Below are 114,467 nucleotides of genomic sequence, written 5' to 3' on the forward strand. Positions count from 1 at the left end.
GCTTTGGTGAAGCGAACCCGGAGAACTGAAACATCTCAGTACCCGGAGGAAAAGACATCAACCGAGATTCCGTTAGTAGTGGCGAGCGAACGCGGACCAGGCCAGTGCCTGGGATATAGTTAGCAGAACGATCTGGAAAGTTCGGCCATAGCGGGTGACAGCCCCGTATGCGAAAATGATATCTCAGGACTTGAGTAGGGCGGAGCACGTGAAACTCTGTCTGAACATGGGGGGACCACCCTCCAAGCCTAAATACTCGTACATGACCGATAGTGAACCAGTACCGTGAGGGAAAGGTGAAAAGCACCCCGATGAGGGGAGTGAAACAGTACCTGAAACCGGATGCCTACAAGCAGTGGGAGGGTCCTTGAGACCTGACCGCGTACCTCTTGCATAATGGGTCTGTGACTTAGTGTATCAAGCAAGCTTAAGCCGTTAGGTGTAGGCGCAGCGAAAGCGAGTCTGAATAGGGCGACCATAGTTTGATGCATTAGACCCGAAACCCGGCGATCTATGCATGACCAGGTTGAAGGTGCGGTAACACGCACTGGAGGACCGAACCGTTCAATGTTGAAAAATTGTCGGATGAGTTGTGCTTAGGGGTGAAAGGCCAATCAAGCCGGGAAATAGCTGGTTCTCCGCGAAATCTATTGAGGTAGAGCGTCGAATATTTGCCGTTGGGGGTAGAGCACTGGATGGATGCGGGGGTCGCGAGATCTACCAATTCTAACCAAACTCCGAATACCAACGAGTCTAGTTCGGCAGACAGACGGCGGGTGCTAAGGTCCGTCGTCAAAAGGGAAACAGCCCTAACCTACAGCTAAGGTCCCCAAGTCACGTCTAAGTGGGAAAGCATGTGGGATTTCCAAAACAACCAGGAGGTTGGCTTAGAAGCAGCCATCCTTTAAAGAAAGCGTAACAGCTCACTGGTCTAAACAAGAGATCCTGCGGCGAAGATGTAACGGGGCTCAAGACGTGCACCGAAGCTTAGGGTTCAGTCTTTGACTGAGCGGTAGCGGAGCGTTCCGTAGGCCGTTGAAGCGGAAGGGTAACCGACCGTGGAGGTATCGGAAGTGCGAATGCAGACATGAGTAGCGATTAACAGTGTGAGATGCACTGTCGCCGAAATTCCAAGGGTTCCTGCTTAAAGCTAATCTGAGCAGGGTAAGCCGGCCCCTAAGACGAGCCCGAAGGGGGTAGTCGATGGGAACCACGTTAATATTCGTGGGCCTGGTGGTGTGTGACGGATGCCGTAACTGGTCAGGGCTTATTGGATTGCTCCTGGCTGGGAAGGTGTCCCAGGAAATAGCCCCACCGTATAGACCGTACCCTAAACCGACACAGGTGGAATGGTAGAGTATACCAAGGCGTTTGAGAGAAGTATCCTGAAGGAACTCGGCAAATTGCCTCCGTACCTTCGGAAGAAGGAGGCCCCATCTATGCGCAAGCACTGATGGGGGGCACAGGCCAGGGGGTAGCGACTGTTTAGCAAAAACACAGGGCTCTGCTAAGTCGGCTTCAAGACGACGTATAGGGCCTGACGCCTGCCCGGTGCCTGAAGGTTAAGAGGAGGAGTGCAAGCTCTGAATTGAAGCCCAGGTAAACGGCGGCCGTAACTATAACGGTCCTAAGGTAGCGAAATTCCTTGTCGGGTAAGTTCCGACCTGCACGAATGGCGTAACGACTTCCCCACTGTCTCCAGGATATGCTCAGCGAAATTGAATTCTCCGTGAAGATGCGGAGTACCCGCGGTTAGACGGAAAGACCCCGTGCACCTTTACTGCAGCTTCAGAGTGGCATTAGGAAAGAACTGTGTAGCATAGGTGGGAGGCTTTGAAGCGATGACGCCAGTTGTCGTGGAGCCATAGGTGAAATACCACCCTGTTGTTTTCTGATGTCTAACCTCGCACCGTTATCCGGTGCAGGGACCCTCTGTGGCGGGTAGTTTGACTGGGGCGGTCGCCTCCTAAAGAGTAACGGAGGCGCGCGATGGTGGGCTCAGGACGGTTGGAAACCGTCTGTTAGAGTGCAATGGCATAAGCCCGCCTGACTGCGAGACTGACAAGTCGAGCAGAGACGAAAGTCGGTCATAGTGATCCGGTGGTCCCTCGTGGAAGGGCCATCGCTCAACGGATAAAAGGTACGCCGGGGATAACAGGCTGATGATTCCCAAGAGCTCATATCGACGGAATCGTTTGGCACCTCGATGTCGGCTCATCACATCCTGGGGCTGGAGCAGGTCCCAAGGGTTTGGCTGTTCGCCAATTAAAGTGGTACGTGAGCTGGGTTCAGAACGTCGCGAGACAGTTTGGTCCCTATCTGCCGTGGGCGTCGAAATTTGAGAGGAGTTGACCCTAGTACGAGAGGACCGGGTTGAACATACCTCTGGTGTACCTGTCGTCACGCCAGTGGCGCAGCAGGGTAGCTATGTATGGACGGGATAACCGCTGAAAGCATCTAAGCGGGAAGCCTCCCTCAAGATAAGATTTCTTCGAGCCGTCGTAGACCACGACGTTGATAGGCTGGATGTGGAAGTGCGGTAACGCATGGAGCTAACCAGTCCTAATTGCTCTGATCACGCTTAAACGGTTCTTATGAACCGCAGAGTCCCACCATCAACAACAGCACTGGACAAAGCACCAGCGCAGACGTTGAAAATGGCGGTTATAAAACAAGCCAGATCTACTAAGTTGTTTGAACGTTCATTTTCTCAAGTGAAAATGAAAACGCGGCTGTTGCCGTGTTTGACAAGCAAACACTCATGTGCACGGCACCGATTAAAACCCTTATATGCGCAAGCTTCATTGCTTGGTGACCATAGCGTCTGTGACCCACCCGATCCCATCCCGAACTCGGCCGTGAAACCAGTCTGCGCCGATGGTACTATTGCTTAAGCACTGGAAGAGTAGGGCGTCGCCAGGCATTGTAGCTCGCGCATATATCTAAAACCCATCACAATGTTCGCGACCTCCGGTCACGCCTCTGGCGCGGGATGGCTGCTATCCTCCATACCGGCTTTTCCCTTGCTTTTATGCATGTACCTCGACCTGTGCGACGAGGCGTTCCTGTGTCCCAAGCAGGGAAATCACGCCGTTCAAGACCAAAAGCCAGATATACTTCCCACGTTCGAGATGTTCGGCATAGAATGGCAGGCCAACGCTATCACGCCAGATGAGTTTGCAGAGGCGGCCGCGTCGTTGCCTACGATCAATGGGAGCGACTGCGGGAGTTCGTGCCCGGTGGCCGTAAGGGCAAGCGGGGCACTCGCAGCGATGGATGGCCTGCTGCCGGTTTGGTGGACACTGAGATAGGCTCAATCAAGCTACACCAGCGTTCCATTCGCAATCTATGGGGCTGAGATAGCCAAGGGTCGAGTGCCTCCGGGTCGGATTGTAGAAGTATTCGATATAGTCGAACACATCGGCCTTCGTCTGGGCTCTCGATCGGTAGACCTTCTTTCCGATCCGCTCGGTCTTGAGGGATGAGACCCGAAGGGCGGCCAAGCCAACAAACTTTCCATGGCTGCATTATCCCAGCAGTTTCCCGACCTGCTCATCGAACAGGTGACGCCATTATCTGCCATGAGCCGCTGGAACTGCTCGCTCGTATATTGGCTACCCTGATCTGAGTGATGCAGCAGGGCATCAGGTTTTCCACGCCTCCAGATTGCCATCATCAGGGCTTCGGTGACGAGTTGCGCCGTCATGCTGTCACTCATCGACCTCCTGAGCCTGTCGAAGGGCCACCACGCGACGCGAGAACAGGTCGATGACAGCAGCCACGTAGAGCCGTCCTTCTGCGGTCCAGATATAGGTGAAGTCCGCCACCCATTTCTGGTTGGGCCTGTCGGCCGTGAACTGGCGATCCAGCAGATTGCCGGCAATGACGGATCGCTCGCCCTGACCTTTGGGAAGACCGCTGGATTCTCGTATCCAAGGGATAAGTGCGGTCTCTTCTGGTTGTAGTCTTCTCCCCAGGCGGAGATCACCACACGGGCGTGGTCAAGGCTCAGGAACAGGGTCTCGTTGACCGGCTCGTCGCGCACGCGACCGTTGAAGCTCTCGGCGTAGCCATTCTGCATCGGCTTGCCCGGGGCAATGCATGATGTCACTGCATCGCTATTCCCGATCAGCCCGGCACTAGCCGACAAATGGAGCAGCGCCATGTGCAGGGCGATCGCGCAATGCTGTCCAACTGACAATGAGATTGGCGCGAAATTAGCGGATGTACCTGGCCATGTGGCCCATCGCCTGATCAATCTGCAGGTCAAAGGTGATGCGATGGTTTGAGCCGGAGGCGGCCGACCCGATGCCGGCCGCATCGCAGCCATCAGTCGCGATAATAGCCGACGCCGACCACATGATCGCCGACCAGCCGAACCAACGATGACTTGCGCTCGATATGATTGTCAGCGCGGTTCAGCCAGACATAGTCGATATGCCCATGGCCCTTCGTCTGCGCGATCTGGATCATCTCCTGCACAATCGGCTTGCCCTCTGCGTCGGTCAAGCGGCTGACGTCGGTGCCGACCATCGATGGTTTGGCGCCATAGGCCTCATAGACTCCATTGAGATCGAAGACGAACACATAGAGTTCGCCGGTGTTGAAGGGGCCGTGCCGCTGGTTGAACTCGGCGAGCGCCTTGTCCGTGCCAACGCGATCGAATTCAGCGACAGCCTTGTCCAGCATCGACTGCGCTTGGGCGGCGCCGGCATGGGCGGCGGCGTTGGCGGCAGTGGCTTGAAGCGCGGCTACGCAAAGGCCGGTGATCAGTATGCGGGGAATGAACCTCATCATGTACCTCCTGCGTCGCCTGCAATTCGTTCGGCGACAGCAATCGGTTACCCCTGCGAAAAGATGTCGTCTTAGGCGCAGATCAAATTGACCTTTGGTATAAGGGTGACCGTCATGCCTGATCTTCCTGTCAACGGCTGCAGGCCGTCCGCTGACCTGTTGCTCACGGCAATCGCCGAGACGGCAAAGGCCAAGGGATGTTCCGTAATGTGGTCTGGCGGCGGCGCGGATGGTGCAGCGGGCATGGCCGCCATGCTGGCGGCGAACGGCAGAGCCTGCACTCAACCGCTAGAGACTGCCCTGATCGACGAACGTATCATTGCTGCTCGGACCAAAGGCGTCATGGTGGCCATGGCGGCAGCGGAGTTGGGGGCGGAAGCTCTTTTCCCGGGAACTGCCCATGCTGCATGATCATCGCTTTGCGCCGCTGGACGACCGAATCAGACTGAAATTGGCGAGCATATTGGTCGCGCTGAGCCAGGACGTGGAAAGCATCGGCGCGGCTATATGCGATGTCGCCGGGGTTGCTGATCAGTACTGCATGGAATTGCAGCGCATCGATCTTGTCGTGCAGAAACAACGTGAAATCGTCCGGATCATCGATCCGGTTGATGTTCAACAAGCCATTCGTTCGATCCCGATCGAGGCATTGCGAACCATGCTGTTGGAATGAAAGGGGGGGATCAACGCATGGTGCTGCTGTCGGGGAGCATGAGTGAGCGCAGAGGAGATGGTGCCGCGAAATAATAGCCTTGCGCCCTGTCACATCCTTCGCGGCGCAAGATGGCGAGCTGGCTTGCATTTTCAACGCCCTCCGCGATCGTGGTCATGTTCAAAGCTCTTGCCAATGCGATGACTGCGCGAACGATGGCGAGGGTGCTCTCCTGCTGTTCCAACCCCTGGACGAAGGACTTGTCGATCTTGATTGTGTCGAACGGGAATGCGCGCAGGTAGTTCAGCGAGGAATAGCCGGTGCCAAAGTCGTCAAGCGCGATCCGTACGCCCAGCGCGCGAATATCCCGGAGGGCGTGAAGATTGCCAAGATGATCCTGCATGAAGATATTCTCGGTGATTTCCAGTTCGATGCGTGTGTTGTCGACGCTGGTTTCGCGCAATATGGCTGCGAAACGCTCGACAAAGCCCGGCGATCGCAACTGTGTTGGCGACAGGTTGATCGCAACGGTACAGTCTAGAGGCCAGTTGGGCAGATCTTCGCATGCGCGTCGGATCGCAAATTCGCCCAGTCGCGTGATGAGGCCGCTATCTTCCGCCAGTGGTATGAAGCTGTTTGGCATCATCAACCCCAGCTGTGGATGGCGCCAGCGCATCAGCCCTTCATGGGCGACAATTTGTTCCGGCCGGTTCCATCGTGTCGGCAAATATGATCGCGACATCTATATTCAAGCGACCTACAGTCCGATTTTCGACTTGGACAACCAGCCTGTCCGGGTCGTCAAATATGCTTATGACATAACGGATCAGATTCAGCTCGAAAAGCGTATATCCGAACGATCCGTCGATATGAACAAGGTTGTCGATGCGCTCAGTACCTCCATACTGAACATCGTGCAACAGACCGGCAACGCTACCGGTTTGGCAGAGGAAACGCAGTTCAACGCCAACCAAGGGTTCGAGGCATTGGGCACTGCCATTCAGTCGATCGAACAGATTCAGCAAGCCACGACGGAGGTGGCTGACATTGTCTCGATCATCGGTGACCTCGCAGGTCAGACCAATGTGCTCGCCTTCAATGCGGCGATCGAAGCGGCGCGGGCGGGCGAACATGGCGTCGGATTTTCGGTCGTTGCCGATGAGGTCCGCAAGCTGGCCGAACGCAGCGGCGAAGCAGCAGGCAAGATCCACAAATTGATCGACCTCTCGTCCGCTTTGGTGGGGCAGGGCAATGAGCGGTCACAGAATGCCCGCCACGCCTTTGCTGCCATTGTCGAAAGCGTGCGCAAGACGAATGGGGCGATCGGTGAAATCAGTCGCGCCGCGAACGGACAAAAGGAGGTGACCGATCGTGTCATCGCCCTCATCAATGATCTAGGGCAGGCCGCGCAGGGCAAGGTTGCATGAACGCCCCAGTCTCCATTGACGTGGCACGTTGCGGGGCGCTCGATCAAATGACGGTGGGGTTGATCCGCCTCGCCAATCTCACAATAGCCATGCCGGTCGATCGAATTCGCGAGATGGTGGCTAGGCCGACAAACTTTGAGCCTGCGCCGGGGCCGCGCGGGTTGATCGTTGGGGCTATCATTTTGCGCGGCACCATAATTCCCGTCGTCGACCTTGCGCAAGCGCTGGGCGCTGCTGCTGATCCCAGTGACGACTGCACGATGGTAGTCATCGTTCATATGGGCCAGCAACTGATCGGCGTACTCGCAAATGGTCCCGAAGGCGTTCATTCGATTGGCACCGGATTGATCCAGCCGATGAATTTGGGCACCGTCGATATCGCCAGCCGACTGCTTGTCGGCAGCTTCGTTCTGGGCGCCGCTCTGGTCTATCTTTTGGATACGAACGCAATCGCCGACCTGCCTGGCGTCTGGATGACGAGCGAGCGGCCGCGCTCTGGCGAAACGGAATCCCGCGGTCAGCAATTTTTGACCATCCGGATTTCCCAACATATATTTGCAATCGACATCGGCGTCGTGCGCGCTGTTCTGCCAAAGCCCGACATTCTTCCGCCTCCCTGTGACATAGACGGGTGGGAGGGATTCGTTACCTATCTGGGATGCAAGGTTGCGCTTGTTAGGTCGCACTGGTGCCTTGGTATCGGCGACGCCGGGGGGGATGTGAAGGCCGCATTGATTCTGCAAATGTCCGATAACTGCCAAATTGCGCTGATTATTGATCAGGTGTGTGCTTTAGAACGCTTCGCCATCGACACTATACGTCCGATGCCCCCTCTCGTTTCGCTGCACCCTGAATTGTTTCTGGGTGTTCAATCGAGAATGGATGGCGATCACTACTATGTAATCGACCCTAAAATGCTGTCATCTGACGACAGGGTCGCCAGCCTTATGAGGGTGTCCGACACCGCAGGGCAGGTGCGCACAAGTACCTGTCATGATAGGACTTCACCTGCGACAGGCGTGGCGCATCTTCTGGTTGAGATGGATTGGACATGTGCGGTGCCACTGCATCAGATCAGCCAGGTTAACGCATTCCCGCACCATGTGCGGGCTTTGCCTGATCGTGAAAGATGGTTGATCGGGGAATGCGCTCAGCGCGATGTCTCGCTCCCTATCATCGACCTTGCCTGTCTGCTGGGAATGCAGCCGACGACATTGAATGGCCATGCACGCCTACTGATAGTTGAACGTGAAGGACGAAGTATTGCCTTGGCGGTAAATGGTCTGCGAAATATTATTGTGGGGCGCAGGGAGGCGATTGGGACAAGGGCCGGGTTTGCGATTCCCGATCTCGATACAGCGGTCCCAGAAGCCATTTTGGTTCAGCCGTGCGCGCGGCGAGCGATGTGCTATCCTGTTCTCGACATAGAAGATTTGCTCCGTAGACACGCGCTTTTTTGACAAGCATAGGACCAGCAACGGCTGCCGTTGGAGGGTTTGACAGTCACCATGAAGATCATAGGGCGCTGACCTGCCCCCTTGCTCAGTGGCCCAGAGACCATGATAGTCTGGACCACGAAAGGAACGACGGCTGCCATTCAAGAAGCACAAGCCGGAAGAGATCATCGGCAAGCTGCGTGAAGTTGAAACCGCTCTGGCGCAGGGGACTTCTACCGCCGAAGAATGCCATCGGATCGGGGTCAGCGAGCAGACCTGTTATCGCTGGCGCAAGGAATATGGCGGGCTGAAGACCGACCAGGCACGGCGGATGAAAGATCTGGAGAAGGAAAACCAGCGGCTGCACCGGCCTATCTCGGACCTGACGCTGGACAAGCTGATCCTGGAGGCGGCGGGCGATGTCGGGAGAACCTGGCGGTGCCAGGCCAGCATCCCTGCCCACTTTCGCGGCAGTCGAGCTTTCTGCCCCGGTTCCGGCACTGCCGGCGCCCGGCAGTCATATCGGGATCGAACTGCCCTCGGGTGTGAAGCTGATCGTGGATGCCGACATAGATGCCGACGCACCGGCACGGGTCATTGCCGTTCTCAAGCGATGATCCCACTGCCACCTTCCACCCAATTTTATCTGGCCTGCGGCGCGACCGACATGCGCAGGCGGCTCTGACGCGAGGTCGCGCAAGGTCACGGTAGTGGCTGTCAGCTTGGTGATGATCGCACTGGTGATGGAGCGGCTTACAAAATATTCACCGGTAAAACTGGAGTGGATGCGAAGCAGCGCCCTTGCCGATCGCGTCCTCGATATGGCTGCGGACCTTGGCGCCAGCCTTGTCGTCGATCAGCGGGCCGATCGGGCTGGCGGGATCGTCGCCGCGGCCGAGCTTCAAGGCATCGGCAGCCTTGGCAAAGGCATCAACGAAGCGGTCGTAAATCCCCGCCTGCACATAGAAGCGATTGGCGCAGACGCAGGTCTGTCCGGCATTGCGAAACTTGGAATCGATGGCGCTCCGCATCGCCTGGTCCAGATTGGCATCATCGAACACGATGAAGGGCGCATTGCCGCCCAGTTCCAGGCTGAGCTTCTTGATGGTTGGCGCACTCTGGGCATAGAGCAGCGCACCGACCTTGGCCGATCCGGTGAAGCTGAGCTTGCGCACCACCGGGCTTGCCGTCAGCGCGCCGCCAATCACGCGGGCCTGCCCCGTGACGATATTCTGCACGCCATCGGGCAACCCGGCCTCCTGCGCCAGCGCACCCAGCGCGAGCGCGGTCAGCGCGGGGGCTGGGGATGGGGATGACGTCGCCATAGGCGCGCTTGGCTTCCTCGGCGAACCATGAAGTTCGCGGCATAGCGCCCTTCTCCCTTGGTCTCGGCCAGAGGCTTGCCCCGTTCGGCAGTCAGGATCGCGGCCAGCTGTTCCTCATGGGCAAGGATCAGCGCATGGTGGCGCAGCAATATGGCCGACCGGTCCGCCGCGCTACGCGCCGCCCAGAGCGGGAAGGCGCGTTCGGCGGCGGCAATGGCCTGCTCGGTTTCTGCGGTGCCCAGGCGCGGCACGCTGCCGACCGGGTTGTCATCGGCGGGGTTGAGCACGTCACGTCGGCTAAACCCTGTCGCTGCCGCCGACGACCGTCAATATTCTTCCGCCAGCCGGTGCAGGCCCGCGCCGATGGCGGCACCGATCGAGTCGGGTGATTCCTGCGCCAGTTGCATCTGGCCTACCCGAATGCTGGTTTCGATCACATGGCGGCATCGGACGAAGCGGCGCGCCTGATAGGCGGCAAGGCCCGCCTCGATACCGTCCGCCCGGTCCAGTTCCTCGGTCAGGACCAGCGCGCTTTCCACCGCCATGCCCGCACCGCAGGCCATGTGCGGCGTGGTAGCATGGACCGCGTCGCCCAGCAGCACGATATGCCCGCTATGCCACGGCCCCGGTTGCAGGGCGGCGGCCAGCGGGCGATAGTTGATCCAGTCGTCGCGCGTCATATGATCGCGTATCCAACCGGCATTGCCGCCGAAATCGGCCAGATTTTCGTGCAGCTGGACGAACAGTTCCTCGTCGGTGAAATGGGTTTCGCGTGGCACATGCGGGGTCAGCATCCACAGATAGACCATCTCCGCGCCGCAGCGGTTGATGCCGGCCGGCACCCGATGACCGAAATAGAATTCGCCCTTCGTCAGTGTCGGCGGACGGCGGATCGACAGGCGCCAGCATCCCTGCCCGGTTGGCTGCGCCTCGGCCATATGGGGGAAGGCAAGCCGTCGCACGCCCGAATAGATGCTGTCCGCGCCCACGACGATGTCGAAATCGCCTCGTTCGCCATTGGTGAAGGTCACGGCTACGCCGCCATCGTCGCGCTGGTCGAGCGCGCTGACCGACAGGCCGAGCCGGATGGCAATGGGTAGTGCGCGCACCCGCGTCTGCATGATCCGGTGCAATACCGGGCGCATGATGCCGCCGGTCGCGGGCAGTCCTTCCTCCAGCGCCGGCTCGTCCAGATCGTGTAACCGGGTGCCGTCATAACGGAAGATGGTCGCCCCTTCGGCAATGGCGCCCTGTGCCTTGATCGCGTCCAGCAGGCCCAGACGGCGATAGGCGCGCAGCGTCGGCCCGGTGATGGTGATCCCCGCGCCATAGACGCGCCATTCGGGATCGATGTCGACCAGCATGACATCGCCGCCGCGCTCGGCGAAGCGGATCGCAGCGGCCATGCCGCCGATCCCGCCGCCCACGATCAGGATGCGCCTGCCCGAAATCAGCCCCGAAACCATGAATGCTATCCTCCCCGCCGCGTCTTCTGTTCGACCACTTATCGGTGGGCGGGGCGCGGGCGGAAAATCCTTTGGGTCAATAGCTGCTATCAGGTGCGTGGATAGCAATGCCGGTCGTTTCGCGCCCGTCCACGCCCGCAGATAGGTGCCATCCAGCAAATCAATGTGACTTTTCCGTCGCGCTCGCCAGAATTGCCCAAAATCAAATCATATTGGGGAGAGAGACATGCGTAATCTTTTGCTGGCCACCACAGCCATTGCCGGCATTCTGGGTGCCACGCCCGCATGGGCGCAGGCGCCGGAACAGGCGCCAGAGCAGGCGGCCGATCAGTCGGCGCAGGGTTCGGTGGGCCTGGATGAAATCGTCGTCACCGCGCAGCGCAAGGAAGAAAGCGCGCAGAAGGCCGCTGTCGCTATCGATGCGGTGACCGGCAACGACCTGTTGCAGCAGGGTATCGCCAAGGCTGAAGACATTACCAAGACTGTACCCGCCATCAGCATCACCAATGGCGGCGGTTCGAATACATCGATTTTCATCCGCGGCGTCGGCAATATCACGTCGAGCAGCTATAATGACCCGGCGGTGACGCCCAGCTATGACGGCGTTGTGCTGGCGCGTGCGGCGGGTGCCTTCGGCTCGGCCTTCTACGACCTTGCCCGTGTCGAGGTGCTCAAGGGACCACAGGGCATCCTCTATGGTCGCAATGCGACCGGCGGTGCGGTCAATATCATCCCCGCTCGCCCGGAGCTTGGCAAGAATGGCGCCGGCTTCAACGTCTCCTTCGGTAATTATGACGCGGTCAGCGCCGATGGCTATCTGAACTTCGCCACCAGCGACAACAGCGCCCTGCGCCTCGCTGCCACGCGCCAGGTGCATGACGGCTATAATCGCGACGGCAGTGACGATCTGAAGCGCACCGGGCTGCGCGGCCAGTTTCTGATCGAACCCAGCGACGCGCTGACTCTGCGTGTCGGGGCGGACTGGACCAAGGTGGGCGGGGTCGGGCCGGGGGGCAGCTATATCGGTGCCTACACGCCCGGAGCCTCCGGCTATACTTTCACGCCCAGCGGCTTCGATGCGTCGGAAGGCTATAATACGGCCGCCGCCAACGCCTATCGGCAAACGCTGATCGGCGCGCCCGGTTTCGGCTTCCTCAACGCCATGAACCAGGACCAGTCGGTCGACTATGTCTATTGGGGCGTGAATGCCGAACTGAACTGGAAGACCGATGTCGGCACGTTCACCCTGATCCCCGCTTATCGCAAGTCGAAGGGGTCGAGCTATTTCTACGGTCCGGCATTCAACACCGCCTATACGGCCGAAACGGACAAGCAATATAGTCTGGAGGCGCGCCTCGCCGGATCGGTCGGCATGATCGACTATGTCGTTGGTGGCTTCTATTTCAACGAAACGATCGATGCCAACAACGAATATAATCAGGAATTCGTGCTGCCGATCCAGTCCTACACGCACAAGACGAAAAGCTGGGCCGGCTTTGGCCAGTTGACCGCGCATGTCAGCGATCGTTTCCGCCTCGTCGGTGGCGCGCGCTACACCCATGACAAGAAGTCGATGGACGGCATCATCAACAATTTCATCACCTTCTGCGGTGGCCTGCCGCCGGCCAACATCGTGCCGCCGGCGTCCTTCGCGGCCGGTTGCGCGGCGCCCGGTGCGCTGCCGCGCTATCCCAATTTCCTGACCACCGGCGACACGGTGAACTGGCTCGTCAGCAATGGCTGGATCGCGGCGGGCAGCACCGACCAGGCCAATCCGCAGGTTTTCCCCCTGCTCAACGGCACCGGCACGATCCTGAAGACCTATAATCCGGTCGTCGACAGCGGCACTTATTCGCGCGTCACCTGGAAAGCATCGGCGGAATTTGATGTCGGCCCGCAGAACCTGCTCTATGCTACGGCGGAAACCGGCTATCGCGCCGGCGGTTTCCAGTTGGCGGAGGGCAAGTCCCGCTACGATCCCGAATTTATCACTGCCTATACGGTCGGGTCCAAGAACCGCTTTTTCAACAACCGGGTCCAGCTCAATCTCGAAGGCTTCTACTGGAAATATAAGGACCAGCAGATAACCTATTTCACCGTCGATACGAGCGGAACGCTGATAAATTCGAACGAAAATGCGGGCAAGGCCACGATCAAGGGCTTCGATGTCGATGCGGTGGTCAAGGCGACCCGGACGACGACGCTGAATGCCAAGGTGCAATATCTCAAGGCGACTTATGACGACCTGCACCTCTACACCGCATCGCCGCGCGACAATATCGCCTGTCCCTTCACATTGACCGGTGCCACCGCGGGCGGCGCCCCGGTTAAGGACTTCAACTGTTCGGGCAAGCCCTTGCTCTATTCGCCCAAATGGACCGTCAATCTGGGCGCGGAGCAGGTGGTGCCGATCGGCCGGTCGCTCGAACTGGTCGGCAATGTCGCGACCGCCTGGCGCGACGACCAGTGGGGCGCGTTCGAATATCTCGATTTCGAACATATCCGCGCCTATTGGCAGACGGACCTCAACCTGACCCTGCGTGCGGCCGATGGTGGCTGGTCGCTGGGGGCCTTCCTCTACAATCTGGAGAATAAGCGTCGGGTCGCAACGCCGCAACGTTCGCCGATCGGCATGGCGGTCGCCCGCTATACCGCGCCGCAAACCTATGGGGTGCGCTTCTCGGCAAACTTCTGATCGGACGGGGGGTAAAGGGGGAAGAGGGCAGGGCGTGTGTCCTGCCCTCGACATTCATGGAGAGGAACAGGCATGCAGGTTGATCGACGGCTATTCCTTGGCGGTGCCGGTGCGCTCGGCGCCTTGGCCGCCAGCGGCGAAGGGCGGGCCGCTTCCGCCAAAATCAGGCGGCCCAACATCGTCTTCATCATGGCCGACGATCTGGGCTATGCCGACCTGTCGTGCACCGGGTCGCATCATATCAGGACACCCGCGATCGACAGTATCGCCGCGCAGGGCATCCAGCTCAGCCAGGGCTATGCGAACAGTTCCATCTGCTCGCCGACCCGCACCGCGCTGCTGACCGGATGCTACCAATATCGCTTTGCGATCGGGATCGAGGAACCGCTGGGGCCGGCCGCGCCGCAGGGGATCGGCGTCCCGCTCGACCGGCCGACCATCGCCTCGGTCATGCGGGCGATCGGCTATCGCACCAAATTGATCGGCAAATGGCATCTGGGTGAACCGCCCAAACATAGCCCGCTGCACCATGGCTATGACGAGTTTTTCGGCATCGTCGAAGGTGCGGCCGACTATTTCCGGCACCATATGGTGATGGGCGGCAAGGATGTCGGCATCGGCCTGGCACAGGGCGACACGCCGATCGAGCGCAACGGCTATCTGACCGACCTGTTCGGGGATGAGGCGGTGAAGACGATCGAGCAGGCCGGCGACGCGCCTTTCTTCATGAGCCTGCACTTCAACGCGCCGCACTGGCCCTGGGAAGGGCGGGAGGATGCGGCCGTGGCGCCGACGCTCGGCGCGTCCTTCCACTATAATGGCGGCAGCCTGCCCAAATATAAGGAAATGGTCGAGGCGATGGACCAGAATGTCGCCAAATTGCTCGCCGCGTTGGAGCGGAGCGGGAAGGCGGACGATACCATCGTCATCTTCACCAGCGACAATGGCGGGGAGCGTTTCTCCGAAACCTGGCCCTTCACCGGGATCAAGGGAGAGTTACTGGAGGGCGGCATCCGCGTGCCGCTGCTGATGCGCTGGCCGGGCAGGATCGCGGCCGGCTCGACCTCCGATCAGGTGATGATCTCGATGGATTTCCTGCCGACCCTGCTGGCAATGGCAGGGGGCAGCGTCGCCAGGGCCGGGACGTTCGACGGCATGGACTTGTCGGCGCAACTGACCGGCAAGGCGGCGCCGGCCACGCGCGCGCTCTATTGGCGCTACAAGGGCAATGGGCAGGCGGCGCTGCGCGAGGGCGACTGGAAATATCTGAAGCTGGGCGGGAAGGAGCATCTGTTCAATCTGGCGCAGGATGCGCGGGAACGGGCCGACCACGCCGAGGATGATCCCGCCCGGCTGAAGGCGATGCGGCTGCAATGGGACAGCTGGAATGCGCAGATGCTGCCCTATCCGCTGGGCAGTTTCAGTGAGGATGTGCGGGACCATTATGCGGATCGGTATTGAAGCATGACGATTATCGTGACGGGTGCGGGCGGTTTTGTCGGGCGGCAACTGGTGCAACGGTTGCTGGCGGCAGGGCAATCGGTCGTGGGCATGGATGCGGCGGCGGGTGGCATCCCCGCCGGCGCGCGCGCGGTCGTAGGTGACATCTGCTCCGCCGGGGTACGGGCGGAGGCGTTTGCCGACGGCTGCACGGCGCTGGTCCATCTCGCCACCGTGCCGGGTGGCGCGGCGGAGGCCGATCCGGCGGCATCGCGCCGGGTCAATATCGACGCCATGTACGACCTGCTGGACGCGGCGAAGGCGGCGGGGAAGCGGCCCCGCGTCGTCTATGCCAGTTCGATCGCGGTGTTCGGCGATCCGCTGCCGGCGCAGGGGGTGGATGACCAGACTCCGCTGGCACCGCGCATGGTCTATGGCGGGCACAAGGCGATGATGGAGGTCGCCGTCGCGATGATGCACCATCGCGGCGAGATCGAAGGGGTCAGCGTTCGCCTGCCCGGCATCCTCGCCCGGCCCAAGGGCCCGTCGGGCATGAAATCCGCCTTCATGAGCGACCTGTTCCATGCCCTGCGCGCGGGCGAGCCTTTCACCTGTCCGGTGTCGGCGGATGCGACCATCTGGGCGCAGTCGGTCAGCCGCTGTGCCGACAATCTGCTCCATGCGATCGATATGGACGCATCCCTGATGCCGGCTACGCGCGTTGTGACGCTCCCGGCGCAGCGCATCACCATGGGCGATCTGGCGGCGGAAATCGCGCGCCAGTGCGGCACGTCGGCCGATCTGGTCAGCTATCGCCCGGACGCCGCGCTGGAGGCAGCCTTTGGCGCCCATCCGCCCCTGTCCACGCCCGCTGCCGACCGTGCCGGCTTTGCCCATGATGGCGATGTTGCTAGGCTGGTGGCCAATGCATTGTCGGTCATAGCGGCAGGCTGAAAAGAGGAGAGCGACATGCGGTTCGACAGGCTGGATCTCAATCTGCTGGTGGCGCTCGACGCGCTGCTCAGCGAACGTAGCGTCAGCCTGGCGGCGGATCGCATCTGCCTGTCGCAGTCGGCGACCTCCTCCGCCCTTGGCCGCCTGCGCGAATATTTCGCCGACGACCTGCTGGTGCAGAAGGGGCGACAGATGGTGCTGACGGCCCGCGCAGAGGGGCTGGTCGAACCGGTGCGCGCGGTGCTGGAGCAGATCCGCACCACCATCGCGGTGCCGCCGCCGTTCGATCCGGCGACGTCGGAACGCACGATCCGCATCATGGCATCGGACTATATGACCGAAGTGCTGCTGGCCGGGGCGATGACCGATCTGCAAGGGCAGGCGCCCGGCATGCGGTTCGAAATCCAGTCGCTGACCGAAGTACTGCTGGACTCGCTGGAGCGCGGCGCGATCGACCTGCTCGTCACCATCGACTATGCGATTTCCGCCGATCATCCGAGCCAGATATTGTTCGAGGATGACTATGTCGTCGTCGGCTGGAACGGCAACCCCGCCATGGCCGAACCGATGACGAAGGAGCAATATTTCGAGATGGGCCATGTCACCGCCCGTTTCGGCCGCGCGCGTGTATCGGCGTTCGAGGACTGGTTCGTACGGCGGCAAAAGCGGCAGCGCCGGATCGAGATCGTCACCCATAGCTTCCTGTCGATGGCCGGGCTGGTCATCGGCTCCAACCGGATCGCGACCATGCACCGGCGGCTGGCGACGCGTATGGCGGAATATCTGCCGCTGACGCTGCGCGAGGTGCCGATGGACATTCCGCCGATCCGGGAGGCGATCCAGTGGCATATTTCCAGCAATAACGACCCGGCGATCCGCTGGGTGGTGGAACGGATCGTCGCCGGGGCGCAAACGCCGGCGCAAGCCGGAAACAGCATCATATCGCTGAACGAAGCCCGCATCTCTCGCGAGGAACTGGCCGCCCAGTTCCTGAGCGACTCTACGCCGCGCGGCAGAAGCTAGCGCCGTGATCCGCCGCCAAGGCGATCCGTCCTAGGGAACATATATGAAGCGGTAGGTGGGTGCCTGATAGGTGAAGTCCGGCGTCAGCGCGCAATCCTGTGGCGCCTGGCCATAGGCGGCCTGATCGATGCAACGCACGGCGGAAGCAATATTGGTCATCAGTGCCACCCGGCCGACCCCGGTGGCACGCTCGCTGCCGCTGCCGCCCTTCGCTTCCGCCGACGTCGCGATTTCCCGGTCGAAGATGTGCTGGCCATTGTCGATGCGCGTCAGGCTCCACCCCATGCGCACCGTCGCGCGGCTGGAAAAGGAGATTTTGAACGGCGCGTCCATGTCGATCCAGCGTGGGGACAGGCGCACCTTCGCATCGGCCTCGTTCGGCGCCAGCAGGTTCAGCTTCTCCAGCGTCTCGCGCAGCGCCTTTTCAAAGCTGCTGCGCTTGGCCGCACCCGTGATCCCGGCGGTGGCGCCGGCACCGACCACGCCGGGCATGTCGGCGACCGGATCGATCGCGATGCGATGATAGAGCGGATGCTCCGGGGCCACTGGCCTCGGCGTGCCCGGCTTGAACGGCAGGCCGATGGGCGACAGCGGCACATCGGCGGCAAGGGCAGGGGCCGTACTGACGACAAGGGCGGCGGGGATCAGGATCAGGCGCATGGTGCGGCCATAACCGCATAATCATGCGCGACCCTTACGAGACGTCGTTAATGCCATGCTGGCACTGCCTCGCTTCAGCGGCTAAGCCACCGCCATGCACAATGTGCTTTCCTATCGCCGGATCGGCATCATCGGCACCGGCCGCGTTGCGGGCGCCATGGCGCTGGCGCTGCACGCCCATTCGGCGGCGGTCCCGCTGGTCTGGGGGCGTGATCCGACCCGGCGCGATGCGCTGGCGGCCGTGCGCCACGCAGTTGTCGCGCCCGATCTGGCGGCGATCGCGCAGACCTGCGACCTGATCCTGATCGCCGTGTCGGACGACGCCATCGCCACCGTCGCGGCCGATCTTGCCGCTTGCCTGCCCGGTGGCGCCACGCCCCTCATCCTGCATCTGAGCGGCCGCAGCGGCGCAACCCTGCTGGCGCCTTTGCAGCAACGCGGTGCGCTGACGGCGGCGGTGCATCCCGCGATGACCTTCACCGGCGATGCGGCGCGCGAGGTTGCCCGCATGGTTGGGGCCACCTTCGTCATCACGGCCGATGATCCCCTGGCCCTTGCCGCCGCCCGGCATCTTGTCGCCCTGCTGGGCGGCGTGGCGGAGCAGGTAGGGGAGGGGCAGCGTGCCCTGTATCATGCCGCGCTTTGCCATGCGGCCAATCACCTCGTCACGCTGATCGCCGGCGCGCGCGATGCGCTGTCGACGGCGGGCATAACCGATCCATCCGGATTGCTGGGCCCCTTGGTCCGCGCCGCGCTCGACAATAGTCTGGATCGTGGCATGGCCGCCCTGTCCGGTCCATTGTTGCGCGGCGATGCAGACAGTATCGGCCGACATCTGGCCGCGCTGAAGGCCGATCATCCCCAGTTGCTCCCGGCCTATCGCGCCATGGCGGGCGCAACGCTGGATGCGCTCGCGCAACATGGCCAGTCTGTGTCTCCTTCGTTGCGAACTGTGCTGGACTGACCACCTGTCTTGAAGCCTCCTTGCGTGCTAGCTAATGCGACGAAATCGCAACATGGAGCCAGCCGATCAAGCCCATTGACCTCAATCTGCTGATGACCCTCAGCATGCTGCTGCAAACCCGCAGCGTCAGCCGCTCGGCGCAACGATTGGGCCTTAGCCAGCCGACGGTCAGCCGGGCGCTTGGCCAGTTGCGACAGATATTGGCCGACCCTTTGCTGGTCCGCTCCGGCGGCGGCATGGCCTTGACCCAGCGCGGCGCGGCACTGGCCCAGCCGCTCGAAGCCTGGCTGGCGATGAGCGCGACCCTGCTGGAACCGGCGCGTTTCGATCCCGCCTTGCTGGACCGGAATTTCCGCGTCGCGGCGACCGATTATGGCGTCCTGTCGGTCGTGTCGCCCGCGCTGCCCGCCATCGGTGCAGTGGCACCGGCCTGCGGCATCGATGTGTCCGCCTTTTCCGACGACATGTTCAAGAAGCTGGTTTCAGGCGAACTGGACCTCATCATCTATGGGTTCGAACCCGATCTGTCGCTCACCCATGCGCGCCATCTCTTTCGGGAGACGCAGTCGCTGATCGTGCGGCCCGGTCATCCCATGACGGTGCATGGCTCTGATGCCATCCCCTCGCTCGATGCCTATCTCGCCTGGCCGCATGTCGCGGTCACGATCGGCGATCCCGATATCGACCATGTCCAGTCCTGTCTGGGCGACCGGGCGACGGAGCGGCAACTGGTGGCGCGCCTGCCCTATTTCTACGCCGCGCCGGACCTGATCGGCGCGACTGACGCGATCCTGACCATGCCGACCCGCGCAGCGCAGCGTTTCGCGCGGACGCATGGCTTTGTCTGCCTGCCTTGTCCGCCGGACATCAAGGGCTTCGACTATTGGGTGCTGTGGCATGAACGCAGCGCCCGCGATCCTGCAACCCTGTGGCTGATCGACCAGTTGGTCGCCGCCGTCTGATCGATCAGATCGGGCAAATGCGCTATTCAAAATTGATATTTGGCATCGGGGCGGGGATGCGACAGATGCGGCTGCGAAGCAATCGCAATTGAGAGCGCCGCAAAGGCGCCGGGGGACTTCCAAAAACCATTACCCGCCGGACTGCGCATTCTGCCGCAGTCTGATCCAGGGCGCATCCGCGCGCCCGTCCCGTATGACAACCCAAGGACTTTCCATGAAGGCCCAGACCCTTTTGCGCGCCGGCAGCGCGCTCGCCGCCAGTCTCCTGCCCGCCACCAGTTTCGCGGCTGACGCGGCCGTCGATGGCGACCAGATCGTCGTCACCGCCGCCGGGCGCGAGCAGGAGGTGCGTGACGCACCGGCCTCCATCACCGTCATCAATCGCGAAACGCTCGACCGCATGCCTTATCGCGAAGTCACCGACGCGCTGATGGAAGTGCCGGGCGTCACCGTCACGCCGGGCGAAGGCAATAGCCGCGACATCTCCATTCGTGGCATGGCGCCGCAATATACGCTCATCCTGGTCGATGGTAAGCGCCTGTCCTCGCGCGAATCCCGCACCAATGGCGGCAATATCAGCGAAGGCGGCCAGTTGCCCCCGCTCGAAGCGATCGAACGGATCGAGATCGTGCGCGGCCCCATGTCCTCGCTCTACGGGTCGGACGCGATGGGCGGTGTCGTCAACATCATCACCCGGCGCATCGGCGACGACTGGCGCGGCAGCGCGCGGGTCAACGGGACGATGCAATTGGGCAGCGACTATGGCAATTTCGCCGATGGCAATTTCTATCTGTCCGGCCCGGTGACGAAGGGCGTCGGCATCCAGTTGCAGGGCGCGATTAACCGGCGTGAAGGCGACAAGGTGATTGGCGGCACGCCCAAGCGTGAGGATGAAAGCCTGGCGGCCAAACTGGGCTTCGCGCTCAGCGACAATCATGAAATCCTGCTGGAGGCCGGCTATTATCGCCAGAAGGTCACCCAGATTTCCGGCGAGACGATCGAGGCATCCACTACGTCGCCCGAAGGCACGGTCGATATTCAGGACCAGAAGCGCAAGGTCGCCTCTATCAGCCATAGCGGCAAATGGGGCTTTGCCTCTTCGGAATCCTACGTCCAATATGAAGATGCAAAGAATGTCACCTCGCAGAAGGAAGTGAAGAACACGGTCGCGCAGAGCCTGTGGGTCGTGCCGCTGCCGTCCAACACGCTGACTGTGGGCGGCTTCTATCGCCATGAGGATCTGACCGACCTGACCGGCAACCTCCTGTCCGGTTCCACCACCACCGGGACGACCCGCACCAGTTGGGCGCTGTTCGCCGAAAATGAGCTGAAGCTGCTCGACGGTCTGGCGCTGACCGGCGGCATCCGCATGGACAAGGATGAGCAATATGGCGTCCACTGGACCCCGCGCGTCTATGCGGTGTGGAATATCAATCCGGCCTTCACGCTCAAGGGCGGCTATTCGCAGGGCTTCCGCGCGCCCAGCCTGCGCCAGACCATCCCCGACTGGGGCCAGTCCAGCCGTGGCGGCACCATCTATGGCAATCCCGATCTGGAAGCGGAAACCAGCCGCACGATCGAGGCGGCCTTGCTCTTCTCGCGCGGTCGCTTCAACGCCAGCCTGACCGCCTATGACACGCGCTTCAACGACAAGATCACCCGCGTCACCTGCGAAGTCGCCGGCGCATGGTGCATCAATGAGCCTTTGAGCTCGATCGGCCGCCCACCCACGACCTATGTGAATGTTGACAAGGCCAAGGTACGTGGCATCGAAATCGCGATCGACTTCCCGCTGACCAACACGCTGCGCGTCAATGCCACCGGCACACTGACCGATTCAGAGCAGCTGACCGGCGCGGCGGCGGGCGCGGCGCTCAACGATACGCCCAAGCAGCAGGCCAGTGCCTCGCTTAACTGGAAGCCGGATCAGCGCCTGTCCGCCTACGCCCGCGCGGTCTATCGCGGCAAGGAAGCGGTGACGGAGGCGCAGATCAGCGGCACCAACATCTTCGCCGCCAGCTATACGGTGGTGGATATCGGCGCCTCCTACAAGATTACGCCGGCCTTCACTGTCCATGGCGGCGTGCAGAATCTGTTCGACAAGCGGCTGGACTATGATGCGTCGGGCTATGTCATCGACCCGGTCCGTCTCTGGATGGGTGTAGGCGTCCGCTTCTGACCACCCTCTAATGTCGCCCGTCGCGTCTGGCGGGCGGCATCCTACTCTTCCTGCGATCCTCTCTTGTACCGCGCGCCGCTGGCAAGCTATGCCCTGTGGCAGACAGAGAAGGATGGATGCGTGGCCAAGTCGCCGACGAACATGCAGGGCAAGGCGAATGGACGGGCCGGCGAAGCGGAGGAAACCCGCCTCAACATATTGGACGTCGCGACGCTGGAATTTGCTGACAAGGGGTTGAGCGGGGCGCGGATCGACGAAATCGCCGAACGGACCGATGCGTCCAAGCGTATGATCTATTATTATTTCGGCAGCAAGGAAGGCCTGTACCGTGCGGTGCTGGAACGCGCCTATACGGCGGTGCGGGAAATCGACGCAGACAATACCCGCAGCGATCTGGCCCCTGACGCAGCCTTGCGCGACGTGGTCGGCGCGACCTTCGACTATCATCACCAGCATCCCGAATTCGTCCGGCTGGTGATGAACGAGAATATTCTGCGCGGCGCCCATATCGGCGAAATTCCCGGCATCCGCGAACGCAATCGCAAGGTGGTGGAACAGTTGCGCAACATTTTGGCGCGGGGTGTCGCCAGCGGTCATTTCCGCGAGGGTATCGACCCGCTGGAATTGCATATGACGATCAGCGCGCTGTGCTTCTACAATGTCTCCAACCGCTATACTGTTTCCTATGGCTTCGAACGTGATGTGACCGCGCCCAAGATATTGGCGCGTCGGCGGGGCAATATCATCGACATCGTCGAAAGCTGGTGCCGGGCCTGAAAGGGCGGTTGCAAAAAATAAGATAAACCTCGCTCGTCATTGCGAGCGAAGCGAAGCAATCCATCGTAGCGCGACCTAGATCGCTTCGCTTCGCTCACGATGACGGCTGGCGCAGAGTGCAGGCCTTCGCGACTTCTTTCTACCTTCTTAACGCCACGTATCATCATCGCGCTTGCCTTGCGGATCGCCGGTGATATCAATGTACGAAATAGTTAGCACAAGAATCGCGAACGGGAGAGGATTATGCGCAAGCGGATCACGCTATCTTTGGGTCTGGCCATGATGACGGCGGCCCTGACCGCAACCATGCCGGCTCGCGCCCAGCCGCCATCCCCGGCGACCTCCCCCGAACCCGCGCTGGGTGATCCGATGCCCGACCGTATCCTGACGCTGGCGAACGGCGTCACGGTCAGCGCGGATGTCACTTATTCGACCATATCCGGTTATCGTCCGATCATCCTCGACCTCTACCGCCCGGCGCAGCAGGGCAAACCACAGCAAGCCGGGCCGCTGCCGCTGGTCATCTATATCCATGGCGGCGGCTGGGCAAACGGCCATACCCGCCAGTCGGGCGCGTTCAGCGACTTTACCGCTGTGCTGGCCGACCTGTCGGCGCGCGGCTATGTCGTCGCCTCGCTCGAATATCGGCTGTCGAAGGAAGCGCCTTTCCCTGCCGCGATCGATGATGTCCGCACCGCCATCCGCTATCTGCGCGCCAATGCCACGCGCTTCGGGCTGGATGGCAGCCATGTCGCGGTCTGGGGCGGATCGGCCGGCGGGCAACTCGCGGCGCTCGCCGCCCTGCAATGCGGCAGCGCTCCGACCGGCGACGACAAGAGCAATGCGAGCCAGAGCGATTGCGTACAGGCGGGCGTCGGCTGGTATGGCGTCTATGATTTCGCGACCATGCCGCAGGCGATCGCCAACGCGGAAAATGCCTATCTCGACTGCATAAAGCCCGATTGCCCGGCCGACCGTATCAAGGCCGCCAGCCCCGCCGCCCATGTCGATGCGAAGGACCCGCCGATGCTGCTGATTCACGGCACGGAGGACAAGGTTGTGCCGGCCGACCAGTCGCGCCAACTCGCCGCCGCCTTGAAGAGCGCCGGCGTCCCGGTCACGCTGGAGATCATCAACGGCGTCGGCCATAGCTGGATCGGCGCCGATGCCGCTGCGACCCGCGATGCTTCGCTGCGCGCGCTGGACCTGACCTTCCGCTTCTTCGATACACAGCTCAAGGGCAAGAAGTGATGCGGCGGTTGCTGCTGGCGCCCAGCTTGGTTCTGGGCTTGCTGCTGTCCTCAGCCGCCCCGGCGCAGATCGTCGCACAATCCGATGGAGATCCCGTCCGCACCGAAGCAGGTCTGGTCGATGGCAAGACGCTGCCGTCGGGCGTGCGCGCCTGGCTGGGCGTACCCTTCGCTGCGCCGCCGGTGCGCGATCTGCGCTGGCGTGACCCGCAACCCCATGCGCGCTGGGATGGCGTCTGGCATGCCGATCGCTTTGCGCCGGAATGTATCCAGCCGTTGCGCGCCCGCAACCTCAACCATTATTTCGGGGAGGAGGCGATCAGCGAGGATTGTCTCTACCTCAATATCTGGGCGCCGCCCGGCCCTGCGCCGACGGGCGGCTATCCCGTCGTCACCTGGATCTATGGCGGCGGCTTCAACATCGGCTCTGCCTCAATGGCCAATTATGCGGGGGAGGCGCTGGCGGCCAGGGGTGTCGTCTATGTCGCGATCGCCTATCGCGTCGGGCCATTGGGCTTCCTTGCTCACCCGCAGCTCAGCGCCGAAAATGGCGGCAAGTCGGGCAATTATGGCCTGAAGGATCAGGTCGCGGCGCTCCGCTGGATCAAGACCAATATCGCCGGCTTCGGCGGCAATCCCGCCAATGTCACGATCGCCGGACAGTCGGCAGGCTCCATGGCCGTCTCGCTGCTTCAGGCCAGTCCGGCGACGAAAGGCCTGTTCCAGCGCGTCGTCGGCATGAGCGGCGGCGCCTTTGGCGGCATCGGCACGCCCGCGCCGCTCAAGGATGCAGAGGCCGAAGGTCTGGCCGTGCAGGAAGCGCTGGGCGTCCGGTCGATTGAACAGATGCGCGACATGCCCGCCGACAAGCTGATCGCGCTCGCCGCGCCGGTCCGCCGCAAGGCGATCACCGTCGACGGGGAGGTGGTGACTGAAACCCCGGCCGCGGCCTTCGCCGCGGGCCGCCAGAATGACGTGCCGCTGCTGCTGGGCTTTACCCGCGACGAAAGTTTCCGGTCGCTTGGCCCCATCGCATCTGTCGCCGACTATGAAGTCGCCATACGCCGCGCGTTCCCGGACAAGGCCGATGCGATCCTGAAACGCTATCCCGCCCGCACAGTACAGGAGGCACAGCGGCAGGCGCGCGATATCGAGCGCGACTCCACCCTCAATGCCCAGATGGCGCAATGGGCGCTGGCACAAAGCGCCACTGGCAAGGCGCTGGTCCACGCCTGGTTCTTCACCCGCGTGCATCCCTATCGCTCTGGCGTCACCTTCGCCGATCATGATCCCGCGACGGTGGGGGCCTATCATAGCGCCGACATCCCCTATTGGCTGGGGACGCTGGACAGCCTCAACCTGTTCCGCACCACCCGTGACTGGACCCCGGTGGATCAGGCGCTGTCGGGCGAGATGATGGATCATCTGGTCGCCTTCGCCCGCACCGGCAAGCCGGGCGCGAACTGGCCCGCCTTCAGCCCACGCAAGCCCATGGTGCTGCAACTGGGCGAGACCCGCCGCACGATCCCATGGCCGCATTTTGCCGACTGGCCGCTATTTGGCGACGCGCCGCCACCGCCGACCGACAAGCCCCGGATCAGGGATTGAACGCATGACGGATCAGGGCAGGCGGGCGGTTCTGACCGCCATGGGCGGGATCATCGCGGCATCGACATGGGCCGGCAGGGCGGGGGCGGCCACGCCCGACATGCCCGGCCTCGACTTCGTCTATGAAGCCATCGTGACGCTGGAACCGACTCAGGAGATCGGCCCGACCCCGATCGGCACCCGCCGCCGCGTGCCGATCACCGGCGGCCATTTCGCCGGGCCGCGTATCCGTGGCACGGTCGTCGCGGGCGGGGCCGACTGGCAGTTGCAGCGCGCCGACAACTGGACGGTGATAGAGGCCGACTATATGATGCGCGCCGACGATGGCACGCTCATCCATGTCCGCAATGTCGGCCTGACCAACAGCCGTGTCCCCGGCGCCACCAGCCGCTATCTGCGCACCGTTCCCAGCTTCGAGGCGCCGATCGGCCCGCATGACTGGCTTAATCAGGCGATCTTCATCGGGACGCTCGGCCCGCCGCCGGAGGATGCACCCAAGCCAGCCGTCCGCATCCGGGTCTATCGCGTCACATGAGGCGGTTTTCCATCCTTACCGGGGTCGCGGCGCTGGCTCTGGCCGGTTGCGCGACGACATCGTCCATACCGGCATCCACCGAGGCTTGCGCTCTCACCGCGCAATTCCGCTTCGTCTGCGGTGCCAACAAGCCTGAAGACCTCGCCCATATCCCCGACACGCCCTGGGTCATCGCCAGCGGCTTTGCGACCGGCGCGGGACTGAAGCTGGTGGACAGCCGCACCCGGCAGGCGCGCTTCTGGTTCACCGCCGCCGCCGATCAGGTCGCGCCTGACCCGGCCTATCCCGATTGTACGACCCCGCCCGATCCGGCGCTTTTCACCGCGCGCGGCCTCAGCCTGCGGATGACCGGGCCGGGGCAGGGCAGGCTGCTGGTCGTCAACCATGGCGGGCGTGAAGCGATCGAGGTCTTTGCCATCGATGCGCGAAACGTCTCCGCGCCGCCAAAGCTGCGCTGGCAGGGCTGCCTCGCCATGCCCGCAGGCCATGTCGCCAATGCGGTCGCTTCTTACAGCGACGGCACCGTGCTGGCCACGGTGCTGACGCGTCCCGGCACCAGCATCACCGACTTCGTGCTCGGCCGCACGACCGGCGGCGTCTACCAGCGCGGCCCGCGCGATCGCGCCTTCCGCCTGCTGCCCGGCACCGAACTGCCCGGCAATAACGGGCTGGAAACGGCACGCGACGACAGCGGCTTCTACGTCATCGCTTTCGGCCTGCGGGAGGTTGTCACCTATGCCCGCAACGACACGCGCCAGCCGCTCTGGCGCGCGCAGGCGCCCGAATTCATGCCCGACAATATCCATTGGGACGGCGACCGGCTGCTGCTCGCCGGCATGGTGCGCGATGAACCGGCCTGCGGCGGCTTGCGCCAGGTCATCGACGGCGTCGCTGACGGCATGCTCTGCCATCGCGGCTATGCCGTGGCGCAGCTCGACCCGGAAAGCCGCCGCTTCTCGCTGATCGCCTATGGCACGCCCGATCCGGTCTTCAACGGCGTATCGGCGGCCGTGCTGCTGGGCGACGACCTCTGGCTCGGTTCCTATCAAGCCGATCGGATCGCCATCCATCGCCTGCCGAAAAATGGTATGAACTAGTTAGTACATTTTGCTTGCCGAACCGCCCGGACTGGCGTAGACATGATTCTGCAAGATCGGGACATATATTCCGGCGGACGGGGAGGATCGGGCCAGTCATGGGCCAGCAGTGCATCTATATCTTGAACGGCCCCAATCTCGACCATCTGGGCGTGCGCGAACCGCATATCTATGGGACCGAGACGCTCGTCGATGTTGAAGCCGCCTGCCGGCGTGAAGCCGAAGGCTGGGACGTCGACCTGATTTTCCGCCAGACCAATGCCGAACATGAGATGGTCGGCTGGCTGCACGAAGCGCGCGTCGGCGCCATGGGCATCGTCATCAACCCAGCGGCCTTTTCCTATGCCGGCTATGCCATGCTGGATGCGCTCAAAATGTGCGATTGCCCGATCGTGGAGGTCCATATTTCCAATATCCATCGCCGGGACGAGGAATGGCGCACTCGCTCGATCATGACCCGCACGGCCACGGCGATACTGTCGGGCATGGGGACGGACGGTTATGCGCTGGCCGTGCGCCACCTGCTGCACCTTGGCCAGCGGCGGAATGCGGCATGAGGGCGGTCGATCCTGCCGCGCTGCTGCGCCCCACCCGCGCGCGCATCGGTGTGCTGGCGCTCATCAGCGTCGCCACCCTGCTCAACTATATGGACCGCGCCGTGATGGGCGTGGCCGCCCCGTCGCTGACGGCGGAGCTGGGCATTTCGCCGGAAATGATGGGCTTCATCTTCTCGGCCTTCTCCTGGACCTATGCCGCGTCCCAAATTCCGGGCGGGCTGCTGCTCGACCGGCTCGGCACGCGCATCACCTATGCCGGATCGCTGATCCTCTGGTCCTTCTTCACTTTGCTCCACGGTTTAGCCGGCAATGTGGCAATGTTGTTCGGCTTCCGCCTGGCGCTGGGCATGGCGGAAGCACCTTGCTACCCGTGCAACAGCCGCATTCTCAGCAGTTGGTTCCCGCAGGATGAACGGGCGCGGGCCAATTCCGTCTATGCCGTGGGGCAATATGCGGGCCTGGCCTTCTTCGCGCCGGTCCTGTTCTGGGTGGTCGGCAGCTTCGGCTGGCGCGCGCTGTTCCTGATCGCCGGGGCGCTGGGCATGGCGTTCGGCCTGCTCATGTATGCCCGCTATCGCGATCCGGGCGAAAGCAGCCGCATCAACGCCGCCGAGCTCGCCTATATTGAGGCGGGCGGCGGCCTGACCGTGGCGAAGACGGAAGAGAAAATCCCCTTCTCCTGGGCCAATGTCCGCAAGCTGATGCGCAAGCGTCAGATATTGGGAGCGTCGATCGGCCAGTTCTGCGGCAATTCCACGCTGGTCTTCTTCCTGACCTGGTTCCCCACTTACCTCGCGACCGAGCGGGGCATGGACTGGCTCAAGTCCGGCACCTTCGCCGTGCTGCCCTATATCGCCGCATCGGCCGGGGTGCTGCTGGGCGGGCAGGTGTCCGACCTGCTGATCCGCCGCACCGGTTCCGCCAATATCGGGCGCAAGCTGCCGATCGTCGCCGGCCTGCTGCTGGCTTCCACCATCGTCGCGGCCAATTTCGTTCAGAGCAATACGCTGGTCATCGCCATCATGTCGATCGCCTTCTTCGGGCAGGGCATGGTCAATCTGGGCTGGACGCTGATTTCCGACGTTGCCCCGCGCCAGTTTGTCGGCCTGACCGGCGGCGTCTTCAATCTCTGCGCCAATCTGGCGGGCATCGTGACGCCGATCGTGGTGGGCGTGATCGTGGGGCAGACCGGTTCCTTCTACGGCGCGCTGGCCTTTATCGGGGTGCTCGCGCTGGTCGGGGCTGCCGCCTATATCTTCATCGTGGGGGATGTGCGCCGGGTGGAAATGGACTGACCGGCGCATAAGACACAAGACATAGCCCGAAGGGCCAATAGAGCCTCGGGTCGCGCAAGTTTATGTACGAACTAGTTAGTAATAATAAAGGGAGGATGAAATGAAGACAGGTTTCACCATGCAGCTTCGCCTCGGCGGATCGCTGGCCGCACTGGCGCTGGGCGCTTTTGCCTCGCCGCTCTGGGCGCAGGATCAGGCTGCGCCAGCGGAAGAAGCGGCTGCCGCGCTTGCACCGCAGGGGGCTGAACCGGCCACCGCCGACATCGTCGTCACCGGATCGCTGATCGCCCGCCCGAACAATGTCGCGGTCAGCCCGATCGTCACCGTCTCCGATGAACTGGTCCAGCAGAGCGGCCAGATCACGCTGGAAGATTCGCTCAATCAACTCCCCGGCTTCACCCCGTCCGGCAATGCCGGCACCGGCGGTCAGGGCGGCGGCGGGCGCGCCACGCTCAACCTGCGCGGCCTGGGTTCGAACCGCAACCTCGTCCTGCTCGACGGCCGCCGCCTGCCGCTGTCGGACATCAACGGCAATGTCGACATCAACATCCTGCCGGAATCGATCATCGGCTCGGTAGACGTCATCACCGGCGGCGCGTCGGCCATCTATGGTTCGGACGCCATGTCCGGGGTGGTCAATTTCAAGACCGACAAATATTTCGACGGCATCCGCGCCGATATCCAGAATGGCAACAGCTTCCGCGGCGATTATGGCAAGTTCAACGCCTCGCTGGCGCTGGGCACCAAATTCGCCGACGATCGCGGCCGGCTGATGCTGGCATTGAGCTATGGCCAGCGCGATCCGCTGTCCGGCTCGCAGCGTGGCTTCTTCGCGGACAAGGTGCCCTCCTCCTTCATCGGCACCGGCGCCTTCGTCCCCAATGCGCTGAACCTGCCCAATCAGGCGGTCCTCAATGGTCTGTTCGCCAGCTATGGCGCGACCAGCGCGATCAACCCGACGCTCAACCTCGGTTTCAACAATGACGGCACGCTCTTCGTCCAGACCGGCGCGATCAACTACAAGGGGCCGACGGACGGCGCCTATGCCGTGGTCGGCGGCAATGTCCGCATGCCGGTCGGCCCGCAGCTTCAGATCCTCAACGCCTTCGAACGCAAGTCCGCCTTTGCCAAGGGCGAGTTCGACCTGACCGAATCCCTGACCGCCTATGGCCAGTTCCTCTATGTCGACTCCACCGTCACCACCGAAAGCGGCAGCAGCCTGACGCAGTTTGCCCCCTTCACCACCATTCCGGTCACCAATCCCTTCATCCCCACCGACCTGCGCACGCTGCTGGCTTCGCGCGCCAATCCCGACGCGCCCTTCCGCTGGAGCGCCCGCTATGTCGGTGTCGGCGATAAGGGGTGGGAGGAAAATTACCGGGTCCAGCAATATCTGGGCGGGCTGAAGGGCACGATCGCCGGGTCATGGAAGTTCGATGGCTTCGTCTCCTATGACGAGACGGTCCATAACCAGTCGATGTTCAACGCGGTGCTGAAGTCGCGCGTCCAGACCCTGCTCAATGCCACCGATGGCGGCGCGTCGCTCTGCGCCGGCGGCTTCAACCCGTTCGGTATCACCAACGCGACCAGCCTGTCGCGCGAATGCCAGCAATATATCACCGCGACTGTCCAAAACCGCGAACGGCTGACCCAGACTCAGGTACAGGGTCAGGTCAACGGTCCGCTGTTCGATCTGCCCGCCGGCCCGGTGCAGCTTGCCCTGCTCGCCGGCTACCGCAAGAATACGTACAAATATGATCCCAGCCCTGATCTGGTGTCGAATAATATCGAGGCCGTCGTCGGCTCCAATCCGGCGCAGGGGGAGATCAGCGTCAAGGAGTTCGCGGCGCAGATCGACGTGCCCCTGCTGTCGGATACACCCTTCTTCCATGAACTCGGTGTCGGCGCTGCCTTCCGTTATTCGGATTACAACACGACCGGCAGCGTGAAGAGCTATGAAGTCGACGCCCGCTGGCAACCGGTGGACGCGCTGCTGATCCGTGGCAGCTTCCAGCGCGCGGTGCGAGCGCCCAATATCGGCGAACTCTTCTCGCCCGTCACCGGATCGCAGCTGGCGATCGGTACGCCGCCCGCCGCTATCGGCGATCCGTGCGACGTCCGCTCCTCGGCCCGGACCGGCGCCAATGGCGCGCAGGTGCGTGACCTCTGCCTGGCGCAGGGCATCCCGGCCGCCGCGATCGACGCCTATCAGTTTGCCACCACCGCCACCGGCGGCAATATCCAGGGCAACAGCGCGCTGACCCCGGAAAAGGCGAATACCTTCAATGTCGGCTTCGTCTTCAATCCGAAGCTGTCGTCGCCTTGGCTGTCGGGCTTCTCCTTCTCGGTCGACTATTATAACATCAAGATCAGCAATGTGATCTCGACCATCAATGGCCTGACCGTGCTGGCCAAATGCTATAATCTGGACGGATCGAACAGCAGCTATTCCAACAGCAACGAATTTTGCCAGCTGGTGCAGCGCGATCCCACCGGTCAGCTTGTCGCCATCGCCCAGCCCTATCTGAACCTTGGCGCACTCGATACCGACGGCGTCGATGTGCAGGTCAACTGGTCGCTGAAACTGTCGGAGGCCGGCATCGGCGACGGTTCGGGCAAGATCTACGCGTCCTCGGCGATCGGCTGGCTGAACCATTATAAGGTTCAGACCTTGCCCGGCACTGCGGCGCAGGATTTCGTCGGCACCAGCACGCCGGGCCGCCCGCTGCCCAAGTGGAAGGCGCTCACCACCGTCGGCTACAGCTCCGACGTCTTCGGCATCGGTCTGCGCTGGCGCTATCAGGGCAAGCTGCGCGACATCAGCGCCATCACGACGCCGGCGGCGGAGCAGGTCGGGGTAAAGCCCTACAACCTGTTCGATATCTTCTCCACGCTCGACATCAACGACAATATGCAGCTGCGCGGCGGCATCACCAACCTGTTCGACAAGGGCATCCCCTTCGTGGCCAGTTCGCAGAACGGCACGGATGCGGGCACTTACGATATGGTCGGCCGCTCCTTCTATGTCGGCGCGAAGTTCAAATTCTGATCTCTCCCCCTGCCTCGCCGCCCGGTCCATCCGGGCGGCGGGGACATTTCTCCCAATCGGATGATCCACCATTGACCCAGCCCCGCTCCGCCCCCGCCCGCTATCTGACCGGCCTGATCGGGCGGGATATCCAGGCATCCCTGACGCCGCGCCTGCATGAAAGCGAAGCCGACGCGCAGGCTGTGCGCCTCGTCTACCGCCTGTTCGATTTTGCGGCGGACGGCATGGACGGCAGCGACCTTCCCCGGCTGCTCGACGCCCTGCAACTGGCCGGTTTCGCCGGCGTCAACGTCACCCACCCCTACAAGCTGGCGGTGATCGCCCATCTCGATGACCTCTCGCCACAGGCGGCGCAGATCGGGTCGGTCAACACCGTCGTCTTCCGCGACGGTCGCCGCATCGGTTATAATACGGACGTTACCGGTTTCGCCGAAAATCTGCGCTCCGGCCTGCCGCACGGGACCGCCATCGACCGTGTGGTGCAGATGGGCGCCGGCGGGGCAGGGGCGGCCACCGCCCATGCCTTGATGGACCTGGGCGTGGCGCAGCTCACCCTGTTCGATTCCGACAGCAACCGCGCCACCGCGCTCGCCGACGCGCTCTGCGCCGCCCATGGCGCTGGCCGGGCAGTCGTGGGGCATGATCTTGCTGCGGCACTCGCCCGCGCCGATGGCATCGTCAACGCCACCCCCATGGGTATGGCGGTCCATCCCGGATCGGCCATCCCCCGCGCGCTGCTCGACCCCCGACTGTGGGTCACCGACATCGTCTACTTCCCGCTGGAAACCCAGTTGCTGCGCGAAGCGCGGGAAGTCGGCTGCACCACTTTGGACGGCAGCGGCATGACCATCTTCCAGGCGGTCGGCGCCTTCCAGCATTTTACCGGCCTGATCGCCGATCCCGCCCGCATGGGTGCCAGCTTCCGTGCCGCGCTGGCCGGGTGATATGCGCGCGACCGGTCGGCTGGTCGCAACCGGCTTGTCGTTTATGAACCATCCGGTACGTTACATTGATGCGGCAAGGAGGAGAGCCACGCCATGACCCTGCAATTCGGCATCGCGACGGTATCATTGAGTGGCACGCTGGAGGAGAAATTGCGCGCGGCTGCTGCGGCCGGCTTCGACGGGGTGGAGATTTTCGAGAATGACCTGATCGCCTCGCCGCTGCGCCCGCGCGAAGTGCGGGTGATGCTGGACGATCTCGGCCTGTCCTGCATGCTCTACCAGCCCTTCCGCGATTTCGAAGGCATGCCCGGCGCCATGCGTCAGAGCGCGTTCGACCGGGCGGCGGCAAAGTTCGACCTGATGGGCGAGCTGGGCGCCCGCCACATCCTCGTCTGCTCCAACTGCTCGCCGCACGCCTTGGGCGAGCGCAACCGGATCGTCGCCGACTTTCAGCAACTGGGCGACCTTGCCGCCAGCCACGACATCATGGTGGGTTATGAAGCGCTCGCCTGGGGTCGCCATGTCTTCGACCATCGCGATGCCTGGTCGATCGTGGAAGCGGTGGACCATCCCAATGTCGGCATCATCCTCGACAGTTTCCACTCCCTGTCGCGCGGCATCCCCAGCGACAGCATCCGGGCCATTCCCGGCGACAAGATCGCCTTCGTGCAGCTGGCCGATGCGCCGAAACTGGACATGGACCTGCTCTACTGGAGCCGCCACTTCCGTAATTTCCCCGGCCAGGGCGGATTGCCGGTTGAAGCCTATGTCGCTGAAATATTGGCCACAGGCTATCAGGGGCCACTTTCGCTTGAAATCTTTAACGATCGCTTTCGCGGATGGTCCGCCGACCTGATCGCCGCCGATGGCCTGCGCTCGCTCCGCCATGTAGAGGATGCAGCGCTGCGCCTGCTGGACCGGCCTGCCGCCGTGCCCCCGCCGCCGCCCCATGTTTATCCGCTCTTCGTCGAATTTGCCGTCGCCGACGCCGATGTGCCGACGCTGGAGACCATGTTCGGCTCGCTCGGTTTCGTGCGCACCGGCACCCATCCGACCAAGGCGGTCAGCCGCTGGCAGGCGGGATCGGTCAATCTGGTCATCAATGCGCAGGCGGAGGGCTTTGGTCATGATTTTCGCCAGCAACATGGCGCGTCCATCTGCGCCATGGGGCTGGTCGTGCCAGACCGGGATGCGGTGGCGGCCCGCGCGGCCCATCTCGGCATCCGCACGGTGGACGATCATGATGCGCCCGGCAATCTCGCCTTTCCGGCGCTGCGCGGCATCGGCGGCAGCCTCGTCTATCTGATCGGCGAGGACGAAGTCGATGCCATGTGGGACCGGGAGTTCCGCCCGACCGGAGCGCCGGTCGACGCCACCCCGCTCAGTATAGATCATCTCGCCGCCGTCGTGCGGATCGAGGAATATCTCTCCTGGCAACTATATTGGCGCTCCCTGTTCGGCCTTCAGCAAAGTTTTCAGGCGGACGTGATCGACCCGTCCGGCCTTGTCCTCAGCCAGCCGTTGCAATCGGCTGACGGCGCATTGCGCATCACCCTCAACGCATCGGAGGCGGTCGGCACCCTGTCATCGCGCTTCGTCGAACATAATGTCGGCGGTGGCTATCAGCATGTCGCGCTCGCAACGCCCGATCTTCTGGCCAGGGCGGGCCATATGCTACGGGATGGCGCCGAAATACTGCCGATCCCGGCCAATTATCATGATGATGTCGCCGCCCGCTTCGGCCTTGACGACCAGCGGCGCGATGCGCTGGCGCAGGCGAATATCTTCTATGATGCCGATGGCGCCGGTGGAGACTATCTCCAGCTCTACAGCCGCGCTTTCCACAAGCGCTTCTTCTTCGAATTTGTCGAGCGCCATGATTATCAGGGCTATGGCGCGCCCAACGCCAGCATCCGCCTCGCCGCGCAGGAGCGCTACAAATATCGGGCGGTCGATCCGGCCTGAGCGAAGGCAGGCGCCGCCCCGTCACCGGGGGCGGCGCCTGCCTCTATCGATCAGGACGCGGCGTCTGCCTTCTCCGCCTTGATGCCCAGCTTCCGGCGGGGCGCCTTGGCGGGAGCCGGTGCCTTTTCGGCGCTCTTTTCGGCGGCCTTCGCCTTGGTGGGTTCTGTCGGCGCGGCTTCGGGCTTGGCAACAGCTTCGGCCTTGGGCTTGCGCGGTGCCTTTGCTGCCGGCGCAGCCTTCTTGGCGGCGGGCTTGGGTGCCGGCGCGACGGGTTCGGCGACCACGGGCGCACTGGCCGGTGCAGCGGCGACCGCCTTGCCGCTCGCCTTTTTCTTCGGTGCGGCGGCGGGCTTGGCCGCCTTGGCGCTGCTCGCCTTGGAGGCGGGCGCCTTCGCCTCGACCGATGCAGCGGCGGCGCTGGCGGCAGCGGCACGGGCCTGCGTTCCGCGCTGCCCCAGGCCCAGTTTCTGCGCGACCGCGCGGCGCTGGTCCGAATAGGCCTGCGCCACCATCGGATAGGTTTCGGGCAGGCCGTAGCGCGCGCGATAATCGGCCGGCGTCAGCCCATGGGTGGCCAGATGCCGCTTCAGCGTCTTGTACGGCCGCCCGTCGATCAGGCTGAGGATATGCTCGCGCGACGCGAGGCTCTTGCGTACGCTCACCGCCGGCACATACTCGACCGTTTCGGGTTCGGCTGCGACAGTATCCGCGATCAACGCGGCGCGCGTCGACTGGATGAGCGCTGCCAGATCTTCGCTGGCAACTGTGTTGTTGGCGACATAGGCGCTCAGCAACTGGACGGTCAGGCTCGTATAATCGGGCTGTTCGGTGTCGGCCATGATGATATCCTATCCAGACAAGTCGGCCCAAAAGGGGTGGTTCATGATATATGGGGCCAGCGCCCTTTTGCCGTCATCCGGTCCAGTTGTCAAAGCGGCTTAGTGAAAGGTCCATGGCGCCACATCGCCATGGTTCGGTCCTGTGGACGGATATTGCAGTGCATCAATTGATCCAGATCATCAAAGATTTGGATATCATGGCCGGTTTTTCTTGTTCTCGCGAAGAAGAAGCTGATGCGCTATTGACGCGATCAGACGGCGACACACCGGTCGCCGTCCGTCTGCTGTCCCGATCAAACAGGGGTGTTCGACCCACCCAGCGCCTTGACCAACGCGATGCTCGCCCGCATCCGTGCGATTTCCGCGCTCAGCAGCGCATTCTGCGCGTCGAGCGCGTCGGTCTGGGCCGTCACGACTTCCAGATAGTCGGATGCGCCGTCGCGATAGCGGGTGAAGGCCAGATCGCTGGTCTTTTGCGCCGCCTGTGCCGCATCGCGCTGGTCGACCAGCTGCACCGACAGGTGGCGCAGCGCGGCAAGGCCGTCTTCGACCTCGCGGAAGGCGCCCAGCACTGTTTCGCGATAGGTCGCTGCCTGTTCCTCATAGTCGGCGCGCGACAATTTCACCTGCGCCTTGCGCCGGCCGCCGTCGAACAGGGTCAGCGCTGCTGCCAGCGGCCCCAGGCCCCAGACGCTGGTTGGCGTCGACAGCAACTGGCCATGGGTGGTCTGCCAGCCACCGCTCAGTCCCAGCGTCAGCGACGGGAAGAAAGCCGCGCGCGCCACCCCGATGCGGGCATTCATGGCAAACATCCGCCGTTCCGCCGCCGCAACGTCGGGCCGCCGCTGCAACAATGCGGAGGGCGCACCGGCCGGCACATCCGGCGCGTTCAGCGGCTGCACCTTGGGCGCGATCGCAAAGTCGGAGGCGACGGCGCCGGTCAGCGCCGCCAGTTCATGCTCGGTCGCCGCCCGTTCATTGGCCACGGCCGAAATCCGCGCCTTGGCATTGCTCAGCGTCGTGCGCGCGCGGTTGACGTCGATCCCCGACGCGATGCCACCCTCATGGCGCGTGTCCGTCAGCCGGTAGGCGCGATCGAACGCCTCGACCGTCCGGTGCAGCAGGTCCGCCTGCGCATCCAGCCCGCGCAGCCGCGCATAGGCATCGGCCACCGCTGCCTGCAAACTCAGCCGCGCGGCGGCCAGATCGGCCTCGCTCGCCTGTGCGTCGGCCCGCGCCGCCTTCACGCTGTTGCGGATGCGGCCCCACAGGTCCAGTTCATAGTCCAGCGCCGCGCCGACCGAATAGTCATTATAGGTCTGCGCCGTGCCATTGCCCTGGAACCGGTTGCCCGACACGCGCTGGCGGCTGCCATCGGCGCCCACGCCGACGGTCGGGATCAGGTCGGACGCTTCCACCCGCGCCACCGCGCGCGCCTGATCGTAGCGCGCGAGCGCCGCCGCCAGCGTCGGGCTGGCCGCTTGCGCCCGCGTCTCCAGATCGTCCAGCACCGGATCGCCGAACATGCTCCACCACGGCCCGCGCGGCGCCGTGTCCATCGGCGTCGCCTGCGTCCAGCCTTCCATTTCCTTATAGGCTTGTGGCGCGGTAATCTGTGGCGGCTGATAGGCCGGCGCCATCGAACAGGCGCCCAGCAGGCCAGGGGTCAGGCCCGCCAACATGCGCCGCATCCGCTTACCCCGCATGCGCTTTGCCCTTGCCACCTGCCGTGACATTGACCCGGTCGCCCGACTGGATCGAATCCGGCGGGGAATCGATCACCTTGTCGCCCGCCTTGATCCCGCCCGATACCAGCACGGTCGCGCCTTCGTCGCGGCTGATGGTGACGGGGCGCACGGTCACCCGATTGTCGCCGCCGACCAGCGCGACGGTCGGGCCGTCATTGCCGTAAAGGATGGCGCTGCCCGGCAGGGTCATGCCCCCCGAAACGGCAGATCCGCCACCCTGGCCGACATTGAAGCTGACCTGCGCGAAGGCGCCGGGCTTCAATGCCCGATCGGGATTGTCGGCCTGCAACTGCACCAGCACCGCGCCCGATTGCGCATCGACCGCCCCGGCGCTGCTGGTCAGCGTGGCGGTGAAGGTGCGGCCCGGATATTCGGGCAGCGTCAGCGTGGCCGGCATGCCCGGCTTTACCTGCGCCGAATAGCCCTGCGGCACACGCACATAGATGCGCATGCGATGCACGTCGGACACGGTGAACAGGGGCTGCGACGCGGCATTGCCCGCCACCACCAGCGCGCCGATCTGCGCCGCGCGGCTGGTCACCACGCCATTGAAGGGCGCAGCCAGCCGGGTGAAGCCCTGCATCGCGCGCAGCCGCTTCACATTGGCCAGCGCGGCGTTGGTCACCGCCGTGCGCGCGGCCAGATCGCCATTCTTCTCGTCCGATTCCTGCTTCGACACCGCGTCCTTGGCCAGCATCACGGCCCAGCGTTTCGCGGTCGTGTCGGCCAGTCGCTGCTGCGCCAGCGCGGTCTGGTAATCGGCTTGCGCGGCGGCAAGCTGCTGATCGATTTCCGGCGCATCCAGTACGGCGAGCGACTGGCCCGCCCGCACATTGTCGCCGATATCGGCCAGCCACCGGCTGACATAGCCGTTGGTCCGGGCATAGATGGCCGCGCTGTTATAGGCCTGGACATTGCCCGGCAGCACCAGCGCACCGCCCTTTTCATCGCGCTGTGGCGATACCACCGCGACGGACGGGATGGCGGCCTTTTCGGCGGTGCCGCGCAACTCGTTGGTCGCGCTGATCCGGGTCGCCATGCCCACGCCGACGACGGCAATGGCGATCACGGCGGCGCCGATGCCGACGCGCTTCAATGTGCGGCTGTCGGGGCCGCTGGCGGTCTGGTCCTGTTCGGGGGTCATATCATGCATGGCTGGGCTGCATTTCCATCTGGGGGGCGGCGGCTTTGTGGCGGCGGTGGACGAAGCTGAAGATGACGGGGACGAAGAAGAGCGTGGCGATCGTGGCGCAGATCAGGCCGCCGATCACCGCGCGGCCCAGCGGCGCATTCTGCTCGCCGCCTTCGCCCAGGCCCAGCGCCATCGGACCCATGCCGATAATCATGGCCAGCGCGGTCATCAGCACCGGGCGGAAGCGGACCATGCCGGCCTCCATCGCGGCGGCGGTAGCATCGCCCAGCTCGGCCAGCTTCTCCCGCGCGAAGCTGACGACGAGGATCGAGTTGGCCGTGGCCACGCCCATGCACATGATCGCGCCGGTCAGCGCCGGAACGGACAAGGTGGTGCCGGTCACGAACAGCATCCACACGATCCCGGCCAGCGCGGCGGGCAGGGCGGTGATGATGACGAACGGGTCGACCCAGCTCTGGAAATTGACCACGATCAGCAGGTAGATAAGCACGATCGCGCCCGCCAGACCAAAGCCCAGGCCGGAGAAAGCTGTATTCATCGTCGCATATTGGCCGCGCATGGTGATGGTCGAACCCTTGGGCTCTTCCGCTTTAAGCGCCTTGATGGCGGCATTGATGTCGCCCGCCACCGCGCCCAGGTCGCGGCCCTGCACCGTGGCATAGATGTCCAGCACCGGCGCGATATTATAGTGCGACACCACCGGCACCGTGTTCGACCGCTCGATCGTGGCAAGGCCGCCCAGCGGCTGCACCGCGCCATTGCTGCCCGCGGCCGCCGATACCGGCACGTTGGACAGGTCGCTGATCGATCCCACCAGATATTCGGGTGCCTGCGCCACCACCGGATAGGACACGCCGCTCTTGGGATCGACGAAGAAGACCGGCGCGGTCTGTGCCGTCCCGGCCAGCGAACTGGCCAGGCTGGTGGTCACGTCACGTTCGGTCAGGCCATATTGACCCGCACGGCTGCGATCGACATCGACGTCCAGCTGCGGCGAGCGCCCCGGTTGCTGGATGCGTGCGTCGGCCAGACCAGGGATGGTCGCGACCTTCGCCAGCAATTTCTGCGCATAGGCGCGGTTGGCGGCGGCATTCTTGCCGGCGATCTGGATGTCGATCGGGGCGGGCGCACCGAAATTCAGGATCTGGCTGGTAATGTCGGCCGGCAGGAAGGCGAAGCTGGTGCCGGGGAAGCGACGGGGCAGTTCCTCGCGCAGCTTGCCGACGATTTCGTCGGTCGGGCGATGGCCATGTTTCAGCGCGATCATCATGTCGCCGTCCTGAGGACCGATCGTGCCGCTATTATTATAGACGGTGTTGATGGAACTGACCGGCAGACCGATATTGTCGGTGATGGCGTCCAGTTCCTGCGCCGGCACCATGTCCTTCACCGCGGCTGCGATCCGCTCGAAGCGGGCGGCGGTATCCTCAATCCGGCTGCCCACCGGCACGCGCACATGCATGGCGATCTGGCCCGAATCCACCGCCGGGAAGAAATTGCTGCCCAGCATCGGCAGCAGGCCGAAGGACAGGATGACGATGCCCATGAAGCCCAGCAGGAAGGGCTTGCGCGCATTCAGCGCCCCGCGCAGCAGCCCGACATAGCTCTGGCGAACCTTCTCGAACTGCCGTTCGAACCCGCGCTGGAACCGCACCAGCGGATTCCGCGACGTGGCGCTGCCCGCCATATGCGCGTCGCCATGCTCCACATGGGGTTTCAGCAGATACATGGCCATGGTCGGCACCAATGTGCGCGACAGGATGAAGGATGCGATCATCGCGAACACGACCGACAGCGCCATCGGCACGAACAGGAAGCCCGCGACGCCCGGCAGGAAGAACATCGGCACGAACACGATACAGATGCACAGCAATGATACGAAGGCTGGCGTCACGATCTGCGCCGCGCCGTCCAGGATGGATTCCACCACCCCCTTGCCCTGTTCCAGATGCCAGTTGATATTCTCGATCGTCACCGTGGCGTCGTCGACCAGGATGCCGACCGCCAGCGCCAGCCCGCCTAGTGTCATGACGTTCAGCGTCTGGCCGAACATCGCCAGCGCCGCGACCGCCGCAAGGATCGCCAGCGGAATCGACAGCGCGATGATGACGGTGGACCGCCAGCTACCCAGGAACAGCAGGATCATCAGCGACGTCAGCGCCGCGGCCAGCGCACCTTCATGGATCACGCCCTCGACCGCCGCCTTCACGAACAGCGACTGGTCGCCGATCATCAATATCTTCAGCCCGTCGGGCAGGGTGGCGCTGATCTTGGGCAACGCCTGCTTCACCCCGTCCACGATCGCCAATGTGGATGTTGCACCGTTCTTCAGCGCGGTCAGCAGCACCGACCGGCGGCCTTCCACATGCACGACATTGGTCTGGGGCCCGTTGCCGTCGCGCACATAGGCGATGTCGCGCATATAGATGGTGGCGCCATTCACCACCTTGACCGGCAGGTCATTGAGCGCCTCGATCGTGCCGGGCGCATTGTTTAGCCGCACGCTATATTGGGTCGCGCCGATCTTCACGAAGCCGGCGGGATTGATCTGGTTCTGCGCGGCGATCGCGGTGCCGACATCCTGTGCGGTCAGCCCCTTGGACTGGAGCGCGACGGGATTGAGGTCGATCTGGATCTGCCGCTGCTTGCCGCCCGACGGGAAGGGCATGGCCAGGCCCGGAATGGTGACGAGAGACGGCCGGATCTGGTTCTGGCCAAGGTCGAACAATTGCTGTTCCGACAGGCCCTGACCCGACAGCGCCAGTTGCAGGATCGGCACGGTGGACGCGCTGTAGTTCAGCACCAGCGGCGGCGTGATGCCCGGCGGCATCTGGCGCAGCACCGTCTGCGAAATCGACGTCACCTGTGCGGTGGCGGTGCGGATGTCGGCGCCCGGCTGGAAATAGATTTTCACGATGCCGATGCCCTGCATCGACTGGCTCTCGATATGTTCAATATCGTTGACGGTTGTGGTCAGCACCCGCTCATAGGGGCTGATGATCCGGTTGCCCATTTCTTCCGGCGGCAGGCCGGCATATTGCCAGGCCACGGCAATCACCGGGATGCGGATATTGGGGAAGATGTCGACCGGGGTGCGCACCGCCGCCATGATGCCGACGATCGCGATCAGGATCGCCATGACGATGAAGGTCAATGGCCGGTTCAGCGCAACCTTGACGATACCGATCAAACCAGGACTCCTGCCTTCGTCGCGCCGGCCGACATCGCCGGATAGTGGATATTCGCCTCTCCGTCGGTTGGGTCATGGGGGAACAACGCATCGGGCGGAAAGAACCGCCATCGTCTGCGTCACCCTTTACCGGGGACATATTATGGTTTCAAAACGCCACCCTTGATCGGGCCTATGGGCAGTTGTCTATTTTGTGTCCAATATCTAATAAAGCTTGATTGATATCTTTGGCGACCTGATCCGATGGACCTTCGACATTTGCGCTATTTTCTCTGCGTGGCGGAAGAGATGCATTTCGGCCGTGCCGCCCGGCGCCTAGGCATGTCGCAACCGCCGCTCAGCCAGCAGATCCGCGCACTGGAGGAGGAATTGGGTGCCCGCCTGTTTGATCGGACCAGCCGCCGCGTCGCCCTGACGGAGGCGGGACGCCTCTTCCTGCCCGAAGCGCGCAAGACGCTGGCGCAGGCGGATCATGCCGCGCAGGTCGCGCGCCGCACCCAGAATGGCCATCTGGGGCGACTGGCCCTCGGCTTCACCGCGTCCGCGCCTTTCGTGCCGGAAATTGCCGACGCCCTTTATGATTTCCGCCAGAGCTTTCCCCATGTCGACCTGCGCGTGCAGGAACTGGGTCGCGACGATCAGGTCGAACTGATCGAGCGCGGGGATCTGGATATCGGCATCATCCGCGGTGTGGCCCCCCCGACCTTGCCCGATGGCCTGAGCGCCACATGGCTGCTGGAAGAGGATATGCTGCTCGCCCTGCGAGAGGATCATGATCTGGCCCGGCGAGAGGCGCCCCCGGCCATCGCCGATCTCGCCGGCGTGCCGTTCGTCCTCTATGCCACCACCAGCAGCGCCGATTTCAACGACCATTTCTTCGCTCTGTGCGAACAGGCGGGGTTCCGCCCCAGCGTCACGCTGGAGGTCGGCAGCTTCGCGACCTTGCTGGGGCTGATCGCGGCCGGTTTCGGCACTACGATACTCTCGCGTTCGCTCTCGCGGCTGCATGTCGACAAGGTGGTCCTGCGGCCGCTGTTCCCGACCTTCCGTACCCGGCTATGGATGCTGCACAAGAGCGATCTTCCCCCCACCGCCCGCGCCTTCCAGGATGCCATCCTGCGGGCCGGGGCGATCGTGCATCCGGCGTAAGTCCATGAAAATAAGTCGAAATAGGATGATGTGCGAACAGAGTGACAGGCGCCTTTTCAGAAAACATCCTATTTTCAATACCTTGTTTCCTGCGATCACGCGAAAATAGCGAAACAACTGTCCAACTCGCTGTCGCATCAGCGCCGTCTTGCATCCTCCAGCGCATCCATCGCCAGCGCCACCGCGCCCAGCGGCCCGGCCTGATCGCCCAGCGTCGGCGGGCGGACGATCGCGCCGATCGTCTCTTCGGTGACGAAGGACAGATAGCCTGCCAGTTGCCGCACCACCTGCACCCGCACCCGGTCCAGCAGGTCGGTCCGCCCCATGCCCACGCCACCGCCGATCAGCACCTGCCGCGCCGCCGTGGTCAGCAGGATCGTGCCGACCAGCTGCGCGATATCATGGGCGACATCGTCCCAGCGCGGATCGTCGGCCGCGATCCGGTCGCCCGCCACGCCGAACCGCTTCGCCAGCGCCGGCCCCGACACCAGCCCCTCGATGCAATCGCCATGAAAGGGGCAGGCGCCCTCGAAATCGTCGCCCGGTGCCCGGCGGGCCAATATATGGCCCAGTTCCGGATGCATCGCGCCATGGAGCGGCCGACCATATAGCGCAAAGCCGGCGCCCAGTCCTGTGCCGATGGTGATGTAGCAAAGGCAGTCGGACGGTGCATCGCGCTCCGCGCCCGCGCCCCAGCGGACCTCGGCCAGCGCTGCGCCGTTGACATCCGTGTCGATCGCGGCCGGGCAGGGCAGCACGCCCGCCAGCGCCCCGTAGATATCCGTTCCGGTCCAGCCCGGCTTGGGCGTCGGCAGCATATGCCCGAAATCCGCCGCCGCCCGGTCCAGCCGCAGCGGTCCGAACGATCCGATGCCCAGCGCCTCGAACGGTTCCGCCTCATGCCAGCGCCGCAACAGCGCGGCCGCTGCCCCCAGAGTTTCGGCCGGGCTGGTGGTCGGGATCATCACCCGTTCCTCGATCACCCGTCCGCGCGCACGCAACACGAAGATCTTGGTCCCGCCCAGTTCCACGCCGGCCAGACAGGGCGCCGCGCTCATGCGCCGAACCCTGGGAAAATGCGAAAGGAAGCCATGGTGCCGCGCGCTCCGTAAAGGAAAATCCTGCTCCTCATAGGCAAGCGCCACCCATCCCGCCAGTTCCCGCCAGCCGCCGCCCCATCAAACTGCCGATCGGCATAATGGCTCAGCCTTGTTGTTGCATCGCCGCCGCCAGCGCGCGCAGCAATCCATGGTCGGCCAGCGCCTCGTCCGCCAGGGTGAAGCCCAAAGTCCGGCGATGGTCGAACCCGGCCAGCGGCACATGGGCGACATCGGCGCTGCGATAGCAATCGGGCATCACCGTCACGCCCATGCCCGCGCCCACCATCTGCAACGCCCGCTCGTCATTGGTGGTGCGGAGCGAGAAATGCGGGCGCACCCCGCGCTCCAGGAAATGCCGGCTGGTCTGCGACAGCAATTCGCAATGGCGCCGCACGATCATCATTTCGTCGCGCACATCTTCCGCATCCAGCTGCGTCCGGCCGGCCAGCACATGATCGGCGGCCATCACCATGGCATAGCCTTCCTCCGCCACCACCTTTTGCCACCCCGCCGACGGACCGGGCCGCAGGATGCTGAACGTCGCGTCGATCCGGTCGCGCGCCAGCATCGCGGTCAATTCGCGCTCGCTGGCAAAGGCGATTTCCACCGGCCCGCCGTCTGCGGCACGATAATCCCGTGCCGCCCGCGCCACGATCGCGCCGGCGATGCTGTTGAGCACGCCGATCCGCAATGGCCGTGCCTGCGCGGTTTCGGCCATGGCGCCCAGCGCGGCGTTGAACTCCCGCTCGATCCGCCTTGCATGGCCCAGGAAGCGGGTGCCGGACTCGGTCAGTTGCACTCGCTGGTTGGTACGGGTGAACAGTTGCCGTTGCAGCGCGTTCTCCAGCTTGGCGATGCCGGCCGACAGGGTCGGTTGCGACACATTGCAATGGACCGCCGCGCGCGAGAAATTGCCCTGATCGACCACGGCCAGGAAATAGCGGAGCAGATAGCGTTCGATCATAGGTTCCATCTATACACTGATATGGGACTGTCAATTTTCCAGCCGGCCGCCGCTGCGCTATGAAGGCGGCAACAGGAGAGAGACGCCGATGACCGATTTCGATTTTGCGCTGGGCGACACTGCCGACATGATCCGCGAAAGCGCAGCCCGCTTTTCCGCCGACCGCATCGCCCCGCTGGCCGCGGAGATCGATGCGAAGGACTGGTTCCCCACTGAATTATGGCCGGCCATGGGCGAATTGGGCCTGCATGGCATTACCGTTGCGGAGGAGGATGGCGGCCTCGGCCTTGGCTATCTGGAACATGTTGTCGCGCAGGAGGAAGTCGCCCGCGCCTCCGCCTCCATAGGTTTGAGCTATGGCGCCCACTCCAATCTTTGCGTCAACCAGATCCGCCGCTGGGCCAATGCCGAACAAAAGGCCCGCTACCTCCCCAGGCTGATTTCCGGCGAGCATGTCGGCAGCCTCGCCATGTCGGAATCCGGCGCCGGCTCCGACGTCGTGTCGATGAAGCTGAAGGCGGAGAAGAAGGGCGACCGCTACATCCTCAACGGCACCAAATTCTGGATCACCAACGCGGCTTATGCCGACACGCTGGTCGTCTATGCCAAGACGGGCGAGGGGTCGAAGGGCATCACCACTTTCCTGATCGAAAAGGGGATGAAGGGCTTTTCCATCGGTCAGAAGATCGACAAGATGGGCATGCGCGGATCGCCCACCGCCGAACTGGTGTTCGATGATTGCGAAGTGCCCGAAGAGAATATCATGGGGCCGCTCAATGGCGGCGTCGGCATATTGATGAGCGGCCTCGACTATGAACGCACCGTGCTGGCCGGCATCCAGCTTGGCATCATGCAGGCCTGCCTCGACACGGTCCTCCCCTACATCCGCGAGCGCAAGCAGTTCGGCAAGCCGATCGGTGCCTTTCAACTGATGCAGGCGAAGGTCGCCGACATGTATGTCGCGCTCAGTTCGGCCCGCGCCTATGTCTATGCCGTCGCCCGTGCCTGCGACGCCGGCAAGACGACTCGTTTTGATGCCGCCGGCGCGATCCTGCTGGCGTCGGAAAATGCGATGAAGGTCGCGCTGGAGGCGGTGCAGGCGCTGGGCGGCGCGGGCTATACGAAGGACTGGCCGGTCGAACGCTATATGCGCGACGCCAAGCTGCTGGACATTGGCGCCGGCACCAATGAAATCCGCCGCATGCTGATCGGCCGGGAGTTGATCGGAGCATGAGCGCCCCCGTCCTCGACACGAAGCTGTCGCCCGACAGCGAAGCCTTCCGCGCCAACGCGGCACATAACCGTGCCCTCGCGCAGCAATTGCGGGACCGGGTCGCCGCTGCCGCGCAAGGCGGTTCCGCCAATGCCCGCGACAAGCATGTCGCCCGTGGCAAGCTGCTGCCCCGCGATCGCGTGGAACGGCTGCTCGATCCCGGCTCGCCCTTCCTGGAGGTCGGCCAGCTCGCCGCCAACGGCCTTTATGGCGATGAAGTGCCCGGCGCCGGGATCATCGCCGGCATCGGCCGCGTGTCCGGGCGACAGGTCATGATCGCCTGCAACGATGCCACGGTAAAGGGCGGCACCTATTATCCGCTGACCGTCAAGAAACATCTGCGCGCGCAGGAAATCGCGCTCGAAAACCGGCTGCCCTGCCTCTATCTGGTCGACAGCGGCGGCGCGAACCTGCCCAATCAGGCGGAGGTCTTCCCCGATCGCGACCATTTCGGCCGCATCTTCTACAATCAGGCGAACCTGTCGGCGCGCGGCATCCCCCAAATCGCCTGCGTCATGGGCAGTTGCACGGCGGGCGGCGCCTATGTCCCGGCCATGTCCGACGAAACGGTCATCGTTCGTAATCAGGGCACCATCTTCCTCGCCGGCCCGCCGCTGGTGCAGGCGGCAACGGGCGAAGTCATCAGCGCGGAAGATCTGGGTGGCGGCGACCTGCATGGTCGCAAGTCCGGCGTGGTCGATCATGTCGCGGAAAGCGACGATCATGCTCTCACCATCGTGCGCGACATCGTCTCGACCTTCCAGCCCGATCGCCAGCCCGACCTCAATCTGCGCGATCCCCGACCGCCCAAATTCGATGCTGCCGACCTCTATGGCATCATCCCCGATGACGTCCGCGCGCCCTATGATGTGCGCGAAATCATCGCCCGCATCGTGGACGGCAGCGAATTTCATGAATTCAAGCCGCTCTACGGCACCACGCTCGTCTGCGGCTTCGCCCATATCTGGGGCATGCCGGTCGCGATCCTCGCCAATAATGGCGTCCTGTTCAGCGAAAGCGCGCTGAAAGGCGCCCATTTCATCGAACTCGCCTGCCAACGGCGCATACCCTTGCTCTTCCTCCAGAATATCTCTGGATTCATGGTCGGCGGCAAATATGAGGCGGAAGGGATCGCCAAGAATGGCGCGAAACTCGTGACCGCCGTCGCCACGGCGCAGGTGCCCAAGATCACGGTGCTGATCGGCGGCAGCTTTGGCGCGGGCAATTACGGCATGTGCGGCCGGGCCTATGGCCCGCGCTTCCTCTTCACCTGGCCCAATGCCCGCATCAGCGTGATGGGCGGCGAACAGGCCGCGAGCGTGCTGGCCACCGTTCACCGCGACGCCGCCACCTGGAGCACCGAAGACGCCGAAGCCTTCAAGGCGCCGATCCGCCGCAAATATGAGGATGAAGGCAATCCCTATTATGCGACCGCGCGATTGTGGGACGATGGCGTGATCGACCCGGCCCAGACCCGCGACGTCCTCGGCCTCGCCTTCGCCGCTGCCCTGAACGCCCCGGTCGAGGACCGTGCGCAATTCGGCATTTTCAGGATGTAATGACGATGATCCAGTCCCTCCTCATCGCCAATCGCGGCGAAATCGCCTGTCGCATCATCCGCACCGCGCGCGCCATGGGCATCCGCACCGTCGCCGTCTATTCCGACGCGGACGCCAATGCCCTGCATGTCCGATCCGCTGATGAAGCCGTCCACATCGGTCCGTCGCCTGTGCGCGAATCCTATCTGCTGGGCGACCGCATCATCGCCGCCGCACAGCAGACCGGCGCGCAGGCCATTCATCCGGGCTATGGCTTCCTGTCCGAAAATGCGCAGTTCGCGCAGGCGGTGCAGGATGCCGGCCTCATCTGGGTCGGCCCCAATCCCGCCAGCATCACCGCCATGGGCCTGAAGGACGCGGCCAAGCAACTCATGCAGCAAGCAGGCGTCCCCACCACGCCCGGTTATCTGGGGGAGGACCAGTCGCCCGACCGGCTGAAGGCGGAGGCGGATGCCATCGGCTATCCCGTCCTCATCAAGGCGGTCGCTGGCGGCGGTGGCAAAGGCATGCGCAAGGTCGACGCTCCGGCCGATTTTGCCGACGCCCTGCTCTCCTGCCAGCGCGAGGCAGCGTCCAGCTTCGGCAATGATCAGATATTGCTGGAAAAATGGATCACCAACCCGCGCCATATCGAGGTGCAGGTCTTCGGCGACAGCCATGGCAATGTCGTCCACCTGTTCGAACGCGACTGCTCGCTCCAGCGCCGCCACCAGAAGGTGATAGAGGAAGCGCCGGCGCCGGGCATGGATGCCGACACCCGCGCAGCCGTCTGCCAGGCGGCGGTCAATGCGGCGAAGGCGGTTGACTATGTCGGCGCCGGCACGATCGAGTTCATCGCCGACGGCAGCGAAGGGCTGCGCGCCGACCGCATCTGGTTCATGGAAATGAACACCCGGCTTCAGGTCGAACATCCGGTGACGGAGGAGGTTACAGGGCAGGATCTGGTCGAATGGCAGTTGCGCGTCGCATCGGGCGAACCGCTGCCCAAGAAGCAGGAAGAATTATCCATCAACGGCTGGGCGATGGAAGCGCGCCTCTATGCCGAAGACCCGGCCAAGGGCTTCCTACCGTCGATCGGGCGGCTGGACACCTTTGAACTGGGGCAGGGGTGCCGCATCGACACTGGCGTCGAGCAGAGGGCGGAAATCTCGCCCTTCTATGACCCGATGATTGCCAAGGTGATCGGCCATGGCCCGACCCGCGACGCGGCGCGGCAATCGCTGGCGGCATGTCTGGCCGATACGGCGATCTGGCCGCTACGCACCAATGCGGGCTTCCTCGTCAAGGCATTGGACCATCCCGCCTTCGTTGCGGCGCGGCTGGATACTGGCCTTATCGGGCGGGAGGGGGACGCGCTGCTGCCGCCGCGCCATCCGTCCGACGAAGCGCTGGCCGACGCTGCTGCGGCGCTGGTGCCCGGCGATGGTCTTTCGGGCTTCCGCCTCAACGCCCCGATCAGGACGCAGGCTGCCTTCCTGCTGGACGGTGAAGCGGTGACGATCCATTTCGACCCACGCGAAGGATCGGACGATGACGACGCGCTGGACGATGTGCTGATTGCCGAGGATGGGCAGGTCTGGCGCCTGACGCCCTGGCGCGCGAGCGGCGGTGCCGGCGGCGCTGCGTCCGATGGCGCGATCCTCTCCCCCATGCCCGGTCGCATCATCGCCGTCGCCGTGGGGGCGGGGGACAGGGTGACAAAGGGACAGAAACTGCTGACTTTGGAAGCGATGAAGATGGAACATAGTCTGGTTGCGCCGTTCGACGGCATCGTCGCCGAACTCAACGCCGCCGAAGGAGGGCAGGTCAGTGAAGGCGCTCTGCTCGCCCGGATCGAAAAGGACGGATGATCCTGTCCTACAGGGGGCGGACTGACTTATAAGGGCCGCCGCGCCTGGCTGATGACGGGATTGTTCGATAATTTCCTGCTTTTGACATGAAATGTCGAAATCAGCGGGAAAAGTGCGAAGTTAAGGGATGACGGCATGGCAGGCAGATATTTCGACCAGTGGCAGGTGGGCGACCGAATCGCCCATGACATCCGCCGCACCGTGACCGAAACGGACAATCTCCTTTTCACGACTATGACCCACAATCCCCAGCCGCTGCATCTGGACGCCGAAGCGGCGAAGGCCAGCGAGTTCGGCCAGATCCTCGTCAATGGCACCTTCACCTTCGCGCTGATGGTCGGCCTGTCGGTGGGCGATACGACGCTCGGCACATTGGTCGCCAACCTCGGCTACGACAAACTCGTCATGCCCAATCCCGTCTTCATCGGCGACACGATGCGTTGCGAAACGGAGGTCACCGATCTCAAGCTCAGCAAGTCGCGCCCCGGCGCCGGCATCGTCACCTTCACCCATCGTCTCTATAATCAGCGGGACGAAATCGTCTGCCAATGCCTGCGCACGGCGCTGCTCAAAAGGTCGGACGCATGATGCTGCGCTCCCTGCTTTTCGTGCCCGGCGACCGGCCCGATCGCTTCGCCAAGGCGGCGGCCAGCGGTGCGGACGCCCTGATCCTCGATCTGGAAGATTCGGTCGCATCCGAACGCAAGGGTGAGGCGCGCGCGGCCGTCGCCGACTGGCTCGCGGACGATCGCCCGGTCACGACCTTTGTGCGCGTCAATCCGCTGGACGGCGATCAGACCGCTGCCGATCTCGCCGCCATTCTGCCGGGGCGCCCCGATGGCCTGCTGCTGCCCAAGGCGGAAGGGGCGACCAGCGTCACGGCGCTGATCGCCCTGATGGGCGATATCCGCCTGCCGATCCTGCCGATCGCCACCGAAACGCCGGCCGCCATCTTTCAACTGGGCAGCTATGCCTCCGTCGGGGATCATCTGGCTGGCCTCACCTGGGGCGCGGAAGACCTGCCCGCCGCGATCGGCGCCACGACCTCCCGCGAAGAGGATGGCCGCTACACTGCGCCCTATGAAATGGTTCGGTCGCTTACCCTGTTCGGCGCCCATGCTGCTGGCACCGCCGCGATCGAGACGATCTTCCCGCGCATCGACGCGTCCGAAGCATTGGCGGCCTATGTCGCCCGCGCCCGTCGCGACGGCTTTACCGGCATGATGGCGATCCACCCGGCGCAGGTCGCTACGATCAACGCAGGCTTCACGCCCACGTCGGCCGAGTTGGCCCATGCCCGCGCCATTATCGCCGCATTCGATACGAATCCCACTGCCGGCGCGCTCAAGCTGGACGGCAGGATGATCGACCGCCCGCATCTGGTGCAGGCCCGCCGCGTCCTCGACCGGGCAGGGGGTTAACCCCGCCGAACCACCACCTCGACGCCGGCCAACCCGCGCGTCAGTGCGAATGGCTTGTCGACATTGACACAGGCCTCGACCACGCCAGGCCAGCTCAGGCATTCCTCGCCCAGCTTCTGCGCGAACGTCTCGATCAGCGGGATATGGACCTCCGCCATCGTTTCGGCGGCGCGGACGATCCGGCGATAATCAATCGTCTCGCCAATCCCTTCGACCGCGCCCGTGTCCAGCAGCAACTGGACCGTGATGACCAGCGGCTGACGCCGGCCGATCTCATCGGGGTTGATGCCGATATCCGCCAGCAGCGGCAATTCCTTCACCCGAACGCGGGTTGTGACGGATGCCATCAGCCCATGCTCCTATGCGCGGCGGTGACGGTGTTGCTCAGCAGGCAGGCGATGGTCATCGGACCCACCCCGCCGGGCACCGGCGTGACGGCTTTGGCATGGTCCAGTTCATGCGTCGCGCAATCGCCCACGATGCGGCTGGTGCCGTCATGGTCGACCATGCGGGTAATGCCGACGTCGATCACCACCGCGCCGGGCTTCACCCAATAGCCGCGCACCAGATGCGGCGCACCGGCCGCTGCCACGATGACGTCGGCGGCCCGCGCGATATCGGGCAGGTTGCGCGTCTCGATATGGGTGACGGTCACCGTCGCTTCCCGCTCCAGCAGCAGCATGGCGACCGGCTTGCCCACGATGTTGGACTTGCCGATCACCACGACGTTGAGGCCGCGATAATCGTCGATCACGCTGTCGAGCAGCAGCATGATGCCGAGCGGGGTGCAGGGAACCAGCCCCTTCGATCCGGTCGACAGGCGGCCCACATTGACCGGGTGGAAGCCGTCCACATCCTTGGCCGGGGATATCCGGTCCAGCACCCGCGCCGCATCGATCCCGGCGGGCAGCGGCAATTGCACCAATATGCCATGCACCGCCGGATCGGCGTTCAGCGCGTCGATCAGGTCCAGCAGCGCCTGCTCACCGCAATCGGCGGCCAGCCGCTGTTCGATCGATATGATCCCGGCCTTGCGGCACTCGCCGATCTTGCGCCGGACATAGATTTCGCTGGCGGGATCATGCCCCACCAGCACCACCGCCAGCGCCGGATCGACGCCATCGGCCTTGAGCGTGGCGACGGCCTGCGCGGTCCGTTCGCCCAGCGCGCGCGCCATCGCGCGCCCGTCGATCAGCGCGGCCATGGATCAGCCCCGGAAGACGACGGTGCGCGACTCGTTCATGAACACCCGGTCCTGCAAATGCAGCCGCACCGCTTCGGCCAGCACGCGCCGCTCGATATCGCGGCCGCGCCGCACCAGTTCGTCGGGTACGTCGGCATGGCCGATCATCTCGACATCCTGATGAATGATCGGGCCTTCATCAAGGTCGGCGGTGACATAATGGGCGGTCGCGCCGATCATCTTGACGCCACGCTCATAGGCCTGGTGATAGGGCTTGGCGCCCTTGAAGCCGGGCAGGAAGCTGTGATGGATATTGATGCAGCGGCCCGACAGGAAGGCGGCCAGATCGTCGCTCAATATCTGCATGTAACGGGCAAGGACGATCAGGTCGGCGCCGGTCTCGGTCACGACCTGCTTGATCTGCGCTTCCTGCTGCGCCTTCGTGTCCTTGGTGATCGGGAAGTGGAAGAAGGGCAGGTCGCCGATCATCGAAGTGTGCAACACCTCGCGCGGATGGTTGGAAATGATGCCGACGACGTCCATCGGCAGTTCGCCGATCCGCTGGCGATAGAGAAGATCGCCCAGGCAATGATCGAACTTGCTGACCATCAGCACGACCTTCTTGGGGGCGGCCTGATCGGTCAGCGACCAGTCCATGCCCGCATCCTGCGCGATCGGCGCGAACCCGTCGCGCAGGCCGTCCAGCGTCTCGCCATCGCCGGGCTTGAACGCGACGCGCATGAAGAAGGTGTTGTTCATACCGTCGTCAAACTGCTGCGCATCGACGATGTTGCAGCCGCGCGCCGCCAGATAGCCGGCGACCTTGGCCACCAGACCGGGCTTGTCGTCGCACTGAAGCCGCAGCGTATAGATATTCGTCACGTCAATTTCCTCCCGCTCACCCATCTGCGTCAGTGCGCGCGGGCATAGTCGTTGATCCAGGCCACCGTCTTTTCAAGGCCACCAAAGGGATAGAAGTGCAGCCGCACCTTGCCATGCTCATCCCCCAATGCCCGCTCGAACCTATCGACCAGCTTGTCCGGGCCGGCCGACCCGATCAGCTTCGTAATCGAAATTCCGTATTTTGCGAGCACGGAAGCGGACGCGCCAACGCCGCAGCGCGCGGCAAAGCGCATCAGCGTCTTGATACCGGCCGGGCCAGGCACGCCGATGCGGACCGGCGCATGGATACCGCGTGCGCGCAGTTCGGTCAGCCAGGCCAGAACGGCGTCGGCGTCGAACACGAACTGGGTCACGATCAGCGGCGCCATACCCCGCGCCTCGATCTCGCTGCACTTGCTGGTCAACACCGACCAGCACTGGTCCGGCGTCATGTTCGGATGGCCTTCGGGATGGCCGCCAACGCCGATCGCACGGATGCCCGCCCGTTCGAAGGCACCACTGGCGATCAGCGCGCTGCTATCGAAATAGGGGCCCTCCGGCTCGGACGGGTCACCCGCTATCACGAAGCAGCGGCGCACATCAGCTTCCGCCACCGCGGCTGCAAGATAATCCTCGAATTCTGAGGCAGAAGTGATCCGACGCGCGGAAAAATGCGGCATCGGTTCAAAGCCCAGGCTGCGCACCAATTTGGTGGCGGCGATGCGGGCCGCGAAATCCTCGCCGGGTAGGAAAGTGACGGCGACCGGCGTTTCCGGTGCAATGGCCGGTGCTGCCTCGCGCAGCGATTCGACGTCCTTCGCCGTCATTTCCAGCGAATAGCCGTCGACCATATTGACGGGCGGACGTTCCCAGTTCGGGTGAATGACCGGCATATTATTCCTCCAGCCTTTTTGCCTCTCCCGACTCCTCGTAGAGCATATGATCAAATTCGCATAGATGAAATATTCATGGATACGAAATTCATATCTGTGAATGAAATATCACAGGCGCGCGGGATCTACCCCGGTTTCCCGGCAGCCATTCCGGATCTGGGAGGATGTCGGATTAAAGGGGGATTGCCGTGGTATATTTCGTCATCGACAGGGCGAAATGGGATGCTGCGCCCGACACCGACGGATGGCCGAGCAAGGTCTGCATCAGGAAGCGGTTATAATCCTCGACGTCGGCAACCACGACCCGCATCAGATAGTCCCATTCGCCAGACATGGAAAAGCATTCGACGATCTCAGGTCGCCCATCGACAAAATGCTCGAAGGCGGCGCGGGCTTCGCGGGCGTGGCTGCGCATGCGGATGTTGCACAGGACGTTGACGCCGCGTCCGACCTGCGCCGGGTCCACCAGCCGGACCGTACGGGTCAATATGCCCGCCGCCTCCAGCGCCTTGATCCGCCGCCAGCAGGACGCGCTCGACGCCCCGACTCGTTCGGCCAGATCCTGATGGCTGAGGTCCGCGTCGGTTTGTAGTGCGGACAGGATGCGCCGGTCCACATCGTCAATCTGACCATCCTGTTTCATATATCGCTCATATGTGATGAATATATGCCGAACCTAGCTGGAAATCCGGCAAAAATGAAACGCTATTTCCGGTTTTGCGTGGCATGATATCGCCATGGCGCAACAAGAAATGATCGCCCCGCCGGGTGCCGGAGAGGATTGGACCATAGCGCAGGACTGGGCGGCCTATACCGTGCAGGACCATGCGATGTGGGACCGCCTCTTCGCGCGCCAGACGCAGATGCTGGGCGGCCGCGCCGTGCCCGAATTTCTGGAGGGACTGGACATATTGCGGATGACCCGGCCGGGCATCCCCGACTTTGCAGAACTGTCCGACCGACTGATGCAGCGGACCGGGTGGCAGGTGGTCGCGGTGCCGGGACTGGTGCCTGATCGGCTCTTCTTCGAGCATCTGGCCAATCGCCGCTTCGTCGCCGGACGCTTTATCCGCAAGCCGGAACAGATCGACTATCTGGAGGAACCGGACGTCTTCCACGATGTGTTCGGCCATGTGCCGCTGCTCGCCAACCCGGTCTTTGCCGATTATATGCAGGCCTATGGGCAAGGGGGGCTGCGCGCTCATGCGCTGGGGTCGATCGAGCGACTGGCGCGGCTCTATTGGTATACGGTGGAATTCGGCCTGATCCGGCAGGATGATGGCCTGAAACTCTATGGGGCTGGTATCGTCTCCTCTCATGGCGAATCCGAATTTGCGCTGGACGATCCCTCGCCCAACAGGTTGGGCTTCGACCTCCAGCGGCTGATGCGCACCCGCTATCGGATCGATGATTATCAGCAGAGCTATTTCGTGATCGACAGTTTCGAGCAGTTGCTGCGGATGACGGCGGAAACTGATTTTGCGCCGCTCTACGCCGAATTGGACGGCCTGCCCGACCTCGATACGGACACGATCCTGCCGACCGACCGGGTCTACACTCGCGGCACGCAGGCCTATGCAAACAATAAAAAGGAAGAGGATGCCCTATGACCAGCGATAACAACCCCCTGGGCCTCAATGGCTTCGAATTTGTCGAATTCACTTCGCCCGACCCGGAAGCGATGGCGGCGCAGTTCGAGCAACTCGGCTTCGTCGCCAGCCATCGCCATCCGCGCAAGAATATCACCCGCTACCGGCAGGGTCGCATCAACCTGATGCTGAACCGCGACGATGCCGGGCGCGTGGCGGAATTTCGCGGCGTCCATGGCCCATCGGCCAGTGCTATGGCTTTTCGCGTCGCCGATCCCGAAGCGGCGCTCGCCTGGGCGCTGGCCAATGGCGGCAAGGCCACGGCCGAAGACGACACGGTGATCGAGGGGATTGGCGGCGCCTATCTCTATTTCATGCCGGCCGATGGCGATCCCTATGCCGACTGGGCCGAATTCCCCGGCTGGCAGGAGAAAGCCGCCGAGAACGGGGTCGGTCTGGACCTGCTCGATCATCTGACCCATAATGTCCGGCGCGGCCAGATGCGGGTATGGAGTGAATTCTACCGCACCCTCTTCGGGTTCGAGGAACAGAAATTCTTCGATATCAAAGGGAAGGCGACGGGCCTTACCAGCCAGGCGATGATCGCGCCGGATCGGGCGATCCGCATTCCGCTGAATGAGAGCCAGGATGACAAGAGCCAGATCGAGGAGTTCATCCGCGACTATCATGGCGAGGGTATCCAGCATCTCGCGCTGACCACCGACAATATCTACGACACGGTCGAGAAATTGCGCGCGCGCGGCGTGCGGCTTCAGGACACGATCGAAACCTATTATGAACTGGTCGACAAGCGCGTGCCCGGCCATGGCGAGGATCTGGCGCGGCTGAAGAAAAACCGCATTCTGATTGATGGCGATGTCGAGGAGGAGGGCATATTGCTGCAAATCTTTACCGAAAATATGTTCGGCCCGATCTTCTTCGAAATTATCCAGCGCAAGGGCAATGAGGGGTTCGGCAACGGCAATTTTCAGGCGCTGTTCGAAAGCATCGAACTGGACCAGATCAGGCGGGGTGTCGTCAGCGTCGAAGCGTGAGGTGAAGATGACGGAGGCGAGCAATCCGCCGATGCTGACCGGCTTCGGCAATCATCATGCGACCGAGGCGGTGGCGGGTGCGCTGCCGGTCGGGCGCAATTCGCCGCAGCGCGTGCCCTATGGCCTTTATGCCGAGCAATTGTCCGCAACGGCTTTTACCGTGGCGCGCGCGGATAATCGGCGGAGTTGGCTCTACCGCATGCGGCCCAGTGCGATGCACGGGCCCTTTGTGCCCTATGGCGGCGAGAGCCTGGTGCGCGGTGCGCCATGCGCGGAGGGAGCGCCGTCGCCCAACCGGCTGCGCTGGAATCCGCTCGATCTGCCGGCTGATCCTGTCGACTTCATCGACGGCCTTGTTACCTATGTGGTCAATGGCGATGTCGCGGCGGGCGTGGGGTGCAGCGTCCATCTCTACGCCGCCAACCGGTCGATGGTCGATCGGGCCTTGTTCAGCGCAGATGGCGAATGGCTGATCGTGCCACAACAGGGCCGACTGCGGATCGTTACCGAAATGGGTGTGCTGCCCGTCGCGCCGCTTCAGATCGCACTCATACCGCGCGGCGTGCGCTTCCGCGTCGAACTGCAGGATGGCGAAGCACGCGGCTATGTCTGCGAAAATCATGGCGGCCTGTTCCGCCTGCCGGATCTCGGGCCGATCGGCTCCAACGGCCTGGCCAATGTCCGCGATTTCGAAGCGCCGGTCGCTGCCTATGAGGATGTCGAGCGCCCCTGCGAGTTGATACAGAAATTTCAGGGTCGGCTCTGGTCGACCATGCTGGATCACAGCCCGTTCGACGTGGTGGCCTGGCATGGCAATGTCGCACCCTATCGTTACGATCTTGCTCGCTTCAACACGATCGGTACGGTCAGCTACGACCATCCCGATCCGTCCATCTTCACTGTGCTGACATCGCCCGGTGACAGCGCCGGCACCGCCAATATCGACTTCGTCATCTTTCCTCCGCGCTGGATGGTGGCGGAGGATACGTTCCGGCCGCCCTGGTTCCACCGCAATGTCATGAGCGAATTCATGGGCCTCATCACCGGCAAATATGATGCCAAGGCTGGCGGGTTCGCGCCGGGCGGGGCGAGCCTGCACAATATGATGTCCGCCCATGGACCGGATGTCGCGAGCCACGATCAGGCGGTCGTCGCGACGCTGAAACCGCACAAGATAGAGGAGACGATGGCCTTCATGTTCGAAAGCCGACTGCCGTTCACGCCGACAGGCTGGGCGATGGAAACACCCTTGCTTCAGGGCGATTATGATGCCTGCTGGACCGGTTTTCGCAAGGCCCAGCTAGCCGCAGACGAGGATGCGGCATGAGTTGGTGGACGACGGACGAAACCCATGATCCTGCCCGGATCAGTTGGGTAGATAGCGCGAATGGCCATGCCGACTTCCCGATCCAGAACCTGCCCTATGGCGTCTTTTCACCGGCAGGCGGAGAAGCGCGGATCGGCATCGCCATCGGCGACCGGATACTGGATCTGTTCGCCTGCGCCACTGCCGGCCTGTTGCCGGCTTCGGTTGCCCCGCTCTGCACGACCGCCATGCTCAACGGGCTGATGGAACTGCCGGTTGCCGGCCGGCGCGCGCTGCGCCGTCTGCTAAGTGATCTCCTGTCCGACCCCGCGCATGCGGATCGTCTTTCACCCATGCTGCACGACATGGCGGCCTGCGTCATGCACTTGCCGGCACGTATCGGGGACTATACCGACTTCTATGTCGGTATCCATCATGCCACCAATATCGGCCGGCTATTCCGGCCGGACAATCCATTACTGCCCAATTATAAATATGTGCCGATCGGCTATCATGGCCGGGCCTCGTCGATCCGCCCGTCCGGCGTCAATCTGCGTCGGCCTGTGGGGCAGCGCAAGCCACCCGAGTCCGACGCTCCGCTGGTCGGTCCGTCGGCGCGGCTTGATTATGAGTTGGAACTGGGCGTGTGGATCGGCGCCGGCAACGATCTGGGCACGCCCATTCCCATCGCGCAGGCAGCGGACCATGTCGCGGGCTTCTGTCTGCTCAACGACTGGTCGGCACGCGATTTCCAGGCCTGGGAATATCAGCCGCTTGGCCCTTTCCTGTCCAAGAGCTTCCAGTCGACCATATCGCCATGGGTGGTGACGAGCGAGGCGATGGCGCCCTTTCGCCCTGCGCAACCGCCGCGGCCGGACGGCGATCCGGCGCCCTTGCCTCATCTGTCCGACCCGCAGGATCAGGCGCATGGCGCGCTGGGCCTGACGCTGGAGGCCTATATCCTGACCGCAGCCATGCGCGCGCGCGGCGACGCACCGTTCCGGCTGAGCAGCGGCCCGGCCAGCAACATGTACTGGACCGTGCAGCAGATCGTCACCCATCATGCGTCCAATGGCTGCAACCTCAACCCCGGCGATCTGTTGGGCAGCGGCACCATTTCCGGGCCGGACCGGTCGGGCCATGGCAGCCTGATCGAACTGTCGGCAGGGGGCAGGGAGCCAATTGCGCTGCCCGATGGTGAGAGGCGCACCTTCCTGGAGGATGGCGACGAGATCATCCTGCGCGCGCAGGCTTCCGCGCCGGGTTTCGTGCCTATCGGTTTTGGCGACTGCCGGGCGATGGTGATGCCGCCGCTCTAAGCGCGGCGTCATAGGCAGCGATCAACCGGTCGAAATGCGCATCCTCATTAAAGCGGGTGCGCACATCGGCATGGCCCGCCGCGCCTAGCCGGCGACATAGCGCCGGATCGTCCCACAAGCGGCGCATCTGCCGGCCAAGGTCAGCGGCGTCGCCGGGGGTGAAATGCAGGCCGGTCACGCCTTCGCGCACCGTATCCTGCAAGGCGCCAATGCGTGAGGCGATGACCGGGACGCCATGCGCCATGGCTTCGGCCGCGACGATGGCGAACGTCTCGAACCAGAGGCTCGGGACCACCAGCGCCCGTGCGCCGCGATAGACGGCGGCCAGCGAAGCCGGCCCGCTAGTGATCGTTACCGGTACGCCTTGCGCCAGCAAGGGGGCGGGATCGCTGCCCGGCGGCCCCGCGACATGGATCGGCAGGTCCGACAGGCGCGCAGCATCGAGCAGGACGTTCAGGCCCTTTTCTGGCACGAAGCGACCGGCGAAGGCGAAATAGCTGCCGGCGGTCGGATCGACCGGATCGGGCGCAGCGGGGACGGCGCATTCGTTCACGCTGATCCGGTCGAGCGGCACGGCGGCGCGACGATGTAGCCAATTGCGACTGAAATCGGTCAGCACGATGAAGCGGCTGACATGGGCATAGAGGTTTCGCCGCTCCGCCACTGCGTGACGCAATGCGAAGGCGGCGCTTTCGGGCAGGCTGTTACGGCAATTACCTAGCAATGCCCGCTGCGTACCCTGATCGGTGCAGCGGGTGCAGACGGCCGCGCCATCATGATGGGTGGCGATCGGGCAAGTGATGCGGAAATCATAGCAGCTATGGACGACCGGCACCCCGGCACGGGCGCAGAGCGGGAACAGCCAGGGCGTGAGCAGCGGATAGAGTTCATGGCTATGCACGATGTCGGGCCGATCCCGCTCCAGCCGCGCCGCGAAATCACGCAACGTCGCAGCCGGGTAGAGGCCTTGCGTAAAGGCCGCCAGCTTTCCCGACAGTCCAGATGGAAGAGTGCGACTATCCTTCTCGAAAATATCGACATCCAGCCCGTGCCGGCGCGACAGGCCGATGGTCGCATCCCAGGCATTGTCCGCCCCGCCGCCACCGCGATGGCGATTGAAGACATGCAGGATCCTCATGCCACCTGCGCCGGTGCGAACCGCTCCGGGCGATAGGGTTCGCCGATCAGCGCCGCACTTGGCCGCTCGCCCGCCGCTTTTGCATCGATCATATGGCGGAACAGGTCGGCATAGGCGGCGACCACAGCATCCCAGCGAAAGGTGACGGCGGCATGCGCCTGCGCCGCCCGGCCCAGCGTCGCGCGCCGCTGCGGATCGGCATCCAGATCGCGGAGGATTGCGGCAAGATGCCCCGCTTCCTTGCTGAAATAGGGGGCGTTCGGCCCGACATTCTCACGATGGAAGACTACGTCGATCGGCACGCAGGGCGCGCCCCAGTGCATCGCCCGCAACAGGCTGGGATTGGTGCCGCCAACCTCATGCCCGTGCAGATAGGCGGCACAATGGCGATAGAGCGCGTTGAGCGCGGCGGATTCGAACACTCCGCCGACACATCGCACCTGCCCGTCATGCTCGGCCGCCACCGCGCGGGCATAGGCACTGTCATAGGGCACCGACCCGACGACGATCAGCGGCTTTGCGACGCCTGACGCCCGATATTCGCGGATGATATGGTCGACATTATTTTCCGGCTCCATCCGCGCGACGACTAGATAATAGTCGCCAGGCGTCACCCCATAGCGACCAAGCGCGGTTGTATCGGGTGGATCGCCAACCTCGCCCGAATAGGGGATATAGGTAGAAGCGGCGCCATATTCCTGGCCATAATAGACCTGCATCGCCCGCGAATCCGTGACCAGCCAGTCCGCCGCCCAGGCGCTGACCCATTCAGACCATTTATAATAAGCGCGCTGTACCCTGTTCCATTTGCGCCGTTGCCATCCCAGACCGTCGGTATGGACCAGCACCGGCACGCCCCGCGCGCGCAGCGGCAGTACGAACGGGCCGTTGCCCGGATCGACCAGGAACACCAGATCGAAATCGCGGAACGCGGCGTCCCATATCGACAGATTGCTGTGGACGATGCTTTCGAAACTCTTGCCGCCGGGCGCGGGCAGGTATCGGCACTGCACACCCTGCCAGATGGGTGGGCGCGCCTCATAATAGTGCGTCCGGCAATAGACGGTGACGTCCATGCCATGATCGCGCACCAATCCGGTTGCCAGTTCCTCCACCAGCGTCGAAAAGCCGCTATAGCGGGCCGGGATGCCACGATCGCCGATGATGGCGACGCGCGAAGGGCGGGGCGCGGGATCAGCCATGGGGCTTGTACCCGATCCAGATATCCTGCGTCATCCGCGCCTTCGGGCCGGGATCGACCTGCTCCACCCGCTCGAAGGCGGCGAGCAGATGATTGCGCACCCAGACCGGCGGATGGACGGCGAAATACCATTTCTTGCCCTCGGCAAAGCGGCTCTGGGTAATAATTTCGCCGCGCACATAGGCGTCCATTTCCTCCCGCCGGGTCAGCAGATAGCGATAATGGTCGCCATGGGTGGTCGCGATCATCAACCCGCCGGGGCGCAGCACGCGGTAAAGTTCGGCGGTCCAGTCGCGGTGCATATCGGCGGACAGATGGGTGAAGACGGAGAAATTATAGACCGCGTCGACGCTGTTGTCCGGCAGCGGCAGAGGCGGCGCCAGCCCATTCAGGGCAAAGTCGATGCCCGGCAGATGGGCGCGACACCAGTCGATCGTCGCCGCATTATAATCGGTGCCAATGAGCCGCGGTGCCCGGTTCGCCAGCAGAGCGGGCATATGACGGATCAGCCGTCCCGGCCCGCATCCCCATTCCAGCACGCGCAAGGACGCCGCATCGGGCAGCCGTTCGCGGATCAGTCGTGCGAACAGACCCGCATGGATCAGGCCCAGATCATGATAATCGGCCCAATCGACCTTGTTATAGGCGTCGAAGGCTAGATCGGCGGGCGGTACGGCAAAACCGGGATGGCGGTCGAGAAAAGCACGATTGCGCCCCGCCATCACCGTTCGCTTGCGCAGGAAGGCCATGCGATCGAACATGGGCAACAGGCCGAGCGACCGGGTGGCGCTGAGAATATGATATTTCATGCGTTCGTGCCTCCTTGTTCATTGGTGACGGCGGGTAGGTCGAACAGATGGCGGACATAGGCCCGATCCTGTCCGACAATGGCGATCAGCGGGAAAGGTGCGTCCGGCTGGGTCAGGCGGAAACGATTGGCGCGATCCTGAATCAAGTCGATCAGCACGGCGGCAACCACGCCTGCGCCAAGCCCCATGATGATGGCAGCGATCAGTAGCAATTTCGTCTGCGGCGCATCCGGCTTGTCGGGCAGGGCAGCACCCTCGACGATCTGGATCGCCGACGGCGCGGACTGGGCCGTGGCGGCCGTGACCGCCGCCGTCATCAGCTTGTCCTGCAACGCCAGATAGGTTTTTTCCAGCATATCATGGGCGCGACCGAGGTCATGGCTGTCCTTCATCTTCTGCGGGATGCGGTCGATCGTGGCACGGCGGGCACCGACCTCCGCCGACAGGGTGGCAAGGCCCGCACGATTGCCGGCCAGTTGCGCCTGCAACGCCGCCTGCCGCGCGCGCAGCGCGTCATAACCGCCATTGCGCGCGATATTGCTCTGCTGCACGCCACGCTGGGGCTGGCCAGCCAGTTGGCGACCGATCGCCGCGATCTGATCGTCCATATCCCGCACGTCGGGGGAGTCCGGACGGTAACGGACCAGCAACGCGTCACGCGTGGCGACCAGCTTCGCCTGTTCCTGCTTCAACTGGGCGGCGACCGGATTATCCTGCACCAGCCGGCTTGCGAGGATATCCCTAGGCTCGCGCGCGAGTTGAGCGCTAACGGCCGCCAGTTCGCTCTGGGCCGCCGCGATGGCAGTGCGCTTGGCGTCCAGTTCGGCCTGCTGGCTAAGGAACTGGCCGATCTCGACCTTGTCCTTCTCGAACATCAGCAGCATGTCATTTTGCGTGTAATAGCGCTCCATCCGTGCTTCGAGCAGGCGAAGGTCGGCGCGGGCGCGATCAGCCTCCGCCTGCAATGCGGCATGCGCCTGTCGTGCTTCATCGGCGAAGCGGGCGCGGCGCTGGGCGATATAGGTGGCCGCTACGGCATCGGCGATTTCGGCGACACGAGGGCTGGGGCCGCGTATCGTCAGAAGCGCGATATGGCTGTCGGGGATCTGCACCATGGCGACGCCAGTGCGGAAATCGTCCAGCGTACGGGCGCGCTCCACCGCTTGCGCGCTCGGCACATAGGGGGAGGGCGCACGGGGGAAGAGCGCCTCCTTGGTCCCTCGCCATGCGCGACCCGGCCAGCTTTGCGTCCACAGCCAGGTCAGATGACGCAGCGGCGGATGATAGACGTCGCCATAGCCAAGCCGCTGGTTGGCGATCACCTGTTTCAGCACCGGGCCGGACGTGGCGAGGATCATCTCGTCCTTCAGTGCATTGCGACGAAATACGGCCCAGTCGTCATAGAAGCTCTCGCGCTGTCGATCGTCGTCGGACACGGCTGACAAAGTGACGCTGGCCGAATAGACCGGCGGCCAGACGAGGATGTAGAGTCCGACCAAAGCGACCGTCAGCACCGTGATGGCGAGGATCAACCGGCGATGACTTGCGATAGCGAAGGCGGTGACCTGCCCCGCGCGCCGCAGGTCGAAACTGTCGGCCTCCGGTCGATAGGGCACGGCTTCGGGAAGGCCGGTCATCGGTCGATCTCCTGCAACAGGCGCAACTGGACATAGGGCGCCATCAACTGGCTGAGACCACCGAGCGGCGCATTGACATAGGTCTGGAGGAAGCGGGCGAAGCGGGCGCCGCCGCTTTCCTGCACCACGATGATGTCGCCCGGTTGCAATGGCACATTCTGGAGCGTCAGCAGCAGGCCGGCATGACCTCGCGCGTCGCTGCGCAGAATATGGGCGGTCAGGCGCCCGTCCGGGTCCAGCCGGATGAGCGCGACGTTGGAAAGGGCGGCGCCCTTTCCGGCATCACCCGCGACGATCAGCGCCTGTGCGGCGGTCGGCGCATCGCGCAGCGCGACCGGGCCGGGCCGATTGATCTCACCCGCGACGAAGACCTTGGCTTCGCGCGGATTGGCCACGGCAATGCTGACCTGCGGATCGCGCACCCTTGCCAACAGGCGTTGCCGCACTGCTGCCGCCGCCGCCATTGGGGTAAGGCCGGCGACGGCGATATCGCCCGATCGGGGCAGCGTCACCATGCCATCGGTCCGCACGGTTGCGCTGCGCGACAATTCGGGCATGCGGTCGACCAAGATTTCCAACTGGTCGCCGGGACCGAGCAGATATGCCTGTTCGTAGCGGGCGGTGGAGCGGATCAGGTCCGGCACGGCGGCGATGCTCTGTGGTGCAGTCAGGCTGGTCGAGCAGGCGCCGAGCAGGATCGGGATGAGCAGGATCAGTGCCGTGAGCAGGCTGGTGCGGGGGGCCGTCATGTCGATGCTCCTGATAAGTGCAGGCACGCGCGCATGGCCCAGGCGCGCGGCGAGAACGGGTTGGCGGCGCAGGCGCGAACCAGCGCGGCGCGCGCGCCGACGGCATCGCCTTCGTCAAGCCGCATCTGCGCCTGCGCGCGATGCAGTCGGGCAATGATCGCGCGGCGTCGTCGTTCGGGCGCGCCGGCATAATGGCGGCGCTCCAATATCCGCAGCATCGTGCCGACGACCTGGGGATTGGCCATCAGCCCCAGCGTATTGCGCAATTGCCCGGCGTGATAGCGAAAGCCGATCAGCATGTCCGGATCGAACCAGCCGGTCGCACCGATATCGCTCAGCCGGGTGAAGATATTCAGTTCGAACGGGAAATTGCCATGGCAATCGGCATCGACAAAGCCCGACCGGCGCAGCGCCTCTGTGCGGAAGACGGTGCCGGAAATCGGCGTGAAGCCGCTGCGCATATGGGTTTCTAGGATGGGGAATGGCCCGCCCCTTCGCCGCGTCCGGCCATGGGTGCGATGATAGGCGGTGGCCATCGCTGCCGATGGCCGCCCGTCTGCCTCCATCAGCCAGGGGTTGGCGACGAACAGCGCCGCGTCCGGCGCGGCATCGAGCGCAGCGACGGCGCGTTCCAGATAGTGCGGCGACAGCAGGTCGTCGTCATGCAGGATGCAGAAAAATTCCGCGGCGCCTGCTTCCCCGAACAGATAGCGACCCTGCCCATATTCGCCGCCATTCACCGCCTGCTGCACGAAGCGGAAGCGCGGATCGCCCAGCCCCTTTACGTAGGCGCGCACCGCCTCCCCCGCGCCACCGGGGGAGGCATTGTCGCTCACCACCGCGCGAAAATCGCGCAGGCTCTGGGCGCGCAGGCTTTCCACCGCTTCCCGCATCAGATCGGGTCGGTCATAGGTGGGGATGCCCACAAAGATGCGTTCAGAAGAAATGACGATGCGCCTTGTACCAAAGGAAGGTCTGGGCCAGCCGTTCATCCAGCCCCGCGCCCGGCGCCCAGCCCAGTTTCTCCGCCGCCAGCGCGGAGGAGAGATATTGGGCCTGAATCTCGCCATGGGCATTGTTGCGCACGTCCGGCTCCAGATCGGCGCGACCGGCAGCGGCGAGCGTGCGGCGGGTCAGGTCCAGTACGCTGACCGGCTCGCCCGTCCCGAAGTTGAAGGCGCGGCCCACGACTTCGGCATCGCCCATATGCTCTGCCAGCAGCAGGTATCCGCGCACGATGTCCTCCACGAACACATAGTCGCGCACCGGCGACCCGTCGGAGCGGATCACCGGCCGCGTTCCGTCGATCGCGGCGAGGCAGGTGCCCGGCACGATCCGGTTGCTGTTGAGGTCGCCCGGCCCGAACAGATTGCCGCAGCGCGTGATGGTGACGGGCAGGCGATAGGTCGCCGCATAGCTGAGTGCGATCAGGTCGGCGCAACTCTTCGACACGTCATAGGGATGGCGCCCCTGCAACGCGAAATCCTCCTGATAGGGGAGGAGGTCATGGTCGCCATAGGCCTTGTCGGACGAGGCGATGACGATCCGTTCCACGGTGGCGACGCGGCGACATGCCTCCAGCAGCACCCATGTGCCCTTGATGTTCGCCTCAAAGGTGGAGAGCGGATTGCGGTTGGCGACGCCCACGATCGCCTGTGCGCCAAGGTGAAAGACGGTATCAACCGCATATTCGTTCAACGCGCGCTCGATGACGTCATAATCCTCCAGCGCGCCCCGCACGACCTTGGCCCGGGCGACCAGTCCACCCGCCTGAAAGCGCGATTGCGGCACCATGTCGCGGACCAGCGCCACCACTTCCGCGCCCTCACGGAGCAATTCGGAGACGAGGCTGCCGCCCAGAAAGCCGGTGGCGCCGGTGACGAGACAGGTCTTGCCTTTCCAGAAGCCGCTCATGCCGCGCGCTCCTGCGGGCCATGGTCGCCGATCCAAGGCGGCGGCGTGCCGCCCGCCAGCATCTCGTCCGCCTCGATCACATCCTTGTAGCTGTCGAACGACTTGAAGAAGCCGCCATGGCGATAAGTGAAGGCGTCGCCCCGCGCGATCAGCGGTGGAATGATGTCACGTTCAAGATTGTCGCCCTGCCAGTCGTCGAAGACGGCCGGGTCCATCACCATGAAGCCGGCATTGATCCAGTAATCGGCGATCAGAGGCTTTTCGGCAAAGCGGGCAATGGCGCCATCATCCTCGACCGACAGCACGCCATATTGCGAATACATCGGCACCGAGGTGATGGTCAGCCGCGCGTCGTGGCTATTATGGAAGGCAACCACATCGGCCAACGGGACGTCCGACAGCCCGTCGCCATAAGTGGCGATAAACGGACCGTCGATCAGATGGCGGCAATTCCAGATGCGGCGGCCAGTGTCGGCATCCTCGCCTGTATCGACGATCTTTATGCTAGCGCCGATATCCTTCCCCTCGAAATAATCGTGAAGAACATCCTGCCGGTATCCAGCGGCTAATATGAATTCGTGAAATCCCTGCCGAATGAAATTCTTGATGACATGGACCAGAACCGGCGTGCCGCCCAATGGCAGCATCGGTTTTGGCAGATAGGTGGTGAAGGGAAAGGCACGGATGCCCTGCCCGCCGCACAATATGACGACCTTCATCTGTCGGTTCCTTTCTTCATCGATGGTAGGGTGAACTGGTCTGCACTTATGGTCGCGATGCCGATGCCGAATTCCGGCCCGGCGATGCCGCGCTGAATCAGAGGGGCGAGTCGCGTCTGCGCGACATGGCCGCCGAACCAGAGGCGGATATTGTCGCCATCGCGCAGCGCGCCGGGCGCCAATATCTCGCCATCGGTCCAGCCGGTACTGGCTCGGGTGAGCAAGGGCGCGGGGTCTTCGCGAAAATGGATGCCGTCGGCGGCGCGGGCATGATGGATCGCCACCTGCTGCCATGCGGGATCGGCGCCGGGGCTGACATGGGCGACCGAGTAGAAGAGGTCGATCGCTTCGTCCGCGTCGGCCAGCGCAGCGGGGGATGAATAGCCAGCATAGCCTTGCGCGGCGGGATAAAGCGGTCCCTGCGTGAGGATTTGGTCCGGGGCGGTGAAGTGCACCCCATCGGTCGACCGGATCAGGCCGATAGACTGGAGCGGTGGCCCGCCCCCCTCCCGCATACCCACGGCGGAGAAATAGAGCAGCAGTTCCTTACCGCGCACCACAAGCCCCGGCTCGCCGACCAGATAGCCGTTCCAGTCGCTCGCCCCGCCGGTGGCCTTCAGCAGCGTCCAGTCGGCGACCTTCCAGTTCGCCCCATCGGGCGACACGGCCAGGCCGATCGCCATGGGTGCTGGGTCGGGATCGGCATAGATGCCGGTAAAGCCCATCCAGTAGCGGCCGGCAAAGCGCACGACGCTGGGCGTCTCGATGCTGGCATAGGGGCCACCTTCCGGCGACAGCAGCGGCGTGGCGGGGGACAGGCTCCAATGCTCGCCATCGCGCGACACCGCGCGGAAGGGCAGGACGGGCGGCTTGAACGGCGCACCGGTGCTGCTCGTCATGTAGAGCGCATAGCCATGTTCCGTGCGCAGCGGGCTGGGATCGTTCCACAGCCCCTGCGGCCGCAACGATCCTGCCGCGATGACCGGCGCATCGCGACTGACCGTCCAGCCCGGCATGGGATCGGGGACAACAGGCGCCGGGGCGGGACTGGCGCATCCGGCCAGAATGAAAGCGATTGCCCCTGCTCCGTTCGCCCTGAGCCTGTCGAAGGGCGCAATTGCGAGAAATGTGGTCCTGCCGCCCATCAGAAGGCATTCCGCTGCACGAACGGCACGGCCAGCGTGCGCGCGACTATCTGAAGGTCCAGCCACAGCGACCAGCGGCGCAGATAGTCGATATCGTGCACGACCCGCTGCGCCATCTTGTCATGCGTGTCCGTTTCGCCACGCCAGCCGCTGACCTGCGCCAGACCGGTGATGCCGGGCTTGATCTTGTGTCGCACGGCATAGCGGTGGATTAGGGGGCGGAAACTGTCGTCCAGCGCGACTGGATGGGGGCGTGGCCCGACCACGGACATGCTGCCCGTCGCGACATTGATGAATTGCGGCAGTTCGTCGATCGATGTGCGGCGCAGCAGCGCGCCGACCCGCGTGACCCGGCTGTCGCACCGCCGCGCCTGCACGAAGGCGTCATCTTCGGCCACGCGCATCGAGCGGAATTTCCAGATGCGGAACGGCCGGCCATCCAGGCCGTAACGGGTCTGGCGGTAGAAGACCGGCCCGCGGCTATCCAGCTTGATCGCGATCGCGGCCAGCAACGCGACGGGCAGGATCAGCGGCAGGGCAATCAGGGTCAGGACGACGTCCTCCGCCCGCTTCACCCATCGCATATGCCCTTCGAACGGCGATTCCACGATGCTGACGACCGGCTGGCCATAGACATCGTCCCAGCGCCCGCCGACCAGATCCAGCCGGAACAAAGGCGGGCAATAATAAAGCGAGGCGGTGGTGTCGCCGAACCGGTCCAGGATCGCCTTGATCCGCTGCTCCGCCGCCATCGGCAATGTCACATAGATGCGGCTGACCGCGCCCGTGCGCGCCAGTTCATAAAGTCGATCGACCGGTCCGCCGAAATCATGCGGTGACAGGGCGACGGTGCGGTCATCCGACGGTCGGCGATCGTCGAACACGCCCATTGACTTGATGCCCATCCAGCGCTGCCGCGCGAAGATGTCGCCGAGCCGCTGTGCGGTTTCGGTCGCGCCGATGAAGGCGGCGCTGCGCTGGTCGTGGCCGACGCTGCGCCACAGCCGCAGGACGATGCGCATGACGATGTGGAACAGGATGATCGCACACAGCGATCCGCCATACCAGAGCGCCGCAGCCGGTACCCACAGGGGTGCCCGCGCCAGCGACAGATCGCCCAGCAGCGCGAACAGCGCCATGATCCCGACGAAACTGATCGACCAATGCGCGGTCAGGTCGGCCAGTTCGTGCCGCAACCGGACGATCCGCCATGACCGGCTGAGGTGGAAGAAGGACGCCGTCCATTCCAGCACGGCGATACAGAGCAAGGCGTCGATGATTGCCGGCCGGGGTGAGAACGGCTCCGTGGTGAGTGCCAGGCACAGCAGGATCAGCCCGGTATCGACCAGTCGGCACAGCCGTACGAACAGCGCGCCGAACTGCTGGAACATTCCGCTCGTCCTGAAATCCGCATCCCATTGGTGGGTCGGCATGGTGCCAGCGCTCCTTGTTCAAGTAAATATTTCTATATTTCACGTAAAATATGTAATTCCTAAATATAAAACCTCATAAAATACCTATTTATTGCCGAATCAAAATCCATCTTCAATTAGATGAAAACAAAAATGAGATGTGAGTCATACATGCATTAACCATGTATTTATTGAGTGTGCCATTTTGTGACATAGAGATTTTGGCATGTTGCAGGCGGGTATGATAAATATATTATTTCAATTGTTCTGATTATTTCGATTCGATCTGACTGAGTTCGGATCGTTATCTTTAACTGGACCGGAAAAGGGGCGATCGGCCGGATGCTGTGCATATGGGGCTATCACCGGGTTGATCCCGCCGCTGCCTGGAATGGCGGCATCGGATTCTCCCGCTGCCTTGGCTGCGGCGCGGAACTGGTGCAGCGCCCCGGCGCTGGCTGGGCACGGGTGCCGCGCGGTTATGCGGTCGTCTGGCGCCCTGCGACACAGCAACCCGCGTTGATGGCAGCTCGGGCCTTTCCCCGACCATCCCCGATTGCCCGCCTGTCGCAGCGGGCAGGACAGGCGCTCGATCGCCTGCGTAGGCCCGTGCAACAACCTTCGCGCAGCTATCGCTATCTGGCGGGCCGGATCGGCGATGCCCGGACAATGGTGCTGAGCGCGCTGTGCGATGCCGACGCCGCCAATGAGGCAATGTTGCTGCTCGCTGCGATGGTGCAGGAGGAACGGGGCGGGCGGGTGCTGCTGATCGACGCGACCCTCGCCGACCAGGGCATCAGCACGTTATTGGGTGGAAAAGGCGATCAGGGCCTGTCCGAAGTGCGCGACGGCGACCCTTGGTCCGCCGTGGAATCGATGCGCCTGCTGACGCGGCCGAACATGGTCTTTTTGGGCGCAGGGCTCAATCCTGCTGCCGGACGGCCCGATCGGATCGCGACGATCCTGCCTTTTCTGGTTGAACGGTTCGACCATATCCTGATCCAGCAGCGAGCCATCGGCAGCGACAGCCGCAATCTGGCGCTGGCGCGCGCCGCCGATCTGGTCTGGACTCTGGCGGAAGAAGGGCGATCACCGATGGCGCGCCTGACGGACGCGCAGGCGGCCTTCCACGCCCATGGCATTGTGTCAGCGGGCCTGATCCTCACGGTGCCTGCTTATGGCCGCTGAGGCGATCCAGCCCGGTCGTGCGCTGCTGGCGACGGGAATGGCAGGGGCTGCGGCCCTTGCCGTCGCGGCGACCTTGTGCTCCGGGCGCGGCCCCGCGCTCGCAGCCGTCGGCGTCGTGGCGCTGGGTGGCGTGCTCTGGGCCAGCGGTAATCCCCGGCTGACCTGCCTGTGGGGCGTTGGCCTCACTGCGCCGCTCGGCATCGCCAAGCGTTTCCATCCCATGCCCCATATGGGCGGAGCGGGCGCCTATGCTATCGAGGTCGTCGATCTGTTCCTGCTCGCCCTGCTGCTGTTCCAGTGGCGCGGCGCCCGGCGTGGCGGCCCGCCGCTGGTCCTGCCCACGCTGGCCTGTGGCTGGATCGCGATGATCCTGTTCGGCCTGATCGACGCGCTGACCGGCCCCTATCGCCAGCTCGCGCTGGTGGAGGCGGTGCAAATGGCCAAGTCGCTGGCCCTGTTCCTGCTGCTCATCGGCGAACTAACGCGAGTGCGCCGCTTCCTCCACCTTTTCGCGGCGCTCGCCCTTGGCCTTGGCCTGCAAGCCGCTGTCGGCATCGCCCAATATGCGAAGAAGGGCGATATCGGCCTGCAATTTCTGGGCGAGGCGACGATGACAACGCTCGAATATGCCAATCGCGCGACCTATATGGATGGCGGCGCCACCTTCCGCATCGGCGGGCTGCTGGGCCATCCCAATATATTGGCCGGCTATATCGCGATGCTGGCACCGCTGTTGCTGGCGATGCTGATGACGCGCTTGCCGACGCCCCGGAAGCTGGCGATCGGCGCGGTGCTGGCCATGGCGCTGGCCGCGCTGCTGCTCACCCTGTCGCGGTCGGGCTGGCTGGCCTTCGCTCTGGCTGTGCCGGTCGTCGTCGGCCTGATGCTGCGCGACAGGCGATCGCGGCAAAGGGCGCTGATGGGCACGATGATTGCGCTTGCAACCGGCATCGTCGCCGCGCTGGCCTTCGCCCCGGCGATCGTCCGGCGCTTCACCCAGAGCGATCCGGGCGCGGTCGATTTTCGCTGGGACTGGATGGGCGTCGCCTGGGCGATGGTGCGCGATCATCCGTTGCTCGGCGTCGGCCTCAACAGTTTCGTCCAGCATCTGCCCGGCCGCACCAGCCATGGCGGGACGGACGGACTGACACGCAGCTTCGGCGCCAATTGGCCGGTGGTCCATGATATCTATCTGCTGATCTGGGCGGAACAGGGAACGATCGGCTTCGCCTGTTTCCTGCTGTCGCTGGCCGGCCTGCTGCGGATGGCATGGCGCAATGCGCGCCACTGCGCCGATCCGCTGCTCTTCGCGCTCAATGCCGGGGCGCTGGCGGGCCTCTGCGCCAATCTGCTCGACGGCCTTGGCAGCTTCTTCCTGCGCCAGATGCCCGGTGCGCGCCTGTTCTGGATTCTCGCGGCGATCATCGTCGCGATCAATCTCTGGCAACGGCGCAACGAGAGGCTGACATGAGCCGCCTCCTGAAAAGCAGCGCCACTCTGGCCGTCGGCCGCGTCACCCTCTCGGCTATGCGCATGGCCGCCGCGCTTATCGTCGCGCGGCTTGCGGGGACGGAGGATTTCGGCGCCTATGCGCTGCTACTGAGCCTCATCGGCCTTGCCGAATGGCTGGTCGATTTCGGCCAGACCGACATGGCGGTGCGCAACGCCGCGCGCCGGCCAGGGCGACAGGCGATGGTATTAGCCGCGTTGGCGCGCGCGAAGCGGGTGCAGGGGCCGGGGATCGCCCTGTTGCTGCCGCTTGGACTGTGGCTGGCAGGGGGAAACAAGATGATGCTGGCCGGCTGCGCGGGGAGCGTGGCGGTGATGGCGACGGCGGTGATGCAGCCGGCCCGCGCCGTGCTGCGCCTCGCGCTGCGGATGGACCGGGATATCGGCGCGGAACTGGCCGGCGTGGCGCTGATGCTGCCGCTGCTGGCGATCGCCTGCCTGTATAACGCGCCGCTGCCGCTGCTGATCGCCAGCTTCGCGCTGGCCCGGCTGGTTCAGGCGGCGCTGGCCGTGCATTGGGCAAGGGCGCCGATCCAGTCCACCACCCGCCGCCTGCCCGCCGTCCGGCTCGCCCGGCAAGCGCTGCCGCTCGGCTGTGCCGGTCTGCTGGTTCTGCTCTATGACGCGCTGGCGCCTCTGCTGCTTGCCCGCCTGCTCGATATGCGCGCGGTCGCCCTCTACGCTGCGGCGGCACGTTTCATCATGCCGGTGCTGGTCGCGGTGCAGGCGGTCGCCAGCGCTGCTTTCCCCCTCATCGCCCGCGACTGGCGCCGCGATCCCGCTAATTTCAGCCGGACGCAGCAAGGCGCACTCCTGCTGTCGGTGGCCTTGGCAGCCCTGATGTTCGCCGGCATCCATGGCGGCGCGACCTTCCTGATGGGGTTGATGGGGCCGGACTTCGTCGCTGGCGCACCGCTGCTGCAACTCATGGCCTGGACGCTGCTGGCACGCGCTGTCACCACGGCCATGTCCCCGCTGATCGTCGTTGCCGGACGGCAGGGGCGGGCTATGCTGCTGACCATATTTTCGCTGACCGGCCAGTGCGCCGCCCTGTTCCTGCTGGTGCCGGCGCTGGGCGTGATCGGCGCGGCCTGGGCCTGCCTCTTGGTCGAACTGTCGCTTGGCACCGTCGCGGTCAGCTGGATCGCGCAGCAGGTCACGGGCCTGACGATCGACTGGCGCCCGGTCGTCGCCCTGATCGGCGGCGCCATCACATCTGCACTGCTGGTCAGCGCCAGCCCGCTGGCCGGCAGCCTGATCGGCGGCATCATGGCTGCCGCCATCCTGCTGGGCCTCATCGCGCTGTCCACGCCCAGATGGCGTCCTCTGGCAGGAGGTTTCGCATGACCCCTCGGATCGCTATCGCCTGCCCCGGCGTCGGTCTTGTCCAGCGCGGCTTCGAACGCCTGTTCCGCGACCTGTTCGATGAAATGCGTGGCGACTTTCCCATGACCCTGTTCAAGGGCGACGGTGAGGCGCGCGCAGATGAGATCGTCCTGCCTTTCCTCCGGCGCGGTGGGCGGGCCATCCGCTACCTGCCGCTTCACCGGCTGATAGGTCGCACACCGATGCACGCCGAATGTCTGACCTTTGCGCTGGCGTTGCTGCCGCATCTGATCGGTGGGCGCTACGACATCGTCCATGTGATCGACCCGCCGCTGGCGCGCCTGCTCTTTCATCTGCGGCGCGCGCTGCGCCTCAAGTTTCGCCTCCTCTATACCGAGGGGACAGCGATGCCGCCGCGCGACTATCCCCCTTGCGACCTGTTGCACCAGATTTCGGCGGCGACGCTGGCGGATGCCGTGGCGCAGGGCCATGACCCGGCACATATGGCGCTGCTACCCTGCGGCTATCGTCCCGAACGCTTCATCGCCAGCGCCGACCGTGCCACGCTGCGCGCCCGGCACGGCATCGCGCCGGACCGTTTCGTCATCCTGTCCGTTGCAGCGCTCAATCGCGGGCATAAGCGGACCCCTCATCTGATCGAAGAGGTCGCGCAGATGCCCGGCGACCCGCTACTGTGGCTGGATGGCAGCCTGGACCATGGCGATCCGGACCTGCCGGCCTATGCCCGCGCGAAACTGGGCGACCGGGTGCGCGTCACCCATGTGCCCAGCGCGCAAGTGGCGGACCTGTTCGTGCTGGCCGACGTTATGCCCCACGCCGCGACCTTCGAAGCCTTCGGTCTCGCCGTCGTCGAAGCGGCGGCGGCGGGTCTGCCGGTCATTCTGCATGATGCGCCGCATTTCCGCTGGCTGCTACCCAACCCCGCCTGCTGGATCGACATGACCGCGCCCGGTGCGCTCGCCGCGCTGCTCACACATATGGCTACCGATCCGATCGAGCGCGATCGCCGGCTGATGCAGGACCATGCCCGCACCACCTATGACTGGGCGGCGCTGCGCCCGGCCTATGCCGCTCTCTACCGGAGCATGAAGCCATGACGCGCCTCGCCATCATCATCGTCAACTGGAATGTCCGTGATCTGTTGCGCGACTGCCTTGCCGCCATCCCGCAGGCGACATGGCGTCCGCCCGGCGCCATCGAAACCATCGTCGTGGACAATGATTCGGCGGACGGCAGCGCGGCCATGATCCGCACCGAATTTCCCTGGGTCCGCCTGATCGAAAGTGGCGCCAATCTGGGCTTCGCCGACGGTTGCCAGCTGGGCTATGAATCCACCGACGCGCCCATCATCATGCTGCTCAATCCCGATACGGTGGCCGATCCCGGCGCGATCGCTGCGATGCTGGACACGATCCTCGCCGACCCGAAGATCGGCATCGTCGGATCGCGCCTGCGCAACAGCGACGGCAGTTTCCAGCGCGCATCGGGCGGCGCCTTCCCGACGCTCGCCAACCTTGGCTGGAACTATCTCTTCCTCAACCGCCTGCTGCCCCGTCGCTGGGCGCCGCCCGCCGTCTATCTGGATGACGACCCGCAGGGCATCCGCCCGATCGACTGGGTGTCCGGCGCCTCGCTCACTTTCCGCCGGGACGCGGTCGGCGTCCGCATCTTCCACCCGGCCTTCTTCATGTTCGGCGAGGATATGGAACTCTGTCACCGCGTGGCGAAGGCCGGCTGGCGCGTCCTCTATTCCGCGCGCCAGACCATCACCCATCATCATGGCGCCAGCTTCGCGCGCCAGCCCTCGCTGGAAATCCTTGCCAGCGTCTACAAGGGGCCACGCTTCTTCTTCCGGCAAAGCCATGGGCCGATCGCCCGGATCGCCTATGACGCCATTCTTTTCACCGGCTACGCAATCCGCTGGGTGGGCTTCAGCCTGCTCGCTGTGCTGCGCCCCGGCCGGGGCCATGGCGCGATGGCGCGCTTCAGCCGAACCTATCTGGCCGCCATGGCCGCCACCATCTTCCGACAGAAAGGAGCGACGCGATGAACAGGGGTATCAAGCGTATATTGGTGACCGGCGGGGCCGGTTTCCTGGGGTCGCATCTGTGCGACCGGCTGGTCGCGCAGGGGCATGACGTGCTGTGCGTCGACAATCTCTTCACCGGATCGAAAGCCAATCTGACCCAGTTGCTCGGCCGGCCCAATTTCGACTATATGCGCCATGACGTGACCTTCCCCCTCTATGTCGAGGTGGACGAAATCTACAATCTGGCCTGTCCGGCCTCGCCGGTGCAGTACAGCATCAATCCGGTCCAGACGACCAAGACCAGCGTCCATGGCGCGATAAACATGCTGGGCCTCGCCAAACGCACCGGCGCAAAGATCCTGCAAGCCTCCACCAGCGAAGTCTATGGCGACCCGGAGGTCCATCCCCAGCAGGAGGATTATTGGGGCCATGTGAACCCCATCGGCCCGCGCGCCTGCTATGATGAGGGGAAGCGCTGCGCCGAAACCCTCTTCTTCGACTATCATCGCGAAGGGCGGGTGCGGATCAAGGTTGCGCGCATCTTCAACACCTATGGCCCGCGCATGGACCCGGCGGACGGGCGCGTCGTCTCCAACTTCATCTGCCAGGCTTTGCTGGGCCAGCCCATCACCCTCTATGGCGATGGGCAACAGACCCGGTCCTTCTGCTATGTCGACGATCTGATCGACGGGCTGATCCGGCTGATGGGTAGCGAGGACGCCGTGACCGGCCCGATCAATATCGGCAATCCTGACGAATTCACCATGATCGAACTGGCCGAGATGATCCTGGCGCTGACCGGATCGCACGCGCCGCTCATCATGCGCCCCTTGCCGGCCGACGATCCGCGCCAGCGTCGCCCGGATATCGCCCGTGCGCGCGAAACGCTGGGCTGGGAACCGACGGTGCGGCTGCGCGAAGGGCTGACCCGCACCATCGCCTATTTCGACGGACTGCTGAGCGGCGCGGCCAGCCCTGTGCTGCCGCTGGCGATGCCGGGCGAGATCATCCTGCCGCCCGCCTATCCGGTCAACCGGCTGGGGGTGTAACCGGCGGACAGCCGGACCTGCGCGATGCCGCCCATGTCACGGCATTTTCCAGCATGGTGACATAATGGGGATCGGCATAGGTTTCCGGGCGATGGCCGATGCCGGAATAGAAAACCCGACCCTTGCCGACGCAGCGGGTCCAGGCGATCGGATGATCGCCCATGGCCAGTGCGCCGGGTTTATAGCTGCCCTCGTCCAGCGTAGCGACAACCGCGCTGCCGGGCCGAGGGTTGGCGGTGAAGCTGTACCATTCGTCGTTCATCACCCACTCGGCCGGCAATCCGGCCGCGATCGGATGGTTGCGCCCCTCGACCACGACCCTGGCATCCTGAAATTGCGGGTCCATCGGGTGTCCGGCAAATTGCGCACCGACCAGCGTGTCGACATACCAGGGCCAGAAGGTCGACGGATCGCCCGATGATCCGTGCACCGCGACATAGCCGCCGCCCTGTTCGATATAGGCTTTGAACGCCGCCCGCTGCGCCAGCGTCAGCACATCGCCGCTGACATTGTTCCACACTACGGCGTCGAACTGGCGCAACAGGGCAGGTGTCATCACGCCGCCCTTGTCACTGACCACCACGGCCCAGCCCTTGCGCTGCGCCATCGCCTGAAAGGCGGCACGGGCGGCATCGACCGAGGGGCCGTCGCGAAAGCCGTTGATCTTCTCGAAGATCAGCAGCCGAGGCTTGCCCTTGGGCAGGGTGATCGCCGGGCGGTCGTTATCATAACGGGCGCAGCGCGCTACCTTGTCCGCCGCCGTCACCGGCAGGGCGCGCAGCTTGGCGTCCAGCGCGGCCATCTTGTCGGCGGGCAGATTCTTCATTTTCGCCAGCGCCTTCAGGTTCAGGATCGCTGCGAAGGTCGGCGCCTGCGTCGTGAAGAAGCGCGGGGGCAGGGCGGTGAAGACTTCGGGCGCGCCGGCCTCCAGCGCCGCCTTGGCGGGAGGGCTGAGCAAAATGTCCACGATCGGCGATTCAGTGGAAAGGGGCGCGTCGTGCAACGGGCAATCGGTGACCGGTCCGGCCCACGCGCCCACAGGCACCAGCGCCAGCAACAGGGCCGCGCTAACGGCCAAAGCATTTTTCATGTCCCTCTCCCACGCTTGTCGCATTCGTCCTAGCCTGCCTTGCAGTGCGCGAAAAGCCGATCCGTGCACCACTTCAAGACTTGCCAAAAGCGCCGCTATCGCTCAGAGTAATGATAACGCTACCAGACGCAAGAGAACAGGGAGAGAATGATGAAACAACTGTCCAACTCGGTGTCGCATTGGCGACGTCTGGTTTCTCTCTCGGCCATCGCCCTGGCATCTCTCCCTGCCCCGTTGCTCGCCGCCGACAGCGTGTCCATCAGCAAGGGCTGGCGCTTCACAAAGGGTGATCCGGCCGGCCTGACCACCGACCTGCGTTATGACGTCCGCCCGCCGATCGAGGATGCTGGCGACGGCAAACTGGCCGATACGCGCCCCGACGCAGCCGTGAAGGTGGATGACAGCGGCGCGAAAGTCCTGAAACCCTGGATTCTCCCCAGCGCCAATCCCTTCATCAAAGATCCGGCCAAGCATCACATCCGCCCGGCCGGCAATCCCGGCAGCGACGTGCCCTATGTACAGGCCGGGTTCGACGACAGCGCATGGACCCATGTCGACTTGCCGCACGACTGGGCGATCGCTGGCCCCTTCATCAAGGACGGCCCCTATGGCGGCATGGGGCGCCTGCCCAGTTGGGGCATCGGCTGGTATCGCAAGACGCTCGATATTCCCGCCAGCGCCAGGGGCCAGTCGATCTTCCTCGATGTCGAAGGGGCCATGTCCTATGCGACGGTCTGGCTGAATGGAAAGCTCGTCGGCGGCTGGCCCTATGGCTATAACAGCTTCCGCCTCGACCTGACGCCCTATGCCATGCCGGGCGGCAAGAACCAACTCGCCATTCGCCTGGATAATCCGCAGGCTTCGGCACGCTGGTACCCGGGTGGCGGCCTGTATCGCGACATCTATCTCACCACCGCGAACAAGGTGCATGTCGGCCAGTGGGGCAGCACGGTCCGCACGCCGCAGGTGAGCAAGGAAAAGGCGACCGTCGATCTCAGCTTGACCCTCAACAATGATGGCGACCGGCCGGCGCAAGTGGACGTCGCAACCGCTCTCTATGCGCTGGACACCAAGGGCAAGCGGATCGGACGGCCGGTGGCCACGATCGCGCGCCAGTCCACCAGCATCGCGCCGGGGGAGAAGGCAGTGTTGAACGGCAGCGCCACACTCGCCAATCCGCGTCTCTGGGGCCCGCCGCCCACGCAGCAGCCCAACCGCTATGTTGCCGTCTCCACCGTGACGCAGGGCGGCAAGACCATCGACACCCACGAAACCCGCTTCGGCGTACGCGATATCAAGTTCGATCCCGACAAGGGCGTCATCGTCAATGGCGAACATATCCCCCTGCGCGGCGTCAACAACCATCACGACCTTGGTGCCATCGGCGCCGCCTTCAACGCCCGCGCGGCCGAACGGCAACTGGAAATCCTCCGCGACATGGGCACCAACGCGGTGCGCATGAGCCATAATCCGCCCGCGCCCGAACTGCTCGAACTCACCGACCGCATGGGCTTCCTGGTCATGGACGAGGTGTTCGACAGCTGGGAAAAGAAAAAGACGCCGCACGACTTCCACCTGATCTTCCCCGACTGGCATGAGGCCGACGCCCGCGCGATGCTGCGCCGCGACCGCAACCATCCCTCCATCATCATGTGGAGCGTGGGCAATGAAGTGGGTGAACAATATGATGGCGAAGCCGGTGCGAAGATCGGCCGTGAACTGGTCGCGATCGCGCATGAAGAAGACCCGACCCGTCCCGCCACCGGCGCGATGAATTTTGCCAAGGCCGACATGCTCTTGCCGACCACGGTGGACGTCATCAGCCTCAACTATCAGGGCGCGGGCATTCGCGGCATTGTCGGCCAATATCCCAATTTCCGGGCGAAATTCCCGGACAAGGTGATCCTGTCCACCGAAAGCGCCTCGGCACTCTCCAGTCGGGGCGAATATATGTTCCCGGTCGCTGGCGCCATCAGCGGCCCGGTGCGGCCATGGTCAGGCGGCAATCCCGAAACGCATCAGGTGTCCGCCTATGAACTGCACGCCGCCGATTTCGGCTCCTCGCCCGATCGGGTCTGGGCGGCCGACGATCAGAACCCCTATGTTGCGGGCGAATTCGTCTGGACCGGCTTCGACTATCTGGGCGAACCGACGCCTTATTACACCTCGCGCAGCAGCTATTCGGGCATCGTCGACCTCGCCGGTTTCCCCAAGGATCGTTTCTGGCTCTATCAGTCGCGCTGGCGTCCGGACCTGAAATTCGCCCATATCCTGCCGCACTGGACCTGGCCCGATCGCGTCGGCCAGATCACGCCGGTCCATGTCTTCTCCTCGGCGGACGAGGGCGAACTGTTCGTCAACGGCAAGTCGCAGGGCAAGATCAAGAAGCGCGACTATGAATATCGCTTCCGTTGGGACTATGTCGTCTACGAACCGGGCGAGGTGAAGGTCGTCACCTGGAAGAAGGGGCAGCCCTGGGCGACCGAGACGATCCATACGGTAGGCGAGGCTGCGAAATTGTCGCTGACCGCCGACCGCTCCGCCATCGCCAGCGACGGCCGTGACCTCAGCTTCGTGACGCTCAAGGTCTTGGACAAGGACGGCAATGTCGTCCCTGCTGCCAAGCAGAAGATCGACTTCTCGATCGAGGGGCCGGGCGAGATCGTCGCCACCGACAATGGCGATCCGACCGACCTGACCGCCTTCCCGTCCAAAAGCCGCAACGCTTTCAACGGCCTAGCCCTGGCGATCGTGAAGGCGGATCGGCGCGGCAAGATCATCCTGCGTGCCCGTGCCGAGGGCCTGAGCGAAACGCAGGTGGAAATCGTCACGCGTTGAACGATGAAGCATCATGGCCATCATATTGGCCATGATGCTTTTTCATTTTCAGGCCGCGTCGACCAGCACGATCTCGCTATCCTCGATCGCGGTTATGCGGATGACCTCGACATCGCGGATGGCCACGCCATCGCGCGCATTGGCACGAATATCGTCGATCCGGATCGCGCCGGTGGCGGGGACCAGATAGGCCTTGCGATCGGCGCCGATCGGATAGTCTGCACTTTCCCCGGCCTTGAGCGTGGCGGCGACGACCCGCGCGTCGGTGCGAATGGTCAGTGCGTCATTGTCATTCTCATAGCCTGACGCCAGCGTCACGAAATGCCCTGACCGCTCGCCCTTGGGGAAGGGACGGGCACCCCAGCTGGGCGCTTCACCCTGCCGGGTCGGGATGATCCAAATCTGGAAGATCTTCGTCGTCACATCTTCGCGATTATATTCAGAATGGCGAACGCCCGTGCCCGCGCTCATCACCTGAACGTCGCCGGCTTCGGTCCGCCCCTTGTTGCCTAGGCTGTCTTCGTGGGTAATCGCGCCTTCGCGGACATAGGTGATGATTTCCATGTCGCGATGCGGGTGCGGTGGGAAGCCGGTATGCGGCGCGATCGTGTCGTCGTTCCAGACCCGCAGATTGCCCCAGTGCATGCGGGCAGGGTCATGATAGCCGGCGAAGGAAAAATGATGCTTGGCATCCAGCCAGCCATGATTGTCGCCGCCGAGGCTGTCGAAGGGGCGCAGTTCGATCATCATCTTGTCTCCTGATCGGGCGAAGATCGCCGGGATGGCGACGCCCGTGTTGAGATCGTCTTTACCGCTTGCCACCTTTCCCGATCAGAGGGATAAAACCGATCCTTATGTTCGAGGAAATGGAATAGTGAATAATCCCGGTACACCGACATTCGATCAGTTGCGCATCTTCCTTGCGATCGTGGACACCGGCAGTTTCGCAGCGGCAGGGCGTCGGCTGAATCGCGCTGTGTCTGTCATCAGCTACGGCATCGCCAATCTGGAAGCACAATTGGGTTTGCTGCTGTTCGACCGGGAAGGCACGCGCAAACCGCAACTGACCGTCGCCGGCCGTGCCTTGCTGGCGGAAGCACGCAGCATATCCCATGGCATTGACGGTCTGCGCGCCAAGGTGAAGGGGCTGCTCGACGGGCTGGAGGCGGAGGTCGATCTGGCCGTCGATGTCATGCTGCCCTCGGATAGGCTGGGCAAGGTCCTGCGCGCGTTTGCGCAGGCCTTTCCGACCGTGCAGCTCCGATTGCATGCGGAGGCTCTGGGGGCCATCACCGCCATGGTGCTGGACCGGGCGGCGGTGGTCGGCATTTCCGGGCCGCTCTCTGCCGGTGTGGAAGGGATTGAGAGCATGGCCGCGGGACTGGTGCCTATGGTGCCGGTCGCCGCACCCGATCATCCGCTGGGCCGCATGGATGTGATCGCGCCGGGGGCAGGGCGTAATTATACCCAACTGGTGCTCACCGACCGGTCACGGTTCACCGAGGGGCAGGATTATTCCGTCAGCAGCCCCAAGACCTGGCGTCTTGCCGATCTGGGCGCGAAACATGCGCTGCTGCGGGAAGGCATTGGCTGGGGCAATATGCCCTTGCCGATGATCGACGGCGATCTGGTCGCAGGCACGCTGGTGCGGCTTGCGATGCCGGATCATAGCGGGGGCACCTATCGCTTCTCCGGCATCTGGCGCCGCGACACACCGCCGGGGCCGGCGGCCAGCTGGCTGCTCGACCAGTTTGTCGGGCTGGGCCGCGACGATGTCGAACCGGACGGCATGGGAGACGTCTGACCTGATGGCCGGATAAAAAGTTCGCGGCGATCATGCTGATCGCCGCGAACTGTCCAACTCCTTGTCTCGTTTAAGCCTTCAGCTCATACCGGTCGGCGTTCATCACCTTGGTCCAGGCGGCGGCGAAGTCCTTTACGAACTTCTCGCCAGCGTCCGACGACGCATAGACTTCCGACAGCGCGCGCAGTTGCGAGTTGGAGCCAAAGGCCAGGTCGGTCCGGGTCGCCGTCCACTTCTGCTCCCCGCTAGCGCGATCCGACCCGATGAAGGTTTCATCCGCTTCGTCGTCCACCTGTTTCCAGGCGGTGTTCATGTCGAGCAGGTTGACGAAGAAGTCATTGGTCAACTGCCCGACGCGGTCGGTGAAGACGCCATGCTGCGATCCGCCATGATTGGCGCCCAGCACGCGCAGCCCGCCGACCAGCACCGTCATTTCCGGCGCCGACAGGCCCAGCAACTGCGCCCGGTCGACCAGTAATTCCTCGGTCGGTACGTTGAAGCGTACCTGGAGATAATTGCGGAAGCCATCGGCCTTTGGCTCCAGCACGGCGAAGCCGTCCACATCCGTCTGGTCTTGCGCCGCGTCGGTGCGTCCCGGGGTGAAGGGGACGGTCAGGTGATGGCCAGCCGCCTTCGCCGCCTGCTCGATGCCGACATTGCCGCCCAGCACGATCAGATCGGCAACGGACACGTCACCGGCTTCACTGGCAATCCCTTCATAGACTGCCAGCACCCGTGCCAGTTCGGCCGGTTCGTTGACGTCCCAGTCCTTTTGCGGAGCAAGGCGCAGGCGACCACCATTAGCGCCACCACGATGGTCGGAGCCGCGATAGGTGACGGCCGACGCCCATGCGGTCTTGACAAGATCGGCTATCGGCAGGCCCGACGCGGCGATCTTGTCCTTGAGCGACGCAACGGCCGTTTCGCTTAGTGCGCCATGGATCGGGGCAGGGATCGGATCTTGCCAGATCAGGTCTTCTGCCGGGACTTCGGGGCCAAGATAGCGGATCTTGGGGCCCATGTCTCGATGGCACAGCTTGAACCAGGCACGGGCGAAGGCATCGGCGAAATAGGCCGGGTCGGCCCGGAATTTCTCCATCACCGCGCGATAGGCCGGGTCGATCTTCATCGCCATGTCGGCGGTGGTCATCATGGTGGGCACCTTGACCCCCGGCGTATGCGCCTTGGGGGCCAGCGTCTCTTCAGGATTGCCGACCGGCTGCCACTGCTTCGCGCCAGCCGGGCTGCGGACCAGTTCATATTCATGGTCGAGCAGCATGTCGAAATAGCTCATGTCCCAGCTGATCGGCGTCGGCGTCCAGGCGCCCTCGATCCCGCTGGTGATGGTATGATCGCCCATGCCGCTTTCATGCCCGCTTTGCCAGCCCAGCCCCTGCTGCGCGATATCCGCGCCTTCCGGTTCCGCGCCGACCAGTGATGCGTCGCCCGCGCCATGCGCCTTGCCGAACGTATGGCCGCCGGCCGTCAGCGCCGCCGTCTCCTCGTCATTCATGCCCATGCGGGCGAATGTCTCGCGGATATCGCGGCCTGACTGGAGCGCATCGGGGTTACCGCCCGGCCCTTCCGGATTGACGTAGATCAGGCCCATCTGGATCGCGGCTAGCGGGCTTTCCAGCGCCATGTCCTTTTCCGGCTGGATACGGGTTTCATTGGCCTCGTCACCAACCCAATTTTCTTCCGTGCCCCAGTAAATGTCCTTCTCCGGTTCGAACACATCCGCGCGCCCGCCGCCAAAACCGAAGACCGGCCCGCCCATCGATTCGATTGCGACATTGCCTGCCAGGATCATGAGGTCGGCCCAACTGAGCTTCTGGCCATATTTCTGCTTGATCGGCCACAGCAGCCGGCGGGCCTTGTCCAGATTGCCGTTGTCCGGCCAGCTATTGAGCGGAGCGAAGCGCTGCGACCCCGAGGATGCGCCACCGCGCCCGTCGCCGGTGCGATAGGTGCCGGCGCTATGCCAGGCCATACGGATGAAGAAGGGGCCGTAATGGCCATAATCTGCAGGCCACCAGGGCTGGCTGTCAGTCATCAGCGCCGTGAGGTCAGCCTTTAGAGCGTCATAGTCGATGGACTTGAATGCCGTGGCATAATTGAAATCCCCGTCCATGGGATTGCCCGACAGGCCGTTCTGCTGGAGGATATCCAGCGATAATTGGTTAGGCCACCAGTCGCGATTGGTCCGTCCAAGCAGCGTCCGTCGCGCTGCCGGGTCCTTCATCGGGCAACCCAGCGGGTCAGAGGTCTTGGCATCCATGGCGTTTTCTCCTGTCGTTTCCCTGCGTCACTTCTAGAATTGGTCCGGGCCGGCACAAAACCGAGAATCTCGCTCTGTCTGATTGAGAGAATTGCGCAATGGCGGGCGGGGAGCGCCGCGCGCGATCCATGCATTTCCTGAAAAGGACATGATTCTATCTTCCCCGCTTCACAGGCTCTTCAATGCAGAGCAGGCGTGAACGTTCCTGTTGCGAAAGGAACGCGATGACGGGCTGCTTTGTCAGGCGCGCGGGGTCAGGCCGCCAAGGGCGATATCGACCAGCTTCTCCGCCACGGCCTGCGGACTGAGTTGCCCGGCCGGGTCATGCCAGCGTGCGGGCCAGTTGAGCGCGCCGGCCAAGGCGAAGGACGCGAAGCGCACATCCACTGGCGCAATCGAGCCGTCCTTTATCCCGTCTACGATCATGCCGCGCACTGCATCGTCAATTTCACGCTTGCGCGCGCGGAAGCGAATGGCGCTGTCCATCGACAGCACTTCCTCATTGGTGCGGATCACGCAGCGACCGAAATCATCCATGTTGATGCAGGCATATTGGACGAGAAAAGCGCGCAGCCGGTCATGACCGCTGCCAGATGCGCCGACCGCTGCGTCCGCCGCTTCGCGCAGCATCGAAAGCCCGCGATTGACGCATTCGACCAGCACCTGCTCCTTGTTACCGAGATAATGGTAGATGGTCGGCTTGCTGATGCCCAGACTAGCCGCAACATCGTCCAGCGAGGCAGCATGATAGCCGCGCGCGTTGAACATCCGTACCGCCGCTAGCAGCACGGCCTCCCGCTTCTCCGCCCGGTCCTGCTCCCGCTCCGACTTGCTGCGGAAGGGCGATGTGGGGGTGGTGACAGGCGTGATAGCGGCGGACTTGGGCAATAGCGGCTCCTTGGGGCGTTCCGAGCATTGACAAGAAACGCGGGAACAATCAATATACTCATCAGTATAGAAAATACGAGAGAGTATATGCTGACGGAAATTCAGACCGCCATCCGCGATACTGTGCGCGATTTCGCGCAGGATACCATCCGTCCGCACAGCGCTCGCTTCGAATCGGAGGGTGGCTATCCGCCCACTTTGTTCGAGGAAATGGCCGGTCTTGGCCTGTGGGGCATGACTGCGCCCGAGGCCTTTGGTGGTGCGGAAGCCGACGCCGTCTCTTACGCGCTCGCCCTGATGGAGATCGCGGCGGCGGACGGCGCGCTGTCGACCATTGTCTCGATCCAGAACAGCATCCTCGTTTCGGGCCTGCTCAAGGATGGCAGCGACGCGCAGAAAGCACGCTTCCTGCCCGACCTCATCGGCGGCAAGACGATCGGTGCCTTTGCCCTTACCGAAGCCGATGCCGGCTCCGACGCATCGGCAGTGCGCACCCGCGCTGTCAAGGTCGACGGCGGCTGGCGCATTAGCGGCGCTAAGCAGTTTATTACGTCGGGCAAAATCGCAGGACTGGTGATGATCATCGCCGTGACCGATCCGGACGCAGGCAAGAAGGGCCTGTCAGCCTTCATCGTGCCAACCGACCGGCCCGGCTATGGCGTGGACAAGGTCGAGCATAAGATGGGGCAGGCCGCGTCAGATACTTGTGCGCTGCGCTTTGACGACATGTTCGTGGAGGATGATCTGCTGATCGGCCAGCCGGGGCAGGGCTATCGCATTGCGCTGGCGAATCTCGAAACCGGCCGCATCGGCATCGCCGCCCAGTGCGTCGGCATGGCACAGGCCGCGCTGGAGATTGCGGTCGCCTATGCCAAGGACCGCAAGAGCTTCGGCAAGGCGATCATGGAGCATCAGGCGGTGGGCTTCCGCCTCGCCGACCTCGCCACCCGGCTGGAAGCAGCGCGCCAACTCGTTCTGCATGCGGCACGGACCAAGGATGCGGGCATGCCCTGCCTGTCCGAAGCGTCCATGGCCAAGCTGTTCGCCTCCGAAGCGGCCGAGGCGATCGTGTCCGGCGCGATGCAGACGCTGGGCGGCTATGGCTATCTGGAGGAATATGGCGTGGCCAAAATCTATCGCGACGTGCGCGTCTGCCAGATTTACGAAGGCACGTCCGACATTCAGCGCATGGTGATCGCGCGCAGCCTTTAACGACGCTATTACAGGAGAGAGACTATGCAGGACGATCCGGTCGTCATCGCCAGCTATGCCCGTACGCCGATGGGCGGGTTTCAGGGCATATTGTCGCCGCTCAAGGCCACCGAACTGGGTGCCGCCGCCGTGAAGGCCGCCGTCGAGCGCGCCGGCGCGCCGAGCGAAGCTATCGACCGCATCTATATGGGCTGCGTCCTGCCCGCTGGTCTGGGTCAGGCGCCTGCGCGGCAGGCGGCTCTGGGCGCCGGCCTTGGCCTCAATACGGAAGCCACCACCGTCAACAAGATGTGCGGTTCCGGCATGCAGGCCGCAATCATGGCGCATGAGGCGCTTAGCTGCGGCGCGGCCGACATCGTGATTGCCGGCGGCATGGAAAGCATGACCAATGCGCCCTATGCCCTGCCTAAGCACCGGTCCGGCGCCCGCATCGGCCATGACCGCATCATCGACACGATGATGATGGACGGGCTGGAGGATGCCTATGAACCCGGCAAGGCGATGGGCGTCTTTGCCGAAGAAGCGGTACGCGACTATCAGTTCACCCGCGAGGATCAGGACGCCTATGCTATCCGATCGCTGGAACGCGCCAATGCGGCTATCGGCAGCGGTGCCTTTGTGCGCGAAATTGCTCCGGTTACGGTAAAGGGCCGGGGCGGCGATACGATCGTCGATACCGACGAGCAGCCGGGCAAGGCCAAGCCGGACAAAATTCCCTCGCTGCGGCCCGCCTTCGTCAAGGATGGCACCATCACCGCGGCCAATGCCTCCTCCATTTCGGATGGCGCCGCGGCGCTGGTCATGACCCGCGCCCGCGTGGCGGCAAAGCTGGGCCTCAAGACTGTGGCGAAGGTCGTCGCCACCGCTGGTCATGCGCATGAACCGTCCAAGTTCACCACGGCGCCGGTGCCCGCTATGCGTAAGGTGCTGGAGAAGGCCGGCTGGTCGGTTGCCGATGTCGACCTGTTCGAGGTCAACGAAGCCTTTGCCGTTGTTGCCATGATTGCCGCGAAGGAACTGGGCATCCCGGATGACCGGATCAACGTCAATGGCGGCGCGACGGCGCTCGGCCACCCGATCGGCGCGTCGGGTGCACGCATTCTGGCGACTTTGATTGCGGCTCTGGAAATGCGTGGCCTGAAGCGCGGCGTGGCCAGCCTGTGCATTGGCGGTGGTGAGGCCACGGCGATGGCCGTCGAATTGATCTGAAGGAGACAGCGAGATGGACATCAAGGGCGTAGCGGTGATCGTTACCGGTGGCGCATCGGGCTTGGGCAAGGCAACAGCGACGATGCTGGCGCAGCAGGGGGCTAAGGTCGCAATCTTCGACCTGAATGAGGAGGCAGGGCAAGCAACAGCACAAGCGCTGGGAGGTGTCTATGTCGCTGTCAACGTTGCTGACGATGCCAGTGTCGCAGCCGGGCTCGATGCGGCCGAAGCGGCGCATGGCATCGCCCGCATCCTCGTTAATTGCGCGGGCATCGCGCCGGCGGTGAAGACCGTGGGCAAGGAAAATGTGCCCCATCCGCTCGACACTTTTGCCAAGACGGTGACGGTCAACCTGATCGGCACCTTCAATGTCATTTCCAAATTCTCCGCGCGGCTCGCCGCAACGGATGAGGTCGCCGGCGAACGCGGCGTCATCGTCAACACCGCTTCTGTCGCGGCCTATGACGGGCAGATCGGTCAGGCCGCCTATAGCGCGTCCAAGGGTGGCGTTGTCGGCATGACCCTGCCGATCGCCCGCGATCTGGCCCAGCACAAGATTCGCGTCATGACAATCGCGCCAGGCATCTTCCTGACGCCGATGCTGGAAGCTTTCCCGCAGCAGGTGCAGGACGCCCTGGGCGCACAGGTGCCACATCCCAGTCGTCTGGGCAAACCCGCCGAATATGCACAACTGGTAGAAAGCATCGTCCGAAACCCGATGCTGAATGGTGAGGTCATACGCCTCGACGGCGCCATCCGCATGGCGCCGCGCTGAACAAAAAGCCCCCGGATCGGTGTGCAGCCCGATCCGGGAGCGGGGGAGACCGGCCTCCAAGGCCGGATAGGAAGGCCCTTACCCTCCGTTCGCCGTTCGCGAATGGAGGGTTATTTTTGCTCGTCCAGCCGCATCGCTGCGCCGCCACCCGGCGCGAGCCAGAGGTTGTAGCGGTCGCCCTTGCGGACGGTGCGCGTTTCATAGGCGATCTTGTGACGGGCGTCGGTCAGATAGGTCGCGCCCTCGCCATCCTTGTAGATGGTGGCGGTATAGCTCATGCCCGGTTCCAGATAGTCGAAATTGAGCGTCACCGTCCGCGCAGTCGCATCATTAACGCCACCGACATACCAGTTGTCGCTGTTGCGATCCTTGCGGGCGAATATGGCATAGTCGCCCACTTCACCCGCGATCAGATGGCTTTCGCTCCAGTCAGCCGGCACTTTCGAGATGAAGTCCAGTTCCTTCGGATATTTGGCGAGGGTCTCGACAAAGTCGGCCGCCATCTGGATCGGCGAATAGAGGGCGAGATAGAGGCCAAGCTGCTTCGCCAGCGTCGAGGCGAGCGGCGCATGGTTCGCACCCTCCAGGCTCAGCACGCCCGGCGTAAAGTCCATCGGGCCGGACAGCATGCGGGTATAGACGAGCGTCGGTTCATGGTCCGGGCCGTTGGCGAAGCTGCCCCAGGCATTATATTCCATGCCGCGCGCGCCTTCTCGCCCGACCCAGTTGGGATAGGTGCGACGAAGACCCGTATCCTTGATCGGTTCATGCGCATTGACCGCGACATGATATTTCGCCGCCGTCTCCACGACGCGCAGATGATGTTGGGCCATGCGCTGGCCGTCATGATATTCCATGCGGGTCTGGCCCGGCTGGTCGCCCGGCGCGATGATACCGCCCGCGTCGGCGACATAGCCGGTCTTGACGACGTCGACGTCAAGACCGCCATACATCTTCATCGCATCGTCCAGTTGCGCTTCATAATTGGCGATATTGCCGCCGGTTTCATGATGGCCGATCAGGTGGACACCCTTCTTCTTCGCATAGGCGGCAAGGCCCGGCAGGTCGAAGTCGGGGGTCGATTGGGTATAGCTGAAATCGTCGCCATGGCCGAACCAGTCGCCATTCCAGCCCTTGTCCCAGCCTTCGACCAGTACGCCGCGAAAGCCATGTTGGGCGGCGAAATCGATATATTGCTTCGTGCGGGTGGTGGTGGCACCGTGTTTCGGTCCCTCCGCCCATGTCCAGTCGCCCCGGATCATCCCCCACCAGATGCCGATATATTTGGCGGGCTGAAACCAGCTGACGTCGCCCAGCTTGTTGGGTTCGTTGAGGTTCAACTCCAGATCATTTTCGACCAGTCCTGCTGCACTGTCGGCAATGCGGATGGTCCGCCAGGGCGTGTTGAACGGCAGGTCACGGATCACTCGCGCGCCTTGCGACGAGGGGGAAAGGGTAGTGCGGAAGGTCTGGCCGGAGGCGCGCTTGAGCCAATAGGCCGAATAGTCGACCAGCGCGGCTTCGTGGAAACTGAGATGCGTGCCGTCGTCCAGCCGCATGGTGATCGGGGTATGGGCAGTCGATACGGCGTCGATAGGCGTCTTCTGATAGACCTGCTCATAGCGGTTCCATTCGCCGCCCGGAATCCACCAAGCCGTGCCATTGGGCGCGATGTCGAATTCGGTTGTCTCATCGGCGATCTTCATCGTCTTGAGGCCGGGCTGCTCCGGCAGTTCGTAGCGGAAGCCGACGCCATCGTCGAACAGGCGGAAATGCACGTTCATCAGCCGTGCGCCCTGCACGTCCGACTGGCGGAAACGGACCGTCACCTCATTATAGCGGTCGGTGACGAAGCGGCGCTCGCCCCAGGGCTGTTCCCAGCGATCATCGCCCTGCCCCTTGTCCGACCCGGCGATGGAGAAACCGCGCACCATGTTGAGGCCGTCGGTCAGGATGAAGCCGAGCTTCGACGGCGCGATCAGCAGCCTGCCCTTGCGCGAGATCGCCCAGATCGGGCGGCTGTCATTGTCGGTCGAGACGGTGAGGACGATCGAGCCATCGGGCGAGGCGGCGGTGACGGCGGGGCGGGCTTCCTGCGCGAAAGCCGGGGTCATGAAGGCGAACGGAAGGGCCAGCGCGTAGGCGCGCAGTGACGGGTTCAGCATTGGGGGGCGTCTCCTTATTCTTCGATCATCAGCGCGCCGAAAGGCGGCAATAGGCCCGGCGTGGCGCCGTTGACGGCGCTGAGCAGCTTGTTGGTCGGCGCGATCTGTTCGGGCCATGCCGCCGGTTCGCCCGACAGGTTGAACAGGCAGAGCAGCGACTGGCCGTCGGCCTGACGGCGGAAGAGCAGGCGCTGGTCGTCGGCAATCAGTATTTCCAGATTGCCATGGCACAGCGCCGGATGCGCCTTGCGCAGCGCCAGCATGGCGCGAGTGTGGTTGAGCAGCGAGGCGGCATCGCCCTCCTGCGCGTCGACGGCGCGGGCGATATTCTCGTCCCCGACTGGCAGCCAGGGTTCAGCTGTGCTGAAGCCTGCCTGCGCCGCATCGGCCACCCAAGGCAAAGGCGTGCGCGCGCCATCGCGCGACAGGGTCAGCGGCCAGTTGGCAATGGCTTCGGGGTCTTGCAACCGCTCATAGGGAATATCGACCTGGGTGATGCCCAGTTCCTCGCCCTGATAGAGGATGGCGTTGCCGCGAAGCGCGACCAGCAGCATCGCCTTCAGCCGGCCGAAGGCGGGGCGATCTTCGGGCGCACACCAGCGCGACACCGCGCGCGGAGCGTCATGATTTTCGAACGCCCAACTCGGCCAGCCAAGCCCCGGTTCGTCGGGCCAGCGCTCGACCGTTTCGGCGACCAGCGCGGGCGTCAGAGCGTCGGCATAGAGAAAGTTGAAGCCATAAGCGCTGTTTAGGTGGCTTTCACCCGCAGTGTAGGCCTTCATTTCCTTTTCGGAGAGGTCGCCGCCGACCTCGGCCACGGTGAAGATCGCACCATATTCGTCACACAACGTGCGGATACGCTTGATGAAGTCTACCACGCCGGAATGCGACTGGCTGTATTTCTTGATCTGATAGTCGAAGGAGCGGGTGCGCGGCTTGCCATTGTCGGGCGCGGGTGGATTGTCGCGCAGCAGCGGATCGTGCATCGAATGGTTGAGCGCATCGAGCCGGAAGCCGTCGACGCCGCGATCGAGCCAGAAGCGCATGGCGCCCAGCAGCGCACCCTGCACTGCCGGATTATGGACGTTGAGCTGTGGCTGGCTGCTCAGAAACTGGTGCATATAATATTGGCCGCGCCGCCCGTCCCAGGTCCAGGCCGGGCCGCCGAAGACCGACTGCCAGTTGTTGGGTGGGGTGCCGTCTTCCTTTGGATCGACCCAAACGAACCAGTCGGCCTTGTCGCCGCTACGGCTGGCGCGGCTTTGCGTGAACCAGTCGTGCAGGTCGGACGTGTGGGCGTAGACCTGATCGATCGTGACCTTGAGGCCCAATTCATGCGCGCGGGTCACCAGTGCGTCGAAATCGGCGAGCGTGCCGAAGATCGGATCGACATCGCAATAATCGGCGATGTCATAGCCGAAATCGCGCATCGGCGAGGTGAAGAAAGGCGAAATCCAAATGGCGTCCGCACCGAGCTTGGCTACATGCTCCAGCCGCTGAGTGATGCCGTTCAGGTCGCCGATGCCATCGCCATTGCTGTCCTGAAAGCTGCGCGGATAGATTTGGTAGATTACCGCGCCCTTCCACCAGGGCTGATCGGTCGATGTCGTCGCAAGCGTCATGAAGGCGTTTCCGTTTTCAGGGTTTGGCGGCGCAGACGGCATAGCCGAAGGCGGGGAGGGAGAGGGAAAGGCTGCCCGGCGCCTGGACGGCTGCCGGGCAGCTGCCGGCCAGCGACGTGAAACCGCCGCTGGCTGGATCGACCGCGATATGGCCCGACAGCGGAGCGGCCGAGGTGTTGAAGGCGACCAGAACCTCGCGCCCCGTATTGGGATCGATGCGGGAGACGGCGAAGAGGCCGGGCTTGTCCGAACCGGTGCGCAGGATCGTCGCGCCGCGCGACAGGGCGGGGGTATCGCGACGGACCTTCGCCAGGGCTGCGATCGCGCGATAGAGCGGATGGTCGGTGTTGAAACTGTCGGTCGCGGTGGTCGCCTGCGTGCCTACCAGCCGGACCCCATTATATTCGGCGACCCTGGATGCGAACATGTCCTGTCGCGCCTGCTGGTCATTGCCGGTGCCGGCAAACCCCTGCTCGTCGCCATAATAGAGCGTCGGCACGCCGCGCAGGGTCAGCAGCATGGCATGGCCGAGAATATCGCGCGAGAGTTCCTCGTCAGCGCTCATGCCGGGCTTCGCCTGCCGCAGGAAATAGGCGAAGCGGCCGGCATCATGATTGCCGAGGAAAGTCGGCAGTTGCAGCGCCGCCGCCTTCCCGCCCTCGTAAAGAACATCATCCTCGCCAAGGCGCGCGAGCGTGTCGGTGCCTGTCTTGCCGCTGGCCGCATCGACAGCGGCGCGCATGAAGGCGAAATCGAGCACGGCGGGGAAGGCGGCGTTGCGGGTCCAACTGGCCAGCAGCGCCGGATCATAGGCGTCGGTCGCCACTTCGCCGAAGATGTGGAAGTTGGGGATGCCCTTGGCCGCCGCATGGGCGCGGATGGCGGGGATGAAGGCGCGCCAGAATTCCGGGTTCACATGGCGGGCGGTGTCGATGCGATAGCCGTCGATGCCGAAGCGGTCGATCCAGCCCTTGTAGATCTCGATGAAGCCGGCGACGACGCGCGGGTCTTCGGTGGCGAGATCGTCGAGGCCGACGAAATCGCCATATTGCGAACTCTCGCCCTTCCAGTCGGTGTCGCCGCGATTGTGATAATAGATCGGGTCGTTGAGCCATGCGGGGACTTTGACCTTTTCCTCCCCTTTCGGTACGACCGGTGTGTAGGCGAAGGCCGGGTCGGTCAGCTTCACCCAGTTGGCGTCGCTGCTGTCATGGTCGCCGGCGAAACCGTCATTGATCGGCTTGCCCGATGCGCCACCCTGCCGCGACCAAGGATAGTCGGCCTTGCTGCGATAGGGGGGGGCGCTGGTGGGGCTTTCCCGATACTGGATCACATCGGCCGTATGGTTGGCGATGATATCCATATAGACTTTCATGCCGCGCGCATGAGCGGCATCGACCAGAGCCTTGAAGTCGGCGTCGCTGCCGAAATGGGGATCGACCGTAGTGAAGTCCGTCACCCAATAGCCGTGATAGCCGGCGCTTTCCTGTCCCTTGGCACCCTGCACCGGCTTGTTCTTGAAGATCGGCGCTAGCCAGATCGCGGTCGCGCCCAGTCCCTGAATATAGTCTAGTTTCGCGGTCAGCCCCTTGAGGTCGCCGCCATGATAAAAAGCGCGCGATGTGGGGTCATAGCCAGTCTGAATTGAGCTGCCCCTGAGGCCGCCCTTGTCATTGGCGGGTGTACCGTTAGCGAACCGGTCGGGCAGGACGAAATAGACGATTTCCTGTTCCGGCTTGCGGGCGCGCAGGTCGGACAGCGTGTCTGCCTGCGCACCTGCCGCGCCGATCAGGGCCGCAGCCATTCCGGCGGCCGTCACGAGCAAATTCGTGGCCGTTCGACCCATCAGGGACACCCCTTTGCTTGAACCTTAGAAAAGGCCCGGCGACACTTGGCCGCCGGGTCATTCTACACATCAGAAGCGGTAGTTGAAGCCCGCCATGAAGCGGCGGCCATAGCTCTGATAGTTACGGATCTGGATCGACGCCCCTGTGTCCACCGACACGAAGGGTTCGTCGGTCAGATTCTGGCCCTGCAAGAAGACCGACAGGCCCTCAAGCGCGCTGCCCTTCTGGAAATCATAGCCGACCTGAGCGTCGACGATGGTTTCCGCCAGCGCACGGCGCAGTTCGCGCTCACCGCCGAAGCCGACGAACTGGCCGACGAAGGAAGAGCGATAACGCACCGACCCGCGCGCATTGAAGCCCCATTTCTCGAAGAAGAGCGTGCCGTTGGCAACCCAGCGCGAATAGTCGGGCAGGTCTTCCGACGCGGCGCCGACGCCCGGCTTGATGCTGGTTTTGGTATAGCCCATGCCGCCGGTCAGGCCGAAACCGTCCAGTGCCGGCGTGATGATGTCGAACGGCACCGTGCCGGCTAGTTCGAAGCCATAAAGCTTGCCACCCTTGCCATTGACCGGCCGGGTCAGCGTGCCTTCGGGGTCGGTGACGCCCGGCGGCAGCACGATGGGCAAGCCAGTATAATCATAGGCTGCCGTCTCGCGATAGACATAGCTTTGCAGCTTCTTGGCGAAGAGTTGCAGGCCGACATAGCCCTTGGTCCCGAAATATTTTTCGAAATTGAGGTCGGCTGCCCAGGCGCGATAGGGACGGAGATACGGGTTGCCGCCGGTGCCGGTGATGACGCCGCTGGCGGTATTATAGCCATAGTCCAGGCTGACCTTCATATCCTCGAACCGGGGGCGCTGGATCTCGCGCGCCGCCGCCAGACGAACCACGAAATCGCTGGGGAAGCGCAGCGACAGGTTCATGCTGGGCAGGATATCCCAATAATTGTCGCCCCGCGTCGTCGGCACCAGGTCCGCCGCCGCCAGATTGACGAAACCGCGCGACTTCTGCTCGGTATTCTGGGCCAGCACGCCGAAATTGCCGCTCAGTTCGGCTGATCCCACGTCGGACTTGATATTGGCCATCAGATAGGCCGACATCACCCGCTCCGTCACCGAATAGGCCTTGGCCGGCACATCTTTGCTGGGGTTCAGCGTCTTGATGTAAACGCCGTCGCTCAGCAGCTTGAACGGATCATAGGACAGGATCGGGCCAACGCCGATGAAGCTGAGGTCCGTCGCGGCCAGACGATATTGTTCCGGCAGCACCAGCGACGTCGCGCCGTTCGCCAGATTGAGCACATATTCTTCGGGCGTCTTGGACTTGGTGCGATCGACATAGCCAAGGCCCGCGGTGATCTTCGACAGGAAGCTGCCTTCGATCTCCTTGCCGAATTCGACCTGATAGCTTTTGATCTCATCGTCGATGATGCGGTTGTTATAATAGCCTTCCTGATGGCCGAGCGGCGCGCCGCCACCCCAGCCGAGCGGATCGGTCAGCACCATCAGATTGGGATCGCTATAGTCCAGCTGGTGGCTGGTGAAATGCGTACCCTTGCCGTCGCTGACGAAATCCAGCGTGTCGGTCGCGCCATTGCCGGGACCATAGCCGGTGCCGGCATTGGATTCGAGCGACAATTCGTTGCGGTCGGTGCGGGAATAGCCGAAGTCGAAGCTGGCCGACCAACCATCGTCGCCGGTATATTTGGCGTTGAAACCGCCCGAGAATATCTTCGACTTTCGTTCATAGCCATGGTTGTTGACCACGGCCTCGACCCCGGTGAAGGTGCCCTTGTTGATGAAATTGCCGTCCGTACCGATGCTGGCCGGCACCAGCGTCGCGCCGCTCCAGTAGAGCGGGAATTCGACGCCGCGCTTGATCTGCTTTTCCTTGAAGTCGCCGTAAAAGCCATCGAAGGTCAGCAGCAGCGTGTCGGTCGCCTGTACCTGCACCGCGCCCTGAATGCCCAGACGCTTTAGCTGCGTGGACACGCCGAACGGCTTGATGCCGCCGATTACCTTGTTGCCATCCGGCCCGTCGGCATAGCCCCAGGCCTCGAACTCCTTCGACTGGTAAGGTTCGTCATTATAGGCGGCCGACAGCGATACGCCGATCCGGTCACCGGCAAACTGGCCGACATAGGTGCCGGTCAGGCGATAGCCCTTGTCCTTGCTGTCGGCATTGACCTTGCCAAGGTCGGTATAGACGCCGCGCGCACCGACCGAGAACAGTTCCTTGCCATAGTCGAGCGGGCGAATGGTGCGGATGTCGACCGTACCGGCCAGACCTTGATTGATCAGGTTCGCCTGCGGTGATTTGAACACGTCGACGCGGCTGACGACTTCGGACGGGTACTGGTCGAACTCGACATTGCGCTGCTCACCCGTCGACGTCTGCGGCCGGCCGTTGAGCGTGGTCGAGGACAGGTCAGCGCTGGCACCACGGATCGCAATCGAATTGGCGCGGCCGAACAGGCGCTGCGACGTCAGGCCGGGCAGGCGGGCGATGGATTCGCCGATCGATGCATCGGGTAGCTTGCCGATATCCTCGGCCGACACCGATTCCACGATCTGCGCGGCATTCTTCTTCACATTGACGGCGCTTTGCAGCGCGGCGCGGAACCCAGTGACGACGATCGTGTCAGCGCCATTATCCTGCGGCGCAGCGTCAACCTGCGGCGCTTCCTGCGCGAGCGACGGACTGACCGTCATGGCCAAAAGCGAAGCGCCCAGCAACAGGACACGATTGTGATGATGAGCCATTTTATCCTCTCCCCCATGAACACCGGACAGACCCTGTTCGCCGGTGCTGGAAACCCTCGCCGCAGGCGTGGCTGTGCAGCGCCACGTTCCTGCGGGTGGCGCATTCATACGCTGCGCCTGATCCAACTCGCCAGCAGGCATACGTATGCGCATAGATGTGGGCAGGCGGCCTGTGACTGGATGGCCACGATTATGCCCGGCCGGAAGGACGCAATTGCCTTGTTTTCCCAGCGCCCCTACCATGACTGTGGCGCATCAGTTCTTCGCGCCGCGCCGGGAGAGGGAAGATGGGGCGACAGCCCAGCAGCAAGCCAACCAGCTTCGATATTGCCTATCTGGCCGGCGTGTCGCAGCCCACGGTCAGCCGTGCGTTACGCGGGTCACGCTCGGTCAGTCGCGCCACCCGCGAGCGGATTGAGGCGATCGCGCGGGAACTCAACTATTCGGTCGACAAAAATGCCTCCTCGCTCCGGTCGCAGCGGTCCAATACGATCGCTCTGCTCTTCTTCGAAGATCCGACTCCCGACGAATCGAATATCAACCCCTTTTTCCTCGCCATGTTGGGGTCGATCACCCGGCAATGCGGCGCACGTGGGCTGGACCTGCTGATATCCTTTCAGAAGATGGAGGATGACTGGCATGTCCGTTATCAGGACAGTCATCGCGCCGACGGCCTGATCCTGCTCGGTTATGGCGATTATACCCATTATGCGCGGCGGCTTACCGAACTGGTCGAGCATGGCACTCATTTCGTGCGTTGGGGATCTGTCGGGGCTGACACGATCGGGCCGACGGTGGGATCGGACAATGTCGGCGCAGGACGACTGGCAGGCGAGCATCTGCTGGGATTGGGCCGCCGCCGCATTGCTTTTCTGGGCCATGCCGACGAACATTATCCCGAATTTGCCGATCGTTATGCGGGACTGTGTGATGCAATGGCGGTGCGGAATATCGCGCCCGAACCCGCGCTTCAGGTCGATGCGCTAACGGCGGAGGACGCTGGCTATGCCGCCACCTGTACCCTGATCGACAGGAACATAGCCTTCGACGCCATTTTCGCTGCCAGCGACCTGATCGCCATCGGCGCAATGCGTGCACTTGTGGCTTCCGGCCTCTCTGTGCCTGATGATGTCGCCATCGTCGGCTTCGACGACATTCCGGCAGCAAGCCTGACCACACCGCCGCTCACGACCATCATGCAAGACATGAAGGGCGCCGGGCAATTGCTGGTCGACACATTGGTCGCGCAAGTGGAAGGGCGCCCCGTCTCGCCCAGTACATTGCCGGCACGGCTGGTGGTCCGGCGCAGCACGGGCGGCTGAAGCGCCTCTTCTACACGCCGGATGCCGGCATGTTCATCGCTGCTCCTAATTCATGGCGCAGGCTGTCGACGGCCATCTGCACCTTGGGCAGCAAGTGCCGGCGTTGCGGATAGACTGCCCAGATGGGTTCGTCTTCCGGCTGATAATCCTCCAGGACCAATTCCACCATGCCATGTTTCAGATAGGGCAGGATGTAGAAATCGGGTAACTGACAGATGCCGAGGCCGGAAATGCAGGCTTCCATCACTGCGTCGCCACTGTTGCAGCGGAAACGCCCCTTGGGATGATGGAGTGCTTCCTTTCCGGCGACGGTGAAATGCCAGGTTGTGCTGCTGCCCACGATACATTCGTGTGAGCTCAGATCGCTCACCTTGTTCGGGGTGCCTGCACGGGCGAGATAGGTGGGCGCCGCGCAAGTGTGCAGGGTGCGGGACGCGACCCTCGTCGCGATCAGACGCGGATCTGCCACATGGCCAGTGCGGATCGCCAGGTCATAGCCTTCTGCGACCAGGTCGACGATGCGGTTGGACAGGTCGATGGTCACATTGAGTTTGGGGTGCGGCATGGCGAACCTCCGGATGATCGGCGCAACAAACCGCTCGCCCATGGCGGTGGAGCACGTCATCCGCAATTCGCCCTGCGGCTCGCCTTTTTCGCCGACCAGCGCGATCGCTTCGTCGCGCTCCTGTGCAATGCGTTCGCATCGTTCGAAAAACGCCTGTCCGGTATCGGTCAACCGCACCGTGCGGGTGGTGCGGTGGAAGAGTTGGGCTTGTACGCGCTGCTCCAGCGCCATGATGGACCGGCTGACATGGGTTGGGGACATGCCAATCACCTTGGCAGCAGCAGTGAAGGAGCGGGTGGTTGCCACGGCTATAAACTCGTCGATCCCATCCCAGGCGGACATATTATCCCTCAAATGACATAGTCTATTTCCAAAAATCCATATTAACGCATCAGTGGCGTAATGGTAGAGGCCTGTCATGACATCAATCGAGGAAGTCGCATGAAGACCCGTGCCGCCGTCGCATTCGAAGCCAAAAAGCCGCTCGAAATCGTGGAAGTCGATCTGGAAGGCCCAAAGGCCGGCGAAGTGCTGGTCGAGATTATGGCAACCGGTATTTGCCATACCGACGCCTACACGCTGGATGGTTTTGACAGTGAGGGTATCTTCCCTTCCATCCTGGGGCATGAAGGTGCTGGCATCGTGCGTGAGGTCGGCCCCGGCGTAACCTCGGTGAAACCCGGCGATCACGTCATTCCGCTCTACACGCCCGAATGTCGTCAGTGCAAAAGCTGCCTTAGCGGCAAGACCAATCTTTGCACCGCGATCCGTGCGACCCAGGGCAAGGGGCTTATGCCCGACAGCACGACCCGCTTCAGCTACAAGGGCCAGCCGATCTTTCACTATATGGGCTGCTCGACTTTCTCGAACTTCACGGTCCTGCCCGACATCGCCGTCGCGAAGATCCGTGATGACGCGCCGTTCGAAAAGAGCTGCTACATCGGCTGTGGCGTGACCACCGGCGTCGGTGCTGTCATCAATAGCGCGAAGGTGACGCCTGGTTCCAACTTGATCGTGTTCGGCCTTGGCGGCATCGGCCTCAATGTTCTTCAGGCTGCCCGAATGGTGGGCGCGAACAAGATCATTGGTGTCGACATCAATGACAGCAAGGCGGAATGGGGCACCCGGTTCGGCATGACCCATTTCTACAATCCGCTGGGCAAGAGCACGCCAGAAGTCGTCGCCGATCTCGTCGCCCTGACCGACGGCGGCGCAGATTATACCTTTGATTGCACTGGCAACACCGAAGTCATGCGGCAGGCGTTGGAAGCCTGCCATCGCGGCTGGGGCGTGTCGACCGTGATTGGCGTTGCGGAAGCCGGCAAGGAAATTTCTACCCGTCCGTTCCAACTGGTCACCGGCCGTGTGTGGCAGGGTAGCGCTTTTGGCGGCGCCAAGGGCCGTACCGACGTCCCCAAGATCGTCGATTGGTACATGAACGGAAAGATCGAGATCGATCCGATGATTACCCATGTCCTCAGTCTGGAGGACATCAACAAGGGGTTCGACCTGATGCACGCGGGCGAGAGCATTCGTTCCGTCGTCGTCTTTTAAACAAGCAACATCATCTAGGAAGATAAAATGGCTGTTATTTCGGGTGACGGCGTGTTTTCGCACGCCTGTGTCGGTGCGAGCGATCTGGCCGTGTCCACGCCTTTCTACGATGCCGTGCTGGCACCGCTGGGCGTCAACAATCTTGGCCCATTCGGCGAGAACATCGTTTTGTACGGCAAGGACAAGCCAGCACTGCTCGTCTTGCGTCCGGGGAATGGCGAAGCACCATCCAGCAATGGCGTCACGATTGGTTTCGCCGCTGCCTCGCCGGCTGACGTCGATGCCTTCCATGCGGCGGGACTGGCCGCTGGCGGCACCTGCGAGGGTGAACCTGGTCCGCGGGGCCATCTGCCCGGCGCTTATGCTGCCTATCTGCGCGACCCAGCAGGTAACAAGGTTTGTGCCTACACCTTCACGGCGGCATAAGGCGGCTATGGCGATCGAAGCGCTTTCCACCAATCGCAGCTTCGGCGGCGTGCAGGGCGTGTACAAGCACGCCTCTGCCGCCACCGGCACGGACATGGTGTTTTCCGTTTACGTCCCCGATCATGAGCCGGGCGCAAAGCTGCCTGTGCTATGGTATCTGTCCGGCCTGACCTGTACCCATGCCAATGTGACGGAAAAGGGCGAATTCCGACGCCTCTGCGCTGAACTCGGCCTTATTTTCGTCGCGCCGGATACATCGCCGCGCGGCGAGGCTGTCGCGGACGATGCCGAAGGCGCTTATGATTTCGGCCTTGGCGCAGGCTTCTATGTCGACGCCACACAGGAGCCTTTCACACCGCATTACCGCATGTGGAGTTATGTCACGCAGGAATTGCCCGATCTGATCGGTGCGGAATTCCCGGCGGATATGAATCGTCAGGCGATCATGGGACATAGTATGGGGGGGCATGGCGCCCTGACCATCGGCCTCAGCTTTCCGGATCGATACAGGTCGGTTTCGGCATTTTCCCCCATCGTTGCGCCGTCTCAGGTGCCGTGGGGCCAGAAGGCGCTGGCCGGCTATCTTGGTGGCGACCAGCGAGTATGGCGCAAGCATGATGCCGTAGCGCTGATTGAGGACGGTGCGCGCGTGTCGGACCTGCTGGTAGATCAGGGCGATGCCGACACTTTCCTGACCCAACAGTTGAGGCCGGCATTGCTGGAAGACGCCTGCAAGGCGGCCGGTATTCCACTGACGCTGCGCCTGCAACCGGGTTACGACCACAGTTATTATTTCATTTCCACCTTCATGGCGGACCATCTGCGCTGGCACGCGGATCGTCTGAAAAAATCGGCAGGTTGATGGTTCAGATATATGTGACCGATCGTAGCGGTCTTGAGCGAACGATTGATCCTGGGGCGCACATCTCGTTGATGGAGGCGCTGCGCGACAATGGCTTGGATGAATTGCTGGCGCTATGTGGCGGCTGCGCGTCCTGCGCCACCTGCCATGTCTATGTCGAGCCGGATAGCGCCGGCGATCTGCCGCCCTTGAGCGACGATGAAAAAGACCTTCTCGACAGCAGCGACCATCGCACGGACCGTTCGCGGCTGTCCTGTCAGATTCCGTTGACTGGGGCATTGGACGGCCTGCGGGTCGTCATCGCGCCCGAAGACTGAAGGAAGAAAGATGAGTGCCGACCTACTGGGCCAATATTATGCCGCCTTCAATCGGGGCGATGCTGCGGCAATGCTGGAATTGCTAACCGACGATGTCGTGCATGAACCATCGCAAGGAAGCGTCCGTGAAGGCAAAACGGTCTTTGCCGAGTTTCTCGACCACATGAACCGCTGCTACAAGGAGGAGGTCATAGATCCTGTCTTCCTAAGCACGGTGGACGGCGCATATGGTGCCGCTGAATTCATGTTGACCGGCCGGTATCTCGCAACGGACGGTGACCTGCCCGCTGCCCGTGGACAGGCCTATCGGTTACGGGTCGGTACCTTCTTCCAATTTCGCGCTGGCAAGATTGCGCGGGTAAGCAACCATTATAATCTGGCCGACTGGCTAACGCAGATCGGGTAAGGCAGCGCCCGCGAGCACGGGCGCTGCCAACATTTTATCGATAGCCCGCCGCGGCGAGGATGGCGAGCAAGTTCATCCGCTTCACCTTCAGTGACTCGCTTGGGCTGACGTCGATCCATTCGTCTAGCGAATGGCCGCGCCCGCCGGTAGCCGCACGCGAAATGGTGATGCCCGGAATGCCCAGGTTCATCGGCACATTGGCGTCGGTTGAGGAGAAGCTAAGCCGCGCGGTTACACCTTCGGTTGCATAGGCGGCGATGGTCTGCCGGACCAGCGGGCTGGCCGCGTCGGTGCTGCCGGCGGGGCGATCGCCGATTAGTTGCTTGTCCACGCTGATCGCGCCGTCCCTGGTCGATCGGGCTGCATTTTCCGCCGCCACGCCGGCATCGACCTGCGCCAGCACCGCCTGTTCCAGCTTGGCCAGTTCGGCCGCGCTTTCCGACCGCATATCCAGTTGCAGCCAGGTTTCGCGCGGAATCGCGTTGACCGACGATCCGCCGCCGACCACGCTGGCGCTGAAGGTCGTCTTGGGCGATTTGGGTATCGGGATATTGTAGATATTGACGATCGCCTGGCTCATTGCGGTCATCGGGTTGACGATGCCGAAGGCGCCGAAACTGTGGCCGCCCGGCCCCTTGAAGGTCAGCTTGTACCGTTTGGACCCAACGCCGCCATTGGTGAGGCCATCGACCGACCCGTCGTCGATCGAAAAGAAGCTGGCGATGCGGTCCTTATATTTGCTCTTAAGAAACAGATGCTTGACGCCGCGCAGGTCGCCTAGCCCTTCCTCGCCGACATCGCCGACGAACAATATGTCCATAGGGGCCCTGATCTTCGCCGCGGCCAGTGCCTTGATCAGGCTCAGCTGGGTGGCGAGGCCGGCGACATCGTCGCCGATACCCGGCGCGTGCAACTTGTCGCCCTCTCGGCGCACGGTGACGTCCGTGCCTTCGGGGAATACGGTGTCGAGGTGCGCCGATACGACGACCAGCTTGCCGCCCGGCTTGCCGGTACCGCGCAGCAGGCCCAGCACATTGCCTTCCTCGTCAATCTCGACATCGCCAAGCCCCGCCGCCCTGAACATGTCGGCATAGGCCTTCGCGCGGACCGCTTCCTTGAAGGGCGGGGCGGGGATCTGGGTCAGGGCGATGATGTTTTCGACCCACTGGTCATGCTCTGTTTCAAGCGCGGCGAGGGCGGCCTTCACTACCGGTCGCGCCTTCATGGTCGCCATCAGCTTCGTGTCGGCAGCGGTGAGCGTAGCGCCGCAAAGCCCTGCCGAAAGGGACAGGAGCGAACCCGCCAGAATGGATTTCAAAAATGCCCGGTTCATCTCACATCCCCTGTTACGATCATGACGGCGTCCGTTGAGGACGCCGTCATAGCCTTTTTCGCTTAGAAGCGAACCTTCGCCCCTGCCGTCATGTAACGGCCGATCGTGTCATAGTGGATCGCGCCATAGGTGGTCAGCGGCGGATCGCGATCGAACAGGTTGTTGACGTTGGCGAACAGGGTGAACTTGTCGATGTTCACCTGCGCGCCAAGGTCCACGTAGACGCGAGCGGCGATGTCGTTGTTGGCAATGTCGAGCAGGTGGTTGAACTTGCCACCGCCGACATAGCGAACGCGGGCGTCAACCGACACATCCTGGCTGGTGTAGTTGATCGCGCCAGTGGCGCGCCAGTGCGGCGTACCATAGCTGACATTGTCGCCCACGTCGCCGGCACGGTTCACGCCGTCGATGATAACTTTGGGCACATAGGTCGCCAGGCCGCGGAAGCGCATCGTACCGCCCAGACCACCGCTGACCTTGCTGAGCGGCAAGGTATAGGTGGCTTCCATATCCACACCCTTGGTCCGATATTCGGCCAGATTGATGTAGGTGGTGTAGATGGTCGTGGGCGCGCCCGCGCTGTCGCGGACGATCTGGCTGCACAGATTGTCGTTGCCACCGGCGCAACCGCTGATGACGTCCTGCGCACCGAGCGAGGTGATCGCGTCCTTTAGCTTGATGTTGTAATAGTCGACCGAGAAGTTGAAGCCCGGCAGGAAAGTCGGCGTGAACACGGCACCAAGAGTCAGCGTGCTGCCGATTTCGGGCTTCAGGTTCGCGTTACCGCCGCCATAGCGGGTGATCGAATAGGTGCTGCCATTTTCCGCGACCGTGGTGAAGCTGGTCGTGGTGGTGGTGTAGAGTTCAGCCAGGCTGCCCGAACGGATGTCCCGCGAACGCGACACGCGAATGAGTAGATTGTCAAAGATGCGATCGGTCAGACCGAGCTTCCACGACCAGATGCCGCCGCTGGTGCTGTAGCGGCTGTAGCGGGCCGCGCCATTGACGTCGAGCTTGCTGAACGGCTGGTCCAGCAGCGGGACGGCGACTTCGGCGAAGCCTTCCTGCACGTTGAACCCACCGTCGAGCGGCGAGAAGTTGAAGCGGCTGAAACCCTTGGCCGCCGACACGGCGTCCAGGCTGTTAGTGACCTGCTCTTCCCAGCGCGCTTCGGCGCCGACGGCGACCGAGACGGGACCGGCCCAGGTTTCGAACAGGTCGCCACGCAGGCTGGTGCCGGCGCTGTCCATCTTGGTCGTGTACACAACGCGTGCGGTGTTGCCGAACACATAGTCGATCGCGGCCTGGCTGGCGGTGCCGGTGCCCAGGATGTTGAGCGGGCTGCATGCCGTGGTCGGATCGGTCAGGGCGACGCGGCAGACGATGTTGCCGTTCGAATCGCGGACGGCATCCAGCGCGTTGGTCAGGTTCGCGCCGGTGATCTGGTTGTCATAGCTTTGCATGTTGCGGTTTTCGCCGTGGCTGTAATAAGCCGAATAGCGCCACTTGCCGTCGGCGAAGCTGCCGTCGACACCGACCGACCCTTCTACATTCTGGCGATAATAGCCGAAGGTGCGATAGCCATAATCCTCGAACACGCGGCCGACCTTGACCGTGCTTTCGCCGGCGGCGGCCAACTGGGCCTGGATGTCCGACGACAAATAGGGGTTGGTCGCCGACAGGGTGTAGGTGCCGCTTTCCGCGTAGAAGGGATATTTGGCCCAAATGCGGCTGTAGCTGCCGTCCGCCCAGAAGGTGGCGTCGCCCACTTCAAAGCTGGCGCGGGCATAGCTGTTGACGCGCTGATAGGGGTTGGTCAGCGAATATTCGTCATTGGTGGCCACGCCTTCGCCGCCGACCATCGTCGTGCCGCTGACCTGGCTGCCATAGACGAAGTCACGCAGCGTGCCGTCCGTGTTGAAGGTCTGGCCCTTGAGCGAACCCGCATTGATCAGGCCGCCCAGGCTGGTGTTCGACGCGTTGACGTCACGCACCAGGATGTAGTCGTGATCACCCGTCGTCGGGGAGAAGAGGTTGGCGCTGCCGACATTCTTGCGCGAATTGCGGTCGAGGATGCCATCATCCTTCTGATATTCGGCGCCGATCATGAAGTGACCGCGACCGCCCGCAAACTTGGTGCCGAAGGTGGCGTTCAGGCTGTAGCGATAGCCATCGCCGCGCGAGGAGATGCCGTTCTGCGCGCCCAGTGTCAGGCCTTCCAGTTCATCGTCGAGGATGATGTTGACCACGCCGCCGATCGCGCCCGAACCCCAGGCTGCCGATGCGCCGCCGGTGACGACTTCGACGCGCTTCACAAGACCCTGTGGCACGGTGTTGAGGTCGGTCGCGCCGGTGAAGCGGCGGTTGTTGAGCAGGGTCAGGGTGCGGGTGACGCCCAAACCGCGAAGGTCCATCGCCGACGAGGAGGAGTTGGTGTTGGCGACCGTGCTGGCCGGCGACTGGGTCGCGCGGAACTGCGGCAGGTCGTTCAGAACCTGAGCGATGCTGGGACGGGCGCCTTGGCGCAGTTCGGTATCGCCGATGATGGTGGTGGGCGTCGGCGCTTCGAATCCTTTGCGGTCGATGCGCGATCCGGTGACGACGATGGCCGGTTCGGCGTCGTCGGCGGCGGCTGCGGGCGTGCTGACCTGTGCCATCGCCACGCCGCCCTGTGCCAGCGAGAGGATGAGGCCGGCGGTGCCGGCCATCAATATGCGTCGCAACCCGTTCTTGTCATTCTTCGTCATCAATCGTCCCTTTTCACTTCTTGCTTTTATGTGGCCGCGACCCGGCGGCTCTCTTGTAATGGCTTGAAATCCGGTCAGTCGGCCCGGCGGAACAGCACGTCATAGGCGCGACCTTCGCCAAAGCGCAGGGCTGTGACGGCGCCTTTGGCGTCACGCTGGAACTTCACCGTGATGTGGCCTGCCTCGGGCATCGCCTCGCCGGTGAACACGTCGGCATAGGCGGGGCTGAGCGTCTGGTCGGCCCAGCGCGGGCCGCTATAGACCAGCGCCTCGCCCTGCTGGCGGAAGGTCAGGCAAGCATGGGTGTCGACGCCGCAAAACTTGCCGACATAGGGCTTGGCATCGAAGGTCGTGACCGCCTCCACCTTGCGATAGGCGACCTTCTCGCCCTCGCGATTTTCGCGCACCAGCCCGGTCTTGCCAAAGGCGAAGATATCCTCGCGCTGTGCCCAGCGGCCGGGACCGACCGGCGTCAGCAGCTTGCCATCGGCGCGCAGGCGACCCTGCTCGTCGCTGTCGAACTTTACCGGGAAGCCGTTCATGCCATCGGCATAGACGCCCGACGGCAGCGGCCCCTTGGGCGTGTAGGGCTTGTCCTTCCATGCCGGCAGGAAGACGTCGGCGACCTCGCGGCCCAGCACCGGTGTGTCGGCATTGCCGGTGTTGCAGAGCAGCGAAACCGCCAGCTTCTGCTTGGGATAGCGTGCCATCCAGGCGCGATAGCCGCCGGTCGATCCGCTATGGCTGACTTCCTGCTGGCCATGATGGTCCAGGTTCACCAACGCCAGCGCATAGGCGATGGGGGTGCCGTCATTGAGCCTGGTCGGCGTCTGCATCTCATCGGTGAAACCGGGGCCGAACGTGCCGGCGTCCAGCGCCGCCTGCCACTTCACCAGATCGCCCACTGTGGTCAGCAGGCCGCCATTGCCATAGGCGTCCTCGATCACCTGATCGTTGCGATAGACACCGTTTTGATAGTCATAGGCGCCGGTGCGGCCGGCGACCACTTCGCCATGATCGTCGCGCCATCTGGTATGCGCCATGCCCAGCGGCTTGAAGATGCGGTCGGCGGTGAAATCGGCGAGCGACTGGCCGCTGACGCGGGCGACGATGATCGCCGCCAGGTTATAATTGCTGTTGCTGTAGAGATAATGGGCGCCGGGTGCGAAGTTCAGCTCGGTCTGGCGCGACGCGATCTCCAGCACATCGTCGTTGCTGGCGGTGCGGCTGTTGCGCGGCCAGCCTTCGATCGCGGCCACCGAACCCCAGTCGCGCAGGCCGCTGGTGTGGTGCAGCATGTGGCGGATGGTGACGGGCGTGCTGTAGACGGGCAGTTCGGGCAGATATTTGCGGATATCGTCGTCCAGCGACAATTTGCCCTCGCGCGCCAGCATGAGGATGGCGGCGGCAGTGAACTGCTTGGAATCCGATCCGGCTTCATAGATGCTGTCGGGCGTAGCGGGGACGGCTTTTTCCAGATCGGCCATGCCATAGGCCCGAGTCGCGATCGCCTGTCCATTGCGCGACACGGCGACGGCGCAGCCGGGCGAATCCTTGCTGTTCCACTTGGCGAACAGGGCGTCGAGGCGCGCCTGCGACGCGGAATCGGCCGGCGCGGACTCCTGCGCCAGAGCGCCGCCTGACAGCGGAACGGCTATACAGAACATTATCCCCGCAAACGCGGAGCGACCCGTCATCATAGTTCTGATTCCCCTTGGAAAATGGCGAAGCGCTTATTTGCGCGTCATTTTTTGCGACCCGAAGGCTGTGGATTGTCATCCCGCCATTCGTCTTTCCCATTGTCCTAACCGGAGTCGCTGTCATGAACCTGACACAATGGGGCGGACACGGCCGGCCACGTAATCAAAGGCAAGATCGGTGCCGGCGCACTTCGCATTTGCATTCTTGTGTGTGATGCGTATCGCAATTTAATGTCCATGGCGGGAAAGCGCCCGCAGGACGGAAGGTTATTCAGGTCATGCGTTTGTTGCTGGTGGAAGATGATGAGCGGCTCGCCCGCGGCATGGTCGCCTCGTTGGAAGCGGCTGGCTTTGCCGTCGATATCCTGACCACTGGCGAAGACGCGCTGAAGCTGGCCGACCAGGAACCCTATTGCGCGATCATCCTCGACCTTGGCCTGCCCGACATGGATGGGCTGGATGTGCTCAGCCAGTTGCGCGCGCGCGGCGCCGCCACGCCGATCATCATCCTGACCGCGCGGGACGTGATGGACGACCGCATCCAGGGCCTCGATCGCGGCGCCGACGATTATATGGCCAAGCCTTTCCATCCGCGCGAACTGGAATCCCGCATCCGCGCGCTGGTGCGGCGTAGTCAGGGGCAACTGGACCCGATGCTGCGCATCGGTACCCTGACGCTCGACCGGTCGAGTCGCACCGTCTATCTGGACGACAAGATGCTGGACCTGCGCCGCCGGGAGCTGGCGGTGCTGGAAACGCTCATGGGCCGACCGGGCAAGGTGATCGCCAAGGAGCGGCTGTCCGCCGAAATCTTCAACTTCGACGATGCTGTCACCCCTAATGCGCTGGAGGTCTACGTCGGCCGCCTGCGGCGCAAGCTGCTACCGTCCGGCCCTGCCATCCGCACCGTGCGGGGGCTTGGCTATATGATAGAGGCTGCCTGACTCTTTATCTGCTAACAGTGCGATGATGCGGAACCTGCCCCCCTCGCTGCGCCTGCGCCTGACCGGTGCAGTGATGATGCCACTCGCCGCGCTCGTCCTCCTGTTCGGTATCATCACCGCATGGGTGACGCATGATACGGAGGCCGACACGGTCGATCGCGTGCTGGTCGGCTCGGTCCGCACGCTCAGCCTGGTCTACAATAGTCGTTCGCCAGAGCGCGAAAATCTCCTGCCGCTCGCCGTCCATCTGCTCCAGCGCCGGGCGCGGCCGGTCGTGCATTACAGCGTCTATCGTGGCGGGCAATTGCTGGCGGGCGACCCCGCTTTGCCACCGCCCACCGACTATAGCGAGCGATGGAATGGCGCGATCGACCCGCATCCACCGGCCACTTTCGTCAACGCCTACCGGGCCAATCCGCTGGTGCGCGGCTATCTCAACCCTGCCGACGCAAAGCTGGTGACCCAGGCCGCCTATCTGCGCAACGGCGTACTGCACGGCAAGCCTGCCCGCATCGCGACGGAAATCCGCCGTCCTGCCGGCGAAAACGCCCTGATCGTCATCCAGATCGCCGACTATGTCGATGATCGCCGCGCCTATGAGCATCAGTTCATGATCCGGGTGCTGCTGGTCGGGCTGACGGTGCTGGCGGTGACGGGCCTGCTCTTCTGGTGGGCAATCCGCTGGGGTCTGCGCCCGCTGATCGATCTGACCCGCCAGGTGGAAATGGCGCAACAGGATGCGTCCCCCGCCTTCCGCCTGGAAAGCAGCGGGGCGGACCCTGCCGAAATCCGCCCTTTCGTCGCCGCCTTCAACGGTCTCATGACCCGGCTGGAGCGGGCGAGCAATTCGCTGCGCCAATTCACCTCCAATGCCTCGCACCAGATGCGCACGCCACTCGCCGTGGCCCGCGTCCATCTCGATGTGCTGGAGCGCTATGGCCCGACATCGCCGCAGGGGCAGGCGGCGCTGACCGACATTCCCCATGCGATCGATTCGCTGGAACTGTTGCTGCGGCAGATGATCGCGCTGGCCCGTAGCGAGGATCAGGGCGACATGCAGATGCGCCCCTTCGACTTGGCCGACCTCGCCGCTACGGTGACGGCCGACCGCGCCGCGCAGGCCCCCGGCAGCCTCGACATCGGCTATGACAATCACATGGACGGGCCGGTCATGGCGTTGGGCCAGCCAGCGCTGGCGGGCGAATTGCTGGGCAATCTGCTCGACAATGCGATCCGCTATAACCGCCCCGATGGCGCGGTTGCGGTCAGCGTCTGGCTGGACGAACAGGATGCCGTGGTCGAAATAGACGATAACGGCCCCGGCATCCCCGCCGACCAGCGGGACAAGGTGTGGGAGCGTTTCTACCGCATCAACGGCCGCACATCGGCGCCCGGCACCGGCCTTGGCCTGCCGATCGCCCGCGCACTGGCCGACCGGCTGGGCGCACAGATTGACCTGCGCGACGGGCGCACCGGGCAGGGGCTTTGTGTCCTCATCCGCTTCCGCCTCGCGCCGGCCTGACGCGCGACGCGCTGCTATGTGACAGGTTCATGTCAGCCGCTTTGGCTAAGTTCCTTTGGGTCTGCCGTTGACCGGCATTGCCTAAGGGGATCGCCTTCATGCCTGCCATCTTCCACCGCCGCGCGCTGCGCACCCTGCTTTGCGCCGGTGCCGCCGCCATCCTGACCAACGCCCTGCCGGCTCATGCGGAGGAAGAGGAAAGCGGCGGCCAACTGACCACCACCACCGTCCCCAGCACGCCGATCGCCGGCAATTTCAGCTTCGCGGCGGTGGGCGACCTCATCTATCTGCGGCCGATGCTGGCGACGATCGAGAAGCAATCGCCCGACATGCTGCGTATCCTGCGCGGCGCCGACATCACCTTCGGCAATTTCGAAACGACAGCGCTCGACCTCAACGGTTTCAAGGGTTCGCCGCAGGCCGAATCGGGTGGCACCTGGATGCTGGCCGATCCCGCCGTGCCTGCGGACGTTGCGAAGATGGGCATCGACATCGTCAGCCACGCCAACAACCACGCCACCGACTGGGGCGTGGAGGGCATGGCCGAGACGCTCGACCTGCTTGACGCCGCGCACCTCACCCCTGCCGGCACCGGCCGCAGCATGACTGCTGCGCGCGCGCCGGCCTATCATGACAGTGCGTTCGGCCGCGTCGGCCTGATCTCCGCCACCACCAGCTTTACCCCGATGTCGCCTGCCGCCGATCCGCTGGGCAAGGTGCCGGGCCGTGGCGGCGCCAACACCATCCGCAGCACCGAAATCGGCCTTGTGTCGGACGCTGACCTCGCCACCATCGCCCGTCTTGCCGGGACCAAGCCCGGCACGCCGGTCAAGATGAAGGGCCGCGAATATCGCGCGACTGCCAATCCGGCGACTCCGATGAAGATCGAATATGATCTCAATGCCAAGGATGTCGCCGCCAACCTGCTCGCCGTGCGTCAGGCCAAGCAGAACGGCAATTTCGTCGTCTTCTCGCTGCACAATCATGAACCCGGCAATGCCAGCCAGATCATCGCCAACTTTGCCCAGCCGCTGGCGCATCAGGCGATCGATGCCGGCGCGGACGTCTATGTCGGCCATGGTCCGCACCAGTTGCGCGGGATCGAAATCTACAAGGGCAAGCCGATCTTCTATTCGCTCGGCAATTTCGCGATGATGAACAACTCGCTCGATGATCTGCCGGCCGACATGTACGATCAATTTGCCATCACGCCGGGTACAGTCACTGCGCCCGAGCTGCTCCAGGCGCGCGGGGCAAAGGAATTTGGTGATCCCAATCTCTATGAGACGGTAATCGCAGTCAGCCAGTTCCACGATGGCAAGCTGAGCGAAATCCGCCTTCACCCCGTTGACCTTGGCGTCAATGCCACTGGCGCCGGGCGCGGCGTGCCGCACATGGCCGACGCCGCTACCGGTGCCCGCATCCTCGAACGGCTCCAGCGCCTGTCACAGCCCTATGGCACGCGGATCGTGATCGATCGCGGCGTCGGCATCATCAAGCTGGACGGCAAATCATAAGTACCGTATCCATCCGGCCCATTTTCGCACGCGCGTCATTCGGCAGAAATGGGCCGGATCAATCCTCATATACTCATAAGATTTCGCTGAAGCGTTGCGCTAAAAATCAACAATGAGCGCGATAAGGAGATTGCGTGATCTGCCATTGGGGATGACAGATGGACTCATGCGCATGGAGCCGAGGGCATATTCAGGCAAGTCGGGCCATAAAGACGAAATTTGTGGTGATCTCGTCGTAGGGGGCTGCGGCGCGGCGTAATTGCTTCAAACTGGAGCAGAAGCGGGAGCTGTCCCCACTTCGATCTCGCTAATGTAGACCAGCATCTTGCCCTCATGCTGATCCAGCAGCGGTGAGGCGTAACGGCGCCTTTGGCCTTGGTCGACGACCAGCCGCAAGATATTATTCTGGCGCGTGTCCGTCAGCATGAATGGCTAGGACGATCGCCCAAGCCTGCTTTGACAATTTACAGGTGATGCTGACGAGCGTGAATCTAGCCACCGATATGAGGCCCCCAACGGAATTCCGATGAAACAACTGCTATACGAACTACTTGCCTGTCGCTGAACACCGTTCGGGCACACCCGACCATTTCTGAACAGGCTTTCGCGCATGGGAGTGTAACTGGAAATCATCATGCGCATGGCCGTTCCTCAAATCCTCGCCAAAATCAGTCGCTGTCGCCGGTCAGGATCGCGGCGAGCACGCGTGCGGCCATGGCTCCCGCTGTGTCGAGAGAGCCGTCGATGGGGCCTGGCCCTGACAAGCCCTTCCATAGCTGAGTTGACGTCGTACAGCGGCTGGAGCCGTTCCTCCGAAGTGCTGGCCGACGCATCGGCCAGCAGCACGGCCAGATGGTCGGGCATGGCGTTGGCGAGCGCCCCGTTCCTGGCCGACGGTAACAAGTCCCGGCCCAATGCGATCGCTGCGTCAAGCTCGACTGTTTCGAACCGGTCGACCAGCGGCAACTGGGATCGAATCATGCGATGACAAGACCGGCCTGCTTGTGGGCAGCATCTTCCCGAGATGAACCGCGGGTAGCACGATGTCGGTTATGGCCTGGATCATACTGTCCAGGTGGTCGAGTTAACGAAGATTATTGCTTTATCCCGCGATTGAGTTCGCGCTGTCTCCTGCCCCATCGCCGCAGCTTTGGGGGTATGGCTTTGAAAGCCCGACGAAGCTGGTTGCCGTGGTTGTTGTGACGGTTCGGGTCGATGCGGGCAGGTTTCCGGCGCTTAAAGGGCAGTTTGCTGCATGGCGTTTATTTATATCGAGAGGCGATCTTCCCGTCATTCGTTCACCGGTGGAATGGGCTTTATCGTGTAACCTCCAAAAAAATGTGAAACAAAATTGCAAAAAGGGTTTGACGGTTCAGTCGGTCGGGCCTA

Annotated in this window: 93 protein-coding genes, 2 rRNA genes and 4 pseudogenes (1 of these 99 cut by a window edge); 57 read left to right on the forward strand and 42 right to left on the reverse strand. The window is 63.4% G+C overall.

What is annotated here, in order from left to right; translation table 11 throughout:
- The 3 genes and pseudogenes from ACNHGR_RS23540 to ACNHGR_RS23550 all read left to right on the forward strand — a co-directional run.
- Window positions 1-2,585: ribosomal RNA gene (locus ACNHGR_RS23540) — 23S ribosomal RNA — on the forward strand; it begins 223 nt to the left of the window's first position.
- Window positions 2,586-2,807: 222 nt separating this feature from the next.
- Window positions 2,808-2,922: ribosomal RNA gene (gene rrf / locus ACNHGR_RS23545) — 5S ribosomal RNA — on the forward strand.
- A gap of 265 nt (window positions 2,923-3,187) precedes the next feature.
- Window positions 3,188-3,277, forward strand: a pseudogene (locus ACNHGR_RS23550) (IS5/IS1182 family transposase); the annotation flags it as partial.
- A 40-nt stretch (window positions 3,278-3,317) separates the two neighbouring features.
- Here ACNHGR_RS23550 and ACNHGR_RS23555 read toward each other — a convergent pair.
- The 3 genes and pseudogenes from ACNHGR_RS23555 to ACNHGR_RS23565 all read right to left on the reverse strand — a co-directional run.
- A pseudogene (locus ACNHGR_RS23555) lies at window positions 3,318-3,992 on the reverse strand (IS3 family transposase); the annotation flags it as partial.
- Window positions 3,917-4,099 (reverse strand): annotated as a pseudogene (locus ACNHGR_RS23560) (integrase core domain-containing protein); the annotation flags it as partial. The pseudogenes ACNHGR_RS23555 and ACNHGR_RS23560, both read right to left, overlap by 76 nt.
- Window positions 4,100-4,329: 230 nt before the next feature.
- The gene (locus ACNHGR_RS23565; RefSeq protein WP_184274944.1) at window positions 4,330-4,794 is read right to left on the reverse strand and encodes a cache domain-containing protein; all 465 of its coding nucleotides are present in this window, start codon (window positions 4,792-4,794) and stop codon (window positions 4,330-4,332) included.
- A 114-nt stretch (window positions 4,795-4,908) separates the two neighbouring features.
- Between ACNHGR_RS23565 and ACNHGR_RS23570 the strand changes: the two genes are divergently transcribed.
- Window positions 4,909-5,205, forward strand: coding sequence for a chemotaxis protein CheB (locus tag ACNHGR_RS23570; RefSeq protein ID WP_475289363.1), 297 nt, complete (start codon window positions 4,909-4,911; stop codon window positions 5,203-5,205).
- Window positions 5,195-5,467, forward strand: a complete 273-nt coding sequence (locus ACNHGR_RS23575) for a hypothetical protein (protein WP_475289364.1) — start codon at window positions 5,195-5,197, stop codon at window positions 5,465-5,467. Before ACNHGR_RS23570 ends, ACNHGR_RS23575 begins: the two co-directional genes overlap by 11 nt.
- 10 nt (window positions 5,468-5,477) lie before the next feature.
- Here ACNHGR_RS23575 and ACNHGR_RS23580 read toward each other — a convergent pair whose 3' ends face one another.
- Window positions 5,478-6,188: an EAL domain-containing protein gene (locus tag ACNHGR_RS23580; RefSeq protein ID WP_475289365.1), complete on the reverse strand. Its 711-nt coding sequence runs from the start codon at window positions 6,186-6,188 to the stop codon at window positions 5,478-5,480.
- A 127-nt stretch (window positions 6,189-6,315) separates the two neighbouring features.
- Between ACNHGR_RS23580 and ACNHGR_RS23585 the strand changes: the two genes are divergently transcribed.
- From ACNHGR_RS23585 to ACNHGR_RS23600, 4 genes and pseudogenes are all read left to right on the forward strand, one after another.
- Entirely contained in the window at window positions 6,316-6,873 is a 558-nt protein-coding gene (locus ACNHGR_RS23585; RefSeq protein WP_475289366.1) for a methyl-accepting chemotaxis protein, read from the forward strand.
- Entirely contained in the window at window positions 6,870-8,333 is a 1,464-nt protein-coding gene (locus ACNHGR_RS23590) for a chemotaxis protein CheW (protein ID WP_475289367.1), read from the forward strand. Before ACNHGR_RS23585 ends, ACNHGR_RS23590 begins: the two co-directional genes overlap by 4 nt.
- A gap of 130 nt (window positions 8,334-8,463) precedes the next feature.
- A pseudogene (locus ACNHGR_RS23595) lies at window positions 8,464-8,724 on the forward strand (transposase); the annotation flags it as partial.
- 4 nt (window positions 8,725-8,728) lie between these two features.
- Entirely contained in the window at window positions 8,729-8,926 is a 198-nt protein-coding gene (locus ACNHGR_RS23600) for a transposase (RefSeq protein WP_475289369.1), read from the forward strand.
- Between the two features lie 147 nt (window positions 8,927-9,073).
- Here the strand turns inward: ACNHGR_RS23600 and ACNHGR_RS23605 are convergent, their stop codons facing one another.
- The 3 genes from ACNHGR_RS23605 to ACNHGR_RS23615 are packed head-to-tail and all read right to left on the reverse strand — an operon-like array spanning window position 9,074 to window position 11,100.
- The gene (locus tag ACNHGR_RS23605) at window positions 9,074-9,634 is read right to left on the reverse strand and encodes an aldehyde dehydrogenase family protein (RefSeq protein ID WP_475289370.1); all 561 of its coding nucleotides are present in this window, start codon (window positions 9,632-9,634) and stop codon (window positions 9,074-9,076) included.
- The gene (locus tag ACNHGR_RS23610; RefSeq protein ID WP_475289371.1) at window positions 9,598-9,921 is read right to left on the reverse strand and encodes an aldehyde dehydrogenase family protein; all 324 of its coding nucleotides are present in this window, start codon (window positions 9,919-9,921) and stop codon (window positions 9,598-9,600) included. The genes ACNHGR_RS23605 and ACNHGR_RS23610 overlap by 37 nt, the downstream gene beginning before the upstream one ends.
- A 39-nt stretch (window positions 9,922-9,960) precedes the next feature.
- A complete protein-coding gene (locus ACNHGR_RS23615) occupies window positions 9,961-11,100 on the reverse strand; it encodes an FAD-dependent monooxygenase (protein WP_475289373.1) in 1,140 nt (379 codons plus the stop codon).
- Window positions 11,101-11,326: 226 nt separating this feature from the next.
- Here ACNHGR_RS23615 and ACNHGR_RS23620 point away from each other — a divergent pair, with 226 nt between their 5' ends.
- From ACNHGR_RS23620 to ACNHGR_RS23635, 4 genes are all read left to right on the forward strand, one after another.
- A complete protein-coding gene (locus ACNHGR_RS23620; RefSeq protein ID WP_475289374.1) occupies window positions 11,327-13,795 on the forward strand; it encodes a TonB-dependent receptor in 2,469 nt (822 codons plus the stop codon).
- Between the two features lie 72 nt (window positions 13,796-13,867).
- The gene (locus ACNHGR_RS23625; RefSeq protein ID WP_475289376.1) at window positions 13,868-15,256 is read left to right on the forward strand and encodes a sulfatase family protein; all 1,389 of its coding nucleotides are present in this window, start codon (window positions 13,868-13,870) and stop codon (window positions 15,254-15,256) included.
- A 3-nt stretch (window positions 15,257-15,259) separates the two neighbouring features.
- A complete protein-coding gene (locus ACNHGR_RS23630) occupies window positions 15,260-16,189 on the forward strand; it encodes an NAD-dependent epimerase/dehydratase family protein (RefSeq protein ID WP_475289377.1) in 930 nt (309 codons plus the stop codon).
- A 15-nt stretch (window positions 16,190-16,204) separates the two neighbouring features.
- Entirely contained in the window at window positions 16,205-17,212 is a 1,008-nt protein-coding gene (locus ACNHGR_RS23635; protein ID WP_475289378.1) for a LysR family transcriptional regulator, read from the forward strand.
- 30 nt (window positions 17,213-17,242) lie between these two features.
- Here the strand turns inward: ACNHGR_RS23635 and ACNHGR_RS23640 are convergent, their stop codons facing one another.
- The gene (locus ACNHGR_RS23640; RefSeq protein ID WP_475289380.1) at window positions 17,243-17,872 is read right to left on the reverse strand and encodes a hypothetical protein; all 630 of its coding nucleotides are present in this window, start codon (window positions 17,870-17,872) and stop codon (window positions 17,243-17,245) included.
- Between the two features lie 94 nt (window positions 17,873-17,966).
- Between ACNHGR_RS23640 and ACNHGR_RS23645 the strand changes: the two genes are divergently transcribed.
- The 13 genes from ACNHGR_RS23645 to ACNHGR_RS23705 all read left to right on the forward strand — a co-directional run bounded on the left by ACNHGR_RS23645 (window position 17,967) and on the right by ACNHGR_RS23705 (window position 35,054).
- Window positions 17,967-18,836 (forward strand): Rossmann-like and DUF2520 domain-containing protein, encoded by an 870-nt coding sequence (locus ACNHGR_RS23645; RefSeq protein ID WP_475289381.1) that lies wholly within the window; start codon window positions 17,967-17,969, stop codon window positions 18,834-18,836.
- A 92-nt stretch (window positions 18,837-18,928) separates the two neighbouring features.
- Window positions 18,929-19,798, forward strand: a complete 870-nt coding sequence (locus ACNHGR_RS23650; protein ID WP_475289382.1) for a LysR family transcriptional regulator — start codon at window positions 18,929-18,931, stop codon at window positions 19,796-19,798.
- 214 nt (window positions 19,799-20,012) lie between these two features.
- Window positions 20,013-21,977 (forward strand): TonB-dependent receptor domain-containing protein, encoded by a 1,965-nt coding sequence (locus ACNHGR_RS23655; protein WP_475289384.1) that lies wholly within the window; start codon window positions 20,013-20,015, stop codon window positions 21,975-21,977.
- Between the two features lie 120 nt (window positions 21,978-22,097).
- Window positions 22,098-22,754: a TetR/AcrR family transcriptional regulator gene (locus ACNHGR_RS23660; protein WP_475289385.1), complete on the forward strand. Its 657-nt coding sequence runs from the start codon at window positions 22,098-22,100 to the stop codon at window positions 22,752-22,754.
- A gap of 243 nt (window positions 22,755-22,997) precedes the next feature.
- Window positions 22,998-24,005, forward strand: a complete 1,008-nt coding sequence (locus ACNHGR_RS23665; protein ID WP_475289386.1) for an alpha/beta fold hydrolase — start codon at window positions 22,998-23,000, stop codon at window positions 24,003-24,005.
- A complete protein-coding gene (locus tag ACNHGR_RS23670; RefSeq protein WP_475289387.1) occupies window positions 24,005-25,612 on the forward strand; it encodes a carboxylesterase/lipase family protein in 1,608 nt (535 codons plus the stop codon). The genes ACNHGR_RS23665 and ACNHGR_RS23670 overlap by 1 nt, the downstream gene beginning before the upstream one ends.
- A gap of 4 nt (window positions 25,613-25,616) precedes the next feature.
- Window positions 25,617-26,147, forward strand: coding sequence for a DUF3237 domain-containing protein (locus tag ACNHGR_RS23675; protein WP_475289388.1), 531 nt, complete (start codon window positions 25,617-25,619; stop codon window positions 26,145-26,147).
- Window positions 26,144-27,244 (forward strand): hypothetical protein, encoded by a 1,101-nt coding sequence (locus tag ACNHGR_RS23680; protein ID WP_475289390.1) that lies wholly within the window; start codon window positions 26,144-26,146, stop codon window positions 27,242-27,244. The genes ACNHGR_RS23675 and ACNHGR_RS23680 overlap by 4 nt, the downstream gene beginning before the upstream one ends.
- A 98-nt stretch (window positions 27,245-27,342) precedes the next feature.
- Window positions 27,343-27,801 carry a type II 3-dehydroquinate dehydratase gene (locus ACNHGR_RS23685; protein ID WP_475289391.1) on the forward strand — a complete coding sequence of 153 codons (459 nt, stop codon included), beginning with the start codon at window positions 27,343-27,345 and terminating at the stop codon, window positions 27,799-27,801.
- A complete protein-coding gene (locus ACNHGR_RS23690; RefSeq protein ID WP_475289392.1) occupies window positions 27,798-29,096 on the forward strand; it encodes an MFS transporter in 1,299 nt (432 codons plus the stop codon). The genes ACNHGR_RS23685 and ACNHGR_RS23690 overlap by 4 nt, the downstream gene beginning before the upstream one ends.
- Before the next feature lie 100 nt (window positions 29,097-29,196).
- Window positions 29,197-32,145: a TonB-dependent receptor domain-containing protein gene (locus ACNHGR_RS23695; RefSeq protein ID WP_475289394.1), complete on the forward strand. Its 2,949-nt coding sequence runs from the start codon at window positions 29,197-29,199 to the stop codon at window positions 32,143-32,145.
- Window positions 32,146-32,216: 71 nt separating this feature from the next.
- Window positions 32,217-33,089, forward strand: coding sequence for a shikimate dehydrogenase (locus tag ACNHGR_RS23700; protein WP_475289395.1), 873 nt, complete (start codon window positions 32,217-32,219; stop codon window positions 33,087-33,089).
- Between the two features lie 93 nt (window positions 33,090-33,182).
- The gene (locus ACNHGR_RS23705) at window positions 33,183-35,054 is read left to right on the forward strand and encodes a bifunctional sugar phosphate isomerase/epimerase/4-hydroxyphenylpyruvate dioxygenase family protein (protein WP_475289396.1); all 1,872 of its coding nucleotides are present in this window, start codon (window positions 33,183-33,185) and stop codon (window positions 35,052-35,054) included.
- A 50-nt stretch (window positions 35,055-35,104) separates the two neighbouring features.
- Here ACNHGR_RS23705 and ACNHGR_RS23710 read toward each other — a convergent pair whose 3' ends face one another.
- The 4 genes from ACNHGR_RS23710 to ACNHGR_RS23725 form a co-directional block, all read right to left on the reverse strand.
- On the reverse strand, window positions 35,105-35,893 hold the full coding sequence (locus tag ACNHGR_RS23710) for a Ros/MucR family transcriptional regulator (protein ID WP_475289398.1): 789 nt from the start codon (window positions 35,891-35,893) through the stop codon (window positions 35,105-35,107).
- Between the two features lie 293 nt (window positions 35,894-36,186).
- On the reverse strand, window positions 36,187-37,599 hold the full coding sequence (locus ACNHGR_RS23715) for an efflux transporter outer membrane subunit (RefSeq protein WP_475289399.1): 1,413 nt from the start codon (window positions 37,597-37,599) through the stop codon (window positions 36,187-36,189).
- The gene (locus ACNHGR_RS23720; protein ID WP_184273955.1) at window positions 37,589-38,794 is read right to left on the reverse strand and encodes an efflux RND transporter periplasmic adaptor subunit; all 1,206 of its coding nucleotides are present in this window, start codon (window positions 38,792-38,794) and stop codon (window positions 37,589-37,591) included. The genes ACNHGR_RS23715 and ACNHGR_RS23720 overlap by 11 nt, the downstream gene beginning before the upstream one ends.
- On the reverse strand, window positions 38,787-41,984 hold the full coding sequence (locus tag ACNHGR_RS23725) for an efflux RND transporter permease subunit (RefSeq protein WP_475289400.1): 3,198 nt from the start codon (window positions 41,982-41,984) through the stop codon (window positions 38,787-38,789). The genes ACNHGR_RS23720 and ACNHGR_RS23725 overlap by 8 nt, the downstream gene beginning before the upstream one ends.
- A gap of 258 nt (window positions 41,985-42,242) precedes the next feature.
- On the opposite strand from ACNHGR_RS23725, the gene ACNHGR_RS23730 reads away from it, so the two are divergent.
- Entirely contained in the window at window positions 42,243-43,133 is an 891-nt protein-coding gene (locus tag ACNHGR_RS23730; protein ID WP_475289402.1) for a LysR substrate-binding domain-containing protein, read from the forward strand.
- A 137-nt stretch (window positions 43,134-43,270) separates the two neighbouring features.
- Here the strand turns inward: ACNHGR_RS23730 and ACNHGR_RS23735 are convergent, their stop codons facing one another.
- Together ACNHGR_RS23735 and ACNHGR_RS23740 are read right to left on the reverse strand one after the other, a co-directional pair.
- Entirely contained in the window at window positions 43,271-44,191 is a 921-nt protein-coding gene (locus ACNHGR_RS23735; RefSeq protein WP_475289403.1) for an ROK family protein, read from the reverse strand.
- Between the two features lie 145 nt (window positions 44,192-44,336).
- Entirely contained in the window at window positions 44,337-45,197 is an 861-nt protein-coding gene (locus ACNHGR_RS23740; protein ID WP_475289404.1) for a LysR family transcriptional regulator, read from the reverse strand.
- Window positions 45,198-45,285: 88 nt separating this feature from the next.
- Between ACNHGR_RS23740 and ACNHGR_RS23745 the strand changes: the two genes are divergently transcribed.
- The 5 genes from ACNHGR_RS23745 to ACNHGR_RS23765 all read left to right on the forward strand — a co-directional run bounded on the left by ACNHGR_RS23745 (window position 45,286) and on the right by ACNHGR_RS23765 (window position 51,300).
- Complete coding sequence (locus ACNHGR_RS23745; protein WP_475289406.1) at window positions 45,286-46,431, forward strand: isovaleryl-CoA dehydrogenase; 1,146 nt, start codon at window positions 45,286-45,288, stop codon at window positions 46,429-46,431.
- On the forward strand, window positions 46,428-48,029 hold the full coding sequence (locus ACNHGR_RS23750) for a carboxyl transferase domain-containing protein (protein WP_475289407.1): 1,602 nt from the start codon (window positions 46,428-46,430) through the stop codon (window positions 48,027-48,029). Before ACNHGR_RS23745 ends, ACNHGR_RS23750 begins: the two co-directional genes overlap by 4 nt.
- 5 nt (window positions 48,030-48,034) lie before the next feature.
- Complete coding sequence (locus ACNHGR_RS23755) at window positions 48,035-49,879, forward strand: acetyl-CoA carboxylase biotin carboxylase subunit (protein ID WP_184273931.1); 1,845 nt, start codon at window positions 48,035-48,037, stop codon at window positions 49,877-49,879.
- 135 nt (window positions 49,880-50,014) lie between these two features.
- A complete protein-coding gene (locus tag ACNHGR_RS23760; RefSeq protein WP_475289409.1) occupies window positions 50,015-50,467 on the forward strand; it encodes a MaoC family dehydratase in 453 nt (150 codons plus the stop codon).
- Complete coding sequence (locus tag ACNHGR_RS23765; RefSeq protein ID WP_475289411.1) at window positions 50,464-51,300, forward strand: HpcH/HpaI aldolase/citrate lyase family protein; 837 nt, start codon at window positions 50,464-50,466, stop codon at window positions 51,298-51,300. Before ACNHGR_RS23760 ends, ACNHGR_RS23765 begins: the two co-directional genes overlap by 4 nt.
- On the opposite strand, the gene ACNHGR_RS23770 is transcribed toward ACNHGR_RS23765, so the two are convergent.
- The 5 genes from ACNHGR_RS23770 to ACNHGR_RS23790 all read right to left on the reverse strand — a co-directional run bounded on the left by ACNHGR_RS23770 (window position 51,297) and on the right by ACNHGR_RS23790 (window position 54,901).
- Entirely contained in the window at window positions 51,297-51,647 is a 351-nt protein-coding gene (locus tag ACNHGR_RS23770) for a dihydroneopterin aldolase (protein ID WP_184273920.1), read from the reverse strand. The two genes, ACNHGR_RS23765 and ACNHGR_RS23770, sit on opposite strands and share 4 nt — an antisense overlap.
- Window positions 51,647-52,504, reverse strand: coding sequence for a tetrahydrofolate dehydrogenase/cyclohydrolase catalytic domain-containing protein (locus tag ACNHGR_RS23775; RefSeq protein WP_184273916.1), 858 nt, complete (start codon window positions 52,502-52,504; stop codon window positions 51,647-51,649). The genes ACNHGR_RS23770 and ACNHGR_RS23775 overlap by 1 nt, the downstream gene beginning before the upstream one ends.
- Before the next feature lie 3 nt (window positions 52,505-52,507).
- On the reverse strand, window positions 52,508-53,365 hold the full coding sequence (gene purU / locus ACNHGR_RS23780) for a formyltetrahydrofolate deformylase (RefSeq protein ID WP_475289412.1): 858 nt from the start codon (window positions 53,363-53,365) through the stop codon (window positions 52,508-52,510).
- Between the two features lie 29 nt (window positions 53,366-53,394).
- Complete coding sequence (locus ACNHGR_RS23785) at window positions 53,395-54,258, reverse strand: methylenetetrahydrofolate reductase (protein ID WP_475289413.1); 864 nt, start codon at window positions 54,256-54,258, stop codon at window positions 53,395-53,397.
- Between the two features lie 172 nt (window positions 54,259-54,430).
- Window positions 54,431-54,901, reverse strand: a complete 471-nt coding sequence (locus ACNHGR_RS23790; RefSeq protein ID WP_184273906.1) for an Lrp/AsnC family transcriptional regulator — start codon at window positions 54,899-54,901, stop codon at window positions 54,431-54,433.
- 94 nt (window positions 54,902-54,995) lie between these two features.
- Between ACNHGR_RS23790 and phhA the strand changes: the two genes are divergently transcribed.
- Genes phhA through fahA form a run of 4 tightly spaced genes read left to right on the forward strand, consistent with a single transcriptional unit; the run spans window position 54,996 to window position 59,527 of the window.
- Window positions 54,996-55,868 carry a phenylalanine 4-monooxygenase gene (gene phhA, locus ACNHGR_RS23795; protein ID WP_184273903.1) on the forward strand — a complete coding sequence of 291 codons (873 nt, stop codon included), beginning with the start codon at window positions 54,996-54,998 and terminating at the stop codon, window positions 55,866-55,868.
- Window positions 55,865-56,902 carry a 4-hydroxyphenylpyruvate dioxygenase gene (hppD, locus tag ACNHGR_RS23800; RefSeq protein ID WP_475289414.1) on the forward strand — a complete coding sequence of 346 codons (1,038 nt, stop codon included), beginning with the start codon at window positions 55,865-55,867 and terminating at the stop codon, window positions 56,900-56,902. The genes phhA and hppD overlap by 4 nt, the downstream gene beginning before the upstream one ends.
- A 7-nt stretch (window positions 56,903-56,909) precedes the next feature.
- A complete protein-coding gene (gene hmgA, locus ACNHGR_RS23805; protein WP_475289415.1) occupies window positions 56,910-58,229 on the forward strand; it encodes a homogentisate 1,2-dioxygenase in 1,320 nt (439 codons plus the stop codon).
- A complete protein-coding gene (gene fahA, locus ACNHGR_RS23810; RefSeq protein WP_475289417.1) occupies window positions 58,226-59,527 on the forward strand; it encodes a fumarylacetoacetase in 1,302 nt (433 codons plus the stop codon). Before hmgA ends, fahA begins: the two co-directional genes overlap by 4 nt.
- Here fahA and ACNHGR_RS23815 read toward each other — a convergent pair.
- The 10 genes from ACNHGR_RS23815 to ACNHGR_RS23860 are packed head-to-tail and all read right to left on the reverse strand — an operon-like array spanning window position 59,481 to window position 70,272.
- Window positions 59,481-60,665 (reverse strand): glycosyltransferase family 4 protein, encoded by a 1,185-nt coding sequence (locus ACNHGR_RS23815; RefSeq protein ID WP_475289418.1) that lies wholly within the window; start codon window positions 60,663-60,665, stop codon window positions 59,481-59,483. The two genes, fahA and ACNHGR_RS23815, sit on opposite strands and share 47 nt — an antisense overlap.
- Complete coding sequence (locus ACNHGR_RS23820; protein ID WP_475289419.1) at window positions 60,662-61,867, reverse strand: DUF1972 domain-containing protein; 1,206 nt, start codon at window positions 61,865-61,867, stop codon at window positions 60,662-60,664. The genes ACNHGR_RS23815 and ACNHGR_RS23820 overlap by 4 nt, the downstream gene beginning before the upstream one ends.
- Window positions 61,860-62,675 carry a methyltransferase domain-containing protein gene (locus ACNHGR_RS23825; protein WP_475289421.1) on the reverse strand — a complete coding sequence of 272 codons (816 nt, stop codon included), beginning with the start codon at window positions 62,673-62,675 and terminating at the stop codon, window positions 61,860-61,862. Before ACNHGR_RS23825 ends, ACNHGR_RS23820 begins: the two co-directional genes overlap by 8 nt.
- Window positions 62,672-64,312 carry a GumC family protein gene (locus ACNHGR_RS23830; RefSeq protein WP_475289422.1) on the reverse strand — a complete coding sequence of 547 codons (1,641 nt, stop codon included), beginning with the start codon at window positions 64,310-64,312 and terminating at the stop codon, window positions 62,672-62,674. Before ACNHGR_RS23830 ends, ACNHGR_RS23825 begins: the two co-directional genes overlap by 4 nt.
- A complete protein-coding gene (locus ACNHGR_RS23835) occupies window positions 64,309-65,061 on the reverse strand; it encodes a polysaccharide biosynthesis/export family protein (protein ID WP_475289424.1) in 753 nt (250 codons plus the stop codon). Before ACNHGR_RS23835 ends, ACNHGR_RS23830 begins: the two co-directional genes overlap by 4 nt.
- Window positions 65,058-66,053 (reverse strand): glycosyltransferase family 2 protein, encoded by a 996-nt coding sequence (locus ACNHGR_RS23840; RefSeq protein WP_475289426.1) that lies wholly within the window; start codon window positions 66,051-66,053, stop codon window positions 65,058-65,060. Before ACNHGR_RS23840 ends, ACNHGR_RS23835 begins: the two co-directional genes overlap by 4 nt.
- A complete protein-coding gene (locus ACNHGR_RS23845) occupies window positions 65,998-66,975 on the reverse strand; it encodes an NAD-dependent epimerase/dehydratase family protein (protein ID WP_475289427.1) in 978 nt (325 codons plus the stop codon). The genes ACNHGR_RS23840 and ACNHGR_RS23845 overlap by 56 nt, the downstream gene beginning before the upstream one ends.
- On the reverse strand, window positions 66,972-67,694 hold the full coding sequence (locus ACNHGR_RS23850) for a nucleotidyltransferase family protein (RefSeq protein ID WP_475289428.1): 723 nt from the start codon (window positions 67,692-67,694) through the stop codon (window positions 66,972-66,974). The genes ACNHGR_RS23845 and ACNHGR_RS23850 overlap by 4 nt, the downstream gene beginning before the upstream one ends.
- Window positions 67,691-68,839 (reverse strand): glycoside hydrolase family protein, encoded by a 1,149-nt coding sequence (locus ACNHGR_RS23855; protein WP_475289430.1) that lies wholly within the window; start codon window positions 68,837-68,839, stop codon window positions 67,691-67,693. Before ACNHGR_RS23855 ends, ACNHGR_RS23850 begins: the two co-directional genes overlap by 4 nt.
- Entirely contained in the window at window positions 68,839-70,272 is a 1,434-nt protein-coding gene (locus tag ACNHGR_RS23860) for an undecaprenyl-phosphate glucose phosphotransferase (RefSeq protein ID WP_475289431.1), read from the reverse strand. Before ACNHGR_RS23860 ends, ACNHGR_RS23855 begins: the two co-directional genes overlap by 1 nt.
- A gap of 321 nt (window positions 70,273-70,593) precedes the next feature.
- On the opposite strand from ACNHGR_RS23860, the gene ACNHGR_RS23865 reads away from it, so the two are divergent.
- Genes ACNHGR_RS23865 through ACNHGR_RS23890 form a run of 6 tightly spaced genes read left to right on the forward strand, consistent with a single transcriptional unit; the run spans window position 70,594 to window position 77,373 of the window.
- Window positions 70,594-71,439 carry a P-loop NTPase family protein gene (locus ACNHGR_RS23865; protein ID WP_475289433.1) on the forward strand — a complete coding sequence of 282 codons (846 nt, stop codon included), beginning with the start codon at window positions 70,594-70,596 and terminating at the stop codon, window positions 71,437-71,439.
- Window positions 71,429-72,910: an O-antigen ligase family protein gene (locus ACNHGR_RS23870; RefSeq protein WP_475289434.1), complete on the forward strand. Its 1,482-nt coding sequence runs from the start codon at window positions 71,429-71,431 to the stop codon at window positions 72,908-72,910. The genes ACNHGR_RS23865 and ACNHGR_RS23870 overlap by 11 nt, the downstream gene beginning before the upstream one ends.
- Entirely contained in the window at window positions 72,907-74,295 is a 1,389-nt protein-coding gene (locus ACNHGR_RS23875; RefSeq protein WP_475289435.1) for a lipopolysaccharide biosynthesis protein, read from the forward strand. The genes ACNHGR_RS23870 and ACNHGR_RS23875 overlap by 4 nt, the downstream gene beginning before the upstream one ends.
- Entirely contained in the window at window positions 74,292-75,392 is a 1,101-nt protein-coding gene (locus tag ACNHGR_RS23880; protein ID WP_475289437.1) for a glycosyltransferase family 4 protein, read from the forward strand. Before ACNHGR_RS23875 ends, ACNHGR_RS23880 begins: the two co-directional genes overlap by 4 nt.
- Window positions 75,389-76,345, forward strand: a complete 957-nt coding sequence (locus tag ACNHGR_RS23885) for a glycosyltransferase family 2 protein (protein WP_475289438.1) — start codon at window positions 75,389-75,391, stop codon at window positions 76,343-76,345. Before ACNHGR_RS23880 ends, ACNHGR_RS23885 begins: the two co-directional genes overlap by 4 nt.
- The gene (locus ACNHGR_RS23890) at window positions 76,342-77,373 is read left to right on the forward strand and encodes a UDP-glucuronic acid decarboxylase family protein (RefSeq protein ID WP_475289440.1); all 1,032 of its coding nucleotides are present in this window, start codon (window positions 76,342-76,344) and stop codon (window positions 77,371-77,373) included. Before ACNHGR_RS23885 ends, ACNHGR_RS23890 begins: the two co-directional genes overlap by 4 nt.
- Here the strand turns inward: ACNHGR_RS23890 and ACNHGR_RS23895 are convergent.
- Window positions 77,354-78,463 (reverse strand): ThuA domain-containing protein, encoded by a 1,110-nt coding sequence (locus ACNHGR_RS23895; protein WP_475289442.1) that lies wholly within the window; start codon window positions 78,461-78,463, stop codon window positions 77,354-77,356. The two genes, ACNHGR_RS23890 and ACNHGR_RS23895, sit on opposite strands and share 20 nt — an antisense overlap.
- A gap of 150 nt (window positions 78,464-78,613) precedes the next feature.
- Between ACNHGR_RS23895 and galB the strand changes: the two genes are divergently transcribed.
- Window positions 78,614-81,301 carry a beta-galactosidase GalB gene (galB, locus tag ACNHGR_RS23900; RefSeq protein WP_475289443.1) on the forward strand — a complete coding sequence of 896 codons (2,688 nt, stop codon included), beginning with the start codon at window positions 78,614-78,616 and terminating at the stop codon, window positions 81,299-81,301.
- A 48-nt stretch (window positions 81,302-81,349) separates the two neighbouring features.
- Here the strand turns inward: galB and ACNHGR_RS23905 are convergent, their stop codons facing one another.
- Window positions 81,350-82,048, reverse strand: a complete 699-nt coding sequence (locus ACNHGR_RS23905) for a pirin family protein (RefSeq protein ID WP_184274862.1) — start codon at window positions 82,046-82,048, stop codon at window positions 81,350-81,352.
- Between the two features lie 127 nt (window positions 82,049-82,175).
- Here ACNHGR_RS23905 and ACNHGR_RS23910 point away from each other — a divergent pair, with 127 nt between their 5' ends.
- Window positions 82,176-83,105: a LysR family transcriptional regulator gene (locus ACNHGR_RS23910; protein WP_475289445.1), complete on the forward strand. Its 930-nt coding sequence runs from the start codon at window positions 82,176-82,178 to the stop codon at window positions 83,103-83,105.
- Window positions 83,106-83,175: 70 nt separating this feature from the next.
- Here the strand turns inward: ACNHGR_RS23910 and katG are convergent, their stop codons facing one another.
- Together katG and ACNHGR_RS23920 are read right to left on the reverse strand one after the other, a co-directional pair.
- Window positions 83,176-85,383: a catalase/peroxidase HPI gene (gene katG / locus ACNHGR_RS23915; RefSeq protein ID WP_475289446.1), complete on the reverse strand. Its 2,208-nt coding sequence runs from the start codon at window positions 85,381-85,383 to the stop codon at window positions 83,176-83,178.
- 240 nt (window positions 85,384-85,623) lie between these two features.
- Window positions 85,624-86,271: a TetR/AcrR family transcriptional regulator gene (locus ACNHGR_RS23920; protein WP_475289447.1), complete on the reverse strand. Its 648-nt coding sequence runs from the start codon at window positions 86,269-86,271 to the stop codon at window positions 85,624-85,626.
- Between the two features lie 87 nt (window positions 86,272-86,358).
- Here ACNHGR_RS23920 and ACNHGR_RS23925 point away from each other — a divergent pair, with 87 nt between their 5' ends.
- From ACNHGR_RS23925 to ACNHGR_RS23935, 3 genes are read left to right on the forward strand one after another with little or no spacing between them, the layout of a single operon-like run.
- Window positions 86,359-87,483, forward strand: coding sequence for an acyl-CoA dehydrogenase family protein (locus ACNHGR_RS23925; RefSeq protein WP_475289449.1), 1,125 nt, complete (start codon window positions 86,359-86,361; stop codon window positions 87,481-87,483).
- A 24-nt stretch (window positions 87,484-87,507) separates the two neighbouring features.
- Window positions 87,508-88,692 carry an acetyl-CoA C-acyltransferase gene (locus ACNHGR_RS23930; RefSeq protein WP_475289450.1) on the forward strand — a complete coding sequence of 395 codons (1,185 nt, stop codon included), beginning with the start codon at window positions 87,508-87,510 and terminating at the stop codon, window positions 88,690-88,692.
- A 13-nt stretch (window positions 88,693-88,705) separates the two neighbouring features.
- Complete coding sequence (locus ACNHGR_RS23935) at window positions 88,706-89,467, forward strand: SDR family NAD(P)-dependent oxidoreductase (protein WP_475289451.1); 762 nt, start codon at window positions 88,706-88,708, stop codon at window positions 89,465-89,467.
- A 110-nt stretch (window positions 89,468-89,577) separates the two neighbouring features.
- Here the strand turns inward: ACNHGR_RS23935 and ACNHGR_RS23940 are convergent, their stop codons facing one another.
- The 4 genes from ACNHGR_RS23940 to ACNHGR_RS23955 form a co-directional block, all read right to left on the reverse strand.
- Window positions 89,578-91,632, reverse strand: coding sequence for a glycoside hydrolase family 97 protein (locus tag ACNHGR_RS23940; RefSeq protein WP_475289452.1), 2,055 nt, complete (start codon window positions 91,630-91,632; stop codon window positions 89,578-89,580).
- Window positions 91,633-91,646: 14 nt separating this feature from the next.
- On the reverse strand, window positions 91,647-93,254 hold the full coding sequence (locus ACNHGR_RS23945) for an alpha-amylase family glycosyl hydrolase (protein WP_184273821.1): 1,608 nt from the start codon (window positions 93,252-93,254) through the stop codon (window positions 91,647-91,649).
- A 16-nt stretch (window positions 93,255-93,270) separates the two neighbouring features.
- Window positions 93,271-95,100 carry an alpha-amylase family glycosyl hydrolase gene (locus ACNHGR_RS23950; protein WP_475289454.1) on the reverse strand — a complete coding sequence of 610 codons (1,830 nt, stop codon included), beginning with the start codon at window positions 95,098-95,100 and terminating at the stop codon, window positions 93,271-93,273.
- A gap of 69 nt (window positions 95,101-95,169) precedes the next feature.
- On the reverse strand, window positions 95,170-97,863 hold the full coding sequence (locus ACNHGR_RS23955; protein WP_475289455.1) for a TonB-dependent receptor: 2,694 nt from the start codon (window positions 97,861-97,863) through the stop codon (window positions 95,170-95,172).
- 287 nt (window positions 97,864-98,150) lie between these two features.
- Between ACNHGR_RS23955 and ACNHGR_RS23960 the strand changes: the two genes are divergently transcribed.
- A complete protein-coding gene (locus tag ACNHGR_RS23960; RefSeq protein ID WP_184273813.1) occupies window positions 98,151-99,185 on the forward strand; it encodes a LacI family DNA-binding transcriptional regulator in 1,035 nt (344 codons plus the stop codon).
- Window positions 99,186-99,195: 10 nt separating this feature from the next.
- Here the strand turns inward: ACNHGR_RS23960 and ACNHGR_RS23965 are convergent, their stop codons facing one another.
- Window positions 99,196-100,092, reverse strand: coding sequence for a LysR family transcriptional regulator (locus ACNHGR_RS23965; RefSeq protein WP_184273809.1), 897 nt, complete (start codon window positions 100,090-100,092; stop codon window positions 99,196-99,198).
- Between the two features lie 99 nt (window positions 100,093-100,191).
- On the opposite strand from ACNHGR_RS23965, the gene ACNHGR_RS23970 reads away from it, so the two are divergent.
- The 5 genes from ACNHGR_RS23970 to ACNHGR_RS23990 are packed head-to-tail and all read left to right on the forward strand — an operon-like array spanning window position 100,192 to window position 103,315.
- Window positions 100,192-101,304: an S-(hydroxymethyl)glutathione dehydrogenase/class III alcohol dehydrogenase gene (locus ACNHGR_RS23970; RefSeq protein ID WP_475289457.1), complete on the forward strand. Its 1,113-nt coding sequence runs from the start codon at window positions 100,192-100,194 to the stop codon at window positions 101,302-101,304.
- Window positions 101,305-101,331: 27 nt separating this feature from the next.
- Window positions 101,332-101,730 (forward strand): VOC family protein, encoded by a 399-nt coding sequence (locus ACNHGR_RS23975; RefSeq protein ID WP_184273803.1) that lies wholly within the window; start codon window positions 101,332-101,334, stop codon window positions 101,728-101,730.
- A gap of 7 nt (window positions 101,731-101,737) precedes the next feature.
- Complete coding sequence (fghA, locus tag ACNHGR_RS23980; protein ID WP_221417173.1) at window positions 101,738-102,592, forward strand: S-formylglutathione hydrolase; 855 nt, start codon at window positions 101,738-101,740, stop codon at window positions 102,590-102,592.
- Window positions 102,592-102,909, forward strand: a complete 318-nt coding sequence (locus ACNHGR_RS23985) for a 2Fe-2S iron-sulfur cluster-binding protein (RefSeq protein WP_475289460.1) — start codon at window positions 102,592-102,594, stop codon at window positions 102,907-102,909. Before fghA ends, ACNHGR_RS23985 begins: the two co-directional genes overlap by 1 nt.
- Window positions 102,910-102,919: 10 nt before the next feature.
- Window positions 102,920-103,315: a ketosteroid isomerase-related protein gene (locus tag ACNHGR_RS23990; protein WP_475289461.1), complete on the forward strand. Its 396-nt coding sequence runs from the start codon at window positions 102,920-102,922 to the stop codon at window positions 103,313-103,315.
- Between the two features lie 34 nt (window positions 103,316-103,349).
- Here ACNHGR_RS23990 and ACNHGR_RS23995 read toward each other — a convergent pair whose 3' ends face one another.
- The 3 genes from ACNHGR_RS23995 to ACNHGR_RS24005 all read right to left on the reverse strand — a co-directional run bounded on the left by ACNHGR_RS23995 (window position 103,350) and on the right by ACNHGR_RS24005 (window position 109,062).
- Complete coding sequence (locus ACNHGR_RS23995; protein ID WP_475289463.1) at window positions 103,350-104,648, reverse strand: M20/M25/M40 family metallo-hydrolase; 1,299 nt, start codon at window positions 104,646-104,648, stop codon at window positions 103,350-103,352.
- Between the two features lie 62 nt (window positions 104,649-104,710).
- Window positions 104,711-107,395, reverse strand: a complete 2,685-nt coding sequence (locus tag ACNHGR_RS24000; RefSeq protein WP_475289465.1) for a TonB-dependent receptor plug domain-containing protein — start codon at window positions 107,393-107,395, stop codon at window positions 104,711-104,713.
- 74 nt (window positions 107,396-107,469) lie between these two features.
- The gene (locus ACNHGR_RS24005; protein ID WP_475289466.1) at window positions 107,470-109,062 is read right to left on the reverse strand and encodes a serine hydrolase domain-containing protein; all 1,593 of its coding nucleotides are present in this window, start codon (window positions 109,060-109,062) and stop codon (window positions 107,470-107,472) included.
- Window positions 109,063-109,373: 311 nt separating this feature from the next.
- Between ACNHGR_RS24005 and ACNHGR_RS24010 the strand changes: the two genes are divergently transcribed.
- The 3 genes from ACNHGR_RS24010 (at window position 109,374) to ACNHGR_RS24020 (ending at window position 113,078) form a co-directional block, all read left to right on the forward strand.
- Complete coding sequence (locus ACNHGR_RS24010) at window positions 109,374-110,039, forward strand: response regulator (protein WP_475289468.1); 666 nt, start codon at window positions 109,374-109,376, stop codon at window positions 110,037-110,039.
- A 25-nt stretch (window positions 110,040-110,064) separates the two neighbouring features.
- The gene (locus ACNHGR_RS24015; RefSeq protein WP_184274854.1) at window positions 110,065-111,561 is read left to right on the forward strand and encodes a sensor histidine kinase; all 1,497 of its coding nucleotides are present in this window, start codon (window positions 110,065-110,067) and stop codon (window positions 111,559-111,561) included.
- Window positions 111,562-111,659: 98 nt separating this feature from the next.
- The gene (locus ACNHGR_RS24020; protein ID WP_475289470.1) at window positions 111,660-113,078 is read left to right on the forward strand and encodes a CapA family protein; all 1,419 of its coding nucleotides are present in this window, start codon (window positions 111,660-111,662) and stop codon (window positions 113,076-113,078) included.
- 651 nt (window positions 113,079-113,729) lie between these two features.
- Here ACNHGR_RS24020 and ACNHGR_RS24025 read toward each other — a convergent pair.
- Window positions 113,730-114,059 carry a hypothetical protein gene (locus ACNHGR_RS24025; protein ID WP_475289471.1) on the reverse strand — a complete coding sequence of 110 codons (330 nt, stop codon included), beginning with the start codon at window positions 114,057-114,059 and terminating at the stop codon, window positions 113,730-113,732.
- A gap of 116 nt (window positions 114,060-114,175) precedes the next feature.
- On the opposite strand from ACNHGR_RS24025, the gene ACNHGR_RS24030 reads away from it, so the two are divergent.
- Window positions 114,176-114,467, forward strand: a 292-nt coding sequence (locus tag ACNHGR_RS24030) for a hypothetical protein (protein ID WP_475289473.1), incomplete at its 3' end; no start/stop codon positions are given.

This window comes from Sphingobium sp. RS1, from assembly GCF_056156825.1.

What these genes read in the sequence shown, in the direction of transcription:
- ACNHGR_RS23565 (WP_184274944.1), bottom strand. Translation starts at nt 4,794, where the DNA reads ATGAGGTTCATTCCCCGCATACTGATCACCGGCCTTTGCGTAGCCGCG.
- ACNHGR_RS23570 (WP_475289363.1), top strand. Translation starts at nt 4,909, where the DNA reads ATGCCTGATCTTCCTGTCAACGGCTGCAGGCCGTCCGCTGACCTGTTG.
- ACNHGR_RS23575 (WP_475289364.1), top strand. Translation starts at nt 5,195, where the DNA reads ATGCTGCATGATCATCGCTTTGCGCCGCTGGACGACCGAATCAGACTG.
- ACNHGR_RS23580 (WP_475289365.1), bottom strand. Translation starts at nt 6,188, where the DNA reads ATGTCGCGATCATATTTGCCGACACGATGGAACCGGCCGGAACAAATT.
- ACNHGR_RS23585 (WP_475289366.1), top strand. Translation starts at nt 6,316, where the DNA reads ATGAACAAGGTTGTCGATGCGCTCAGTACCTCCATACTGAACATCGTG.
- ACNHGR_RS23590 (WP_475289367.1), top strand. Translation starts at nt 6,870, where the DNA reads ATGAACGCCCCAGTCTCCATTGACGTGGCACGTTGCGGGGCGCTCGAT.
- ACNHGR_RS23600 (WP_475289369.1), top strand. Translation starts at nt 8,729, where the DNA reads ATGTCGGGAGAACCTGGCGGTGCCAGGCCAGCATCCCTGCCCACTTTC.
- ACNHGR_RS23605 (WP_475289370.1), bottom strand. Translation starts at nt 9,634, where the DNA reads ATGGCGACGTCATCCCCATCCCCAGCCCCCGCGCTGACCGCGCTCGCG.
- ACNHGR_RS23615 (WP_475289373.1), bottom strand. Translation starts at nt 11,100, where the DNA reads ATGGTTTCGGGGCTGATTTCGGGCAGGCGCATCCTGATCGTGGGCGGC.
- ACNHGR_RS23620 (WP_475289374.1), top strand. Translation starts at nt 11,327, where the DNA reads ATGCGTAATCTTTTGCTGGCCACCACAGCCATTGCCGGCATTCTGGGT.
- ACNHGR_RS23625 (WP_475289376.1), top strand. Translation starts at nt 13,868, where the DNA reads ATGCAGGTTGATCGACGGCTATTCCTTGGCGGTGCCGGTGCGCTCGGC.
- ACNHGR_RS23630 (WP_475289377.1), top strand. Translation starts at nt 15,260, where the DNA reads ATGACGATTATCGTGACGGGTGCGGGCGGTTTTGTCGGGCGGCAACTG.
- ACNHGR_RS23635 (WP_475289378.1), top strand. Translation starts at nt 16,205, where the DNA reads ATGCGGTTCGACAGGCTGGATCTCAATCTGCTGGTGGCGCTCGACGCG.
- ACNHGR_RS23640 (WP_475289380.1), bottom strand. Translation starts at nt 17,872, where the DNA reads ATGCGCCTGATCCTGATCCCCGCCGCCCTTGTCGTCAGTACGGCCCCT.
- ACNHGR_RS23645 (WP_475289381.1), top strand. Translation starts at nt 17,967, where the DNA reads ATGCACAATGTGCTTTCCTATCGCCGGATCGGCATCATCGGCACCGGC.
- ACNHGR_RS23650 (WP_475289382.1), top strand. Translation starts at nt 18,929, where the DNA reads ATGACCCTCAGCATGCTGCTGCAAACCCGCAGCGTCAGCCGCTCGGCG.
- ACNHGR_RS23655 (WP_475289384.1), top strand. Translation starts at nt 20,013, where the DNA reads ATGAAGGCCCAGACCCTTTTGCGCGCCGGCAGCGCGCTCGCCGCCAGT.
- ACNHGR_RS23665 (WP_475289386.1), top strand. Translation starts at nt 22,998, where the DNA reads ATGCGCAAGCGGATCACGCTATCTTTGGGTCTGGCCATGATGACGGCG.
- ACNHGR_RS23670 (WP_475289387.1), top strand. Translation starts at nt 24,005, where the DNA reads ATGCGGCGGTTGCTGCTGGCGCCCAGCTTGGTTCTGGGCTTGCTGCTG.
- ACNHGR_RS23675 (WP_475289388.1), top strand. Translation starts at nt 25,617, where the DNA reads ATGACGGATCAGGGCAGGCGGGCGGTTCTGACCGCCATGGGCGGGATC.
- ACNHGR_RS23680 (WP_475289390.1), top strand. Translation starts at nt 26,144, where the DNA reads ATGAGGCGGTTTTCCATCCTTACCGGGGTCGCGGCGCTGGCTCTGGCC.
- ACNHGR_RS23685 (WP_475289391.1), top strand. Translation starts at nt 27,343, where the DNA reads ATGGGCCAGCAGTGCATCTATATCTTGAACGGCCCCAATCTCGACCAT.
- ACNHGR_RS23690 (WP_475289392.1), top strand. Translation starts at nt 27,798, where the DNA reads ATGAGGGCGGTCGATCCTGCCGCGCTGCTGCGCCCCACCCGCGCGCGC.
- ACNHGR_RS23695 (WP_475289394.1), top strand. Translation starts at nt 29,197, where the DNA reads ATGAAGACAGGTTTCACCATGCAGCTTCGCCTCGGCGGATCGCTGGCC.
- ACNHGR_RS23705 (WP_475289396.1), top strand. Translation starts at nt 33,183, where the DNA reads ATGACCCTGCAATTCGGCATCGCGACGGTATCATTGAGTGGCACGCTG.
- ACNHGR_RS23710 (WP_475289398.1), bottom strand. Translation starts at nt 35,893, where the DNA reads ATGGCCGACACCGAACAGCCCGATTATACGAGCCTGACCGTCCAGTTG.
- ACNHGR_RS23715 (WP_475289399.1), bottom strand. Translation starts at nt 37,599, where the DNA reads ATGCGGGGTAAGCGGATGCGGCGCATGTTGGCGGGCCTGACCCCTGGC.
- ACNHGR_RS23720 (WP_184273955.1), bottom strand. Translation starts at nt 38,794, where the DNA reads ATGCATGATATGACCCCCGAACAGGACCAGACCGCCAGCGGCCCCGAC.
- ACNHGR_RS23735 (WP_475289403.1), bottom strand. Translation starts at nt 44,191, where the DNA reads ATGAGCGCGGCGCCCTGTCTGGCCGGCGTGGAACTGGGCGGGACCAAG.
- ACNHGR_RS23740 (WP_475289404.1), bottom strand. Translation starts at nt 45,197, where the DNA reads ATGATCGAACGCTATCTGCTCCGCTATTTCCTGGCCGTGGTCGATCAG.
- ACNHGR_RS23745 (WP_475289406.1), top strand. Translation starts at nt 45,286, where the DNA reads ATGACCGATTTCGATTTTGCGCTGGGCGACACTGCCGACATGATCCGC.
- ACNHGR_RS23750 (WP_475289407.1), top strand. Translation starts at nt 46,428, where the DNA reads ATGAGCGCCCCCGTCCTCGACACGAAGCTGTCGCCCGACAGCGAAGCC.
- ACNHGR_RS23755 (WP_184273931.1), top strand. Translation starts at nt 48,035, where the DNA reads ATGATCCAGTCCCTCCTCATCGCCAATCGCGGCGAAATCGCCTGTCGC.
- ACNHGR_RS23760 (WP_475289409.1), top strand. Translation starts at nt 50,015, where the DNA reads ATGGCAGGCAGATATTTCGACCAGTGGCAGGTGGGCGACCGAATCGCC.
- ACNHGR_RS23765 (WP_475289411.1), top strand. Translation starts at nt 50,464, where the DNA reads ATGATGCTGCGCTCCCTGCTTTTCGTGCCCGGCGACCGGCCCGATCGC.
- ACNHGR_RS23770 (WP_184273920.1), bottom strand. Translation starts at nt 51,647, where the DNA reads ATGGCATCCGTCACAACCCGCGTTCGGGTGAAGGAATTGCCGCTGCTG.
- ACNHGR_RS23775 (WP_184273916.1), bottom strand. Translation starts at nt 52,504, where the DNA reads ATGGCCGCGCTGATCGACGGGCGCGCGATGGCGCGCGCGCTGGGCGAA.
- ACNHGR_RS23785 (WP_475289413.1), bottom strand. Translation starts at nt 54,258, where the DNA reads ATGCCGGTCATTCACCCGAACTGGGAACGTCCGCCCGTCAATATGGTC.
- ACNHGR_RS23790 (WP_184273906.1), bottom strand. Translation starts at nt 54,901, where the DNA reads ATGAAACAGGATGGTCAGATTGACGATGTGGACCGGCGCATCCTGTCC.
- phhA (WP_184273903.1), top strand. Translation starts at nt 54,996, where the DNA reads ATGGCGCAACAAGAAATGATCGCCCCGCCGGGTGCCGGAGAGGATTGG.
- hppD (WP_475289414.1), top strand. Translation starts at nt 55,865, where the DNA reads ATGACCAGCGATAACAACCCCCTGGGCCTCAATGGCTTCGAATTTGTC.
- hmgA (WP_475289415.1), top strand. Translation starts at nt 56,910, where the DNA reads ATGACGGAGGCGAGCAATCCGCCGATGCTGACCGGCTTCGGCAATCAT.
- fahA (WP_475289417.1), top strand. Translation starts at nt 58,226, where the DNA reads ATGAGTTGGTGGACGACGGACGAAACCCATGATCCTGCCCGGATCAGT.
- ACNHGR_RS23815 (WP_475289418.1), bottom strand. Translation starts at nt 60,665, where the DNA reads ATGAGGATCCTGCATGTCTTCAATCGCCATCGCGGTGGCGGCGGGGCG.
- ACNHGR_RS23820 (WP_475289419.1), bottom strand. Translation starts at nt 61,867, where the DNA reads ATGGCTGATCCCGCGCCCCGCCCTTCGCGCGTCGCCATCATCGGCGAT.
- ACNHGR_RS23825 (WP_475289421.1), bottom strand. Translation starts at nt 62,675, where the DNA reads ATGAAATATCATATTCTCAGCGCCACCCGGTCGCTCGGCCTGTTGCCC.
- ACNHGR_RS23830 (WP_475289422.1), bottom strand. Translation starts at nt 64,312, where the DNA reads ATGACCGGCCTTCCCGAAGCCGTGCCCTATCGACCGGAGGCCGACAGT.
- ACNHGR_RS23835 (WP_475289424.1), bottom strand. Translation starts at nt 65,061, where the DNA reads ATGACGGCCCCCCGCACCAGCCTGCTCACGGCACTGATCCTGCTCATC.
- ACNHGR_RS23840 (WP_475289426.1), bottom strand. Translation starts at nt 66,053, where the DNA reads ATGAACGGCTGGCCCAGACCTTCCTTTGGTACAAGGCGCATCGTCATT.
- ACNHGR_RS23845 (WP_475289427.1), bottom strand. Translation starts at nt 66,975, where the DNA reads ATGAGCGGCTTCTGGAAAGGCAAGACCTGTCTCGTCACCGGCGCCACC.
- ACNHGR_RS23850 (WP_475289428.1), bottom strand. Translation starts at nt 67,694, where the DNA reads ATGAAGGTCGTCATATTGTGCGGCGGGCAGGGCATCCGTGCCTTTCCC.
- ACNHGR_RS23855 (WP_475289430.1), bottom strand. Translation starts at nt 68,839, where the DNA reads ATGGGCGGCAGGACCACATTTCTCGCAATTGCGCCCTTCGACAGGCTC.
- ACNHGR_RS23860 (WP_475289431.1), bottom strand. Translation starts at nt 70,272, where the DNA reads ATGCCGACCCACCAATGGGATGCGGATTTCAGGACGAGCGGAATGTTC.
- ACNHGR_RS23865 (WP_475289433.1), top strand. Translation starts at nt 70,594, where the DNA reads ATGCTGTGCATATGGGGCTATCACCGGGTTGATCCCGCCGCTGCCTGG.
- ACNHGR_RS23870 (WP_475289434.1), top strand. Translation starts at nt 71,429, where the DNA reads ATGGCCGCTGAGGCGATCCAGCCCGGTCGTGCGCTGCTGGCGACGGGA.
- ACNHGR_RS23875 (WP_475289435.1), top strand. Translation starts at nt 72,907, where the DNA reads ATGAGCCGCCTCCTGAAAAGCAGCGCCACTCTGGCCGTCGGCCGCGTC.
- ACNHGR_RS23880 (WP_475289437.1), top strand. Translation starts at nt 74,292, where the DNA reads ATGACCCCTCGGATCGCTATCGCCTGCCCCGGCGTCGGTCTTGTCCAG.
- ACNHGR_RS23885 (WP_475289438.1), top strand. Translation starts at nt 75,389, where the DNA reads ATGACGCGCCTCGCCATCATCATCGTCAACTGGAATGTCCGTGATCTG.
- ACNHGR_RS23890 (WP_475289440.1), top strand. Translation starts at nt 76,342, where the DNA reads ATGAACAGGGGTATCAAGCGTATATTGGTGACCGGCGGGGCCGGTTTC.
- ACNHGR_RS23895 (WP_475289442.1), bottom strand. Translation starts at nt 78,463, where the DNA reads ATGAAAAATGCTTTGGCCGTTAGCGCGGCCCTGTTGCTGGCGCTGGTG.
- galB (WP_475289443.1), top strand. Translation starts at nt 78,614, where the DNA reads ATGAAACAACTGTCCAACTCGGTGTCGCATTGGCGACGTCTGGTTTCT.
- ACNHGR_RS23905 (WP_184274862.1), bottom strand. Translation starts at nt 82,048, where the DNA reads ATGATCGAACTGCGCCCCTTCGACAGCCTCGGCGGCGACAATCATGGC.
- katG (WP_475289446.1), bottom strand. Translation starts at nt 85,383, where the DNA reads ATGGATGCCAAGACCTCTGACCCGCTGGGTTGCCCGATGAAGGACCCG.
- ACNHGR_RS23925 (WP_475289449.1), top strand. Translation starts at nt 86,359, where the DNA reads ATGCTGACGGAAATTCAGACCGCCATCCGCGATACTGTGCGCGATTTC.
- ACNHGR_RS23930 (WP_475289450.1), top strand. Translation starts at nt 87,508, where the DNA reads ATGCAGGACGATCCGGTCGTCATCGCCAGCTATGCCCGTACGCCGATG.
- ACNHGR_RS23935 (WP_475289451.1), top strand. Translation starts at nt 88,706, where the DNA reads ATGGACATCAAGGGCGTAGCGGTGATCGTTACCGGTGGCGCATCGGGC.
- ACNHGR_RS23940 (WP_475289452.1), bottom strand. Translation starts at nt 91,632, where the DNA reads ATGCTGAACCCGTCACTGCGCGCCTACGCGCTGGCCCTTCCGTTCGCC.
- ACNHGR_RS23945 (WP_184273821.1), bottom strand. Translation starts at nt 93,254, where the DNA reads ATGACGCTTGCGACGACATCGACCGATCAGCCCTGGTGGAAGGGCGCG.
- ACNHGR_RS23950 (WP_475289454.1), bottom strand. Translation starts at nt 95,100, where the DNA reads ATGGGTCGAACGGCCACGAATTTGCTCGTGACGGCCGCCGGAATGGCT.
- ACNHGR_RS23955 (WP_475289455.1), bottom strand. Translation starts at nt 97,863, where the DNA reads ATGGCTCATCATCACAATCGTGTCCTGTTGCTGGGCGCTTCGCTTTTG.
- ACNHGR_RS23960 (WP_184273813.1), top strand. Translation starts at nt 98,151, where the DNA reads ATGGGGCGACAGCCCAGCAGCAAGCCAACCAGCTTCGATATTGCCTAT.
- ACNHGR_RS23965 (WP_184273809.1), bottom strand. Translation starts at nt 100,092, where the DNA reads ATGTCCGCCTGGGATGGGATCGACGAGTTTATAGCCGTGGCAACCACC.
- ACNHGR_RS23970 (WP_475289457.1), top strand. Translation starts at nt 100,192, where the DNA reads ATGAAGACCCGTGCCGCCGTCGCATTCGAAGCCAAAAAGCCGCTCGAA.
- ACNHGR_RS23975 (WP_184273803.1), top strand. Translation starts at nt 101,332, where the DNA reads ATGGCTGTTATTTCGGGTGACGGCGTGTTTTCGCACGCCTGTGTCGGT.
- fghA (WP_221417173.1), top strand. Translation starts at nt 101,738, where the DNA reads ATGGCGATCGAAGCGCTTTCCACCAATCGCAGCTTCGGCGGCGTGCAG.
- ACNHGR_RS23985 (WP_475289460.1), top strand. Translation starts at nt 102,592, where the DNA reads ATGGTTCAGATATATGTGACCGATCGTAGCGGTCTTGAGCGAACGATT.
- ACNHGR_RS23990 (WP_475289461.1), top strand. Translation starts at nt 102,920, where the DNA reads ATGAGTGCCGACCTACTGGGCCAATATTATGCCGCCTTCAATCGGGGC.
- ACNHGR_RS23995 (WP_475289463.1), bottom strand. Translation starts at nt 104,648, where the DNA reads ATGAACCGGGCATTTTTGAAATCCATTCTGGCGGGTTCGCTCCTGTCC.
- ACNHGR_RS24000 (WP_475289465.1), bottom strand. Translation starts at nt 107,395, where the DNA reads ATGACGAAGAATGACAAGAACGGGTTGCGACGCATATTGATGGCCGGC.
- ACNHGR_RS24005 (WP_475289466.1), bottom strand. Translation starts at nt 109,062, where the DNA reads ATGTTCTGTATAGCCGTTCCGCTGTCAGGCGGCGCTCTGGCGCAGGAG.
- ACNHGR_RS24010 (WP_475289468.1), top strand. Translation starts at nt 109,374, where the DNA reads ATGCGTTTGTTGCTGGTGGAAGATGATGAGCGGCTCGCCCGCGGCATG.
- ACNHGR_RS24015 (WP_184274854.1), top strand. Translation starts at nt 110,065, where the DNA reads ATGCGGAACCTGCCCCCCTCGCTGCGCCTGCGCCTGACCGGTGCAGTG.
- ACNHGR_RS24020 (WP_475289470.1), top strand. Translation starts at nt 111,660, where the DNA reads ATGCCTGCCATCTTCCACCGCCGCGCGCTGCGCACCCTGCTTTGCGCC.
- ACNHGR_RS24025 (WP_475289471.1), bottom strand. Translation starts at nt 114,059, where the DNA reads ATGATTCGATCCCAGTTGCCGCTGGTCGACCGGTTCGAAACAGTCGAG.